This window comes from Pseudomonas sp. HMSC065H01 (assembly GCF_001815235.1).
Lineage (GTDB): Bacteria > Pseudomonadota > Gammaproteobacteria > Pseudomonadales > Pseudomonadaceae > Pseudomonas > Pseudomonas aeruginosa.
This window is the reverse complement of the sequence record NZ_KV819937.1, coordinates 216,715-332,057: the sequence shown is the minus strand read 5'-3', so window position 1 is coordinate 332,057 and position 115,343 is coordinate 216,715. Positions and strand designations below refer to the sequence as shown.

Below are 115,343 nucleotides of genomic sequence, written 5' to 3'. Positions count from 1 at the left end.
CCCTTCTCGACCACGAAGGACTTGATCGCCGCCCGCCCCAGGTTGCGGTTCAGGGTGGCCCAGACCACCACGGCATCGGCCCGCTCGCCGGAAGTGACGAAAATCTTCTCGCCGTTCAGTACATAGTGGTCGCCATCCTGGGTCGCGGTGGTGCGGATCGCCGCCGAGTCCGAGCCGCAGCCCGGCTCGGTGATCGCCATTGCCGCCCAGGTGCCGCCGAAGCGCTGCAACTGCTCCTCGTTGGCCACCGCGGCGATCGCCGCATTGCCCAGCCCCTGGCGCGGCATGGCCAGGAGCAGGCCGACGTCGCCCCAGCACAGTTCCATCACGCCGAGCAACGCCGACAGGTTGCCGCCGTTCTTGATGCCCTCCTCTACCTGCTTGCCGGCGCGCTTGCTCGCCGAGGTCGCACCGACAGCCTCGGGCGAGCCGCTGTTCATGCCGTCCAGCAAGGCCGCGAGCAGGTCCAGCTCCTTCGGATAGGCGTGTTCGGCCTTGTCGTACTTGCGCGAGATCGGCCGGAAATAGTTTTCCGCGACCTGATGCGCCTGGTTGGCCAGGCTGCGGAATTTCTTCGGGGTTTCCAGGTACATGTCGATTCCTCGTTCACTCGTCGCGGCGGACCGCGCACTCGCTCGGGTTCACAGGTGCAGGCCGCCGGCCATCAGCGCTACCGCGCGCAGGTCGCGGTACCAGCGCTCGGCTGGATGCTCCTTGGTGAAGCCGTGGCCACCGAGCAGCTGCACCGCGTCGGTGCCGATCTTCATCGCCTTCTCGGCGCACAGCAGCCGCGCCAGGTAAGCCTCGCGCTGGAACGGCTGGCCGCGCTCGGCCAGGGCGCAGGCGCGCCAGACCATCAGGCGCATGGCGTCCAGTTCGATGGCGATGTCGGCGACCATGAAGGCGACCCCCTGGCGATGGCTGATCGGCTCGCCGAAGGCCTCACGCTCGTTGCAGTAGGCGATCACGTAGTCCAGCGCCGCCTGTCCGGTGCCCAGCGCCAGGGCACACCAGGCCAGGGACGCGTGATCGAGGAAGGCCCGGTAGTCGAAATGCTCGGCGGCCAGGCGGTTGTCCGCCGGCACCTTGACGCTCTTCAGGCGCAACCGGGCGGTGCCGCCGGCCTTCAGTCCCATCGCCGGCTCGGCACGTCGCTCGACGCCCTTGGCGGAGGCTTCCACCAGGAACAGCGCAGGCCCCTCGTCGGTCTTCGCCGCGACGATCAGGCGGCTGGCCTCCAGGCCGCGCAGGACCAGGCATTTCTCTCCGGAAAGCAGGTAGTGACTGCCCTTGCGCCGGGCGCGGGTCGCCAGTTTCTGCGGGTCGAACAGCAGACTCGGCTCGTTGACCGCGATGGCGGTGAGCGGCGCCCCCTCTTCGCTGACGAACGCCGGCAGCCACTGCGCCTGCTGCGAGGGGCTGCCCCAGCGGCGGATGCAGTTGGCCGCCGACAACGGCACCAGCAGGGCCGCCGCCAGCGTCAGGTCGCCCTTGGCCAGGGCCTCGGCGATAAGGGCAGTGGTCACCGTGGTGCGCTCACCGGCCATGCCGCCGTGCACCTCGCCGACCCCATAGTGGGTCAGGCCCAGCTCCAGCGCCTGGTTGAGCAGTTCCGCCGGTAGGCTGGCCTCGGCATCCGCGTCATGAGCCAGCGGACGCAACACCTCCAGGGCGAAGCCTTCGAGCATGTCCACCAGCATCTGCTGGTCGTCGGAGAACGACAGGTCGAACAACCCGTCCGGATCGGCCTTGCGCGGTCCCTTCGCCTGCTTCGCCGAACGCTCGCTGGCCAGGCGGAAGCCGGTACGGCTGCCGCTGTAGAGCAGTTTCTCGAAGGGTTTGCGAAGATTGAAGCGATCCGGCCAGTCGGCCTGGGCGACACGGTTCAGTACAGCCAGGGCACGGCCCTGTACATCGGTGCTCATGGGCATCTTGCTCCACGCAGGATGGGATGCCCGGATCATGCGCCGCCGCATGGGCAGCGCCTATGACCGTCTCGCCGAAGGGAGTTGTCAGGCCAGCCAGTCATCCGCCAGGGGCGACCGACCGGGGAAAGGCTCAGCCTTTCTGGCGGATCTTCTCGACGATGGCGGTGGTGGAGCTGTTCTCCACCAGGCCGAGCACCCGTACCTCGCCGCCGTAGGCCTTGACGATCTGCGCGCCGACCACCTGCTCGACGCCGTAATCGCCGCCCTTGACCAGCACGTCCGGACGCACCTGCTCGAGCAGGCGCTCGGGAGTGTCTTCGGCGAAGCTCACCACCCAGTCCACCGCGCCGAGCCCGGCGAGTACCGCCATGCGCCGGTCCACCGAGTTGATCGGCCGGCCAACGCCCTTCAGGCGAGTGACCGAGGCGTCGTCGTTGACCCCGACGATCAGGCGGTCGCCCTGGGCGCGCGCCTGTTCGAGGTAGGTCACGTGGCCGGCGTGAAGGATGTCGAAGCAGCCATTGGTGAAGACGATCTTCTCGCCGTGGGCGCGGGCGTCTTCGATTGCCAGCAGCAATTGCTCCAGGCCCAGCACGCCACGCTCGGAACCCTGCTCGCGCTGCACCGCGCGACGCAGTTCGGGCGCGCTGATCGCCGCGGTACCCAGCTTGCCGACCACGATGCCGGCGGCCAGGTTGGCCAGACCCACCGCGGAAGGCAGCTCCTCGCCGGCGGCAAGCGCCGCGGCCAGGGTGGAGATGACCGTATCGCCGGCACCGGTGACGTCGAACACTTCCCGCGCCCGCGCCGGCAGGTGCAGGGCCGGCTGGCCATGGCGGAGCAGGGTCATGCCATGCTCGCCGCGGGTCACCAGCAAGGCACCGAGGTCGAGTTCGCTCATCAGCGCCTGGCCCTTGGCGACCAGTTCGGCTTCGTCGGCGCAACGGCCGACGATGGTCTCGAATTCGGACAGGTTCGGGGTGATCAGGCTGGCGCCGCGATAGATGGCGAAGTCCTTGCCCTTGGGATCGGCCAGTACCGGAATGTTGCGCGCCCGCGCCGCCTGGATCAGCACCTGGTGGTTCTGTAGCGCGCCCTTGCCGTAGTCGGACAGCACCAGCACCTTGACCTTGGCCAGCAGCGACTCGACGTCCACGGCCAGGGCCGCCGCGTCGGTGCGGAACGGTTCCTCGAAGTCGACCCGCAGCAGTTGCTGGTGGCGACTCATGACCCGCAGCTTGACGATGGTCGGCTGGCTATCGATGCGCTGGAAGCGCGCGTCCACTCCAGCGGCCTTGAGGCTGTTGGCCAGGCTGTCGGCGGCCTCGTCGCGGCCGGTGACGCCGACCAGCAAGGCCTGCGCGCCCAGCGCGGCGATGTTCAGCGCGACGTTGGCGGCGCCGCCGGGGCGGTCCTCGTGCTGTTCGACGCGGACCACCGGCACCGGGGCCTCCGGCGAAATGCGCGAAGTCGCGCCATGCCAGTAGCGGTCGAGCATCACATCACCGACCACCAACACCGGGGCCTGGTCGAAACGGGGCATGGACAACTTCATGGGAACTCCAAACAACCTCTCGGGGCAGACGCCCAGTTTATCAGCCGACAGGCGCCGGCGCCTGCTCATCCAGTCCCATCGCATGCAGCCGCGCATAATGGCCGTTCTGCGCCAGCAGCTCGGCGTGGCTGCCGCGCTCGACGATCTGCCCCTGGTCCATCACCAGGATCAGGTCGGCCTTCTCGATGGTCGACAGGCGGTGGGCGATCACCAGGGTGGTGCGCCCCTTCATCACTTCGTCCAGCGCCGCCTGGATATGCCGCTCCGACTCGGTGTCCAGCGCCGAGGTCGCCTCGTCGAGGATCAGCAGGGGCGCGTCCTTGAGCAGCGCCCGGGCGATCGCCAGACGCTGGCGCTGGCCGCCGGAAAGCAGCACGCCATTCTCGCCGACCTCGGTGTCGAAGCCTTGCGGCAGGTTGTCAATGAACTCCTTGGCGTTGGCAGCCTTCGCCGCCCGCTCGATTTCCTCGCGCGGCGCGCCAGCCAGGTCGCCGTAGGCGATGTTGTTGGCCACGCTGTCGTTGAACAGCGTGACCTGCTGGGTCACCAGGGCGATGTGGCGGCGCAGGTTGCGCAGGCGATAATCCTCGACTTCAACGCCATCAAGGAGGATCTTGCCGTCATTGTGCTGGTAAAAGCGCGGAACCAGGTTGGCCAGGGTCGATTTGCCGCTACCGGAACGGCCGACCAGGGCGATCATCTGCCCGGGCTCGGCGATGAAACTGATGTCATCCAGCACCTGCTTGTCGGTTCCGGGATAACGGAAGCTCAGGTTGCGCACTTCCAGGCGCCCGCTGACCCGCTCCTTCTCGACGGTACCCTGGTCTTCCTCCGCCGCTTCGTCGAGCTGCTCGAAGATGCTCTCGGCGCCGGCGACGCCGCGCTGGACCGTGGAACTGACCTCGGAAAGCTGGCGGATCGGCTTGGGCAACAGGCCCGCCGCGGTGATATAGGCCACCAGGTCGCCGGCCGAGGCGTCCCCGCGCAGCCACAGCACGAGGAACATCAGTATCGCCATGGCGACGTAGATCACCAATTGCAGCATCGGCGTGTAGACCGCGCCGGTCTTGGTCATCCGCAACTGCTTGTCGGTATTGCTCTGGCTGGCGTCGAGGAAGCGCTTCTCTTCATAGGCTTCGCCGCCGAAGCTGCGCACTACCCGGTAGCCCTGGATGGTTTCCGAGGCGACGTGGGTGACGTCGCCCATGGCCACCTGGATCTTCTTGCTCTGCTTGCGGAACTTGCGGCTGGCGGTAGTCACCATCACCGCGATGACCGGCAGGATCGCCAGCATCACCAGGGTCAGCTTCCAGTTCATCCACAGCAGGTAGAGGAACAGGAAGACCACGGTCAGGCCCTCACGGATCACCACCTTGATGGCATCCGTGGCCGCTCCGGTGACCATGGTCACGTTGAAGGTGATGCGCGAGATCAGGTGGCCGGAGCTGTGCGTGTCGAAATAGCGGTTCGGCAGCACCAGCAGCTTGTTGAACAGGGCGACCCGCAGGTCATGCACCAGCCCCAGGGAAACCTTGGCGAGGAAGAAGTTGCCGAGGAACGAGCCCAGCCCCTGCCAGGCAGCGATCAGGATGATCAGCAACGGCACCGCGTAGACCAGGTGCAAGTCGCGCAACCAGGGCCACTGCACATTCGGAAACAATGCCGCGTCAGGATTGGAGAGGCCGTCGACGAAATACTTGAGGATGCCCGCCAGCATCGGCTGGGTCGAGGCGAAGATCAGGAAACCGACGATGCTGAGTAGGAACATTCCGATGTAGGGCTTCACGTAGCCCAACAGGCGGAAATAGATCTTGAGACTGGAAGGTCCGGGATTCTGAGGACTATCGCTCATGGTTTCTTACATGCTGAAAAGGTCCCGGAGTGTAGCACAGGACCTCCATCACTCCGCCTGGAAGGCGTGTTGGGGTAAGATGGCGGGCCGTTCGTTCAGGAGCTCGCATGCGAGTCATAGACTACCCCTCCTACTTGCAGTTGCGTGACAACGCAGAAGTGCTGGAAGCCGATGGTCATGGGGACAAGGTTCTGCGTCTGCGCGACGGGTCCTTCCTCAAACTGTTTCGCCGCAAGCGCCTGATTTCCTCCGCAGCCCTGTTCCCCTATGCGGAGCGCTTCGCCCGCAACGCCAGCGAACTGGCGCGGCGCGGCATCGTCTGCCCGAAGGTGCTGGACGTATTGCGGATCCCACATATCCAGCGCGACGCGGTGCACTACGAGCCGCTACCGGGGCAGACCCTCCGCCAACTCGACCGCAACGACCCGGAGTGCGGCGACGCAGTCCGGACGCAACTGGGCGAGCTGATCGCCGCGCTGCACGCCAAGGGGGTGTACTTCCGCTCGCTGCACCTGGGCAACGTGGTGCGCACGCCGGAAGGCCGGATGGGCCTGATCGACATCGCCGACCTGCGGGTCCAGCGCTCGGCGCTCAGCGCCGCCCAGCGCATTCGCAATTTCAAGCACCTGCTGCGCTACGAACAGGATCGAACCTGGTTCCTCGACGACAGCGAGCACCTGGTGCTCAAGGCCTATCTCCGCAGCAGCCAGGTCCACTGGACACTCGAGCAGCTCCTCAAGCAACTGCAACTGGATTGAGCAAGGAATGTTCGCAGCTACCCGACTGACCCGTCTTCGCCACGATACCAGCCGCATCCTCAGCCACTGGATCCTGCCGCTGGGCTGGCTGGCCCTGCTCACCGGAATGTTCTGGGTCGGCGACCGCTCCGACTACCATCGCCTCTTCTACATCCTGCTTGCAGCCCCGACGCTGCTTTTCGTGATTATCCAGCCGCAACTGTTACGTCCACTGACCCGCTCGCCGCTGCTCATCGCCATTCTGGCCTTCAGCGCTTACATGATGCTCAGCCTGCTCTGGTCAACGCCGGAAAACTCGGCGGGTTCGCTGTTCAAACGGCCGCTGTACATCGTTCTACTGCTCTTCTGTGTGGGGATACTGGCGCTACAGGCACCCGAACGCCTACGCAACATTACTTGGCTGGCGGCACTGGGAGCAGTTTTCGCCGCAGCGGTCACGGTGGTCCACTACCACCTCCAGACACATCCTGCATGGATGCGCTTGTCCGGATACGGGGCTCTCTACAACCCACTGCTGAGTGCCCATGTATATGGCGCATTCACTGTGGTCTGGCTGGTTTACTGGATGCAATCACGCCATCTTCTTGCGCCACTGCCGCTGCTGTCCCTGGCGATACTATGCTGCCTGTTGCTGTCGACCGGCTCACGCACCCCATTGATCGCACTCACCGCCTGCCTGGGCTGGCTGCTGGTCGCCGGTAATCAGAAAAAGACCCTGATCGTCATCGGGTTGGCAGCGCTGGGCATGATCGTGGCTTATATCTTCAATCCAGAGCTGGTCACCCAGCGCGGCGTCTCCTTCCGCCCGGAAATCTGGAGCGAATCCCTGCGCCAGATCGGCGAGCACCCCTGGCTTGGCCATGGCTACGATCACCCGATGCGGATCAAGCTGGCCAACGGCATGCTGCTGGCCGATCCGCACAACATCGAGCTGGGCGTGCTGTTCGCCGGCGGGATCGTCGGCCTGCTGCTATGGTCTGCGATCTACGCCCTGGCCTTCGTCTTCGCCTGGAAGAACCGTCGCGACCCCATGGTGCTGCTGGCGTCTACCTGGCTGGTCTTCGGACTGGCTTCCGGCCTCACGGAAGGCAACGCGTTCATGTCCCGCCCCAAGGAGCACTGGTTCCTGATCTGGATTCCATTGGCCCTGCTGTACGCCCTGTGGGTGCAGAAAAGCGCCCGCGACAAAAACGAAACCGCCTCCTGAGGAGGCGGTCCGGGTTCATCCGAGCTAGGAGAAAAACAGCCGCGCAATGCCGCGGAAGGTCTTCTCGTTCCAGTACTTCAGCGGCAAGCCGGAGAGCAGCTCCCGGGCCAGTACCTTGTCCCGGTTCGAGCACTTGAGGAACATCGAATTGCGGAAGCGCATGATCACCTGTTCGTAATCGGGGTGATCGCTGAACTGGCTGTACGTCTTGAATACGTTGTCCACCATGAAACGGGCGTTCTTGTACGTATTGGTGGGATGCTTGCGGTACTGGGCGAGGACCTCGCCAAGAATGTCGATGACGTAGCCAGCCTTGGTCACCGCCAGTTCGATATAGACATCTTCCAGGCGTATGTCCGGATCGAAACCGCCGACCTTCTCCAGGGCTTCCCGCCGGAACATCAGGGTGGGCGCCATCGGGCCCGGCTTGCGGTCCAGGAACAGGTCATCGAAGTCGAGACGGCGGAAAGGCAGGTCGCGTTTGCGCTGCTCCTTTCCCGGCATGACCCGGCCATTGGAGTCGATGATCTCGATATTGCCCGCGCAGATACCTACCTCGGGCTTGTCCCACATGTGTGCCACCTGTTTCTCCAGGCGTTGCGGCAACATGATGTCGTCCGAACCGAAAGGCACGATGAGATTTCCCCGGGCCCTGGCGATCGCCTCGTTGAGCGTTTTCGACAGTCCCTGGTTCTGCTGGACCCTGAGGTCGAAGCCGTACTTCGCCTGGAGCCCGCGCAAAAGCTCGACGCTGCCATCGCTGGAACCATCGTCCACCACCAGCAGTTCCACGTTGCGGTATGTCTGCGCAGCCACGCTGGCGATGCTCGCTTCTATGTACTTTTCGTGGTTATAGGAAGCGATGATCACGGAAACCAATGGCTGCGAACCATCATCGACGAGCGCCATAACTACAACCTTACCTGTCCTTCACGTCCCCATTCAAAGCGCCAGACATGCATGAGCGATCCTGCGATCTTCATCGGTCCTACACCTCCCCCCAGCCCGGAAAAACAAGCTGAACAATAGCAAACACGCCTGAAGCCCCAGCTCTTTTCGGCTGCTACTCTCAGGTAAAAATACGTCGCCAGGTCTTCTCCAGCCATCCGGGACGCTCCGGCTCGCGCAACGCGGGCCGCATGGCCTCGACGATACTCTGACCGACAGCGGCGAAGCTGAATCGTTCGATGGCCAGCGCCTGGCCGCTTCGCGCGATCCGCTCGGCGAGAGCCGTATCGAGGCGCAGGATCGCGAGCTTTTCCTGGATGTCCGCCACCGAGCGATACAGCACGATATTCTCCATGTCCCGGAAACCCAAGGCCTCGTTTTCCCGCTCGCCCTGGTCGTAGGCCAGCAGCACGCAACCGCAGGCCATCGCCTCGAAATTCTTGATCATGTATTCGCCCATGCCGACATCCGCGCTGACGAAGAAACGGATGCGGTTGAGCGTGCGCAGGTACTCCTCGCCGGACTTGGTCTTGGTCACCAGCAGGTTCTCCACTCCGCCCAACTCGTCGAGCAACGCCTTGCGTCCACTGTAGGCCACGCTGCCGGTACTGCCGACGAAGCCCAGCTCGATATCGCGCGCCAGGCCCAGGTCATGCAACAGGGTCTGGTCGTAGCCCTTGGGCACGAATACCGCGTCGAATCCCTCCTGGCGCAGGCGTTCGCTGACCGTATGGCCCGAACTGATCACCCGTGCCCAGGGCAGGCGCCGGTAATGGGCGCTGAACTTGCCGGTGTACTTGCAGGGAATGTAGTTCTGGTAGGCATCGTGCTCGAGGATCACCAGGTTGGGCACGCTGCGGATGAAGCGGACCTGGCGCATTTCCTTCTTGAAACGGAGGAAGAACAGGATGCGGTCGTAGCGCGAGACATCCACGTGCTTGCGGAAGTAGCCGCGCAGGTCGGCCTGCTCCTCGCTGCTCAGCCAGCGGGTATCGCACTCGCAATGGGCGGCGATGCCGTCGTACAGGCGATCCAGGATCGCGCGCTGCTCTTTCTGGACCAGAAACAGAACTTTCATCAGACCTTCATCCTCGCGGCTGCTCCGAAGCAGCATGGCGGCTCGAACCTTGCCGAACGCTCGACCCAAGCATCACGCCTCCCCATCCAGCGACTCCACCCAGAACAACTCGTGCCGACGCACCGCCTTGCGCATGAACTCGTCCTCGCCGTAAGCCGGCCAGCGACGCCCGGCGAGCCAGCCCTGCAGACGGCGGCGCAGACGGCGCTTGAACGGCGGCCTGGGTTGCAGGTCGTGCATCATGCCCAAGGCCATGGCCTTGTCCACCTGGCGCGTGCGCTCCAGCGCCAGCGTCCATGGCAGCAACGGCGAGCATTCTTCGGTCAGCGGTGGCAGGCTGACCCCCATGTGCGCATCGCCCATCGGCCAGCGATCGTTGTCGTGCAGGTGATTGGCATAGTGCAACAATGCCTGCGGCTGCCAGTCCAGGCCCTGGAGCGCCTCGCGCACAGCCTCCTGGGCGCGGACATGGTCCGGGTGCGGATCGAAATGCGGATGAGGCAGGACGATGACCTCGGGACGTGCCAGCAGGATCAGCTCGCGGAGATCGGACAGCAGATTGTTCCAGGTCGACAGGCCGTCGGCATCGCTGGCCAGGCGCAGGCGGTTGAACTGGCGGAACGGACGGATATCGGCGAGATCGGCCTCACGGGACGGCACCACCTCGCCCGGGTTCGCCTGCATGGCAGGCAATTGCAGGCAGAAATAACCCAGTTGCACGCAGCGCTCGGCCGGCACCCCACCCCACGTCGGCACGGCCTGGCTATCCCAGGCGCGCAGGCGGCCCTTCAGGCGCGCCGCAGCTATTCCGTCGAGGCCCATGCGGCGGTAATGCTCGGTTTCGATCTCGCCGGCGGTCAGGGTCACGATCCAGGCCTCGCGAGCCTGGCTGTAGAGGCCGAAGGCGGCCAGCTCGGCGTCGTCGGCATGCGGAGCGATGACCATCACCCGCCGATCACGGTAGTCGGGATGGCGCGCACGCCACAGGGTCGGTTCGCCGACCAGCCGGCAATGCCGGCCGCGCAGGCGAATCCGGCCCTCGCCCAGCGGCCCGGCCAGTCCCGTCAGGTTCAGGTAGCGCAAGCCGTTCACCCCACGTTCGAAAGCCTGGGCATCGGCCTCCGCGCCACCTTCCAGCAGCACCGAGGGTTCGAGGAAGCGCCCCAGCCAGCCAGCGCGCACGCCGATGCCAAGCACCAGCGTATCGCCTTCGCGCAGCTCACCGTCGACTCGCAGACGGCCATCCGCCAGGCGTACCGGCAGCGACTCGACCCCTTCCGCGAAACGGTAGCGGTAGTCCTCGCCCGGCGAATAGAACAGGTGATCGGCGAACCAGGCTTCGTGGGCGACCCACAGGGCCACGAGGAGGATCGGCAACAACCAGGGGCTGACCAGCAGACCGACGGCCAGCAATGCCAGCAGCGCAACCAGTAGGCCGATCCGCTTGTTGCGTCGATGACGCTTGAGCAACTGCTGCTTGCGTGCGCTCATGCTTCAGACCTGGAAGACCGGAGAAGGATGGCACCAGCGATCCTTGTATTCGCGGTCGGCGCGACCGAACGAATAGCGCAGGGGTTTGCCCAGCGCTCGCGCATCCTCCCAGGCGGCCTGGGTGTTCAGGTAACTGAGCACGCTGCCAGGGCTGAACTCGCGGGTCTGCGGATCGACGCCGCCGTTGATGTACTCGACGCTGAGCCAGCCCGGCGCTTCGGCGCGATACAGTACCTGGACCGCGATGGGCTGGTCGTTGAGCAGCAGGACCGAGCCGCGCAGCAATTCGCGCAGCCGCTCGAAGACCTCGGCCATGCGCTCCGCGCCGGTGGCAGGGAAACCCCAGCGACGCTGGAACAGTTCAAGATAGATGGCAGCGAACTCGGCCGGGGCGAAGCTGTCTGCCTGGCGCACCTGGCCACCGGCCTCCTCCACCAGGCGCACTTCGCGCCGCTGGTTATAGCGGAACTTCTTGGAGAAATCCTCGGGAGCACGAGCGAAAGCCAGTTGCTCGGTCTGAGGGCGCAGCGTGACGATGTTCCGCTCATGCAGCGCCGACAGGTAGCGTCCCGCATGGCGGAGGGCGATGCGGGCATCGCCGGCCACCGGCAGGATCAGTTCGGCGTTGCCCAGGTCGTACAGGCCCTTCTTGCCGCGCCGCTTGAGCACGTCCTTGGACAACGCCAGGTGGCGGCCCCAGGTCGGGATCGCCGCAACCAGTTCGCCAGCGCTCTCCCAACCCAGGTAACGCACCGGGATTCCAGCCATTTCGGCGAGCTGCTCGACCACCAGCGGGTGGGTCGCGACGCTGCCGCCGAAACGCTGCCAGGCCTGGGCGTAGGTCGGCGCGTCCACTTCGCGCCAACCGCGTTCGCGGAAGGCGCGCAACCTGTTCAGCATGCAGACTCCGAAGCGAAGCCGGCAATCGTCGGCAGGCGCCAGAATTCGCGGCGCACCGCAGCGTCGGAGAAGCGTGTCTCCAGGCGCTCGAGCATGAGCCGCGCACAGGCCTCGCGCTGGCGGCGGTCAAGCGCCGCCAGGTGGGTCAGGCCCTCGGCCAGGGCCGTCTCGTCGCCCAGCGGGAAGAGGATGCCGACCCCTTCCACCACTTCGCGGGCGCCGCCACAGGCGGTGGCGATCAGCGGTACACCGGCGACCATGGCCTCCAGCAGGACCATGCCGAACGGCTCGTGGTCGGAACTCAGGGCGAAGGCGTCGAACGCCTTGAAGTAGCGCCGTGCCTCTTCGACCTGGCCGAGGAACAGCACGCGCTCGCCGATACCCAGTTCGCAGGCCAGGTCCTTGAGCTGCTCTTCCAGGCGGCCGCTGCCGAGGATCGCCAGCAGGCTGTTCTGCGGCAGGCGCGGCAGCGCGGCGGCAAAGCCGCGCAGCAGGGTAGCCTGGTCCTTGTCCGGATGCAGGCGGCCGACGTTGCCGACCACCCAGGCCTCGTCGGGCAGGCGCAGTTGCCGGCGCGCACTCAGGCGCTCGACCTGCTCGGCCTGCAGCGCAGCGACGTCGATGCGGTTGTAGAGCGTCTCGATCCGCTCCGCCGGCCACTTCGGCAGGCAACGGCGGATATCGTCGCGCACCGCGTCGGACACCGCCAGCAGGCTCAGGCGCTTGCTCATCAGGCCGGCGAAGACCTTGCGCGACAACCGCTGGTAATCGCCGAAGGCGTGGTGCACGCCAACGATCGGCAGACGAGTGGCCAGGCTGGCGATCCAGATCGGCTTGAAGCGGTGCGCGATGCAGAAGCGGAAGTCGCGCGAACGGGCGATCTCGCGCAAGTCGCGGATCGCCTTCAGCTTGAGGCCACGGATGTCCCTGGAGCCGTACTCGAGGAACAGTACCTCGTCGGAGGCGCAACGCGCCGCCACCTCAGGATCGGAACGCCCGGTGAGGAACACCGTGGTGACCTTGTACGGGGTTCCGGCGAACAGGCTGGCGTACTGACGGGCACAGTCGAGGAAAGGCCCGTCGTAGCCGTGACAGAACTGCAGGACGCGAGGTTCAGCCGACCGAGTCATACCAGTCCACGCCCTCCTTCACGACCAGGATGTCCTCCATGATCAGGTACTGCAGATCGGAGCCGAAGAACATGTTCAGGGCGTCGGTCGGCGAGCAGATCATCGGTTCGCCACGGCGATTGAGCGAAGTGTTCAGGGCCACGCCGTTGCCGGTGAGGTTCTCCAGTTCCTTCATCAGGTCGTAGTAGCGCGGGTTGTACTCGCGCTTCAGCACCTGGGCGCGGGAGGTGCCGTCTTCGTGCACCACTTCCGGCACTCGCTCCTTCCACTCTTCGTTGACTTCGAAGGTGAAGGTCATGAACGGGGCCGGGTGGTCGATCTTGAACATCTGCGGGCCGACGGTATCCAGCATCGACGGGCAGAAGGGCCGCCAGCGCTCGCGGAACTTGATCTGCGCATTGATCCGGTCGGCCACGCCCGGCACGCTCGGGCAGCCGAGAATGGAGCGGCCACCGAGGGCACGCGGACCGAACTCCATGCGTCCCTGGAACCAGGCCACCGGGTTGCCGTCGGCAAGGATCCTGCCGATACGCCGGCTGCGGTTGTCGATCTTCTGCCACTGCGGCCTGGCCTCGTGACGGGCGCAGGCGGCGATGACGTCCTCGTTGGAATACTCCGGGCCGAGGTAGACGTGCTCCATCTTCTCCACCGGCACGCCGCGCTGGTGCGACACGTAGGCCGCCGCGCCGACCGCGGTGCCGGCGTCGCTGGCCGCCGGCTGGACGAACAGCTCCTTCACTTCGGGGCGCGAGATGATCTTCTGGTTGAGCTTGACGTTCAGCGCGCAGCCGCCGGCGAAAGCGACCTTGCCGGTCTCGCGGATGATATCGCCGAGGTAGTAGTCCATCATCTCCAGCGCGAGCTTCTCGAACAGCGCCTGGATGCTCGCGGCGTAATGGATGTAGGGATCGTCGGCGATGTCGCCTTCGCGCTTGGGCCCCAGCCACTCGATCAGCTTGGGCGAGAAGTAGTAGCCCTTGCCTTTCTCCTTGTAGCGGCGGAAGCCGATGACGTTGGCATAATCGGTGTTGATCACCAGTTCGCCGTTCTCGAACTTGGCGAGACGGGAGAAATCGTACTTGCTGGCGTCACCGTAGGGCGCCATGCCCATGACCTTGAACTCGCCGTCGAGCATGTCGAAGCCGAGGTACTCGGTGATCGCGCCGTACAGGCCGCCCAGCGAATCCGGATCGTAGAACTCCTTGATCTTGTGGATCCGACCGTTCTCGCCCCAGCCGAAGAAAGTGGTGGCGTATTCGCCCTTGCCGTCGATGCCGAGGATCGCGGTCTTTTCCTTGAACCCCGAGCAATGGTAGGCACTGGAGGCGTGGGCAAGGTGGTGCTCGACCGGCTGGATCTTGATTTTCTTCAGGTCGAAGCCGAGTTGCTGCAGGCACCACTCGATGCGCTTGTAGTAACGCTTGTAGCGGCGGTTGCCGAGCAGGATCGCATCCAGCGCGCGATCCGGCGCGTAGGCGTAGCGCTTGGCGTAGTGCCAGCGGGCCTTTTCCATGATGCTGATGGGAGCGAAGGGAATCGCCACCACGTCGACATCGGCCGGCTCGATCCCTGCCTGCTCCAGGCAGAACTTCGCCGATTCGTAGGGCATGCGGTTCTTCGCGTGCTTGTCGCGCACGAAGCGCTCTTCCTCGACGGCCGCGACCAGCTTGCCGTCGATGTACAGGGCGGCGGACGGGTCATGGCTTACGGCGCCAGACAGGCCTAGGACGGTCAATGCCACGGTAGAACCTCTTCAAAGCAGCTCGCGGTTGCGGAGTGGGACCGACAACCGCGGCTTTCGTTTAACTCGTCGACCGCCGCAGGCGGTGGTCGTCGCTTGTCGTTCAAGCCCCGGCGGCGTCGCCGAGGCGGGGAATCCGTTGCTCCAGCAGCCGGTAGAGGCCGCTGTCCTGCGGCCAGTTGCGCAGGAAGCGCGCGCGGTCGCGGGCGTAGGCGCGGGCAAAGGACGCCTGGCTGTGATGCTTGCGCATCGCGTCCAGGTCGATCAGCGCCCATTCGCCGCCTTGTTCATGGGCCTGCCAGAACAGGTTGTGTCCCTTCAGGTCGCCGTGGCTGATGCGTTCGCGGATCAACGTCGAAAACAGCCGATCCAGTGCCGCCAACTCGGCTTCCGGTGGCGAAACGGCGCCATCGGGCATGTCCAGGCAAGGCTTAAAACGAGCGATTATATCCTGACCGCCGAGATAATCGGTAATCAGGTAGGCGCGCCCGCGCAGCCAGCACCAGCGCCGCTCCAGCATCGCCAGCGGACGGGCGGTGGCGATGCCGAGGAATTCCAGGCGGTTGCCTTCGCGCCAGGAGGCCCAGGCCCGGCTCGGCCGCCAGAAGCGCTTCAGCCAATGGACCCAGCCCTTGATGTTGTAGCGCTTGATGATCAGCGTGCGGCCGTTCGCTTCGACCCGGGCGACGGTGGCCGCGCCGCCGTCCTTGTAGACGTGGCCGGCGGCGATCAGGCGGTCCGCGTCCGCCAGCAGGGGCGCCATCGTCTCGGCCTCGCTGCGGCGGGCGGCGAACAGGCGGAACGGACCGCGCACGACGCTGAACAGGCTACAGTCGCGACCGACCTTCCTCAGCAGGTCGCGCACCCGCCAGCGGCGAACCTTGGCGATTTCCTTCTGCAAGGCTTCGAGCGGCAGCGCATGCTCGCCGTTGGCCAGCAGGTAATGCACCAGCAACTCCTCCAGGAAAGGATCGAGGAGCGCCGGCAACTGGGCGAAGAACACCCCGAGGTTTTCCAGCACTTTCTGTCGCGACAGCGGCTGGCCGGGAGTTTCCGCACGCACGCCGCCACCGTCGATGAGATACAGGTGGCCGGCGTGGCGCAACAGGTTGTCCAGGTGCAGGTCGTCCTGCCAGAGGCCCTTTGCATGCAGCTCGCCAATGGCTGCCAGGGCTTCGCCGAGCACCGCTTGCTGGGCATCGCCCAGCGGCGCCTGGACCTCCACCGCACGCCAGGCGTCACCGAGGCTCTGCGCCGCGTCGAGGTAGTCGAACAGCAACCAGCCGCCCTCGCCCTCCTGCAGCCCGTCGGCCAGCAGCGCCGGGGTGGTCAGCCCCTGGGCCGCGAGCAGACGCGCCCCTTCCAGTTCGCGCTGGAAATGCCGTGCGGCCTTGCCGCCCACCAGCAGCTTGGCCAGCACCTTGCGCCCACGCCATTCGCCGGCACCGACGTAGCGCTGCCCGGGCAGCACCCGCAGCAGACTGTCCAGGCGCAGTTCGGCAGCGCCGGCGCCATCCGCCAGGGTCACCCGCAATGGCAGTTGCGGGTGGCGCCCGGCGGCTTGCAGTTCGGCCAGTCTCATCGGCGCGACTCCTTGCGCCGACGGCGCTGGTCGAGAAGGCGATACCACTGCTCGACCTCGGCCGAGTCGAGGGGTTCGTCGACATAGGCGGAGATGAATTCGTGCACGTCCGCTTCGCTCCAGTCCGGGGCACGGCGCAGCATCGGCTCCAGGTCCTTGACCTGGTCGCGGCGGCCGAACCAGATCGGGCGGGTCTTCTCCAGGTCGATCAGGCAGGCCTCGAAGACACCATCGGCCCCCTCGCGGAGGAATACATGCTTGGGATAGAAGCAACCATGCATCTGTCCGGCGGCGTGCAGCTGGCGCGCCAGCCTGCCAACCGCCCGGAGAATCGCCCGGCGCCGCTCTTCGGCCAGGTCGTGCCAGGACGCCAGCCAGGTGTCCAGGTCCTGCCAACCGTCCAGGGCACGGGTCAGGAGGATCGCCTGGCGCTCTCCGCCGACCGCCTGCTGGGCGAAGAACGCCGCCTGCAGGGCGGGAATGCCCAGCGCCCGGTAGCGCTCGATGTTGCGGAACTCGCGGGCGAAGGTCGGCTCGCCCAGCGGATGGCGCAGGCTGCGGGTCAGGTGGTTGCTCTGGCGCTTCAGGTAGTAGGCGGAGTCGCCCAGGTCGAGGCGGTAGACGCTGCTCCAGCCACCCCGCTCGGTATTCGGTTCGTCCACGGCGTCCAGCTGCAAGGCCCACAGGGCGTCGAAGCTGTCCAGACGGTTGCGCTGGAGCAGGTCGTGGTCCTGCGCGGCGATGAAAACGCTCATTCGCGCCCCTCGAAGAAAGCCACCACCTGGCGAATACGCTTCTTGTCGGATTCGTTCAGGTGCCGGCGACGGCGATATTGCAGGTAGAAGCGCAGGCGCTGGGTGCGCGACAGGTGGTACTTGGCCACCTTGTCCAGGCAGGCCAGGTCCTTGGTGATCCGATAGCGCAGCATGAAGCTCCACCAGAACGCGCCGTTCGGGCAGTCGATGAAATACACCAGCGGCTGGGCGTCCACCAGCAGGTTGCGCCACTTCAGGTCGTTATGGGTGAAATGCTGGTCATGCATCAGGCGCGTAGCCTTGGCGATCTGCCGGCTGACGCCGTCCACCCAGCGCGGGTCCTTCAGGCGCGGATCCCGGTTGCAGGCGAGCACCGACAAGTCCTCGGTGCCCGGCAGCTCGCGGGTGATCATGGCGCCGCGCTGGAAGGCGCCGGCCTTGCGCTCCAGCCCCCAGGCGACCACTTCGGCGGTGGGAATGCCCCACTTCTCGAAGCGCTTGAGGTTCTGCCACTCGGCCTTGATCCGCGGTCGCGCCAGGTAGCGGCGCAGGCCCTTGCCGGCGCTGCGGTAGCGCTTGACGTAGTAACGCACGCCGTCGCGCTCGATGCGGATGACTTCGGACAACGGGTCGCGGGTCAGGCGCTCGCCCTCCAGGGCGAACACGCTATCGAGGCTACCGAAGTCGGCGGCCAGGTGACGGTAATCGGGTTCGAGGGTCCACCCCGCCATCAGAGCAGGTCTCCGTAACGCTGCTTGCGTTCGTAGAGTTTTTCCGCCTTGCGTTCCATCCAGGCCAGCAGGCCGGCCTCGTCGCGCAGTATCTCGCGCAACGGCCGGCGGAAATAGGTGCGCAGGAAGCGTAGCTTGTCGCGACGCGTCAGTCCGATGTCCAGCGCAGAGAAATACAATGCCGCCAGATCCTTGTTACGCCAGCGTTTCGGCGTGGCGTCGCGGGTCTGGGCACGGTGCAGATCGATCACCGAGAGGCGGAAATCGTCCGCGCTCACCGGCTTGTCGGTGTGCAACAGGAAATGACAGATGTAGCAGTCGCGATGGTTGACTCCGGCACGGTGCATGTCGCCGACCATCCGCGCCACCGCCTCGACCAGCGCGCGCTTGAGCCGCGGCGGTGGAGGACGTTCGCGCCAGTCCTGGGAGAACACCTCGAGGTCCACGGTCGGCGCCAGTTCCTCGGTGACGATGAAGGAATGCTGCCGCGCCGGATCGCTGCCGCGCTCGCCGTAGGCGACCGCGGTCATGGTCGCTACGCCGGCCTCGTGCAGGCGCCGGATGGCCTGCCACTCCTGGCGCGCGCCGAGCACCGGAAGCTTGGCGGTGAGGAGGTTCTTGGCGATCTCGCCCCAGCCGATGCCACGGTGGATCTTGACGAAGTAGCCGCGCCCGTCGACCTCGGTGCGCAGGGTGCGGCGCCCTTCCAGTTCGCGGTAGACCTTGCCTTGCAGCGCCTCCACCGCCTCGAACGGGTCGCGCCCGCTCCACAGGCGCTTGAACGGCTCTTCCAGCACCAGCCTCATGAGGCCTCCCCGAGGATCAGGTCGGCGGCGCGCTGCGGCATGCTGTAGAGGTCGGCGTGATCGGCGTAGGCCAGCCCATTGCGCGACCAGGCGGCGCGCGCCGGAGCGTCCTCCAGCATTTCCGCGAGCAGGCGGTTGAGACTGTCCTGCTCGAAGGGACTCGGCAGCACCCGCCCGGCGTCGGCCTCGGCGATGTAGTGGGCGTAGCCGCAGACATCGGTCACCAACACCGGCAGGCCGGAGACCAGCGCCTCCAGCAGCACCGTACCGGTGTTCTCGTTGTAGGCCGGGTGGATCAGCAGGTCGGCGCCGAGCAGGAAGCGCGGGATATCGCTGCGACCCTTGAGGATCTGTACCTGGTCGTTGAGACCGAGGGCGGCGATCTGTAGCAGGAACGGCTTGGGATCGTCCTGGCCGATGGCGATCAGCCGGGTACGCCTGCGCAACGCCTTGGGCAGCGCGGCCAGCGCCTTCAGGCTGCGATCCAGGCCCTTGGTCTTGAAGCCGGAACCGATCTGCACCAGCAGCAGGTCGTCCTCCTCCAGGCCGAACTCGCGGCGGAATTCCGCACGCACGTCCGCGGCGTTGGCCGGCGCCCGGCGATCCTGGCTGATCCCCGGCGGCAGCAGATGGAAACGCTCGGCCTGGGTGCCGTAGTGCTTGACGAAGAGCGGCTGCTGCACCTCGGAGATCATCAGGATCTCGGTCTTCGAGGCCGGGTCGAACACTGCCCGTTCGTAGCCGGCGAAGTGGCGGTAGCGGCCCCACTGGCGGTACAGCGGGTTGCGCAAGGTCTGGGCCTTTTCCTCGAAACAGGCGTCGGCGGCGTAGTAGACATCCAGTCCGGGCATCTTGTTGAAGCCGATCACCCGCTGCACCGGGCGCCTGTCCAGGTCGGCGCGGACCCACGCGGTGAACTTCTCGTTGCGCCGGTGGTTGAAGATCGAGCGCACCGGGGCCACCAGCACTTCGAAGCCGTCCGGCACGTCGCCCTCCCAGATCAGCGTATAGACGCGGATGTCGTGCCCGCGCCGCTGGCATTCCAGGGCGATGCGCATGAAGTCACGCTGCAGGCCGCCGAAGGGGAAGTATTTGTAGAGGATGAACGCCAGGGTCATCGGAGGGTCTCCGGGGCCAGCAGCATGGCCTCCAGCTGGGTGGCCACGCGCTGGGGATTCAGCCGGGTGAAGCACAGCGGCTGCTCACGCTTGAGATCGAACAGTTTGCGATCCTCTTCGGTCGGCTGGTAGGTACAAGTCTTCTTCAGGCACGGCGCACAGGGGAAGTCGCTGCCCAGGTGGACCTGGGAACGCCCGTAGGCGCCGGTGAAGCCAGGATTGGTCGGGCCGAACAGCGACAGCGTCGGCACGTCCAGCGCCGCCGCCAGGTGACCGAGGCCGGTATCCACCGCCACGCAGGCGCGCGCGCCGGCAAGCACCTTGGCCATGCCGGCCAGGGATAATCTGGGGAGTACCGCGGCATTTTCCAACCCCGCCGCCAGGCGCCCGGCCCGCTCCCGCTCGGCGGCGCTGCCCCAGGGCAGGCGCACCGACCAGCCGCGCTCGCACATGCGCTCGGCCAGTTCGCGCCAGTAGGCTTCCGGCCAATGCTTGGTGACCCAGGTGGTACCGTGCAGGAACACCAGGTACGGCGCGCCAGGGTCGGCGTCGGCCAACTGCTCGCGGTCCAGGCCATAGTCACCGACCGACTCGGGCAACGGGTAGTCCAGCGCCTGGGCGAACAACTGGCGCGTGCGCTCCACCGCATGCTGTCCCCAGGCGACCGGATAGGCACGGCGATAGAAGCGGCTGGCGAGCGGCTCGCGCGCCGAGTCGCCATCGAGACCGGCGACCGGCGTCTTGCCCACGTAGCGGGTCAGCCAGGCACTCTTCAGCAGCCCCTGGGCGTCGATCACCAGGTCATAGTCGACTTCCTTCAGGCGCTGCTTGAAGCGCCGCCATTCGCCGTTGCGCAGGGTCTGCCAGAGGTTCTTGCGCCAGCGCCGGATCGCCACCGGGATCACCCGCGCCACCGCCGGATGCCAGGCGGGAATCTCGGCGAAACCTTCCTCCACCACCCAGTCGAACTGGATGCCGGGAATCGCCCGGGCGGCGTCGGTAAGCGCCGGCAGGGTGTGGATCACGTCGCCGAGGGACGAGGTCTTGACCAGCAGTACCCTCATCCGGCGACCTCGGCAGGGTCGCCGACCAGCCGCTCCAGGGCTTGCAATACCAGGCCAGGCGGCAGCTCGCGGAGGCAATTGTAGTGGCCGAAGCGACAGGTGCGCTCGAAGCACGGGCTGCACTCGAGACCGAGGCGGACGATCTCCACCCGGTCCGCCAGCGGCGGGGTGAACTGCGGCGAGGTGGAGCCATAGACGCCCACCAGCGGGCGATCCAGCGCGGCCGCCACGTGCATCAGGCCGGAATCGTTGGACACCACCGCGCCAGCGCAGGACATCAGGTCGATGGCCTCGGCCAGCGAAGTCTCCCCGGCAAGATTGAAGGACTCCTCGCGCAACCCCGGAATCAGGCGCTGGCGAATCTCCTCTCCACCGGGATGGTCGTTCTTCGAGCCGAACAGCCAGACCTGCCAGCCGGCACGGATCTTCGCCTCGGCGACCGCGGCGTAGTGTTCCGCCGGCCAGCGCTTGGCCTCGCCGAACTCGGCGCCGGGACAGAGCGCCAGCACCGGGCGGTCCAGGCTCAGGGCGAACTTGTCGAGCGCCGCCTGGCGGCTGCCGTCGTCGATCCGCAGGCGCGGCTGCGGATAGGGCTTCGGCAACTCCACGCCCGGCTCGAAGGCCAGGGCCATGAAGCGTTCGATCATCAGCGGATAGCGCTGCTTGTCGAGCTTGCGGATGTCATTGAGCAGCCCGTAGCGCATCTCGCCGCGCCAGCCGGTGCGCTTCGGTATTCCGGCGAACCAGGGCACCAGCGCCGACTTCAGCGAGTTGGGCAGCAGGATCGCCTGCTCGTACTGACCGCGCAGGCCGCGTCCGATCCGGCGCCGTGTGGCGACGTCCATCACCCCGTGGCCGAGCGGGAAGCTCAGGGCCTGGCGCACCTCGGGCATGCGCTCGAGGATCGGTCGGCTCCACTCGGGCGCCAGCACGTCGATCACGCACTCGGGATGCCGCTGGCGCAGACACTGGAACAGGGTCTGCGCCATCACCATGTCCCCCACCCAGGAGGGACCTACGATCAGAATTCTCATTCAGGCTCCGGAAATGATCAGGGAGGCTTTCGCCTCCCTGTCACACCCTTCTTCGGTGCTTACTTGACCAGGGTACGCCACTCGGCGTGGGCCTCGGTCTTGCCGCTGACCAGGTCGAAATAGGCTTTCTGCAGCTTTTCGGTGACCGGGCCACGGCGGCCGGCGCCGATCTTGCGACCGTCCACTTCGCGGATCGGCGTGACTTCCGCGGCAGTGCCAGTGAAGAAGGCCTCGTCGGCGATGTACACCTCGTCGCGGGTGATGCGCTTCTCGACCAGTTTAAAACCGTGTTCGGCGGCCAGGGTCAGGATAGTGTTACGAGTGATGCCGTTCAGGCAGGCGGTGACTTCCGGGGTGTAGATCACGCCATCCTTGATGATGAAGATGTTCTCGCCGGAGCCTTCGGCCACGTAGCCTTCCGGATCGAGCATCATGGCCTCGTCGGCGCCGCCGGAGATCGCTTCCTGGAGGGCCAGCATCGAGTTGATGTAGGCGCCGTTGGACTTGGCGCGGGTCATCGAGATGTTGACGTGGTGGCGGGTGAAGGAACTGGTGCGCACCTTGATGCCTTGCTGCAGGGCTTCCTCGCCCATGTAGGCGCCCCAGCTCCACGCGGCGATGATCACATGGACCTTCAGGCCGCTGGCGCGCAGGCCCATGCCTTCGCTTCCGTAGAACACCATCGGGCGGATATAGGCGCTTTCCAGGTTGTTCTCGCGCACGGCGGCGCGGGTCGCCTCGTTGATCTCGTCGCGGCTGTACGGGATCTGCATGTTCATGATGTGCGCGGAGTCGAACAGCCGGTCGGTATGCGCCTGCAGGCGGAAGATCGCCGTGCCCTGCGGGGTGTCGTAGGCGCGCACGCCCTCGAACACGCCCATTCCATAGTGCAGGGTATGGGTCAGCACGTGCGTGGTCGCGTCGCGCCACTGCACCAGTTCACCGTCATACCAGATCACGCCATCACGATCGGCCATCGACATAGTTGCCAGCTCCTTCAGATATTCGTTACGTACTTGCGTTACGTGCCTGAGTGGATCAGCCGAGCCGCAGCTCGCGCCAGATCCTGATCACTTCTCGCCGCTCCGTCTGGAAGTGCTCGCCGCTCACGACCCCGGCCTCCTTCTGTAGTGCCAGGCGGTGTGCGGCTGCGCGATAGGCCTTGTAGGCCTCCTGCAGGAGACGGACGTCCTCGCTGGCGATCAGGCCAGCCCGTTCCAGTCCTTCCAGAATGCGGATGTTATCGGTGAATTCGAGCAGCGCCGGGTGTTCTCCGGACCAAGCTAGAACCGCATATTGCACCATAAATTCGATATCGACGATACCACCGGCATCGTGCTTGAGATCGAAGGCTGCCGTGGCCTCGAAGGCATTCGAGGCGGTACCGGCGGCGGTCGCGCGGGTTCCCAGGTTGTCGCGCATCTTGGCGCGCATTTCGCTGACTTCGGTGCGCAACGCGTCGAGATCGCGCGGCCTCGCCAGCACCTCGGCACGTACCGCCTCGAAGCTCGCCTGCACCCGCCGGCAACCGGCCAGCACCCGGGCGCGGACCAACGCCTGGTGCTCCCAGGTCCAGGCCTCCTGCTCCTGGTAGCGCTGGAAGGCGCCCAGCGAACTCACCAGCAGGCCGGCCGCGCCGCTCGGACGCAGGCGCATGTCGACCTCGTAGAGGGTGCCGGATGGCGTCTGCGCGGTGAGGAAATGGATGATCTTCTGCCCCAGGCGGGTAAAGAACTGCGCGCCATCGATGGATTTGCCGCCATCGGTCTCGCAGTGGGGGTCGCCGTCATGGATGAACACCAGGTCGAGGTCCGAGCCATGGCCGAACTCCAGCCCGCCGACCTTGCCGTAGCCGACGATGACGAAGTCCGGATCGCACGGCGTGCCGTCGGCGCGCAACGGCCGGCCGTGACGCTGCACCAACTGCCGCCAGGCCAGTTCGAGGACCTCGACGAGGATCGCCTCGGCCAGCCAGGTCAGGTAGTCGCTGACCTTCATCAACGGCAGCGTGCCGGCGATCTCCGAGGCCGCCACCCGCAGCCCGTGGGCCAGCTTGAAGTGACGAAGGGTCTCCATTTGCTGCTCGAGGTCGTCCTCGGGAATCCGCATCAGCCGTTCGCGCAGCTCGGCGGCCAGCTCGGCGGCCTGTGGAGGACGGAACAGGCGCCCCTCGTTGAGCAGCTCGTCGAGCAGAATCGGGAACCGCGCGATCTGCTCGGCAACCATCGGGCTGGCCGCGCAGAGGGTCAGCAGGCGCTCCAGCGCGCCGGGGTTCTCGGTCAGCAACACCAGGTAGGCGGACCGCCGCGCCACCGCTTCCACCAGCGGCAGGACCCGCTCCAGCACCAGGTCCGGCTGGGGGTTTTCCACGGTCATCGCCAGCAGGCGCGGAACGAAGGCATCCAGGCGCTCCCGGCCGAGACGCTGCATCGCTCGTACCTGGGGGCCGTGGCGCAGATCGCTGAGACGCTTCCAGGCCGCCTCGGCATCGACGAAGCCGGCGTCGGCCAGTTGCCGGCTGGCCGACTCCTCGTCCAGCGCCTCCTCCCACAGCGGGATCCACTCGGCGCCGACGCTGCCGCAGGCCGCCTCGCCGCTTTCGTCCTCGTCCGGGTCGGCGATTACCTGGCGGAAGTGCCAGTCGATGCGCGCCCGCCAGTGGCTCAGGCGCTCGTGGAATGCGGCCCAACTGGCGAAGCCCATGATGAAGGCCACGCGGATGCGGTCGTATTCGTCGCTGGGCAGCATTTGCGTCTGCCGGTCGGCCAGCGCCTGGATGGCATGCTCGGCGTAGCGCAGGAACTCGTAGCCGCCGCGCAGCTCCTCGACCACCGCCGGCGGCAGGTAGCCCTGCCCCTCCAGGGTCGCCAGCGCCTTCAGCAGTGGCCGTTGCTGCAAGCTCAGGTCGCGCCCGCCATGGATCAACTGGAAGGCCTGGGCGATGAACTCCACCTCGCGGATACCGCCTTCGCCCAGCTTGATGTTTTCCGACATCCCCTTGCGCCGGACCTCCTGCTGGATCAGCTGCTTCATGGTGCGCAGCGCCTCGATGGCGGAAAAGTCCAGGTAGCGCCGATAGACGAACGGCCGCAGCATGCCGAGCAGTTGCTCGCCTGCCTGCTGGTCGCCGCCGACCACCCGCGCCTTGATCATCGCGTAGCGCTCCCAGTCGCGCCCCTGGTCCTGGTAGTACTGCTCCAGCGCGGCGAAGCTGTAGACCAGCGGTCCGCTGGAGCCGTAGGGACGCAGGCGCATGTCGACGCGGAAGACGAAGCCGTCGACGGTGATCGCATCCAGCGCCTTGATCAGCTTCTGCCCCAAGCGGGTGAAGAACTCCTGGTTGTCCAGCGAACGCTTCGCCCCCTCGGTCTCGCCGCCCTCCGGGTAACCGAAGATCAGGTCGATGTCCGACGACAGGTTGAGTTCCACCGCGCCCAGCTTGCCCATGCCGAGGACCACCATCCGCTGCGGTTCGCCGGAGCGCCGGCCGATCGGCGTGCCGAACTGCTCGCACTGGCGCCGATGGAGCCACTCGCAAGCCAGGTCGATGCAGGCGTCGGCCAGGGCCGACAGGTCGCGACAGGTTTCCGCCAGCGCGGCGCGGCGGGTCAGGTCGCGCCAGATGATGCGCAGTTGCTGGCGTGTGCGGAAACGTCGCAGGCGCCGACCGAGTTCGTCCTCGTCGGCGCAATCCTCCAGCCGCGCCTGCAACTGACTGCGCAGTTCGCCGGGCGCGTGGGGGTTCTCCAGCTCGCCGCGTTCGGCCAGTTCCAGCAGCATCGCCGGGTCGCGCACTGCCTGCTCGGCGACGAAATCGCTGGCCGCGGCGACCCGTCGGAAATCCTCCAGGCGCTCCTCGGGCCAGGCCTCCAGGCGGGCCAGGGCGGCGGCATCGAGGGCGGCGACAGCGGAGCGGAGGGCAGTCCCGGCGCGTTCGGCGGCGGGCAGCAGGGTGGCCGGCAGATTCGCCAGCGAAGGCAGGCTCATGGTCTATCCTGTTTGGGCTTCCGACCGAAGACCACAGGCTCGACGCACAACGTCGAAAAGGCTCTACATCGGGCCTTATAGCCTGACAGCGACAATCGAAATGTAGTTTTACTACTAAAAATTGTATCCAGAGGGCTGTTTCTCAGACTGATCTGTAGTAAAACTACAAGTCGCCGGGTACACCCGGAGAACATCCAAGAATTAGCTGCGGTCGCCCACGAGGCCGGCCGCTCACCTATGGCATCCGATTCTGGAAGCCTTTCCGCCCTGGAGCAAGCCATGCAAGACCTCGATCCCGTCGAAACCCAGGAATGGCTGGACGCCCTGGAGTCCGTACTCGACCGCGAAGGTGAAGACCGCGCTCATTACCTGATGACCCGCATGGGCGAGCTGGCCAGCCGTAGCGGCACCCAACTGCCCTACGCGATCACCACGCCCTATCGCAACACCATTCCGGTAACCCACGAAGCACGCATGCCCGGCGACCTGTTCATGGAACGCCGGATCCGCTCCCTGGTGCGCTGGAACGCCCTGGCGATGGTGATGCGGGCGAACAAGCACGACCCGGACCTGGGCGGCCACATCTCCACCTTCGCCTCCTCGGCGACCCTCTACGACATCGGCTTCAACTATTTCTTCCAGGCTCCCACCGACGAACACGGCGGCGACCTGGTGTTCTTCCAGGGCCACGCGTCCCCCGGCGTCTACGCCCGGGCCTTCCTCGAAGGCCGCATCAGCGAGGAACAACTGGAGAACTTCCGCCAGGAAGTGGACGGCAACGGCCTGTCCTCCTATCCGCACCCCTGGCTGATGCCAGACTTCTGGCAGTTCCCCACCGTATCCATGGGCCTTGGCCCGATCCAGGCGATCTACCAGGCACGTTTCATGAAGTACCTGGAAAGCCGCGGCTTCATCCCCGCCGGCAAGCAGAAGGTCTGGTGCTTCATGGGCGACGGCGAGTGCGACGAGCCGGAATCCCTCGGCGCGATCTCCCTGGCCGGCCGCGAGAAACTCGACAACCTGATCTTCGTCATCAACTGCAACCTGCAGCGCCTCGACGGCCCGGTCCGCGGCAACGCCAAGATCATCCAGGAGCTGGAAGGCGTGTTCCGCGGCGCCGAGTGGAACGTCAACAAGGTCATCTGGGGTCGCTTCTGGGACCCGCTGTTCGCCAAGGACACCGCCGGCCTGCTGCAACAGCGCATGGACGAGGTCATCGACGGCGAATACCAGAACTACAAGGCGAAAGACGGCGCCTACGTGCGCGAGCACTTCTTCGGCGCGCGTCCGGAACTGCTGGAAATGGTCAAGGACCTTTCCGACGAGGAAATCTGGAAGCTCAACCGCGGCGGCCACGACCCCTACAAGGTCTATGCGGCCTACCACCAGGCGGTCAACCACAAGGGCCAGCCGACCGTCATCCTGGCCAAGACCATCAAGGGCTACGGCACCGGCAGCGGCGAAGCGAAGAACATCGCGCACAACGTGAAGAAGGTCGACGTCGACAGCCTGCGCGCGTTCCGCGACAAGTTCGACATCCCGGTCAAGGACGCCGACCTGGAGAAGCTGCCGTTCTACAAGCCTGAAGAAGGCAGCGCCGAGGCCAAGTACCTGGCCGAGCGCCGCGCCGCGCTGGGCGGCTTCATGCCGGTGCGCCGGCAGAAGAGCATGAGCGTGCCGGTTCCGCCGCTGGAAACCCTGAAGGCCATGCTCGACGGCTCCGGCGATCGCGAGATCTCCACCACCATGGCCTTCGTGCGGATCATCTCGCAGCTGGTCAAGGACAAGGAACTCGGCCCGCGCATCGTCCCGATCGTCCCGGACGAGGCCCGTACCTTCGGCATGGAAGGCATGTTCCGCCAGCTCGGCATCTACTCCTCGGTCGGCCAGCTCTACGAGCCGGTGGACAAGGACCAGGTGATGTTCTACCGCGAGGACAAGAAGGGCCAGATCCTCGAGGAAGGCATCAACGAGGCCGGCGCCATGTCCAGCTGGATTGCCGCCGGTACCTCCTACAGCACCCACAACCAGCCGATGCTGCCGTTCTACATCTTCTATTCGATGTTCGGCTTCCAGCGCATCGGCGACCTGGCCTGGGCCGCCGGCGACAGCCGCGCGCACGGCTTCCTGATCGGCGGCACCGCCGGTCGCACCACGCTGAACGGCGAAGGCCTGCAGCACGAGGACGGCCACAGCCACCTGCTGGCCTCGACCATCCCGAACTGCCGCACCTACGATCCGACCTACGCCTACGAACTGGCGGTGATCATCCGCGAAGGCTCGCGGCAGATGATCGAAGAGCAGCAGGACATCTTCTACTACATCACCGTGATGAACGAGAACTACGTCCAGCCGGCCATGCCGAAGGGCGCAGAGGAAGGCATCATCAAGGGCATGTACCTCCTCGAGGAGGACAAGAAGGAAGCCGCTCACCACGTGCAACTGCTGGGCTCCGGCACCATCCTGCGCGAAGTCGAGGAAGCGGCCAAGCTGCTGCGCAACGACTTCGGCATCGGCGCCGACGTCTGGAGCGTGCCGAGCTTCAACGAGCTGCGTCGCGACGGCCTTGCCGTCGAGCGCTGGAACCGCCTGCATCCGGGCCAGAAGCCGAAGCAGAGCTACGTCGAGGAGTGCCTGGGCGGCCGTCGCGGCCCGGTGATCGCCTCCACCGACTACATGAAGCTCTACGCCGAGCAGATCCGCCAGTGGGTTCCCTCCAAGGAGTACAAGGTGCTCGGCACCGACGGCTTCGGCCGCAGCGACAGCCGCAAGAAGCTGCGCAACTTCTTCGAAGTGGATCGTCACTGGGTGGTGCTGGCCGCGCTCGAAGCGCTGGCCGATCGCGGCGATATCGAGCCGAAAGTGGTGGCCGAGGCCATCGCCAAGTACGGTATCGATCCGGAGAAGCGCAACCCGCTGGATTGCTAATTCGCTCCATACTCCCCTCGGCAGCGAGGGGTTTCGAGCACGCCGGCGCCGCCAACGGGCGGCGCCGGCTCACAACGAACCAAGGACCAAAAGTCTTTGTTTTGCGCGCCGCACAGCGGTGGTGGCACGTAAAAGGAGAGGAATGTGAGCGAACTCATTCGCGTACCCGACATCGGCAACGGTGAGGGTGAAGTCATCGAGCTGCTGGTCAAGCCCGGCGACAAGGTCGAGGCCGATCAGAGCCTGCTGACCCTGGAATCCGACAAGGCCAGCATGGAAATCCCCAGTCCCAAGGCCGGGGTAGTGAAAAGCATCAAGGCGAAGGTCGGCGACACCTTGAAAGAAGGTGACGAAATCCTCGAGCTGGAAGTGGAAGGCGGCGAACAGCCTGCCGAAGCCAAGGCCGAGGCAGCGCCCGCCCAACCGGAAGCGCCGAAAGCCGAAGCGCCTGCTCCCGCCCCGAGCGAGAGCAAGCCGGCCGCCCCCGCCGCGGCCAGCGTCCAGGACATCAAGGTCCCGGACATCGGCTCGGCCGGCAAGGCCAACGTCATCGAAGTGATGGTCAAGGCCGGCGACACGGTCGAGGCCGACCAGTCGCTGATCACCCTGGAATCCGACAAGGCCAGCATGGAGATTCCCTCGCCGGCCTCCGGGGTGGTGGAAAGCGTCTCGATCAAGGTCGGTGACGAAGTCGGCACCGGCGACCTGATCCTCAAGCTGAAGGTGGAAGGCGCCGCTCCGGCAGCCGAAGAGCAACCGGCAGCCGCTCCGGCCCAGGCCGCGGCGCCCGCCGCCGAGCAGAAGCCCGCCGCGGCGGCCCCTGCGCCAGCCAAGGCCGATACCCCGGCTCCGGTCGGCGCACCCAGCCGCGACGGCGCCAAGGTCCACGCCGGCCCGGCGGTGCGCATGCTGGCGCGCGAGTTCGGCGTCGAGCTGAGCGAAGTGAAAGCCAGCGGTCCCAAGGGTCGCATCCTCAAGGAAGACGTCCAGGTCTTCGTCAAGGAGCAACTGCAGCGCGCCAAGTCCGGCGGTGCCGGCGCCACCGGCGGAGCCGGCATCCCGCCGATCCCGGAAGTCGACTTCAGCAAGTTCGGCGAAGTGGAAGAAGTGGCGATGACCCGCCTGATGCAGGTCGGCGCCGCCAACCTGCATCGCAGCTGGCTGAACGTGCCGCACGTGACCCAGTTCGACCAGTCGGACATCACCGACATGGAAGCCTTCCGCGTTGCCCAGAAGGCCGCGGCGGAGAAGGCCGGGGTCAAGCTGACCGTACTGCCGATCCTGCTCAAGGCCTGCGCCCACCTGCTCAAGGAACTGCCGGACTTCAACAGTTCGCTGGCCCCCAGCGGCAAGGCGCTGATCCGCAAGAAGTACGTACACATCGGCTTCGCCGTGGACACTCCGGACGGCCTGCTGGTCCCGGTGATCCGCGATGTCGACCGGAAGAGCCTCCTGCAACTGGCCGCCGAGGCCGCCGAGCTGGCCGACAAGGCCCGCAACAAGAAGCTCTCGGCCGATGCCATGCAGGGCGCCTGCTTCACCATCTCCAGTCTCGGCCACATCGGCGGCACCGGCTTCACGCCGATCGTCAACGCGCCGGAAGTGGCGATCCTCGGTGTGTCCAAGGCGACCATGCAGCCGGTATGGGACGGCAAGGCCTTCCAGCCGCGCCTGATGCTGCCGCTGTCGCTGTCCTACGACCATCGCGTGATCAACGGTGCCGCCGCGGCGCGCTTCACCAAGCGCCTGGGCGAGCTGCTGGCGGACATCCGCACCCTGCTCCTGTAATACCTGCGCCGCTCCCCACGGAGCGGCCAGCCCCTCTCGCGAGCATGCCACGCTCGTCTCTCGGCCCCACCGGATGGTGGGGCTTTTTTTGCCCGCCTGACGGCTCGGCGAAACTGCGTCCCGTCGTACCGCCAGCGAATGCCACAGGACCCGCAGGCGCGAGTTCGGCGCGCACGATGACAGGCGCTCGACGCCAACCCTCCCGGCGAAGCCAACCCTACGAAAAACAGGGCTTTTCCAGCGGCACCGCAGACCTCCGACCGTCCAGCGGTTTTTTCCCGGATACGCTTAACTTGGGCCCTGCCGGGCCGATACAGAGTTACTTGTCAGACCAATCGGCATAATGCACCCTTTGCCTGCACCCCATCGAAACGGGTCGAGGCCTCCCCCTCGCTCAGTACCTGGAATCAGCCTCGCATGAAAAGTCATCCCGATGCCGCCAGCCGTTCGGCGGCCGAGGTTGTCACGCAGCTACCCGTGCCGTCGCGGCTCGGGCTGCTGCGTTTCGAGCGGCTGAACGAGCCGAGCTGGGCACTGCTGTTCCTCGATCCTGCCTGCGAGCGCCAGCTCGGGCTGCCGGCGACTACCCTCTGCGCACTGCTCGATGCGCCTTACGCCAGCCTGATGGAACCCGAGGCCCGCCACCGCCTGCACGAGCAGATCCAGCAGCAACTGGTGAAGCGCCCGCACTACCAGGTGAGCTACAAGCTGCACACACCCAACGGCGTGCTGACCATGCTGGAGTTCGGCGAAGCCTTCCAGCAGCATGGCCGCCAGTTGCTGCACGGCTACCTGATGGTCGAGGAGCGAGCGGAGAGCGCCGAGCGCAGCGAACAGTTGCTCGACCTGGAATCGCAGAACCTGCGCCTGAAGGCGTCCCTGGACCTCTACCAGCGCTCCCAGGACGACCACCTGCAACACCTGCTGCGCTCGCGCACCCAGCAGAACCTGATCGTCCGCCTGGCCCGCCATCGCTACCTGTCCAGCGACCCGCTGCTGGAGGCTGCGCAACTGATCACCCAGGCCGCCTGCGAAGCCTACGGCACCGCGCGAGCCGGCATCTGGCGGCTGCTCGACGACCAGCGCCTGGAAGCGGTGACCGTCTACCGCCGCGACCTCGACCAGTACGAGAAGCCCCAGAGCATCGACGCCAGCCGCTACCCCGCCTACCTCGAGGCGGTACACAGCGGGCGCGCCATCGACGCCCACAACGCCCAGCGCGACCCACGCACCCAGGAACTCTACAAGGACTACCTGAAGCCGCTGGGCGTCAACGCCCTGCTCGACGCCACCATCCGCATCGGCGGCGAGGTGGTCGGCGTGCTGTGCCTGGAACACGCCGGCGAGAACCGCATGTGGCAGAGCGACGAGATCGCCTTCGCCGGGGAACTCGCCGACCAGTACGCGCAGGTCCTGATGAACCACGAGCGACGCAATGTCTCCAGCGCCCTGCACCTGTTCCAGCGCGCGGTGGAACAGAGCGCCAGTGCCTTCCTGCTGATCGACCGCGACGGCGTGGTGGAATACGTCAATCCGAGCTTCACCTCGATCACCCAGTACAGCGCCGACGAAGTGCGTAACCGACGCCTGTCCGAGCTACCGGCGCTGGAGAACCTCAGCGAGCTGCTGTTCGACGCGCGTTCCGCGCTGACTCAGCAGAACAGCTGGCAGGGCGAGTTCCGCAGCCGCCGCAAGAACCACGAGCCTTACTGGGGCCAGTTGTCGCTGTCGAAGGTCTACGACGATCTCGGCGAGCTGACCCACTACATCGGCATCTACGAAGACATCACGCAGAACAAGCTGGCCCAGCAGCACATCGAGAAACTCGCCTACCGCGACAACCTCACCGGCCTGGCCAACCGGCACTATTTCATCGGCGCCCTCGAGGAACGCCTGGAAAGCAGCGGCGACCGCCCGCTCAGCCTGCTGCTGGTGGACATCGACAACTTCAAGCGGATCAATGACAGCCTCGGCCACCAGACCGGCGACAAGCTGCTGGTCAGCCTGGCCCGGCGCTTGCGCAGTTGCCTCGGCGACGGCGCCACCCTGGCGCGCTTCGCCAGCAACGAGTTCGCCGTGCTGCTCGACGACACCGCGGTGGAAAAGGGCGAAAGCATTGCCGCGCAGGTCCTGCACATGCTCGACAAGCCGCTGTTCGTCGACAACCAGTTGATCAACATCACCGGCTCCATCGGCCTGGCCAGCGCCCCGCAGCACGGCTGCGACCCGCAGACCCTGATGAAGTACGCCGGCCTGGCGCTGCACAAGGCCAAGGCCAACGGCAAGCACCAGGTCCAGGTGTTCACCGAGGCGCTGACCGCCGAGGCCAGCTACAAGCTGTTCGTCGAGAGCAACTTGCGCCGCGCCCTGGCGCAGAACGAACTGGCGGTGCACTACCAGCCCAAGCTGTGCCTGCGCAGCGGCCAGTTGCTCGGCCTGGAAGCCCTACTGCGCTGGCAGCATCCGGAAAAAGGCATGATCCGCCCGGACCGCTTCATCAGCGTGGCCGAGGAAACCGGGCTGATCGTGCCGATCGGCAAGTGGGTGATCCGCGAAGCCTGTCGCCAGGCCCGCGAGCTGGCCGAGGCCGGGCTGGGCGAGCTGCAGATCGCCATCAACCTGTCGCCCAAGCAGTTCACCGACCCGGACCTGGTCGGCTCGATCGCGGCGATCCTCCACGAAGAGAACATCCCGGCCAGCCAGCTGGAACTGGAGCTCACCGAAAGCCTGCTGCTGGACGCCACCGACGATACCCGCCAGCAACTCGAACGCCTGAAGAGCCTCGGCCTGACCCTGGCGATGGACGACTTCGGCACCGGCTACTCGTCACTGAGCTACCTGAAGAAATTCCCCATCGACGTGATCAAGATCGACCGCAGCTTCATCAAGGACATCCCGGACAGCCAGGACGACATGGAAATCACCTCGGCGGTGATCGCCATGGCCCACAACCTCAAGCTCAAGGTAGTCGCCGAAGGCGTGGAGAGCGCCGAGCAACTGGCCTTCCTCCGGCGCAACCGCTGCGACATCGGCCAGGGCTACCTGTTCGACCGGCCGATCCCCAGCGACCTGCTCAATACCAGTCTGCTGCGCTATCCCTGCCGCACCCTGCACTGATCGCCCAGGCCTCCCCCGCCGGCGCGGAAAGGCTGTACTCTCTGTGCTCATCCGCGAGTCATTCGCCTACCCCCTGAGCAGGAGACGAGAGCCATGGTTCTGCGTTCTGAAATCCTCACCAAGAAAAGCGAGCTGCCCACGCCGGACCAGGCCCTGCCGGGTCGCGAAAGCGCCATGCCGGTGCCCGAAGCGCACTTCGTCAACGGCCGCCCGCTGACCGCGCCGTTCCCCGCCGGCCTGCAACAGGTGCTGTTCGGCATGGGCTGCTTCTGGGGCGCCGAGCGTCGCCTCTGGCAGCAACCGGGTGTCTGGGTGACCGCGGTGGGTTATGCCGGCGGCTACACGCCGAACCCGACCTACGACGAAGTCTGCTCCGGCCTGACCGGCCACAGCGAGGTCGTGCTGGTGGTCTACAACCCGCAGGAGACCAGCTTCGAACAGCTGCTCAAGGTATTCTGGGAAGCCCACGACCCGACCCAGGGCATGCGCCAGGGCGGCGACATCGGCACCCAGTACCGCTCGGTGATCTACACCTTCGACGCGGCCCAGAAGGCCGCGGCCTTTGCCAGCCGGGAGAGCTTCCAAGCCGAACTGGCGAAAGCCGGCTACGACCGCATCACCACCGAGATCGCCGACGTCCCGCCCTTCTACTACGCCGAGGCCTACCACCAGCAGTACCTGGCGAAGAACCCCAACGGCTACTGCGGCCTGGGCGGCACCGGGGTGTGCCTGCCGGCCTGACGACTATTCCGCCACCAGCCAGTCGAGACGCCAGCCGCCCTGGCTCTGGGCCATGACCTCGGCCAGCCAGGGCAGCAGGTCGCGCAGTTCGTCCTCCAGCGGCCACGGCGGATTGACGATGGCCAGCCCGGAGCCGTTGAAACGCTCGGCGTCGTCGATCGGATGCACGTGCAGCTCGGCACGCAGCAGCTTCGGCGCGACGCTACGTTCCAGGGCCTGGTAGAAACGCTTGAGCTGGCGCTCGTCCTTGATCGGATACCAGATCACCACCACCGTCTGGCGCATCCGCCCGATCGCCTCGTCGAGCGCAGCGACACAACGCTGCAATTCGTCGGCCTGCTCGAACGGCGGATCGATCAGCAGCACCGCGCGCTTTTCCGGCGCCGGCAGGAACGCCCGCGGCAGCAGCCAACCGTCGCCCTGGTGCACGGCGACCCGCCGTTCGCCAGCCATGTTGGCCTTGAGCAGGCGGCCGTCCTCGGGATGCAGTTCGTTGAGCAGCACGCGGTCCTGGGCGCGGGTCAGGCGCCGCGCCAGTTCCGGCGAGCCCGGGTAGTAGCGCAGGGAGCCGTCCGGATTCAGGTGACGGATCACGTCCAGGTAATCGTCCAGTTGCTCGGGCAGGCCTTCGCGCTCCCACAGGCGGGCGATGCCCTGCTCCCACTCGCCGGTGCGGCTGGCCTCGTCACCCTGCAGGTCGTAGAGGCCGACCCCGGAATGGCTGTCCAGGTAGGCGTACGGCGTGTCCTTGCGCCCCAGCAGGGCGAAGATCCGCGCCAGCACCAGGTGCTTGAAGACATCGGCATGGTTGCCGGCGTGGTAAGCGTGACGATAGTTCATGATGACTGCTCCTTGGACAGCGCCAGGCAGCGCTGCTAGCCGGACCGCCCGGCCCCGGCGGATTCGCGCCGACCCCGCGTCGGCACAGGCCCTCGCCCATGGGCGAGGGGCGCGGATTCTACCAGTCTCCCGAGGCTTCGGCAGCGGTCTCGCCGTCGCAGGTTTGGCCCTTGTATCACGCATATCGATGTTGGTTGGCGACCTTCATTCACCAGCCTAGACTCGCTGGCACCCTGGCACCGCCTGCGACGGTCGATGCCTTCGCCGCGCCGCCCCACGATCCCCTTTCGCCGAGGTCGTCATGTCCGAAACCCTGCTCAGTTCCCGCAACCTGGCGTTCGAGCTGTACGAAGTCCTCGATGCCGAAGCCCTGACCCATCGCCCGCGCTTCGCCGAACATAGCCGCGAAACCTTCGATGCCGCCCTCGGCACCGCGCGGAGCCTGGCGGAAAAGCTGTTCGCCCCGCACAACCGCAAGGGCGACGAACACGAGCCGCTCTATGAGAATGGCTCAGCCACGCTGATTCCGGAAGTGAAGCCGGCAGTGGATGCCTTCCTCGACGCCGGCTTCCTCAACGCCACCCGCAGCTTCGAGCAAGGCGGCATGCAGTTGCCGACCCTGCTGTCGCAAGCCTGCTTCGCCCACTTCCAGGCGGCCAACGTCGGTAGCTCGGCCTATCCGTTCCTGACCATGGGTGCCGCCAACCTGATCGAGAGCTTCGGCAGCGAGGAGCAGAAGCAGCGCTTCCTGCAACCGATGATCGAGGGCCGCTTCTTCGGCACCATGGCCCTCACCGAACCGCACGCCGGCTCCTCCCTCTCCGACATCCGCACCCGCGCCGAACCGGCCGCCGACGGCAGCTATCGGATCAAGGGCAACAAGATCTTCATCTCCGGCGGCGACCACCCGCTCTCCGAGAACATCGTGCATATGGTCCTGGCCAAGCTGCCGGATGCACCGCCGGGGGTGAAAGGCATCTCGCTGTTCATCGTGCCGAAGTTCCTGGTCAACGCCGACGGCAGCCTCGGGCCGCGCAACGACGTGATCCTCGCCGGCCTGTTCCACAAGATGGGTTATCGCGGCACCACCTCCACCGCGCTGAACTTCGGCGACAACGGCGCCTGCGTCGGCTACCTGGTGGGCAAGCCGCACCACGGCCTGGCCTACATGTTCCAGATGATGAACGAGGCGCGCATCGGCGTCGGCATGGGCGCGGTGATGCTTGGCTATGCCGGTTACCTCTATTCGCTGGAGTACGCCCGCGAACGCCCGCAGGGCCGCCTGCCGGACGGCAAGGACCCGAGCGCGCCACAGGTGGCGATCATCCGCCACGCCGACGTGCGGCGCATGCTGCTGACCCAGAAGGCCTATGTCGAAGGCGCCTTCGACCTGGGCCTGTACGCCGCGCGCCTGTTCGACGACAGCCAGACCCTGGAAGACGACGAACAGCGCCGCCAGGCCCACGACCTGCTCGACCTGCTGACCCCGATCGTCAAGTCCTGGCCCTCGGAGTTCTGCCTGAAGGCCAACGAGCTGGCGATCCAGATCCTCGGCGGCCACGGCTACACCCGCGAATACCCGGTGGAACAGTACTACCGCGACAATCGCCTGAACCCGATCCACGAAGGCACCCACGGCATCCAGTCCCTCGACCTGCTGGGACGCAAGGTCGGGCAGAACAATGGCGCCGGCCTGCGCCAGCTGACCCGACTGATCCAGGACGCCTGCCGGCGCGCCGAAGCCCATCCATCCCTGGCCGCCCTGCGCCAGCCGCTGGAAAGGCTGGTGGCGCGGCTGTCCGAGGTGACCCTGGCACTGCTCGGCGACCTGATGCAGGGCCAGGTCAACCAGGGCCTGGCCAACTCGGCGCTGTACCTGAAGGTGTTCGGCCATGCGGTGATCGGCTGGCGCTGGCTGGAGCAGGCGATCCGCGCCGAGGAAGGGCTGGCTCGCGGCGACTGCGCCGACGCCGACTTCTATCGCGGCAAGTTGCAGGCCGCTCGCTACTTCCTGACCTGGGAAGTGCCTGGCTGCCACCACGAACTGGCGCTGCTGGAGGCCCGCGACGACGTGTGTTCGAGCATGCAGGAAGAATGGTTCTGATCCTGCCTGCCCTTTCCCGCCCCGGTCACGTCCGGGGCTTTTTTATGTCCGGGCATGGACGCCGGGTTGCCGTTGCCTGGCGGCCACGCCGGCGAGTCCGCGCGCACTCGCCCGGACAACGCGAAAGCCTTGGAATTCCTTCGAAAAAAACCGCAGCCGCCCCTTTACAGTCCGCCAAATCCGCAGGTTAGAATCACTTGGCATGCGGCCTGCATCCTGTCTACGTAATTCCCCTACGTAAAACCGACCCGTAGCGTCGCCTTCCCCCTGTCCCGCCGCGAGGAGGCCGACCTTGGACGCCGTCACCGTCAATAATTTCTTCCTGATCGGGGCGGTGCTGGTCGGCATGAGCATCCTCGTCAGCTCGCTGTCCTCCCGCCTGGGCATCCCGATCCTGGTGATCTTCCTCGCCGTCGGCATGATCGCCGGCAACGACGGGGTCGGCGGCATCGTCTTCGACAACTATCCGATGGCCTACCTGGTGGGCAACCTGGCGCTCGCCGTGATCCTCCTCGACGGCGGCCTGCGCACCCGCGTCTCCAGCTTCCGCGTGGCGCTCTGGCCGGCATTGTCGCTGGCCACCCTGGGCGTGCTGGTGACCACCGGCCTGACCGGCATCGCGGCAGCCTGGCTGTTCGACCTGCACTGGATGGAAGGCCTGCTGATCGGCGCCATCGTCGGCTCCACCGACGCCGCCGCGGTGTTCTCCCTGCTCGGCGGCAAAGGTCTCAACGAGCGGGTCACCGCGACCCTGGAAATCGAATCGGGCAGCAACGACCCGATGGCGGTGTTCCTCACCGTGACCCTGATCGAGATGCTCGCCAGCGGCCAGACCGGCCTCAGCTGGGGCTTCGCCCTGCACCTGGTGCAGCAGTTCGGTCTCGGCGCCCTGCTCGGTCTTGGCGGCGGCTGGTTGCTGCTGCAACTGATCAACCGCATGCACCTGGCCGGCGGCCTCTACCCGTTGCTGGTGATCAGCGGTGGCCTGCTGGTGTTCGCCCTGGCCAACGCCGTCGGCGGCAGCGGCATCCTCGCCATCTACCTGTGCGGCCTGCTCCTCGGCAACCGCCCGATCCGCAGCCGCCACGGCATCCTGCACATGCTCGACGGCATGGCCTGGCTGGCGCAGATCGGCATGTTCCTGGTCCTCGGCCTGCTGGTCACACCCCACGACCTGTGGCCGATCGCCCTGCCGGCACTGGCCCTGGCGCTGTGGATGATCCTGGTGGCACGACCGCTGTCGGTACTGATCGGACTGATCCCGTTCCGCGCCTTCCACGACCGCGAGAAAGCCTTCATCGCCTGGGTCGGCCTGCGCGGCGCGGTGCCGATCATCCTCGCGGTGTTCCCGCTGATGGCCGGCCTGCCGAACGCCCAGCTGTTCTTCAACGTGGCCTTCTTCATCGTCCTGGTCTCACTGCTGGTGCAGGGCACCAGCCTGCCCTGGGCGGCCAGGCTGCTGCGGGTGGTGGTGCCGCCGGACCCGGCACCGATATCCCGCGCCGGCCTGGAGATCCACCCGACCAGCGAGTGGGAGCTGTTCGTCTACCACCTGAACAAGGAAAAGTGGTGCATCGGCGCCGCCCTGCGCGAGCTGAAGATGCCCGGCGGGACCCGGATCGCCGCGCTGTTCCGCGGCACCGAACTGCTCCACCCGTCGGGCAGCACCATCCTCGAGGCCGACGACATTCTCTGCGTGATCGGCCACGAACACGACCTGCCGGCCCTCGGCAAGCTGTTCAGCCAGGCGCCCGACCGGGGCCTCGGCGCGCGCTTCTTCGGCGACTTCGTGCTGGAAGGCGATGCCCAGCTGTCGGCGGTGGCCTCGCTCTACGGCCTGAAGCTCGACGGCATCGACGGCGAGCAAGCGCTGGGCCGCTTCATCGCCCACGAGATCGGCGGCGAAGCGGTGATCGGCGACCAGGTGGAGTGGAACGGCCTGACCTGGACCGTGGCCGCCCTGGAAGGCAACCGTATCCGCAAGGTCGGCGTGAAGTTTCCGGAAGGCCGCCCAGGGCCCGGACTTTTCCTCTGATTTCCTGTCGAATTCCCGTTCCGAGGCGCCTTGCGGCGCCTCGGAGCCACCACTAACCTGCATTCACCCTTCTTCGAGTCTCTTCTCGACCATGCCTGCCCTTCGCTCCCTGATCGCTATTCTTTTCCTCGGCCTCTGCCTTGCCAGTCCGCCGCTCCTCGCCCAGTCCGAGCCGCCCTCGGCCGAGGCCGTCCAGCAAAGCCTCGACAAGCTGGCCGAGCGCAAGCTCGCCGAAGCCGACCAGAAGGTCGCCAAGGCCAGCCTCGAACAGACCCTCAAGTTCCTCGCCGCGCGCGACGAAGCGCTGCAGAGCCTGGAGGACCTGAAAAAGCGCCTGAGCGACGCGCCCCGGCAGATCGAGGAAAACCAGCGCGAACTGGAGCGCCTGAAGAAGACCAAAGAACGTCCGGTCAGCGAACGCTACAGCGGCGAGAGCGCGGCCCGCCTGGAAATGCTGCTCAACGACCGCACCACCCAGCAGGCCGAGTGGCAGAAAGCCCTGGGCGAGGCCAACAGCCTGTCGATCACCGCCGAGACCCGTCCGGAACGAGCCCAGGCCGGCATCAGCAGCATGCAGGCACGGATCCTGGAAATCGGCTCGCTGCTCAAGGCCGGCAAGGAAAGCGGCAAGACGATCAACGCCGACCGTCGCGGCGAGCTGCTCGCCGAGCAGGCCGCATTGACCGTGCAGAGCCAGCTGTTGCGCCAGGAGCTGGCCGGCAACAACCTGCTGCAGGACCTCGGCAAGAGCCAGCACGATCTGCTCACCGAGAAGATCTCGCGCCTGGAAAAGGAAACCCTCGACCTGCAGGCGCTGATCAGCGAGAAGCGCCGCGAGCAGTCGGAAAAGACCGTCGCCGAGCTGTCCAAGGAAGGCGCCCAGGGGGCCGGCACCGACAGCCTGCTGAGCCAGGAGAACGCCAAGAACCTGCGTCTCTCCGACTACCTCCTGCGTGCCACCGACCGCCTCAACGTGCTCACCCGGCGCAACCTCGAGACCAAGCAGCAACTGGACAACCTGACCCAGTCCAACCAGGCCCTCGAGGAACAGATCAACGTCCTGCGCGGCAGCCTGCTGCTGTCGCGCATCCTCTACAAGCAGAAACAGGCGCTGCCCAAGATCAAGGCCGACCAGAGCCTGGCCGACGAGATCGCCGACCTGCGCCTCGGCCAGTTCGAACTGAACCAGGAACGCGACAAGCTGGCGACCCCGCAGCAATACCTGGACGACCTGCTCGCCCAGCAGCCCAGCGAGCAGGTCACGCCGGAACTGCGCAAGGATCTCGACACCCTGTTGGCAACCCGTTCCGAGTTGCTCGAACGGCTCAACCACGAACTCAACGCGCTGCTCAACGAAGCGATCACCTTGCAGTTGAACCAGAAACAGTTGCTTTCCACCAGCGAGAGCCTGCGCACCACCCTCGACGAGCAGATGTTCTGGATTCCCAGCAACCAGCCGCTCGACCTGTCCTGGTTCAAGATGACCCCGACCCTGCTGAAGAACCAGCTCACCGAGATCCCCTGGGGCTCCGGGGTGCGTGAACTGGGCGAAGGCCTGGTCGATCGGCCGCTGCTGTTCCTGCCGCTGTTCCTGCTGATCGCCGCGCTGCTGTGGAAACGCCGCTACCTGTACGACAAGCTGGCGGAGCTGAACGACGACATCGGCCACTTCAAGCGCGACAGCCAGTTGCATACCCCGCTGGCGATCCTGATCACCATCCTCCTCGCCCTGCCCGGCACCCTGACCTTCGCCGTCGCCGGGCTGGCCCTGCTGCTGGACGCCCGCGGCCAGAACGCCACCCTCGGCAGCGCCCTGCTGGAAATGGCCCAGGTCTGGCTGCTGTTCTACACCGCCCATCGCATCCTCACCCCGGGCGGCATCGCCGAGCGGCATTTCCACTGGAGCCGCGAACAGGTCGGCTTCCTCGACCGGCACCTGGTCCGCCTCGGCGTTGTGGTCCTGGCGCTGGTCGGCGTGGTGACGGTGGCCGAGCACCAGCCGGCGAGTCTGGCCGACGACGTGATCGGCATCGCCGTGGTCCTGCTCGGCTACGCGGCCATGGCCTGGCTGCTCAGCCGCCTGCTGTTCAGCAGCCCCGGCGACGAACGTCCGTCGCTGATCAAGATGATCGTCGGCATCCTCTTCACCGCGCTGCCGCTGGTGCTCTTCGTCGCGGTCTGCTTCGGCTACTACTACACCTCGCTGAAGCTCACCGACCGTCTCATCGATACCCTTTACCTGCTGCTGCTCTGGTTCGTCATCGAAGCCGCCTTCGTCCGCGGCCTGGGCGTGGCGGCCCGGCGCCTGGCCTACGCCCGGGCCCTGGCGAAACGGCAGAACGCGGCGAAGGAAGGCGTCGACGGCGAGACCAACGTCGAGGAGCCGACCCTCGGCATCGAGCAGATCAACCAGCAATCGCTGCGGCTGATCCGCCTGGCTCTGCTGATCGGCTTCATCGTCTGCCTGTACTGGGTCTGGGCCGACCTGATCAGCGTGATCTCCTACCTCGACAACGTCACCCTGTACCAGTACACCGCCGGCACCGGCGAAGCGGCCACCAGCGTGCCGATCAGCCTGCGCGACTTCCTCGCGGCGCTGGCCATCGCGGTGGTCACCGTGGCCCTGGCGCGCAACCTGCCCGGCCTGCTGGAAGTCCTGGTACTGCAGCGCCTGACCCTGGCCCAGGGCAGCGCCTACGCCACCACCACCCTGCTTTCCTACGCCATCAGCGGCATCGGCATCGTCAGCGCCCTGTCCACCCTCGGGGTCAGCTGGGACAAGCTGCAATGGCTGGTGGCGGCGCTCTCGGTAGGCCTCGGTTTCGGCCTGCAGGCGATCTTCTCCAACTTCGTCTCCGGCCTGATCATCCTCTTCGAGCGTCCGGTACGAATCGGCGACGTGGTGACCATCGGCAACCTGTCCGGCACGGTCAGCCGGATCCGCATCCGCGCCACCACCATCACCGATTTCGACCGCAAGGAGATCATCGTCCCGAACCAGACCTTCATCACCGGGCAACTGGTGAACTGGTCGCTGAGCGATACCGTGACCCGGGTCACCATCAAGATCGGCCTGGCCTACGAGACCGACCTGCCGCTGGCGCGCAAGCTGATGATGCAGGCGGTCAAGGAAAACCCGCGGGTACTGCGCGACCCGGAGCCGCTGCTGTACTTCCTGACCATCAGCGCCAGTACCTTCGACTACGAGCTGCGCTTCCACGTCCGCGAACTGGGCGACCGCAACCCCTCTACCGACGAGATCCTGACGAAGATCGCCACCAGCTTCCGCGAACACAAGATCGACATGGCTTTCAACCAGGTCGATGTGTTCGTCAAGAACCTCCAGGGCCAGCAGGTCCAGCTGTTCGTCGGCGAGCCGCAGCACAGCGGCGTCGGCAATCCGCCCGCGCTCAAGGGCCAGGACGGTCCCGCCGAACCGACCCGCTGAACCTCCGGGCCTGGACGCCCTCCGGCAATTCCCAGCACAATGCTCGGGAATTGCCGGAGGCCTCTCTTGAAATCACTCGACGACCTCGACTTCGACAACCGCTTCGCCCGCCTGGGCGACGCCTTCTCCACCGAAGTCCTGCCCGCCCCCATCGCCGAGCCGCGCCTGGTGGTAGCCAGCCCCGCCGCCCTGGCGCTGCTCGACCTGCCAGCGGAAACCAGCGACGAAGCGCTGTTCGCCGAACTGTTCGGCGGGCACAAGCTGTGGTCGGAAGCCGAGCCGCGGGCGATGGTGTATTCCGGCCACCAATTCGGCTCCTATAACCCGCGCCTGGGCGACGGCCGCGGCCTGCTGCTCGGCGAGGTGATCAACCAGGCCGGCGAGCACTGGGACCTGCACCTCAAGGGCGCCGGCCAGACCCCCTACTCGCGGATGGGCGACGGGCGCGCCGTGCTGCGCTCGTCGATCCGCGAGTTCCTCGCCTCCGAAGCCCTTCCGGCACTGGGCATTCCCAGCAGCCGGGCGCTCTGCGTGATCGGTTCGAGCACGCCGGTCTGGCGCGAAAAGAAGGAAAGAGCGGCGACGCTGCTGCGCCTGGCGCCCAGCCACGTGCGCTTCGGTCACTTCGAATACTTCTACTACACCCGCCAGCACGACCAGTTGAAACAGTTGGCGGCGTTCGTTCTGGAACACCACTTCGCCGACTGCAACGCAGCCGAGCGGCCATACGCGGCGATGTTCCGCCAGGTCGTCGAGCGCAACGCCGAACTCATCGCCCGCTGGCAGGCCTATGGCTTCTGCCACGGGGTGATGAACACCGACAACATGTCGATCCTCGGCATTACCTTCGACTACGGGCCCTACGCCTTCCTCGACGATTTCGACGCCAATCACATCTGCAATCACTCCGACGACGCCGGCCGCTACTCCTTCAGCAACCAGGTACCGATCGCCCATTGGAACCTGGCCGCCCTGGCCCAGGCGCTGACGCCACTGGTGGAAGTGGACGAACTGCGCGCCAGCCTCGACCTGTTCCTGCCCCTCTACCAGGCCCACTACCTCGACCTGATGCGCCGGCGCCTGGGCCTGGGCGTCGCCGCGGAGAACGACCAGGCCCTGGTCCAGGAACTGTTGCAGCGCATGCAGGGCAGCGCGGTGGATTACTCGCTGTTCTTCCGCCGACTCGGCGAAGAAACTCCGGAGCGGGCGCTGGCCAGCCTGCGCGACGACTTCGTCGACCGCGAGGCCTTCGACCGCTGGGCCGAGGCCTACCGCCGGCGCGTCGAGGAAGAAGGCGGAGACCAGGAGTCGCGGCGCCGGCGCATGCACGCGGTCAATCCGCTCTATGTGCTGCGCAACTACCTGGCACAGCAAGCCATCGAAGCGGCCGAGCAGGGCGACTACACGGAAGTCCGCTTGCTGCACCAGGTACTGAGTCGCCCGTTCGAGGAACAGCCGGGCATGGGGCGCTTCACTCGGCGCCCGCCGGACTGGGGGCGGCACCTGGAAATCAGTTGCTCCTCCTGACGGGATGCCCTGACAGAACGGCGGCCGATAATGCCGCAATGGAATAAATACCTTCGGAAAACTTCTTAGACGCACTAAGAAAAGCCGATTATCTTCGCCGCCACACTTATTCCAGCCTGTTCTACCACCTCCTGTCAGGCGCCTTGCCGCATGAAGATACGCGACCTCGATCTCAGCCAGAGTTCGATCAACACCGAACACCAGGCGCTAGGTCTGCCTCCTGTCGAAGATTTCGTCACCCATCCGGACGACCACCCGGTACTGCGCGCCGCCATGTGGGCGGCGGTGCTGATCCTGGTCGGCCTGCTCGCCTTCCTGGCCTGGCGCCTGTTCTTCGACAACGGCGGCAGCAGCGGCTTCGAGATCATCGAGCAGGCCCTGACCAGCCGAGGTTTCTGGAGCGCGGTGGCGGTGGGCTTCTTCGCCCAGGTGATCGACGGTGCGCTGGGCATGGCCTACGGCATTACTGCCACCACCTTCCTGCTCAGCGCTGGCGCCACGCCGGCCGCCGCCAGCGCCAGCGTGCACATCGCCGAAGTGTTCACCACCGGCTTTTCCGGGATTTCCCACGTCAAGCTCGGCAACGTCAACAAGTCACTCTTCCTCCGCCTGCTGCTGCCGGGAATGATCGGCGCGGTGCTCGGCGCCGTGCTGATCACCCGCTTCGACGGCCACCAGCTCAAGCCCTTCATCTCCGCCTACCTGCTGCTGATGGGCCTGTACATCCTGAGCAAGGCCTACCGCCACGTGATCAAGCGCCGGGCACCGCGCCACGTGGCCAAGCTGGCACTCTTCGGCGGCTTCGTCGATGCCGCCGGCGGCGGCGGCTGGGGCCCGGTGGTCACCAGCAGCCTGATCGGCTCGGGTAGCGACCCGCGCACCACCATCGGCTCGGTGAACTTCGCCGAGTTCTTCCTGACCATCGCCAGCGCCACCTCCTTCATCCTCCTCGCCGGCCAGCCGGACACCTGGAAGATGGTCGCCGGACTGGTCTTCGGCGGCCTGTTCGCCGCGCCGTTCGCCGCCCTGCTGTGCAAGAAGCTTTCGCCGCGCACCCTGCTGGTCATCGTCGGCACCCTGATCACCCTGATCAGCGCCTACAACATCTACATCGGCCTGCGCTGACAGGCATAAGCGGCGAACACAACGGTCTAACCAGGCACGCTTTTCCTTGCCCGGGCGCATTGACCCGCCCGGCGCGCTTTCCCATGCTGCGTCCTTCCAATCTGCCCGAAGGAACGCTGCATGAAACTGGAAACCCTGGCCGTCCACGCCGGCTACAGCCCTGACCCGTCCACCCGCGCGGTGGCGGTGCCGATCTACCAGACCACCTCCTACGCTTTCGACGACACCCAGCATGGCGCCGACCTGTTCGACCTGAAGGTACCGGGCAACATCTACACACGGATCATGAACCCCACCAACGATGTACTGGAACAGCGCGTCGCGGCGCTGGAAGGCGGGGTCGGGGCGCTGGCGGTGGCCTCGGGGATGGCGGCCATCACCTACGCGATCCAGACCGTCGCCGAAGCCGGCGACAACATCGTCTCGGTGGCCAAGCTCTACGGCGGCACCTACAACCTGCTGGCCCACACCCTGCCACGCATCGGCATCCAGGCGCGCTTCGCCGCCCACGACGACATCGCCGCCCTGGAAGCGCTGATCGACGAGCGGACCAAGGCCGTGTTCTGCGAAACCATCGGCAACCCGGCGGGCAACATCATCGACCTGCAGGCACTGGCCGACGCCGCTCACCGCCACGGCGTACCGCTGATCGTCGACAACACGGTAGCCACCCCGGTGCTCTGCCGGCCGTTCGAGCACGGTGCCGACATCATCGTGCACTCGCTGACCAAGTACATGGGCGGCCACGGCACCAGCATCGGCGGGATCGTGGTCGACTCCGGCAAATTCGACTGGGCGGCGAACAAGTCGCGCTTCCCGCTGCTGAACACGCCCGATCCGTCCTACCACGGCGTCACCTACACCGAGGCCTTCGGACCCGCCGCCTTCATCGGCCGCTGCCGGGTGGTACCGCTGCGCAACATGGGCGCGGCGCTCTCGCCGTTCAACGCCTTCCTCATCCTCCAAGGCCTGGAGACCCTGGCGCTGCGCATGGAGCGCCACTGCGACAACGCCCTCGCCGTAGCCCGCTACCTGCAACAACATCCGCAGGTGGCCTGGGTGAAATACGCCGGCCTCGCCGACAACCCCGAGCACGCCCTGGCCCGGCGCTACCTGGGGGGCCGCCCGGCGGCGATCCTGTCCTTCGGCATCCAGGGCGGCAGCGCCGCCGGCGCGCGCTTCATCGACGCCTTGAAGCTGGTGGTGCGGCTGGTCAACATCGGCGACGCCAAGTCCCTGGCCTGCCACCCGGCGAGCACCACCCACCGCCAGTTGAACGCAGAGGAACTGGCCCGCGCCGGAGTCTCCGACGACATGGTGCGGCTGTCGATCGGCATCGAGCACATCGACGACATCCTCGCCGACCTCGACCAGGCCCTGGCCGCCGCCGCACGCTGAGCGGATCGGTCAGTCCGGGCGAGCGTTTCGGTCCTTGCCCGGCCTGGCCGGCCGGCTAGTCTGGCTGGGATCCCCGACATGGAGAGCGCCATGCCACTGCCCACCGAACTCGCCAGGCACCTGACCGAAGAAAAGATCGCCTTCGTCCAGCGCAGCGGACTCAGGGCGGAAGTCCTCGAACCCGGCTACGTGCGCCTGCGCATGCCGGGCGCCGGCAACGAGAACCACATCGGCAGCATGTACGCCGGGGCGCTCTTCACCCTCGCCGAAATTCCCGGTGGCGCGCTGTTCCTGACCAGCTTCGACAGCGCCCGCTTCTATCCCATCGTCAAGGAGATGACCTTGCGCTTCCGCCGCCCGGCCAAGGGCGACATACGCGTCGAGGCACGCCTGGATGCCGAGCGCATCCGCCAACTGGAAACCGAGGCTGGAGAGCGCGGCAAGGCCGAATACAGCCTCGAACTGCAACTCACCGACGAGCAGGGGGAGGTGGTGGCGGAAAGCACCGCGCTGTACCAGCTACGCAGCCACGCGCGGCCCTGACTGGCAGATTTCGCAGGGCCCGGCGAAGGTTTTTTCTGCCATGGATCAAGGTCCGTAGCGAGCTGCGGCGCGACAGTGGAGAAGCCAGCGTAGCCATCCCACGGAGTCCGCCATGATCCGCCACCTCCTGGTCGCCCACGACCTCACCCCGGAAGCCGACGTCGCCCTCGCCCGCGCCGCCCAACTGGCCCGCCAGCACGATGCGCGGGTCAGCCTGCTGCACGTGTACGACCCGGGGCTATCGGCGTCAGCGGTGAAGACCGTCAGCGCCATGCTGCAGCTCAAGCGCAAGGAGGCCGGCCTCGACGAGGACAGCGCCATCCACCTGTTCAGGGGCCAGCCGGTCGACGGCATCCTGCAGCAGACCCGGGCGCTCGAACCGGACCTGTTGCTGATGGGCGCACACCACCAGAAGACCTTCGAACGCTTCGGCAACACCACTCTCGACCAGGTGGTGCGGCGCAGCCGGGTGCCGGTGCTGCTCGCCGTGCGCGAGGCGGACGAACCCTACCGCCAGGCGCTCAGCGCCCTGGACTTTTCCCAGTGCGCCTGTACCGCGCTGCGCCAGGCCTACCGCCTGCTGCCGGTGGAAGCCGACCTGCACGCCCTGCACGTGTTCGAGTCTCCCGACGACAGCGTGCTCGGCCTGCCCAGGCAGAATGCCGCGCACCTGGCCACCCAGGCCGGGCTGATCGAACAATTGCTGAGCGACGAGCAGGAGCGCCTGCCGGGCGTCGGGCCGCAGCTGAGCCACGAAGTGGTTCCCGGCGTGCTGCCGTACAGCCTGGACGCCGCGTTGAAGCAGCGCCAGCCGGAGCTGCTCGCCCTCGGCCGGCACAGCCGCAACGCGCTGATGCAGGCGCTGCTCGGCAACCTGGCGCAACGTTACCTGCGCCAGCCGAGCTGTGACGTCCTGGTTACCTCGTAGAAGCGCTGCCGCAGAGGCTGCTCAGCTTTCGAGCAGCCCGTGCAACTCGACGAACTGCTGGGTCAACTTGTGCCGCGGTTCGAGGAAGATCAGCGGGGTGCAAGCCTGGTGCGACTCGCGCATCTTCACCGAGCTCATCAGGTACACCGGCAGCACCGGCAGTTCCTCCGCCACCAGCTCGTCGAGCAGTTGCTGCGGCAGGCTGGCGCGCGGCTGGAACTGGTTGACCACGATGCCCTCGACCTGCAGGTCTTCGTTGTGGTCGTCGCGCAGTTCCTCGATCTCCTGGAGAAGGCCATACAGCGCCTGGCGGGAGAAGCTGTCGCAATCGAAGGGGATCAGGCAGCGATCGGCAGCGATCAGCGCAGATACCGTGTAGAAATTCAGTGCCGGCGGGGTATCCAGGTAGATCCGGTCGTAGTCTTCGTCCAGTTCGTCCAGCAATTTGCGCAGCTTGTTGATCTTGTGCTTCGACTCCAGCTTCGGCTGCAGGTCGGCCAGTTCGGGGCTGGAGGTGACGATGTGCAGGTTGTCGAACGGCGTCTCGTAGATCTCGACCCTGCCCTTCTTGCTGAAGGGCCCGGAAGACAAGGTCTGCTTGAAGAAGTCGGCGATCCCCACCGGCAGGTCCTCGCCGGTCAGTCCGGTCAGGTAGTGCGTGGAGTTGGCCTGGGCGTCCAGGTCCACCAGCAGGGTGCGATAGCCCTCCGCCGCGCTGACCGCCGCCAGGTTGCAGGCGATGCTGGACTTGCCTACCCCGCCTTTCTGATTGAACACCACGCGCCGCATGGGAAATCTCCGTGAGCCGAGCCTGATCCCGGATGATAGGCAAAGCCGCGGGCAAGCGCGAGCGCCGTCTCGGTCCTGACGTAGAGCGGTTCAGCGCCGGCGCAGGCTGGCCGCCTCACGGGTCACCAGGTCGATGAAGGACAGCGCCAGCGGCGAGCCCTCGTTCTGCCGACGGACCAGCCATACCGCAGTCGTCGCCTCGGGATCGCTCAGGGTGCGGTAGACCACGCCGTCGACCCGGGTGCGGCGGAACGACGCCGGCAGGATCGACACCCCCAGTCCGGCCGAGACCAGGCCGATGATGGTCATCGCCTCGCTGGCCTCCTGGGCGATGCGCGGGCTGAAGCCGGCCTGTCGGGTCAGGGCGATGACCTGGTCGTAGAGCCCGGTGCCGTAGCTGCGCGGGAAGAACACGAAGGGCTCCTCGGCCAGGGCGGCGATGGCCAGGCCATCCTCGCTGCCGGCCGCCAGCGGATGGTCGGCCCGCAGCACCGCCACCAGCGGTTCGCGGAACAACTCCACCCAATGCACCGCATCCGGCAGCGCCAGCGGGCGGATCACGCCCACCTGCAGGCTTTCCTCGAGCAGCGCCTTGAGTACCTGGCGGCTGCTCATTTCCTGCAGGTCGAGGTGTACGTCCGGATAGGCCTTGCGGAAGGCATGGATGCTGCTGGGTATGGTCGAGGTGAAGGGTGCCGAGGAAGTGAAACCGATCTTCAGCTCGCCCAGTTCCCCCAGGTGGGCCCGACGCGCCAGCAGCACCGCCTTGTCTACCTGGGCCAGCACCTGGCGGGACTCGTCGAGGAACAGCCGGCCGGCGTCGGTGAGTTCGACGCGGCGGTTGGTGCGCTCGAACAGGCGCGCACCGATTTCCTCCTCCAGCGCCTGGATCTGCTGGCTCAACGGCGGCTGGGAGATCCCCAGGCGCTCGGCGGCGCGGCCGAAGTGCAGCTCCTCGGCGACGGCGATGAAATAGCGCAGGTGCCTGAGTTCCACGCGGCCCTCCAATTAGGTCTTTTTACATATCAATCGTGTCGATCAATATATTGGAAATCATATAAACCTATCTATATCCTTTGCCACATAACCTCCAACAACGACCCCTTGTCCCTGAAATCCAGGTGGCGCGGCCTCGTTGTGCCTGCTCGCCACCGTCCCCAGAGGTGCCCCGTGAGCAATCCGCAAGTCCGGCCACAGGCCGAAGAAGAACCCGCGTTAATCGAGGCGGCCCGCGAAGCAGCCAACGAGGTGCTGGAAGCCGCCACCGAAGTCGAACGCTATATCGAAAAAGGCACCCCGCAGTTCATGCGCACCTCCCTGGCGCTGTTCTCCGGCGGTTTCGCCACCTTTGCCCTGCTCTACTGCATCCAGCCGATGATGCCGGTGCTGTCCAAGGCGTTTTCCATCAGCGCCGCGGAAAGCAGCCTGGCATTGTCCGTCGCCACCGCCATGCTCGCCCTTGGCCTGCTGGTCACCGGCCCGATCTCCGACGCGATCGGTCGCAAGCCGGTGATGGTCGTCTCGCTGCTGGCCGCCGCGCTGTTCACCCTCGGCAGCGCGGTGATGCCCACCTGGCATGGCGTGCTGCTGATGCGCGCGCTGGTCGGGCTGTCCTTGAGCGGCCTGGCCGCGGTGGCGATGACCTATCTCAGCGAAGAGATCCATCCGCAGCACATCGGCCTGTCGATGGGCCTGTACATCGGCGGCAACGCCATCGGCGGGATGAGCGGACGCCTGATCAGCGGCGTCCTGGTCGATTTCATCTCCTGGCATGCCGCACTGGCGGTCCTCGGCGGCCTGGCCCTGGTCGCCGGGCTGGTGTTCTGGCGCGTGCTGCCCGAATCGAAACACTTCCGGCCGGCACCGCTGAAGCCGGCGACCCTGCTCAACGGCTACCGCCTGCACTTCCGCGACGCCGGACTGCCCTGGCTGTTCCTGATCGGCTTCCTGCTGATGGGCAGCTTCGTCACCCTGTTCAACTACATCGGCTACCGCCTGCTGGCCGAGCCCTACCACATGAGCCAGGCGGTGGTCGGCGTGCTCTCGGTGGTTTACCTCTCGGGCATCTACAGCTCGGCCTGGGTCGGTTCGCTGGCCGACAAGCTGGGGCGACGCAAGGTGCTCTGGGCGGTCATCCTGCTGATGCTCGGCGGCCTGCTGCTGACCCTGTTCGAGCCGATCCCGCTGATGCTCGCCGGCCTGCTGCTATTCACCTTCGGCTTCTTCGGCGCGCACTCGGTGGCGAGCAGCTGGATCGGGCGCCGCGCCCTGCGCGCCAAGGGCCAGGCCTCGTCGCTCTACCTGTTCAGCTACTACGTCGGCTCGAGCCTGGCCGGCACCCTCGGCGGGGTGTTCTGGCATTACTACGGCTGGAACGGCATCGGGCTGTTCATCGGCTCGCTGCTGGTGGTCGCGGTATTGGTCTCGCTGCACCTGGCGCGCCTGCCGGCCCTGCCTGGCAACACCCTGGCGCAGGCCGCCCACTGAGTTCGAGGTGCCGGTCTCCCGGCGCCTTCACTCCGACCAGAAGCGTACTCCGGTCAGTTCCTCCGATCGCGCCCACAGCCGCGCGGCCAGCCCCAGGTCGCGCGCATTCCGCGGAATCCGCGCCGCCGCCGGATAACCGCGGGTTTCCAGCCAGCGATCCGGGCCGACATAGGCGCCGCCATACCAGCGCTGTTCGGTCAGCGCGGAAAGTGCCGGCAACGCCCCCATCTCCGCCGATTGCGCGAACGCTCCGTTGGCCACCTTCATCGCCCAGCGTCCCAGGCGCGAACCGGACATCGCCGGCGCCGCGTACTGCAGGTTGGTCGCCGCGTAGCCCGGATGCGCCGCCAGGCTCTGCAGAAGCACGCCCCGCTGGCCGGCGCGGCGCTGCAACTCCAGGCTGAACAGCAGATTGGCCTGCTTGCTGTGGCAATAGGCGAGATAGCGGTTGTAGCCGCGCTCGGCGTTGAGGTCGTCGAGCGGCAGCCGGCCGAACTGGTTGAAACCGCTGGTCATGCCCACCACCCTGGGCCGTGGAGCGGCCAGCAACGACTCCAGCAGCAGTCCCGTAAGGGCGAAGTGGCCGAGGTGATTGGTGCCCATCTGCATCTCGAAACCGTCGCGGGTACGCCGCAGGGGCAGGAACATCACTCCGGCGTTGTTGAACAAGAGATCGAGGCGTGCGTGGCGCTGACGGAAACCGGCGGCGCAGGCGCGGATCGAGGCGAGGTCGGCCAGGTCGAGATCGGCCAGCTCCAGGCGTGCCTGGGGATACTCGTCGAGGATCGCCCGCCGCGCCCGCTCCGCCTGTTCGCGATTGCGGCAGGCCATCACCACGGTCGCCCCTTTGCCGGCCAGCGTGCGCGCCGCCTGCCAACCCAGGCCGCTGTTGGCGCCGGTGACCAGCGCCAGGCGCCCGGCCAGTTGTGGAATGTTGCGTCGTGCCCAGGGATGCATCGCTCGTTCTCCGCTTGACTGCGTTGCCGGGCAGTATTGCGGCACCAGCCAATGCAGCGGCAGACGCGCTCGCGCCAGACTGCCGATCATTTCGGGCCAGGACACGCCAGCATGAGCCGCCGCACGGACTCCGACGCACCGACCATCACCGCCGCCTACCCGCGCCTGCTGCTCGGCCTGCTGGAGGAGCGCGGCCTGGACGGACGCGCGCTGCTACGGGAAATCGGTCTGTCGACGCTGCGACTGGAAGAGCCGGAAGCACGCGTCACATCGCAGCAGTACCAGGCGATCGCCGCCGCGGCGCTCGCGCTGAGCGGCGACCCCGGCCTCGGCGCACAGCTCGCCTTGCGCACGCCTCCCACCGCCCATGGCAGCCTGGGCTACGCGATGATGGCCTCGGCGACGCTCGGCGATGCCTTGTGCCTGGCGCTGCGCTACATGCCGCTGCTGCAGGGCAACGTCGAAATCAGCCTGCTGCGCGAGGACGAGCAGGTGATCCTGCGCATGCTGCCAGGCCCCGCGCTCCCGCCGGCACTGCACCGGTACTTCAGCGAAGCCCTGCTGATCGGCCTGTATCGCTCCGGCGCCTGGCTGCTCGGCGAACCGGCCCTGGTCGGCAGGCTCGACTTCGACTATCCCGAACCTGCCGTGCCTGTGCCGCTGCCGCAGTGCCGCTACGACCAGGCCCACGTCCAGCTGGTGTTCCCCGCCATCCTGCTCGCCCGCTCGCTACCGATGGCCGATCCGGCTGCGTTGCGCCGCGCCCGCGAACACTGCGAGCGCGAACTGGCGCTGCTCGATGCCGGCCGCCGGGACATCTGCGCCCGCGTGCGGCTGGAGCTGGAACGCCAGGAACAGCGCTTCCCCAACCTGGAGGAAGTAGCCGCGCGCCTGCACCTGTCCAGCCGCAGCCTCAAGCGGCATCTGCATGACGCCGGCACCAGCTTTCGCCAGTTGCTCGGTCAGGCTCGCCAGCGCCAGGCCTTGCGATTGCTGCGGCGTCCCGAGGTGTCGTTGCAGCGTATCGCCCTGTACCTGGGTTACAGCGATCCAACCAACTTCACCCGCGCCTTCAAGCGCTGGACCGGCGAGCCGCCGAGCGACACCCGCGCCCGCCTGCTGGGCGGGCAACCAGTTTCACGAACAAATGCCAAGCGCTCGACAAATCCCTCGCGTTTCCCTTGAGCGCGGCAAGCGCTGTCCTATGCTGCTGCGGCCGGCATCCGGCCGGCCTCGACAGCGATATGAAAGGGACTTTATGAAACCAGCGATCAAGCGCGCCTGCCTGCTCGGCACGGCACTGTTCTCCCTCTGCGCCAGCGCAGCCCAGGCGGCCGGCGTTCTGGTAGGAACCTGGGACCTGCGGGGCAACGGCCAGCTCGCCGCGGTCTACCGCGACGGCGCCAACCTGCAGGTGGTGGAAGGCGGCAGCACCCGCAACTACAGCTTCGGCAACGTGGTCTGGTCGGTCTTCGGCGCCACCGATACCGACGGCCAGCCCGGCGCGGAAATCCTGGTCAAGGCCGGTCCCGACCTGGTGATCGTTTCCCACGCCAGCACCACCCAGCGCAAGTACCCGGTAGGCAACGTCTCCTGGGCGATCATGCGCGCCACCGACGTCGACAACGTCGCCGGCGACGAAGTCATTCTCAGCATCGGCAACGGCGTGCGCACCGTATTCGATCGCACCCGTACGCAACGCGACGCCACCTTCAGCTACAACGGCACCTGGGGCCTGTTCGACGTCGCCGACGTGGACGGCGCGCCGGGCAAGGAACTGGTGCTGAACATGGGCAACGGCGTCAAGGTCATCGACCCGCGCACCGGTGGCGCCAAGGACTTCACCTTCAGCGGCTACCACGCGCTCGCACAGATCGCCGACCTCGACGGCCAGCCCGGCGCGGAGATCATCGGCCGCACCAGCACCGGCATCTACGTGATCAGCAACGCCACTTCCCGCAAGGAATACAGCATCGGCGCCAGCGCCTGGGCACTCTATGGCGGCACCGCGGACACCGACGGCAAGCCGGGCAACGAGCTGATCGTGGTGATGCAGGGCAAGGTGCGGGTCATCCACCACGCCAGCGGCGCCAGCAGCGACTACCGCATCGGCGACGTCAACTACAGCATCGATTCGGTGGCCGACATGGATGGCCAGCCGGGCGCGGAAATCCTCGTGCGCGACGCCAACGGCAAGCTGTTCGTGATCAACGACCGCACCGGCAAGGTAAGCAACTGAGCCGGGCGGGTTGCGTAGGGCGGGTACGCCACCGGCGCGACCCCGCCAACCAACGCGCCGGAGGGCCGTCGGCCCGCGCATGAAAAAGGGGAGCCTCGGCTCCCCTTCTTTCGTTCCGGCTCAGCCGTGGTACTGCGCCGACAGCTCGTGCACCGCCTCGAAGAAGGCGCCGGCATGGGCCGGGTCGACTTCCGGGGTAATGCCGTGGCCGAGATTGAACACATGCCCCGTACCCTTGCCGTAGGCCGCCAGGATCCGCGCGACTTCGGCGCGGATCGCCGCCGGATTGGCGTAGAGCACCGAGGGATCCATGTTGCCTTGCAGGGCTACGCGCTCACCGACACGGGCCCGGGCGCTGCCGATGTCGCAGGTCCAGTCCAGGCCCAGCGCCTCGGCGCCGACCTCGGCCATCGACTCCAGCCACAGGCCGCCTCCCTTGGTGAAGAGGATCACCGGCACCCGGCGTCCGTCGTGCTCGCGGATCAATCCATCGACGATCTTGCGCATGTAGGCCAGGGAGAACTCCTGGTAGGCCGCCGCCGACAGGCTGCCGCCCCATGAGTCGAAGATCTGCACCGCCTGGGCGCCAGCGCGAATCTGCCCGTTGAGGTAGCTGGTCACCGATTGCGCCAGCTTGTCCAGCAGAGCGTGCATGGCCTTGGGGTTGTCGTAGAGCATCGCCTTGGACTTGCGGAAGTCCTTGCTCGAGCCGCCCTCGACCATGTAGGTGGCGAGGGTCCAGGGGCTGCCGGAGAAGCCGATCAGCGGTACGCGGCCGTTCAGCTCGCGGCGGATGGTGCGCACGGCGTCCATCACATAGCCCAGGTCCTGTTCCGGATCGGGAACCGGCAGCGCCTCGATGTCGGCCAGCGACGAGACCACCTTGCGGAAGCGCGGGCCTTCGCCGGTCTCGAAATACAGGCCCTGGCCCATGGCATCGGGAATGGTAAGGATGTCGGAGAAGAGGATCGCGGCGTCCAGCTGCGGGTAACGGTCCAGCGGCTGCAGGGTCACTTCGCAGGCCAGCTCCGGGTTCATGCACAGGCTCATGAAATCGCCGGCCTTGGCACGGGTGGCACGATATTCCGGCAGGTAACGACCGGCCTGGCGCATCATCCAGACGGGGGTGACATCGACGGGCTGCTTGAGCAGGGCGCGGAGGAAGCGGTCGTTCTTCAGGGCAGTCATAACGGCATCCGATCAAAGGCTGCTGGCTTCACGCGGGCGCGTGCGGAAGGGGGTTATCCACAGGCCGGCGGGCGAAAAGGGCCGCTATTGTCGCAAAGCACAAAACAAAAGGCACGGCGGGGGCCGTGCCTTTTGTCTATCGCGGTGATTTGTCGCAGCGCCGGTGGCGCCGCGGGTCAGACGCCAAGGTAGTCGAGGATGCCTTCGGCCGCGGTACGTCCTTCGAAGATCGCCGTCACCACCAGGTCGGAACCACGGACCATGTCGCCGCCGGCGAAGATCTTCGGGTTGCTGGTCTGGTGCTTGAACTGCGCCTGCGCCGGAGCCACCACGCGGCCCTGGCTGTCGGTGGCGATCTCGAAGCGCTCGAACCACGGCGCCGGACTCGGCCGGAAGCCAAAGGCGATCAGCACGGCTTCCGCCGGGATGATCTCCTCGGAACCGGGGATCGGTTCGGGGCTGCGGCGTCCGCGGGCGTCCGGCTCGCCGAGACGGGTCTCGACCACCTTCACGCCTTCCACCCGGTCCTCGCCGACGATGGCGATGGGCTGGCGGTTGAAGAGGAACTTCACGCCCTCCTCCTTGGCGTTCTTCACTTCCTTGCGCGAGCCCGGCATGTTTTCTTCGTCACGGCGATAGGCACAGGTCACCGACTTGGCGCCCTGGCGGATCGAAGTGCGGTTGCAGTCCATCGCGGTGTCGCCGCCGCCCAGGACCACCACGCGCTTGCCCTTCATGTCGACGAAGTCCTCGGCCGACTTCTCGAAGCCGAGGTTGCGGTTCACGTTGGCGATCAGGAAGTCCAGGGCGTCGTGTACGCCCGGCAGGTCCTCGCCGGGGAAACCGCCCTTCATGTAGGTGTAGGTGCCCATCCCCATGAACACGGCATCGTACTCATCGAGCAACTGCTCCATGGTCACGTCCTTGCCGATCTCGGTGTTCAGGCGGAACTCGATGCCCATGCCGGTGAACACCTCGCGGCGACGGCTGAGGACGTGCTTCTCCAGCTTGAACTCGGGAATGCCGAAGGTCAGCAGGCCGCCGATCTCCGGGTTGCGGTCGAACACCACCGGGGTCACGCCGTTGCGCACCAGCACGTCGGCGCAGCCGAGGCCGGCCGGGCCGGCACCGATCACCGCGACGCGCCTGCCGGTCGGCTTGACCTTGGACAGGTCCGGGCGCCAGCCCATGGCGAAGGCCGTATCGGTGATGTATTTCTCCACCGAGCCGATGGTCACCGCGCCAAAGCCGTCGTTGAGGGTACAGGCACCCTCGCAGAGGCGGTCCTGCGGGCAGACCCGGCCGCAGACTTCCGGCAGGGTGTTGGTCTGGTGCGACAGTTCGGCGGCGGCCAGGATGTTGCCTTCGGAAACCAGCTTCAGCCAGTTCGGGATGAAGTTGTGCACCGGGCACTTCCACTCGCAGTAGGGGTTGCCGCAGCCCAGGCAGCGGTGGGCCTGGTCGGCGGCCTGCTGCGGCTTGAACAGGTCGTGGATCTCCACGAACTCGCGCTTGCGCTGGCGCAGCAGCTTCTTCTTCGGGTCCTTGCGCCCGACTTCGATGAACTGGAAGTCGTTGTTCAGGCGGTCGGAATTCAGACGTTCAGACATATCGAAACCTCATCACAACTTCGGGCGCTTATTGCGGGTTGGCACGGGTGCTGGTCAGCAGCGAACCGAGGCTGGCCGCCTTCGGTTTCACCAGCCAGAACCGTCGCAGGTAGTCATCCAGGTTTTCCAGGATGTTCGCGCCCCACTCGCTTGCCGTTTCGTTCACGTACTCGACCAAGACCTTGCGCAGGTGGCTGCGATAGGCCTCCATCGCCTCGCCGCTGATCCGCTGGATTTCCACCAGCTCGTGGTTCACGCGGTCGACGAAAGTGTTGTCCATGTCGAGGACGTAGGCGAAGCCCCCGGTCATGCCGGAGCCGAAGTTGTAGCCGGTCTTGCCCAGCACGCAGACGAAACCGCCGGTCATGTATTCGCAGCAGTGGTCGCCGGTACCTTCCACCACCGCATGGGAACCGGAGTTGCGCACGGCGAAGCGCTCGCCGGCGGTTCCGGCGGCGAACAGCTTGCCGCCGGTGGCGCCGTACAGGCAGGTGTTGCCGACGATGGCCGATTCCTGGGTCTTGAACGGACTGCCCTTGGGCGGGGTGATGACCAGCTTGCCGCCGGTCATGCCCTTGCCTACGTAGTCGTTGGCGTCGCCTTCCAGGTACAGGTGCAGGCCACCGGCGTTCCACACGCCGAAGCTCTGTCCCGCGGTGCCCTTGAAACGGAACACCACCGGTGCCTTGGCCATGCCCTGGTTGCCGTGCAGGCGGGCGATCTCGCCGGATACCCGCGCGCCGATGGATCGGTCGCAGTTGCAGATGTCCAGCTCGTACTCGCCGCCGCTCAGGCCTTCGATGGCGGCCTTCGACAGCTCGACCATCTTCTCGGCCAGCAGGCCCTGGTCGAACGGCGGGTTTTTCTCCACCTCGCAGAACTGCGGCTTGTCGGCCGGGATCAGCTCACTACCCAGCAACGGAGCGAGATCCAGGTTCTGCTGCTTGGCGGTCTCGCCGGGGAGGATCTCCAGCAGGTCGGTGCGGCCGATCAGTTCGCCCAGGCTGCGCACGCCGAGGCGCGCCAGCCACTCGCGGGTTTCCGTGGCGATGAAGGTGAAGAAGTTGATCACCATCGCGGTGGTGCCGATGAAGTGGTCCTTGCGCAGCTTGTCGTTCTGCGTCGCCACGCCGGTGGCGCAGTTGTTCAGGTGGCAGATGCGCAGGTACTTGCAGCCCAGGGCGATCATCGGCGCGGTGCCGAAGCCGAAGCTCTCGGCGCCGAGGATGGCCGCCTTGATCACGTCCAGGCCGGTCTTCAGGCCGCCATCGGTCTGCACCCGGACCTTGCCGCGCAGGTCGTTGCCGCGCAGGGTCTGGTGGGTTTCCGCCAGGCCCAGTTCCCAGGGCGAGCCGGCGTACTTGATCGAGGTGATCGGCGAGGCGCCGGTACCGCCGTCGTAGCCGGAGATGGTGATCAAGTCCGCATAGGCCTTGGCCACGCCGGCGGCGATGGTGCCGACGCCAGGCTCGGATACCAGCTTCACCGATACCAGCGCCTGCGGGTTGACCTGCTTGAGGTCGAAGATCAGTTGCGCCAGGTCTTCGATGGAGTAGATGTCGTGGTGCGGCGGCGGCGAGATCAGGGTCACGCCGGGCACCGCATAGCGCAGGCGGGCGATCAGGCCGTTGACCTTGCCGCCCGGCAACTGGCCGCCCTCGCCGGGCTTGGCGCCCTGGGCCACCTTGATCTGCAGGACCTCGGCGTTGACCAGGTATTCCGGGGTCACGCCGAAGCGGCCGGTAGCCACCTGCTTGATCTTCGAACTCTTCAGCGTGCCGTAGCGCGCCGGGTCCTCGCCGCCCTCGCCGGAGTTGGAGCGACCGCCCAGGGTGTTCATCGCCTCGGCCAGCGCCTCGTGGGCCTCCGGCGACAGCGCGCCGAGGGAAATCCCGGCGGCATCGAAGCGCTTGAAGATGGCTTCCAGCGGCTCCACCTCGTCGAGCGCCAGCGGCTGCGCGGCGGTCTTCACCTGCAACAGGTCGCGGATCATCGACACCGGGCGCTGGTCCACCAGCGCGGTGTATTCCTTGAACTTCTCGTAGTCGCCCTGCTGCACGGCAGCCTGCAGGGTATTCACCACATCCGGGTTGTAGGCGTGGTATTCGCCGCCATAGACGAACTTCAGCAAGCCGCCCTGCTGGATCGGCTTGCGGTTGCTCCAGGCCTCGGCGGCCAGGAGCTTCTGCTCGTTCTCGATATCGACGAAGCGCGCGCCCTGGATGCGGCTGGCGACTCCGGTGAAGCACAGGTCGGTGACCTCGTCGGACAGGCCCACCGCCTCGAACAGCTGCGCGCCACGGTAGGACGCGACGGTGGAGATGCCCATCTTCGAGAGAATCTTCATCAGGCCCTTGGAGATCCCCTTGCGGTAGTACTTGAACACCTCGTAGAGGTCGCCCAGCACTTCACCGGTGCGGATCAGGTCGGCCAGCACCTCGTAGGCGAGGAACGGATAGACCGCCGAGGCGCCGAAGCCGATCAGCACCGCGAAATGGTGCGGATCGCGGGCGGTAGCGGTCTCCACCAGGATGTTGGAGTCGCAGCGCAGCCCGGTCTGCACCAGGCGGTGGTGCACCGCGCCGACGGCCAGGGCAGCATGCACCGGCAGTTTGCCGGGAGCGATATGGCGGTCGCTGAGGATCAGCAGCACCTTGCCGCCGCGCACGGCTTCCTCGGCCTGGTCGGCGATGTTGCGCACCGCGGCCTCCAGGCCCATCGACTCGTCGTAGTTGAGGTCGATGAAGTGGCGGTCGAAGCCCGGGCGGTCCAGGGTCATGATGGTCCGCCACTTCGCCGGCGAGATCACCGGAGTGGTGAGGATCGCCTGGTTGGCATGGTGCGGGGCTTCCTCGAAGATGTTCTGCTCGACGCCCAGGCAGGTTTCCAGGGACATCACGATGGCTTCGCGCAGCGGGTCGATCGGCGGGTTGGTGACCTGGGCGAATTGCTGGCGGAAGTAATCGTACGGAGAGCGGATGCGCCGGGAGAGGATCGCCATCGGCGTATCGTCGCCCATGGAGCCCACCGCTTCCTGGCCCTGCTCGCCGAGCGGACGCAGCACCTGGTCACGCTCCTCGAAGGTGACCTGGAACATCTTCATGAATTGCTTGAGCTGGTCGGCGTCGTAGCTGGCCACGCCATGGTCGTCGTCCAGGGTCGCCTGGATGCGCAGGGCATTCTGCCGCAGCCACTGCTTGTAGGGATGGCGCGACTTCAGGCGGTTGTCGATGTCGTCGCTGTGCAGGACCTGGCCGGTCTCGGTGTCCACCGCGAGGATCTGCCCCGGGCCGACGCGACCCTTGGCGATGACGTCCTCGGGCTTGTAGTCCCAGACGCCGATTTCCGAAGCCAGGGTGATGTAGCCGTTCTTCGTGGTGACCCAGCGCGACGGGCGCAGGCCATTGCGGTCGAGCAGGCAGACGGCATAGCGACCGTCGGTCAGCACGACGCCGGCGGGGCCATCCCAGGGCTCCATGTGCAGCGAGTTGTACTCGTAGAACGCGCGCAGGTCGGCGTCCATGGTCTCGACGTTCTGCCAGGCCGGCGGGATGATCATGCGCAGGCCGCGGAACAGGTCCATGCCGCCGGTGACCATCAGTTCGAGCATGTTGTCCATGCTCGACGAGTCGGAGCCGACGCGGTTCACCAGCGGGCCTAGCTCTTCCAGGTCGGGGATCAGTTCGTTGGTGAACTTGGTCCGCCGCGCCTGGGCCCAGTTGCGGTTGCCGGTGATGGTGTTGATCTCGCCGTTGTGGGCGAGGAAGCGGAAAGGCTGCGCCAGCGGCCATTTCGGCAGGGTGTTGGTGGAGAAGCGCTGGTGGAATACGCAGATCGCGGTCTGCAGGCGCTCGTCGCCAAGGTCCGGATAGAAGGCGGCCAGGTCGGCCGGCATCATCAGGCCCTTATAGATGATGGTCTTGTGCGAAAAGCTGCAGATGTAGTGGTCGCTGTCGGCGGCGTTGGCCACCGACGAGCGGCGCCGTGCGCTGAACAGCTTGATGGCGAAGTCCTGGTCGCTCAGGCCGGCGCCGCCGATGAACACCTGTTCGATCTGCGGCAGGCGCTCCAGCGCCAGGCGGCCGAGAACGCTGGTATCGATCGGCACCTTGCGCCAGCCGACCAGCTCCAGTCCGGCGGCGACGATCTCGCGATTCATGTTCTCGCGTGCCGCCTCGGCTTTCACCGGGTCCTGGTTGAAGAACACCATGCCCACCGCGTATTGCTCGGGCAGGTCGACAGAAAAGGCTTCCCTGGCGACGGCACGCAGGAACAGGTCGGGCTTCTGGATCAGCAGCCCGCAGCCGTCCCCGGTCTTGCCATCGGCATTGATCCCACCGCGGTGGGTCATGCAGGTCAGTGCTTCGATTGCGGTTTGCAGAAGTTGATGGCTCGGCTCGCCCTGCATATGGGCGATCAGGCCAAATCCGCAGTTATCCTTGAACGTTTCAGGATGGTACAGACCTGCTTTCATAAGGAACTCTCACCGGCAAAACTTTTTTAGTCATCTACTTCGCCTGTCACCCGCTCATGCGGCGAGTTTTCGACAGGCAAAGGGAGGCCATTGTACATAGGTGCACAAGGCCTCACAAATTTTGCGGCGAGAAAATGAAATTCAATGTCGCCAAAATGAAAGACGAAACCCACCAGTCATGCTAACGACTAGCGAGTTTCGTCAAGAGGCGACGACAGGTCGGATCAATGCGCCTGGCCGATCTCCTGCTGGATGCTGGCGAAGGTACGCGGCCACGGCTTGCCGGCCTGCACCTTGGACGGCAGTTTTTTCACTGCGGCCAGGGCGGCGGCACGATTCGGGAAGCTGCCATAGGTGACGACGTAGAACGGCTTGCCTTGCAGGGTTTTCTTGAAGTAGCGGAAATCGCCGCCGCCCTGCTGGCGAATGAACGCCTGGGCATTGGCTTCGGAGCCGGTACCGAGGATCTGCAGGGCGAAGTTACCACCAGACTGGTTGCGATACCACTGGCTTCCCGCACCGCCACCGCTGGCCGGCTTGGCGGCCGGAGCCGGGGCCGGCTTCGCCGCGGCGGTGGTGGCCGGCTTGCTCGCCGCCGGCTTGGCCGGAGCGGGGGCCGGGGCCGGCTTGCTGGCCGGGGCGCTGGCGACCGGCGCGGCCGGTGCCGGGGTCTGCGCCGGAGTCGGGGTCGCCGCAGGCGCGGTCGGTTCGGTCGGCGCCGGCGGCACCGGATGCATCGGCGTGACGCCGTTGTTGGCCAGCGGCGTCACCGGAGGAGCCGAGCTGGAAACGGTAGGCGGCACCGCGGCGGACGGCAGGCCGCCTTCGTCGTCGCCACCTTGCCCGGCGGCCTGGGCCAGCGGCTCGCGAATGACCGGCTGCGACTCGCCGACCAACGGTAGCGGCAACGGCTGGCTGGAGCCGTTGAACTCCACGGCCGGGCCGCTGCCCGGCTGCTGGGCCTGGGCCGGCGTAGCGCCATTCATGGACAATTCGGTAGAGGCGGTCTGCGGCGCCTCCGGCTTGCTCTTGCCTTGCATGAACCAGGCGGCGATCACGCCGATGGCCACGACCGCAAGAATCACCAGATGCTTCTTGGGCAAGTTGAAAGACCCTCCGGTTGCCTTGCGCGCTGCGCCACGATTGGCCAGCATCGCTTCGATCAGGGCATCGCGGGCGACCTGGTTGATCGCTCCCGGCCAGCCTTCCGACTGCTCGTGGATGTCCACCAGCAGGTCGTTGGAAATCAGCTCGATGCCCTGCCCGGCGCCCTCGAGACGCTGGGCCAGGTAGTCGCGGGTTTCCTCTTCGCTGTATGGCTGCAACTCGATGGCATGGAAGCGCTCCTCACCCTCGGAAAACACCTCCAGGCGCGGCAGCAACGACGGCTCACCGAACAGGAATACATGCAGGCGTCCCTCGTTGGTGCCGGAAGCCAGCAGCAACAGCACTTCCAGCGCGCTGTCCTGGAGCTGCTCGGCATCGTCCACCATCAGGTAGACGTCCTGCCCGGTGATCGCCAGCTGCGCCACCTTGGTCAGGATCGCCTCCAGGCTCGCCTGGTTGATGCTCAGGCCCTGCGCCACCTGGCGCAGCAACGAAGTCTCGTCGGCGGCGGTGCGCGCCGAGATCACCACGCTGAGGACCGCATCCTTGTTGGTGCTGGCCACCAGCGCCTGGCGCAGCAGGGTCTTGCCGCTGCCCAGGGGCCCGGTGACCAGCAGCAGGAGCTGGCTGTAGCGGGCCAGATGGTGCAACTGGCCGAGCACCGGCTTGCGCTGCGCCGGGAAGAACTTGAAACCCGGAACGCGCGGCGCGAACGGGTCGTGACTGAATTGGTAGTGGCCCAGGAAGGCCTCATCGGCATGCAAGCTGGTCATGGGACCTCATTCATCTCCAAGCTGGTCGGCCAAGGCCCGATAGTCGGTGCGCAGGGTCGCGTCCAAGATCTCACGGGGAAAATCGCCGGTGACCACGGCATTCCCCAGTCCTTGCAGCAAAACCAGACGCAGGCGGCCATCGAGCACTTTCTTGTCGACGGCCATGTGTTCCATAAAATCTTCCGCCGTCATCTCGGCCGGCGGTACCACGGGCAGGCCAGCCCGGCGCAGCAGACGGATACCGCGATCGCGCTCGGCGGCGCTCAGCCAACCCAACCGATGCGACATCTCGAGTGCCATCACGGTTCCCGCCCCTACCGCTTCGCCGTGCAACCAGACGCCGTAACCTTGCTGGGTCTCGATCGCGTGACCGAAGGTATGGCCGAGGTTCAGCGTGGCACGCACGCCCGACTCGCGCTCGTCGGCGCCCACCACGCGGGCCTTCGCCGCGCAAGAGCGCTCGATGGCCTCGGTGACAACGGTCGGCTCCAGTGCCAGCAAGGCATCCATGTGCTCTTCCAGCCAGGTGATGAACGGTTCGTCGCAAATGAAACCGTACTTGATCACCTCCGCCAGCCCGGCGGACAGCTCGCGGGACGGCAGCGTCTTCAGCGACGCGGTGTCAATGACCACCGCCTGGGGCTGGTAGAACGCACCGATCATATTCTTGCCCAACGGATGGTTGATCCCGGTCTTGCCGCCCACCGAGGAGTCGACCTGGGACAACAGGGTGGTCGGCACCTGGATGAAGTTGACCCCACGCTGGTAGCAGGCCGCGGCGAAACCGGCCATGTCACCGATGACGCCGCCGCCCAGGGCGATCAGGGTAGTCTTGCGGTCATGCCGCTCCTTCAGCAGGGCATCGAAGATCAGTTGCAGGGTTTCCCACTGCTTGTAGGCCTCGCCGTCGGGCAGCACCACAGGGGTGACCTCGTGGCCTTGCAGTGCCTTGAGCAGAGTTTCCAGATAGAGAGGAGCGACCGTTTCGTTGCTGATCACCGCGACCCGGCGACCGACGATATGCGGCGCGAACCAGCGGGCGTCGCCCAGCAGGTTTTCACCGATGTAAATGGGATAGCTACGCTCGCCTAGATCGACGTGAAGTGTGCGCATGAGGCCCCCAGACAGGAAAGGGCAATAGGATAACGCAATTCGCCGCGCCTCAGCGGGGCGGCAACTTGCGCAGGCGTTCGAGAATTTCCTGGACGACCAGGCGCGGCGGCCTTTCGTCGGTCTCCACCACCACATCGGCGATTTCGCGGTAGAGCGGGTCGCGCAGCGCCATCAGGTCGCGGAGGATCTGTCCCGGGTTGGGCTTCTGCAACAAGGGGCGGTTGCGGTCCCGCGCCGTGCGCGCGATCTGGTGCTCGACCGAGGCATGCAGGTACACAACCCGGCCACCGGCGCGCAGCACCTGGCGGTTACCGTCGCGCATCACCGCCCCGCCGCCGGTGGCGATCACCATGCCGTCGGCGGCGCAGAGTTCGGTGAGCATGGCCTGCTCACGCTCGCGGAAACCGACCTCGCCCTCGACATCGAAGATCCATGGGATATTCGCGCCGCACCGCTGTTCGATCTCCTTGTCGGAGTCCTTGAACGCGAGATGCAGCTCCTTGGCGAGCAGGCGCCCGATGGTGCTCTTTCCAGCACCCATCGGGCCGACGAGGATCAGGTTGACCACGTTGTTCGATATCAGCGACCGATTGCGATGGCCTGATTATTCATGATCCGCGGTGTCAGGAAAACCAGAAGTTCGTTTTTCCGGTCGGTGACGGTATCACGCCGGAACAGCCGCCCCAGGTAAGGCAGTTCGCCGAGGAACGGCACCTTCTCCACCGACTTGCTCTGCTCGTTACTGAACACGCCGCCGATGACGATGGTCTCGCCGTCGTTGACCAGGATCTTGGCGTTGACCTCGTTCTTGTTGATAGGAGGTACGCCGTTCAACATATTCTGGTAATCCGGCGCGTCCTTGGTCACCTTCACTTCGACGATGATCCGGTTGTCCGGGGTGATCTGCGGGGTCACCTCGAGGGACAGCGCGGCTTCCTTGAACGAGGTGCTGGTAGCGCCGCTGGAACTGGCCTCCTGGTAGGGGACTTCCGAGCCCTTGAGGATCTTCGCGGTTTCCTTGTCCGAGGTCACGACCTTGGGTTGGGAGACGATCTCGCCGTTGCCGGTCTTTTCCATCGCCGACAGTTGCAGGTCGAGGATGATGTTGTCGGTGATGAAGCCGATGCCGATCCCGGAGGTAGCATCCTTGGCACCGAGGTCGACGAACGGCGACGGCGACTTGCTGGTACCCGTGGTCGGGAAGGTACAGCTACCGGCGATCGGGCCGCAGTTCATGCCGTCCTCGTCCTTGATCCCGATATTGCCGTCCTTGCCGTAGCCGCTCCAGTTGCCCTTGTGATAAGCGCCGCCCCAGCGCACACCGAGACTCTTGTCGTAACCGACGTTGGCCTCGACGATGCGTGCCTCGATCATCACCTGGCGCACCGGAATATCCAGCTGCGAAACGATCCGCCGCAGTTCGTCCAGTCGCTCCTGGGGCTGATAGGCGATGATGCTGTTGGTGCGGTCGTCGACGGTGATCGAGCCGCGCCCGCCTTCCTTGCCTTCCTGGCCACCATCGCTGGTCACCGACTGGAACAGCTTGGCGATGTCCGCGGCCTTGGCGTAGTTCACCTGGATCAGTTCCCGGCGCAGTGGCGCCAACTCGGCGATCTGCTTCTGCGCTTCCAGCTCCTGGCGCTCACGGGCGGCGATCTCGTCGGCCGGGGCCACCAGCAGTACGTTGCCGAGCTTGCGCTTGTCCAGGCCCTTGGTCTTCAGTACCAGGTCCAGCGCCTGGTCCCACGGCACGTTCTGCAGGCGCAGGGTGATATTGCCCTGCACGGTATCCGAGGCCACCAGATTCAGGTCGGTGAAGTCGGCGATCAGTTGCAGTACCGAACGCACGTCGATGTCCTGGAAGTTCAGCGACAGTTTCTCGCCGGTATAGGCGAAATTGTCCTTCTTGCGCCGCTCGGCATCTTCCGTGGTCATCGGCTTGATGCTGACGGTCAGGCGATTGTCGGTCTGGTAGACCAGGTAGTCGTAGAGCCCGCTCGGCTCGATGGTGATGCTGGTACGGTCGGATTGCGCGCTGGCGTTGACGAACTGCACCGGCGTGGCGAAGTCCTTGACGTCCAGGCGAACCCGCAGCGCATCCGGCAGCTGGGTCTTGGCGAAGTCCAGGCGGATCTTGCCGCCCTGCTCCTGGATATCCGGGCTCAAGGTCGGGTCGGACAGGTCGATGACCACGTTGCCCTCGCCCTTTTCGCCACGCTGGAAATCGATGTTGCGGATGGCACGACCCGCCGGCACGTACGGCTTGGGTTTGATCGGCTGGGCATAGCTGGCCGGAGCCGGGCTTGCCTTGACCGGAGCGGTGGAAGCGACGCTGGCGCCGGTCGGCGAATTGCCGACCACCACGAAGAGGTTGTTGCCTTCCACCCGGGTGGTGTAGGACGACAGCGCGGTCAGGTTGATGATCAACCGTGTGCGATCCTTCGCCTCGACCACCGTGACGCTGCGCGTATTGCCCACGCTCAGCTCGCGGTTCTTGGTGCCGAGCTTGTTCTGCACCCCCGGCAGATCGAGGGCGATTCGCGCCGGCTGCTCGATGGTATAGCCACGCGGCGCGGCGACGGGCTCGTCGAACTGCAGCTTTAGCTCGACCCGGTCGCCAGGCAGCGCCGCCACGTCGAGTTTCTCCAGGTCCGCGGCGAGCAATGCCGGCGCGAACATGGCGGCCAGCAAAGCGATCCCGAGGCGCGAGAGGCCACTGTTCATCGTCCGACTCCGTTGTACAGACTGCTGTTGGTTATGCATGTTTTTCCCCGCCCTCAGGAGCGTTCCTTGAGAGTCAGGCTGCGCGGACGCTCCAGCCAGTTCCCCTCTCCGTCAGGAACGATTTCGATCACGTCTATTTTTCCTTCGCTGATGCCGACGACCTTGCCGTCGTTGCGCCCCAGGTAGTCCCCGACCCTCACCCGGTGCACGCCACCCGCGCCCTTCACCAGGGCGAAGGTGCCCTGGGCGTTGGACAGGGTGCCGACCATCTCGAAGGTCTCGATGTTGAAGCCTTCCAGGAACTGCTTGACCCGCGTCTCGTCGGGCTTGATCACCTTGTTGCCCTTCTGCCGCACGGTCAGGTCGATCTTCACCGGCGGCTGGAACGGGCTGCGTAGCGACGCGGCGCTATAGGTGAAGGCCTCGTACGGCTGGAACTTCGGCAACGGCTCGATGGTGCCCTTGGGTCGGGCGCGAACCTCGTCCATGTAGGACTGCAGATCGGCGAAATCGGAACCGCCGCCGCATCCGGCCAGGCTGGCGAGCAGCAGGCTGCTCAGAATCAGGCGGGCTCTCATTTCTTCAGCCCCTTGTCATTGTAGCGATAGGTCTTGGCCAGGATGCTCATGCGCAGCTTGGACGTGCTGCCGGGCGCGACCGGCTTGATCTCGAAGTCATGCAGGGTGACGATCCGCGGCAGGCTGGACACGCCGCTGACGAAGGTCGCCAGGTCGTGGTAGCCGCCGACCACGCTGATCTGGATCGGCAGCTCGATGTAGAACTGCTGGGCAACCTCGGGAAGCAGCTTGATTTCCTCGAACTCCAGGCCGCTGCCCAGGCCGGTACGAGTGATGTCCTCGAGCAGCCCGGGTACCTCGGTGTCGCTGGGCAACTGCCGCAGCAAGGCACCGAAGGACTCTTCCATCTCCTTCATCTGTGCCTTGTAGGCTTCCAGGTTCGCGGCCTGGAAGGCCTTGGTGGAGAACTGCTGCTTGAGCGTCTCCTCTTCCGCGGCCTGCTGTTCGAGCTGAGCCTGCATGTCGCTCAGATGGAAGTTGTAGCCCAGCGCCAGGACCGCCGCGGTCAGCAGCACGCAGACGATGACCTTGACCGCCGCCGGCCAGGAACCGATGTTGTTCAGGTCGAGATCGTTGATATCGATCTTGCGCAGACTTTCCAGGGAACTGGCCAGACTCATTTCTTGGCTCCTTGCGCAACCCCATGCTTCGCCTTGGCGTCTTCCTCGCCGGGCTGCGTCTGCTGCACGGTCAGTTGGAACACGTTGGCCTGGTCCACCGCGCCCTGGGTCACCGCCTTGACCTCGTTCAGGGTCGGGGCGGTCAACCACTCGGACGCGTCCATGTTGCGCATGAGATTGGAAACGCGGTTGTTGGACTCGGCCGCGCCGGCGATGGCGATGTTCTTGCCGGTCATCTTCAGGTCGGTGAAATACACGCCGTCGGGCAAGGTCCGCACGAGCTGGTCGAACACCCGTCCGATGATGGGACGGTTGCCCTGCAGGTCCTGGATGATCTTCATCCGCTCGAGCAATTGCTGGCGCCGCGACTTCAGTTCGCTGATTTCCTTGATCCGGGCGTCGAGTACGACGATTTCCTTGCGCAGGAAGTCGTTGCGGGCGTTCTGGTTCTCGATGGCCGCGGTGAAGTACTGGTCGCCAAGGAATACCAGCGCAGCCGATGCCACCAGGACGCCGCCAAGAATCACCAGGAACTGCTGCTTGCGCTGCTCGCGCAGCTCTTCGCGCCAGGGTAGAAGGTTGATCCGTGCCATCAGTCGAAACTCCTCAACGCCAGGCCGCAGGCGATCATCAACGCCGGAGCGTCGCTGGCCAGGGCGCCGGCATTCACCTTGCCGTTCAGCGCCATGTCGGCGAACGGGTTGGCGACCAGGGTCGGGGTGCCGATCTTCTGCTGGATCAACCGATCGAGATCCTGGATAGACGCCGTACCGCCCGCCAGGACGATGTAGTCGACGTCGTTGAACTGTCCGGCGGCGAAGAAGAACTGCAGCGAGCGGGAAACCTGCTGCACCACGGCGTCCTTGAACGGACGCAGAACTTCGCTGTCGTAGTCATCCGGAAGACCGCCCTGCTTCTTGGCGAGACCGGCTTCCTCCACCGAGAGTCCGTAACGCCGCTGGATCTCCTCGGTGAGCTGGCGACCGCCGAACAGCTGTTCGCGGGTATAGATGGTGCGTCCGTTGTGCAGGACGCTCAGGGTGGTCATGGTCGCGCCGATGTCCACTACCGCCACGGTCAACTGGTCGGTGTCGGCACCCAGCTGGCTGCTCAGCAGCGCATAGGAGCGCTCCAGCGCGTAGGCCTCGACGTCGACCACCTTGGCGGTCAGGCCGGCCAGCGCCAGGGCCGCTTCGCGAACCTCGACGTTCTCTTTCCGACAGGCGGCCAGGAGTACGTCCACGCGCTCGGGATTGCGCGCGGAGAGTCCCTGGACCTCGAAGTCGATGGCGACTTCCTCCAGCGGATAGGGGATGTACTGGTCGGCCTCGATCTTCAGCTGGTTTTCCAGTTCATCCTCGGAAAGCCCGGCCTCCATCTCGATGGTCTTGGTGATCACCGCCGAACCGGCGACGGCGACCACGGCCGACTTCAGGTTGGTTTTCGCCTTGACCAGCACCCGTGACAACGCCTGGCCGACCCCTTCCAGCTCGACGATGTTCTTTTCCACGACTGCATTCGGCGGAAGCGGCTCGACGGCATAGGCCTCCACTTTGTAGCGGCCTCCGGAGCGGCTCAACTCAAGGAGCTTTACCGAGGTCGAGCTGATGTCGATCCCCAGCAAGGTGTTCGCTTTCTTCTTTATGAGCCCTAGCACGACCAATTCCCTATTAGCGTTCAATACTTACGAACGATTCTTCTTTTTTCACATTAGATACCAGAGCCGAAGGCCAGGCAAATGGCTAGGTCACAGAAAAATTGCTTATAATGTGAACAGCTTTTGCCTTTTTCCTGTCCTATTCGCTTAACTCTTTCTTTTTCCTGGAAATCCGAATCTACCCATGCGCCTGCTGAAGTTCCTGTGGTGGACTTGCGTCACCCTGATTTGTGGAGTGCTGCTCAGTTTCAGCGGCGCCTATCTCTATCTGAGTCCCAGCCTGCCCTCGGTGGAAGCTCTGCGTAACGTCCAGCTGCAGATCCCCCTCAAGGTCTACAGCGAGGACGGCAAGCTGATCTCCGAGTTCGGCGAGATGCGCCGGACGCCGATCCGCTTCGCCGACATCCCGCAGGACTTCATCCATGCCCTGCTGTCCGCCGAGGACGACAATTTCGCCAACCATTATGGCGTCGATGTGAAAAGCCTAATGCGCGCCGCCGCGCAATTATTGAAAAGCGGTCACATCCAGACTGGCGGCAGCACCATCACCATGCAGGTAGCGAAGAACTACTTCCTTACCAATGAAAGAAGCTTCTCGCGAAAGATCAATGAAATCCTCCTGGCCCTGCAGATCGAGCGACAGCTGACCAAGGACGAGATCCTCGAGCTCTACGTCAACAAGATCTACCTGGGCAACCGTGCCTATGGCATCGAGGCTGCCGCACAGGTCTATTACGGCAAGCCGATCAAAGACTTGAGCCTGGCCGAGATGGCGATGATCGCCGGCCTGCCGAAAGCGCCCTCGCGCTACAACCCGCTGGTCAACCCGACCCGCAGTACGGAGCGGCGCAACTGGATCCTCGAGCGCATGCTCAAGCTCGGCTTCATCGACCAGCAACGCTACCAGGCCGCCGTCGAGGAGCCGATCAACGCCTCCTACCACGTGCAGACCCCCGAACTGAATGCGCCCTACATCGCCGAGATGGCCCGTGCCGAGATGGTCGGCCGCTACGGCAGCGAGGCCTATACCGAGGGCTACAAGGTCATCACCACGGTCCGCAGCGACCTGCAGAACGCCGCCAGCCAATCGGTCCGCGACGGCCTCATCGACTATGACCAGCGCCACGGCTACCGCGGCCCGGAGACCCGCCTGCCGGGCCAGACCCGCGACGCCTGGCTCAAGCACCTGGGCCAGCAGCGCAGCATCGGCGGCCTGGAGCCGGCGATCGTCACCCAGGTGGAAAAGAGCGGGATCATGGTGATGACCCGCGACGGCAAGGAAGAAGCCGTGACCTGGGACAGCATGAAATGGGCACGCCCCTTCCTCAGCAACAACAGCATGGGCTCGATGCCGCGCCAGCCCGCCGACGTGGCCCAGGCCGGCGACCAGATCCGCGTGCAGCGCCAGGAAGACGGCACCCTGCGCTTCGTACAGATTCCCGCCGCACAGAGCGCGCTGATCTCCCTCGACCCGAAGGACGGGGCGATCCGCTCGCTGGTCGGCGGCTTCTCCTTCGAGCAGAGCAACTACAACCGCGCGATCCAGGCCAAGCGCCAGCCGGGCTCCAGTTTCAAGCCGTTCATCTACAGCGCGGCCCTGGACAACGGCTTCACCGCCGCCAGCCTGGTCAACGATGCGCCGATCGTGTTCGTCGACGAGTACCTGGACAAGGTCTGGCGACCGAAGAACGACACCAATACCTTCCTCGGCCCGATCCCGCTGCGCGAAGCCCTGTACAAGTCCCGCAACATGGTCTCGATCCGCGTCCTGCAGGGCCTGGGCATCGAGCGGGCGATCAGCTACATCACCAAGTTCGGCTTCCAGCGCGACGAACTGCCGCGCAACTTCTCCCTGGCCCTGGGTACCGCGACAGTCACACCGATGGAAATCGCCGGCGCCTGGAGCGTATTCGCCAACGGCGGCTACAAGGTCAATCCGTACGTCATCGAACGCATCGAGAGCCGCGACGGACAGGTGCTGTACCAGGCCAATCCGCCCCGCGTGCCGGTGGAAGAACAGGTCGCTGCGCCGGATGCGGAAGACGCCGGGAATCCTGGTGACCCCGAGCATCCGGAGAGCGCCGAAGGCGAAGGTTCGATCGAAGCCCAGCAAGTCGCCGCCAAGGCCCAGACCACCTTCGAGCCGACCCCGGCCGAGCGGATCATCGATGCCCGTACCGCCTATATCATGACCAGCATGCTGCAGGACGTGATCAAGCGCGGTACCGGGCGTCGCGCCCTGGCGCTGAAGCGCACCGACCTGGCCGGCAAGACCGGCACCACCAACGATTCCAAGGATGGCTGGTTCTCCGGCTACAACTCCGACTACGTGACCAGCGTCTGGGTCGGCTTCGACCAGCCGGAGACCCTGGGTCGCCGCGAGTACGGCGGTACCGTCGCGCTGCCGATCTGGATCAGGTACATGGGCTTCGCCCTCAAGGACAAGCCGATGCACACCATGGCCGAGCCGCCAGGCATCGTCAGCCTGCGCATCGACCCGGTGACCGGCCGTTCGGCCGCGCCGGGCACTCCCGGCGCCTATTTCGAGATGTTCAAGAACGAGGATACCCCGCCCTCGGTCAATGAACTGCCGCCAGGCAGCTTCCCTGGCAGCCCGCTGCCGGATGACGAAGGCGCGCCGATCGACCTGTTCTGAACCGGCCGGCGCCTGCGCTTCGTTGGCGACGACGGGAGCGCGAGGCGCAGGCAAAAAGAAACCCCGCCAAGGCGGGGTTTCTTTTTATCCGGCGGATCGATCGATCAGCCGTTGAAGACGTCGTCCACCGATTTCAGCGGATAGTTCTTCGGATACGGCAGGGTAGCCACGCCGGTCTCGATGGCAGCCTTGGCCACGGCATCGGAGACCACGGTGATCAGGCGCTTGTCCATCGGCTTCGGAATGATGTACTCGCGGCCGAATTCCAGCTTGTCCACGCCATAGGCGGCGCAGACGTCTTCCGGGACCGGCTGCTTGGCCAGGTCGCGCAGGGCCAGGGCGGCGGCGATCTTCATCTCTTCGTTGATGCGCGTGGCACGTACGTCCAAGGCACCACGGAAGATGAAGGGGAAACCGAGCACGTTGTTGACCTGGTTCGGATAGTCGGAACGACCGGTAGCCATGATCACGTCGTTACGGGTGGCATGGGCCAGTTCCGGCTTGATCTCCGGGTCCGGGTTCGAGCAGGCGAACACGATCGGGTTCGGCGCCATGCGCTTGAGGTCTTCCGGCTCCAGCAGGTTGGCGCCGGACAGGCCGACGAACACGTCGGCGCCCTCCAGGGCGTCGGCCAGGGTGCGCTTGTCGGTCTCGGTGGCGAACACCGACTTGTACTGGTTCAGGTCGTCGCGACCGGCGTGGATCACGCCCTTGCGGTCGATCATGTAGATGTTCTCGACCTTGGCGCCCATGCTCACCAGCAGCTTCATGCAGGAGATGGCGGCAGCGCCGGCGCCGAGGCAGACGATCTTCGCTTCTTCCAGCTTCTTGCCGGTCAGTTCCAGCGCGTTGAGCATGCCCGCCGCGGTCACGATGGCGGTGCCGTGCTGGTCATCGTGGAACACCGGGATGTCGCACTGTTCGATCAGCGCGCGCTCGATCTCGAAACACTCGGGAGCCTTGATGTCCTCGAGGTTGATACCGCCGAAGGTGATGGAAATACGCTTGACGGTATCGATGAAAGCCTGCGGGCTCTCGGCGTCGACCTCGATGTCGAACACGTCGATGCCGGCGAAGCGCTTGAACAGCACACCCTTGCCTTCCATCACCGGCTTGGAGGCCAGCGGGCCGAGGTTACCCAGGCCGAGAATCGCGGTGCCGTCGGAAATCACTGCCACCAGGTTGCCCTTGCCGGTGTACTGGTAGGCCAGCTCGGCATCGCGGGCGATTTCACGCACCGGCTCGGCGACACCCGGGCTGTAGGCCAGGGACAGGTCCCGGGCGGTAGCGGTGGGTTTGGTCAGCTCGACACTCAGTTTTCCCGGACGGGGTTGTGCGTGATATTCGAGGGCAGCGGTTTTAAGATCGGACATTTGGGCACTTCCGCTTTATTGCTTGTTGGACAGACGGGGCGACCGAGCATACGCAAGAAGACGACGCCCCACAAGATCGTCAGGACCCGGCTGTCAAGACCTCTAGCGTACGACTTTAAGCCAATCGCCCGGACGGGGTTCACCGCTCGGATAAAGGTCATTCAGCAGACGCAGACGAGCCACGGAGTCACTCAATGACCCCTCGCCGCCAGCCGCCAATTGCTCCAGCGTCTGCCCCGCCTTGACCTGCACCAGGTGCAGGCGTCGCGGCTGCGCCAGGGCCCGCTCCTTGTCGCGCAGCGGACGGAAGCTGCGGATCACGCTGAGGAAGCGGTCGTCCTGGGTCTCCAGGGAACCGACCTTGACCACGCCGACGAACAGGTAGGCGCGGTCGCCCTGGTAGATCACAGCAACCCGTCGCGCCGGGTTGCCTGGCACCACCGCCGTGTAGCCGTTGAGCCCGGCCTGCTTCAGCGACTCCTCCTGGGCCAGCCGTTGCCCGGCGTTCTTGCGCAGGAACTCCGCGGGCGTCAGGCGGGAATCATGGGGCACCAGCTTCATGCCGATGAACGACTGCTCGTCCGCCGGATAGCCAAGCAGGGCACTGGGCTGGTTGAGGATCTTCCAGCCCGCCGGATAGCTCAGGGTGAAGTCCAGCTCGGCATGGTAGAAGTTCTGCCCGCGACGCACCCCGGCCGATGCCGAGTCGCCGAACGGCATGCCTTCCAGATGGCGAAGAAAGACCTCGCGCCCCACTTCCTGCTGTCCGTTGGCCAGTTGCCGGGCCGGGCCGACCACTTCCTGCAGACGCCGGTCGTTGTCCGGATGGGTATCGAACAACCCGTGGTAGCCGCCGGCCTGTACCGCCTGGCCATTGCGCGCAGCCTCTTCGCGAGCGAAGTCCTCCTGGTTCTTCAGCACCCGCACCACCTGGATCATCGCCGTCGGATCGTAGCCGGCGCGGGCCAGGTACTGAGCGCCGAGACCATCGGCTTCCAGTTCCATGTCACGCCCGTAGCCGCGGACGAAGGCCGTGCCGAGCACGTTGGCCAGGTCGCCGGCGGCACCGACCCCGGTGCCGATCGCCACCGCCTGGCCAAGGATGTTCCAGGCGCTGGCCTGGCTCTGCTGGCGCACGCTGTGGCGCGCCGTGACGTGGCCGACCTCATGACCGAGCACCGCGGCCAGTTCGGCCTCGGAGCCAAGGTAGGCGATCAGTCCGCGATGGATATAGATGTAGCCGCCCGGCAGGGCGAAGGCGTTGATGTCCGGCGAATCGATGACGGTGAAATGATATTGCAGATTGCTGCGGTGGCTGCTGCGGGCGACCCGCTCGCCTACCCGTTGCACGTAGGCCTGGAGCTTTTCATCGTTGTAGCGGGGGAACTGCTTGAGGATTTCCTGGTTGTAGCGAGCGCCCATGCCGAGTTCCTGCTGCTCGCTCATCATCACGAAATCGCTCTTGCCGGTGGCCGGGTTCACCGCGCAGCCGCCCAGCGCGCCGACTCCCAGCAACAGCAGCAGGAGCCAGGCGGTCTTCATGGCAACCATTCCAGCATCGCCGGATCGGTCACCGACATCTGCCAGCGCGCCTTGCCGGCCGGCACAGCGCCACGGCGGGAACGATCGACCACCCAGCCACGCACTTCCAGCGAACGTCCCGCCATCTGCATCACCCGTTTCGCATCGAACGCCTTGAGCACCTTCGGCTCGATCCGCAGGACCAGCGGACCGTCCATCTCCAGCCAGATACCGCCCCGGTTGCGTTCGACCTCGAGCACCCGCCCGCGGACCACGGCGAAGCCGCTCTGCGCCAGTCGATCGAGCGAAAGCACCGGCGAACGCTTCCATACACCCAGATTAGCCGAACGCGCTGCACGTTCCGCCGCTTGCTGACAGGCCGTCAGCTCGGTGTTCGGCGCGACCGCCACCAGGTAGCCCAGGCCCTCGCCGAGCAGGCGCGCCTCGAGGTTGGCGCCGCTGGCATCGAACAGGTGCGCCAGGGTCCGCCCGTAGTGATCGCGGGCCTGGCGGCCCGGCTGCAGGGCGAGACGCCCGTCGCTGGCCGATACCAGCGCCTGCAGTCGCTGCTTCGCGGCTTCGGCGAAGGGCTCGGTGGTGCGACCGTTGTGCGCCAGCTCAGGCGCGTTGATACCGATCAGCCGCACGCTGCGGCCATCGCGCAGGCGCACGGTATCGCCGTCCACCACCCGCGCCACCTCGACGTTCTGCAAGGCGCCGGTAGGCCGGCAGGCCTCCGCCGCACCGGCGAAGGCGGAAACCACGGACATGAAAAAGGCGCCCACCAGGGACGCCTTTCTCGGTACAGCGACAAGTAGCATTGCGCGCGTTCGCGGCAAGCGGCTTACTTGGTGGCGCCGAATACGCCGAAACGCTGCTTGAAGCGGTCGATACGGCCGCCGGTGTCCAGCACCTTCTGCTTGCCGGTGTAGAACGGGTGGCATTCGGAGCACACGTCCAGGTGGATCGGCTTGCACAGGGTGGAACGGGTCTTGATGACGTTACCGCAGCTGCAGGTAGCTTCGATAGCTTCGTAAGTCGGATGGATGTCCGCTTTCATGATTCAATCCTCGAGGCGTTGTGTGCCGCCACCCAGCGCGTTTACCAGGCACCGCACGTAATTAAGGGCGTGGATCATACCAGACCGATTCATCTATGCAAGCGACCCCGCCCGCCGGTCGTCTGCTAACATCGCCGGCCCAGTCCTCGTTTCCTTCATCCCCGGAAGCCGCTGAGTGTCAGACCTGATCCTACGCCTAGCCCTGCCTTCGCCACTCCGCCGCCTGTTCGACTACCGCGCGCCCCGCGGCATTCCGCGCAGCGCCCTACAGCCGGGGATTCGCCTGCTGCTGCCGTTCGGGCGCCGGGAGCTGGTTGGCGTTCTGATAGAGGTGACGGACCGTTCCGAAGTACCCGAAGACAAGCTCAAGCCTGCCCTCAGGGTACTCGACGCCAAGCCGCCGATGCCGGCGCACCTGCTCGAACTCTGTCGCTGGACCGCCCAGTACTACCAGCACAGCCTCGGCGACACCCTGTCCTGGGCGCTGCCCAACCTGTTGCGCCAGGGCGAGCCGGCCGAGGCGCGCCAGCAGCGCTTCTGGCATGCCACCGCGCAATCCAGCCTCGACGATCCGCGCCTGGCCCGAGCGCCGCGCCAGCGCCAGGCCCTGGCGATTCTCAAGCAGCATCCGCACGGGGTTTCCCATGAGTTGCTGAACCAACTGGAAATAAACAAGGACAGCCTCGACCTGCTCAAGGAAAAAGGCCTGGTCGAACTGGAGGTGCGGCGCCACAGCACCCCGCCGCGCGAAGGCGGCTGGCTGGCCCAGGCGGAGTTGCCGCTGAACCCCGAGCAGCGCGCCGCCTTCGAGGCGGTTCGCGCCAGCCACGGCGGTTTCCATTGCTTCCTGCTGGCCGGGGTCACCGGCAGCGGCAAGACCGAGGTCTACCTGCAACTGATCCGCGAAACCCTGGCCGCAGGCCGCCAGGCCCTGGTGCTGATTCCCGAGATCAACCTGGGCCCGCAGACCCTGGCGCGTTTCGAACGCCGCTTCAACGCGCGCATCGCCCTGCTGCATTCGGCCCTGACCGACCGCGAGCGCCTCGACGCCTGGCTCGCCGCCCGGGATGGCGAGGCCGACATCGTCATCGGCACCCGCTCGGCACTGTTCACGCCGCTGAAGCGACCGGGACTGATCATCGTCGACGAGGAACACGACGCCTCCTATAAACAGCAGGACGGCCTGCGCTACCACGCCCGCGACCTGGCACTGGTACGCGCGCGCCTGGAGAATGTGCCGATCCTGCTCGGTTCGGCCACGCCCGCCCTGGAAAGCCTGCACAACGCCCAGGCCGGCCGCTACGGCCTGCTGCGCCTGACCCAGCGCGCCGGTGGCGCGCACCCGCCGAAGTTCATCCGCCTCGACGTGAAGAGCATGCCGCTCGACGCCGGCCTTTCCCGTCCGCTGCAACAGGCCATCGGCGATACCCTGGCGGCCGGCCAGCAGGTCCTGGTATTCCTCAATCGCCGCGGCTTCGCTCCGACCCTGCTTTGCCACGACTGCGGCTGGATCAGCCAATGCCCGCGCTGCGACGCGCGGATGACCGTGCACCAGGGCAGCGGCGAGTTGCGCTGCCACCACTGCGACCACCGCCAGCGGCCGCCGATGAACTGCCCGCAATGCGGCAAGCTCGACCTGCGCCCGGTAGGCGCCGGCACCGAGCGCGCCGAGGAACGCCTGCGGATTCTCTTCCCGAACCATCCGGTGCTGCGCATCGACCGCGACAGCACCTCGCGCAAGCACGCCATGCGCGACCTCTTCGCCACCATCAACAGCGGTGAGCCATGCATCCTGGTCGGCACCCAGATGCTCGCCAAGGGGCACCACTTCCCACGGGTCACCCTGGTGGCGATCCTCGATGCCGATGGCGGCCTGTTTTCCGCCGACTTCCGCGCCAGCGAACGCATGGCCCAGCAGATCGTCCAGGTCGCCGGCCGCGCAGGACGCGCCGAGGAGCCCGGACGGGTACTGATCCAGACCCACCTGGCCGATCACCCGCTGCTGGTCCAGCTCACCGAGGACGGCTACTTCGCCTTTGCCGAACAGGCCCTCAGCGAACGCCGCGCCGCCGGCCTGCCGCCCTTCGCCCACCTCGCCCTGCTGCGCGCCGAAGCGCACAAGCCGGGCCAGGCGGAAGCCTTCCTCGACAGCGCCTGCAGTGCCGCCGAGCAATTGCTCGAGCAGATGGGCGGACCGGAGGTGGAACTGCTCGGGCCGGTGCCCGCGCCCATGGAGCGGCGTGCCGGCAAGCACCGCGCGCAACTGCTGCTGCAGTGCATGAGCCGGGCGCCGCTGCATCGCCTGCTGACGCCCTGGCTGCAGAGCCTCGAACAGTTGCCCGGCGGGCGCCAGGTGCGCTGGTCGCTCGATATCGATCCGATCGACCTGTTCTGAGCGCCTTCCAGGAAGACGCCCCGCTTGACTGGGGTCAGCCGGAATCCGCGATGTCCGGCGCAAACTGTCGGCTAATCGCCGCAACGGTTGGCAACGCCTGTCCGCCCACGGATAATGCGCGGTTCTGAGCCTCGACCGGCCACCCCGCGCACATCGCGGGGAGTGAACTTCGGAGCGCCGCATCCGCCGGCCCTTCCCCTGCCCGACCGTCGCGCGCCGCCCCTCTGCCCGCGAGCACGGAGAGAACGATGAAAGACACGATTCGCCAGCTGATCCAGCAAGCCCTCGACCAACTGACCGCGGACGGCACCCTGCCCGCCGGCCTGACCCCGGACATCCAGGTGGAGAACACCAAGGACCGTAGCCACGGCGATTTCGCCAGCAACATCGCCATGATGCTGGCCAAGCCGGCCGGGATGAAGCCGCGCGACCTGGCCGCCAGGCTGGTCGAGGCAATCCCCGCCCACGAGCAACTGGCCAAGGTGGAGATCGCCGGTCCCGGCTTCCTCAACTTCTTCCAGGATCACGTCTGGCTCGCCGCCAGCCTCGACCGCGCCCTCGCCGACGAACGTCTCGGCGTGCGCAAGGCAGGCCCGGCGCAGCGCGTGGTGATCGACCTGTCCTCGCCGAACCTGGCCAAGGAAATGCACGTCGGCCACCTGCGCTCGACCATCATCGGCGACGCCGTCGCGCGCGTCCTCGAGTTCCTCGGCGACACGGTGATCCGGCAGAACCATGTCGGCGACTGGGGCACCCAGTTCGGCATGCTGCTCGCCTACCTGGAAGAGCAACCGGTCGACGCCGAGGCCGAGCTGCACGACCTGGAGGTCTTCTACCGCGCGGCGAAGAAACGCTTCGACGAGTCTCCCGAATTCGCCGACCGCGCCCGCGAACTGGTAGTCAAGCTGCAGGCCGGCGACCCCGACTGCCTGCGCCTGTGGACCCGCTTCAACGAGATTTCCCTGTCGCACTGCCAGAAGGTCTACGACCGTCTCGGCGTGAAGCTGAGCATGGCCGACGTCATGGGCGAGAGCGCCTACAACGACGACCTCGCCCAGGTGGTCGCCGACCTGACCGCCAAGGGCCTGCTCACCGAAGACAACGGCGCGTTGTGCGTCTTCCTCGAAGAGTTCAAGAACGCCGAGGGCAATCCGCTCCCGGTGATCGTGCAGAAGGCCGGCGGCGGCTACCTCTACGCCACCACCGACCTCGCCGCCATGCGTTATCGGCACAACGTGCTGCACGCCGACCGCGTGCTGTACTTCGTCGACCAGCGCCAGGCCCTGCACTTCCAGCAGGTCTTCGAAGTGGCGCGGCGCGCCGGTTTCGTTCCGGCCGGCATAGAGCTGGAGCACATGGGCTTCGGCACCATGAACGGCGCAGACGGCCGTCCGTTCAAGACCCGCGACGGCGGTACGGTGAAGCTGATCGACCTGCTGGAAGAGGCCGAGAGCCGCGCCTATGCGCTGGTCAAGGAACGCAACGAGCAGCGCGCCGAGCGTGGCGAGGAGCCGTTCGACGAGGTCCAGCTGCGCGAGATCGGCCGGGTGGTGGGGATCGACTCGGTGAAGTACGCCGACCTGTCCAAGCACCGCACCAGCGACTACAGCTTCAACTTCGAACTGATGCTGAGCTTCGAAGGCAACACCGCACCCTACCTGCTCTACGCCTGCACCCGCGTGGCCAGCGTCTTCCGCAAGCTCGGCCAGGGCCGCGAGCAACTGGGCGGGAAGATCGTCCTCGAGCAGCCCCAGGAGCTGGCCCTGGCCGCACAGCTGGCGCAGTTCGGCGACCTGATCAACAACGTCGCGCTCAAGGGCGTGCCGCACCTGCTCTGCGCCTACCTGTACGAGTTGGCCGGGCTGTTCTCCAGCTTCTACGAGCATTGCCCGATCCTCACCGCCGAGGACCCGGCGCAGAAGGACAGCCGCCTGCGTCTCGCCGCGCTGACCGGCCGTACCCTGGAACAGGGCCTGGAGCTGCTCGGTCTGAAGACTCTGGAACGCATGTAATCGAACCCGCCCGAACAGGAGTCCGGGAACCCCCATGGCAAAGAAGAAACCCGCCCCCAAGCGCGGCGCCAGCCGCTACCAGGCGCCCGCCGCGAAGAACGGCGTTCCCGGCTGGGTCTGGCTGGTCGCCGGCCTGGCCATCGGCGGCTTCATCATGTTCCTGATGAAGCTCGAACCCGGGCGCAAGGACGTCCAGCGCGAACGCCCGGACGCCCAGCGCCCGGCCGCCGTGCAGGGCAAGCAGCCGCAGCAGAACGGCCAGGCCCAGCAGCCCGCACAAACGCAGACGCCGGCCCAGGCCAAGCCGAAGTACGAGTTCTACACCCTGCTGCCGGAGTCCGAGGTCGTGGTGCCGCCGGAAGCGGTACCGGAGAAGGCCCCGCCGCCGCCCACCCCCGCCGAGCTGGCCAAGGCCGACGAAGCGCGGGCCAAGGCCGCACTCGCCGGGCAGGTGCCACCGCCGCTGCCGAAAGCGGTGGTCGCCGCCAGCACGCAGTTCTTCCTGCAGGCCGGCTCGTTCCGCAAGCAGTCCGACGCCGACCGCGTGCGCGCGCAGATCATCCTGCTCGGGCAGTCGGTGAACGTCGAGGCCGGCAACGTCCGCGACGAGACCTGGTACCGGGTGATGGTCGGCCCGTTCAACAGCCGCGACCAGTTGTCCCAGGCGCAGAAGACACTGTCCTCCAACGGCTTCAGCAACCTGCTGTTACAGCAACGCAAGGCCCGCTGAACGCGGGCCACGCCGTGCGTTCCGACGCACGGCGGTGCGTGCGGTTGAAAAGCCGCGGATCGCCCCTATATCTCCCAGCATTCCGGGCATTCGGCCCCGCAGTGTGGAGATTTCCCCCTTGACCACCATCGTATCTGTCCGCCGCAACGGCAAAGTCGTCATGGGCGGCGACGGCCAGGTTTCCCTGGGCAACACCGTGATGAAAGGCAACGCCAAGAAGGTCCGGCGCCTGTATCACGGTCAGGTACTGGCCGGTTTCGCCGGCGCCACCGCCGATGCCTTCACCCTGTTCGAGCGCTTCGAGCAGCAACTGGAGAAACACCAGGGGCACCTGGTCCGCGCCGCCGTCGAACTGGCCAAGGACTGGCGCACCGACCGCTCCCTGAGCCGCCTCGAAGCCATGCTCGCGGTCGCCAACAAGGATGCCTCGCTGATCATCACCGGCAACGGCGACGTGGTCGAACCCGAACACGGCCTGATCGCCATGGGCTCCGGCGGCGGCTTCGCCCAGGCCGCGGCCCTGGCCCTACTGCAGCACAACGCCGAGCTGAGCGCTCGGGAAGTCGCCGAGACCGCGCTGAACATCGCCGGCTCGATCTGCGTCTTCACCAACCAGAACCTGACCATCGAGGAGCTGGACAGCGCCGTCTGAAGCGCTCGTCCCCCGCTGGAGTAAACGAATGTCCATGACGCCCCGCGAGATCGTCCACGAACTCAACCGCCACATCATCGGCCAGGACGACGCCAAGCGCGCCGTCGCCATCGCCCTGCGCAACCGCTGGCGACGCATGCAACTGCCGGCCGAGCTGCGCGCCGAGGTAACACCGAAGAACATCCTCATGATCGGCCCCACCGGCGTCGGCAAGACCGAGATCGCCCGCCGCCTGGCGCGCCTGGCGAACGCGCCGTTCATCAAGGTCGAGGCGACCAAGTTCACCGAGGTCGGCTATGTCGGACGCGACGTCGAATCGATCATCCGCGATCTCGCCGACGCCGCGGTGAAGATGCTCCGCGAACAGGAGATCCAGAAGGTCAAGTATCGCGCCGAGGACGCCGCCGAAGAGCGCATCCTCGATGCCCTGCTGCCGGCCGCGCGTCCCGCCATGGGCTTCGGCGACGAGCCGGCACGCGAGGACAGCAACACCCGCCAGCTGTTCCGCAAGCGCCTGCGCGAAGGCCAGCTGGACGACAAGGAAATCGACATCGAGGTGGCCGACAACCCGGCCGGCGTGGAGATCATGGCCCCGCCCGGCATGGAGGAGATGACCAACCAGTTGCAGAACCTGTTCTCCGGCATGAGCAAGGGCAAGAAGAAGACCCGCAAGCTGAAGGTCGCCGAGGCCCTGAAGCTGATCCGCGACGAAGAGGCGGTGCGCCTGGTCAACGAGGAAGAGCTCAAGGCACGCGCCCTGGAGGCGGTCGAGCAGCACGGCATCGTCTTCATCGACGAGATCGACAAGATCGCCAAGCGCGCCAACGCCGGCGGCGCCGACGTCTCCCGCGAGGGCGTACAGCGCGACCTGCTGCCGCTGATCGAGGGCTGCACGGTGAACACCAAGCTGGGCATGGTCAAGACCGACCACATCCTGTTCATCGCCTCCGGCGCCTTCCACCTGAGCAAGCCGAGCGACCTGGTTCCCGAGCTGCAGGGCCGCCTGCCGATCCGCGTGGAGCTCAAGGCCCTCAGTCCGAACGATTTCGAGCGCATCCTCACCGAGCCGCATGCCTCGCTCACCGAGCAGTACCGCGAGCTGCTGAAGACCGAGGGGCTGGCCATCGAGTTCGCCGAGGACGGCATCAAGCGCCTTGCCGAGATCGCCTGGCAGGTCAACGAGAAGACCGAGAACATCGGTGCCCGCCGCCTGCATACGCTGCTCGAGCGGCTGCTGGAAGAGGTCTCGTTCAGCGCCGCCGACCTGGCCAGCGAGCATAGCGACAAGCCGATCCTGATCGATGCCGGCTACGTCAACAGCCACCTCGGCGAGCTGGCCGAGGACGAGGACCTGTCCCGCTACATCCTTTGACCACCGCCGCCGCCACGGCCAACACCGTGGCGGCGGGCCGCGCGGTCCCGAACCGGGGTATCCTTGTACTCCGCCCTTCCGCGAGTCCGATGCGATGCGTATCCCTTCCGCCATCCAGCTGCACAAAGCCTCGAAGACCCTGACCCTGCGCTACGGCGAGGATAGCTACGACCTGCCTGCCGAGTTCCTCCGCGTGCATTCGCCCTCGGCCGAGGTCCAGGGCCACGGCAACCCGGTATTGCAGTACGGCAAGCTGAACGTCGGCCTGGTCGGCGTCGAACCCGCCGGCCAGTACGCACTTAAGCTGAGCTTCGACGACGGCCACGACAGCGGCCTGTTCACCTGGGACTACCTGTACGAGCTGGCGACCCGCAAGGACCAGCTATGGGCCGACTACCTGGCGGAGCTGGCCAGCGCCGGCAAGTCGCGCGACCCCGACGAGTCGGTCGTCAAGCTGATGCTCTGAAGCGCCGGGCCGAGTGCCCCTTCGCGGCACACGGCATCCAGGCGATTTTTCCCCGCTGCCCCGAACGAGGGCACGTCATTTGCAACATTCGCCCCGCAGACTGCCAGACCAGACATCCGGTCGGCGCGGTCGCCACGGCGAATGTCCTACCCTGCACGGCAGCAACGCTCTAGTCCGCAGGTCGGCCGCTCGCCGGGCCAGCCACGCCGGCCACCGATGCTTCTGCCAGCTTGCACGCCAGCGGAAACTCGCGTAACCAAGACGGTGCAGCCCCTTGTCCGGGTTCCCTTCCCTGACGTGCGTCCGCCCCGCCCTGAAACGTGCGGGTGGGCTGGTAGTCGAGCAGTAGCCGGCCGGACACCTGGTCCCCGGTTTCGTTGCGGTCCCCTGTTTCGCCTCGAACAATGGAGCGTTGCCGATGAGTCAGAAGAACAATAACGAGCTTCCCAAGCAAGCCGCGGAAAACACGCTGAACCTGAATCCGGTGATCGGCATCCGGGGCAAGGACCTGCTCACCTCCGCGCGCATGGTCCTGCTCCAGGCGGTGCGCCAGCCGCTGCACAGCGCCAGGCACGTGGCGCATTTCAGCCTGGAGCTGAAGAACGTCCTGCTCGGCCAGTCGGAGCTACGCCCAGGCGATGACGACCGACGCTTTTCCGATCCGGCCTGGAGCCAGAATCCACTGTACAAGCGCTACATGCAGACCTACCTGGCCTGGCGCAAGGAGCTGCACAGCTGGATCAGCCACAGCGACCTGTCGCCGCAGGACATCAGTCGTGGCCAGTTCGTCATCAACCTGCTGACCGAGGCGATGTCGCCGACCAACAGCCTGAGCAACCCGGCGGCGGTCAAGCGCTTCTTCGAGACCGGCGGCAAGAGCCTGCTGGACGGCCTCGGCCACCTGGCCAAGGACCTGGTGAACAACGGCGGGATGCCGAGCCAGGTGGACATGGACGCCTTCGAGGTGGGCAAGAACCTGGCCACCACCGAGGGCGCCGTGGTGTTCCGCAACGACGTGCTGGAACTGATCCAGTACCGGCCGATCACCGAGTCGGTGCACGAACGCCCGCTGCTGGTGGTGCCGCCGCAGATCAACAAGTTCTACGTCTTCGACCTGTCGCCGGACAAGAGCCTGGCGCGCTTCTGCCTGCGCAACGGCGTGCAGACCTTCATCGTCAGCTGGCGCAACCCGACCAAGTCGCAGCGCGAATGGGGCCTGACCACCTATATCGAGGCGCTCAAGGAGGCCATCGAGGTAGTCCTGTCGATCACCGGCAGCAAGGACCTCAACCTCCTCGGCGCCTGCTCCGGCGGGATCACCACCGCGACCCTGGTCGGCCACTACGTGGCCAGCGGCGAGAAGAAGGTCAACGCCTTCACCCAACTGGTCAGCGTGCTCGACTTCGAACTGAATACCCAGGTCGCGCTGTTCGCCGACGAGAAGACTCTGGAGGCCGCCAAGCGTCGTTCCTACCAGTCCGGCGTGCTGGAGGGCAAGGACATGGCCAAGGTGTTCGCCTGGATGCGCCCCAACGACCTGATCTGGAACTACTGGGTCAACAACTACCTGCTCGGCAGGCAGCCGCCGGCGTTCGACATCCTCTACTGGAACAACGACACCACGCGCCTGCCCGCCGCGCTGCACGGCGAGTTCGTCGAACTGTTCAAGAGCAACCCGCTGAACCGCCCCGGCGCCCTGGAGGTCTCCGGCACGCCCATCGACCTGAAGCAGGTGACTTGCGACTTCTACTGTGTCGCCGGTCTGAACGACCACATCACCCCCTGGGAGTCGTGCTACAAGTCGGCCAGGCTGCTGGGTGGCAAGTGCGAGTTCATCCTCTCCAACAGCGGTCACATCCAGAGCATCCTCAACCCACCGGGTAACCCCAAGGCACGCTTCATGACCAATCCGGAACTGCCCGCCGAGCCCAAGGCCTGGCTGGAACAGGCCGGCAAGCACGCCGACTCGTGGTGGTTGCACTGGCAGCAATGGCTGGCCGAACGCTCCGGCAAGACCCGCAAGGCGCCCGCCAACCTGGGCAACAAGACCTATCCGGCCGGCGAAGCCGCGCCCGGAACCTACGTGCATGAACGATGAAAAGCGACCAGCCTGAAGAACAGCCGCAGGAGCGATCCGCGGCCTCCGCCGACGAAACCCCGCCAGCGCCTCCGGCGCGGCCCCGTGCCGCGCGGAAGCCGGCCAGGCCCCGTATCGCCGAGCCCGCGGCCGCGCCGCCGAGGACCCCGAGCATGCCCCAGCCCTTCGTCTTCCGGACCATCGACCTCGACGGCCAGACCATCCGCACCGCAGTGCGGCCGGGCAAGGAAGGAAGCACTCCGCTGCTGATCTTCAACGGCATAGGCGCCAACCTGGAACTGGTGTTCCCCTTCGTCCAGGCGCTCGACCCGGAACTGGAGGTGATCGCCTTCGACGTTCCCGGCGTCGGCGGTTCCTCGACGCCCAGCGTGCCCTACCGCTTTCCCGGCCTGGCCAAGCTGGCGGCGCGGATGCTCGACTACCTGGACTACGGCCAGGTCAACGCGATCGGCGTGTCCTGGGGCGGCGCGCTGGCCCAGCAGTTCGCCCACGACTATCCGGAACGCTGCAAGAAGCTGATCCTCGCCGCCACTTCGGCTGGCGCGGTGATGGTGCCAGGCAAGCCGAAGGTACTGATGCGCATGGCCAGCCCGCGGCGCTACATCCAGCCCTCCTATGGCGTACACATCGCCCCGGACATCTACGGCGGGGCCTTCCGCCGCGACCCCAAGCTGGCCATGGCGCATGCCAGCAAGGTGCGTTCGTCGGGCAAGCTGGGCTACTACTGGCAACTGTTCGCCGGGCTCGGCTGGACCAGCATCCACTGGCTGCATAGGATCCGCCAGCCGACCCTGGTGCTGGCCGGCGACGACGACCCGATCATCCCGCTGATCAACATGCGTGTGCTGGCCTGGCGCATTCCCAACGCCGAACTGCACGTGATCGACGACGGCCACCTGTTCCTGGTGACCCGCGCCGAATCGGTGGCGCCGATCATCATGAAGTTCCTCGCCGAGGAGCGCCGTCGCGCCATCATGCACCCTCGTCCGTTCCTGCCCAAGACCGGCTGAACTGCTGCACGGGCAACACCAGGGCAGCAGACACTGCTTCGTCATGGTGCAGGTGCATAGTCAATGTTCCGCAACGGCGCATGGCGCCTGGCTTCGCCGCGACAGCGCAAGCTCTGCGACGCCCCTCCCGGCGTTGTGGTACAGCGCTTGCTGCCCCACTGTCGGGCGGCATCCTCCCTGTTCAGGCAGGTGTGCGGTTCTGCCCCGGGTGAAACGGAATTCACAGGCTATAACTGAGTATTCCGAGCCAGGGGACGATCGCCCGTGGCATCCAGACTGTGGTCCTACGACGGAGTGTGGTCCATGCGAGAAAAGCAGGAATCGGGTAGCGTGCCGGTGCCCGCCGAGTTCATGAGTGCACAGAGCGCCATCGTCGGCCTGCGCGGCAAGGACCTGCTGACGACGGTCCGCAGCCTGGCTGTCCACGGCCTGCGCCAGCCGCTGCACAGTGCGCGGCACCTGGTCGCCTTCGGAGGCCAGTTGGGCAAGGTGCTGCTGGGCGACACCCTGCACCAGCCGAACCCACAGGACGCCCGCTTCCAGGATCCATCCTGGCGCCTCAATCCCTTCTACCGGCGCACCCTGCAGGCCTACCTGGCGTGGCAGAAGCAACTGCTCGCCTGGATCGACGAAAGCAACCTGGACTGCGACGATCGCGCCCGCGCCCGCTTCCTCGTCGCCTTGCTCTCCGACGCCGTGGCACCCAGCAACAGCCTGATCAATCCACTGGCGGTAAAGGAACTGTTCAATACCGGCGGGATCAGCCTGCTCAATGGCGTCCGCCACCTGCTCGAAGACCTGGTGCACAACGGCGGCATGCCCAGCCAGGTGAACAAGACCGCCTTCGAGATCGGTCGCAACCTCGCCACCACGCAAGGCGCGGTGGTGTTCCGCAACGAGGTGCTGGAGCTGATCCAGTACAAGCCGCTGGGCGAGCGCCAGTACGCCAAGCCCCTGCTGATCGTGCCGCCGCAGATCAACAAGTACTACATCTTCGACCTGTCGCCGGAAAAGAGCTTCGTCCAGTACGCCCTGAAGAACAACCTGCAGGTCTTCGTCATCAGTTGGCGCAACCCCGACGCCCAGCACCGCGAATGGGGCCTGAGCACCTATGTCGAGGCCCTCGACCAGGCCATCGAGGTCAGCCGCGAGATCACCGGCAGCCGCAGCGTGAACCTGGCCGGCGCCTGCGCCGGCGGGCTCACCGTGGCCGCCTTGCTCGGCCACCTGCAGGTGCGCCGGCAACTGCGCAAGGTCAGTAGCGTCACCTACCTGGTCAGCCTGCTCGACAGCCAGATGGAAAGCCCGGCGATGCTCTTCGCCGACGAGCAGACCCTGGAGAGCAGCAAGCGCCGCTCCTACCAGCATGGCGTGCTGGACGGGCGCGACATGGCCAAGGTGTTCGCCTGGATGCGCCCCAACGACCTGATCTGGAACTACTGGGTCAACAACTACCTGCTCGGCAGGCAGCCGCCGGCGTTCGACATCCTCTACTGGAACAACGACAACACGCGGCTGCCCGCGGCGTTCCACGGCGAACTGCTCGACCTGTTCAAGCACAACCCGCTGACCCGCCCGGGCGCGCTGGAGGTCAGCGGGACCGCGGTGGACCTGGGCAAGGTGGCGATCGACAGCTTCCACGTCGCCGGCATCACCGACCACATCACGCCCTGGGACGCGGTCTATCGCTCGGCCCTCCTGCTGGGCGGCCAGCGCCGCTTCATCCTGTCCAACAGCGGGCACATCCAGAGCATCCTCAACCCTCCCGGAAACCCCAAGGCCTGCTACTTCGAGAACGACAAGCTGAGCAGCGATCCACGCGCCTGGTACTACGACGCCAAGCGCGAAGAGGGCAGCTGGTGGCCGGTCTGGCTGGGCTGGCTGCAGGAGCGCTCGGGCGAGCTGGGCAACCCTGACTTCAACCTTGGCAGCGCCGCGCATCCGCCCCTCGAAGCGGCCCCGGGCACCTACGTGCATATACGCTGAAAGATCCGGCCCGGGCGCCTGGAGCCGGGCACCTCCATCCCCAGAAGAAGTCCGGATGAAGACACGCGACCGAATCCTCGAATGCTCGCTGTTGCTGTTCAACGAACAGGGCGAGCCCAACGTCTCGACACTGGAGATCGCCAACGAACTGGGCATCAGCCCGGGCAATCTCTACTACCACTTCCATGGCAAGGAACCGCTGGTGATGGCGCTGTTCGAGCGGTTCCAGGCCGAGTTGGCGCCGCTGCTCGATCCGCCCGAGGAGGTGCGCCTGGGCGCGGAGGACTACTGGCTGTTCCTGCACCTGATCGTCGAGCGCCTCGCCCACTACCGCTTCCTGTTCCAGGACCTGTCCAACCTGACCGGGCGCCTGCCACGGCTGGCTCGCGGCATCCGTACCTGGCTCGGCGCGCTGAAGCGGACCCTGGCCACCCTGCTGGCCCGCCTCAAGGCCGACCGGCAGTTGCGCAGCGACTCGCCGGCACTCGGGCAACTGGTCGAACAGATCACCCTGACCCTGCTGTTCTCCCTGGATTACCAGCGGGTACTGGGCAGCAAGGGCGAGGTGCGCACGGTGGTCTACCAGATCATGATGCTGGTCGCCCCGCATCTGCGCAGCGAGGCCCAACGCTCGGCGGAAAGCCTGGCGCAGCGCTACCTGGGACCGGAATGAAAAACGCCCGGCGAGTGCCGGGCGTGTGCCTTGCCGCCAGGACTCAGCCCTGGCTGCTCGGCGTCGCCGGAGCGTTCGCTGCCGGAGCGCTGGCAGCCGGTGTGGCGGCGGGGGCAGCGGGCGCGCTCGAAGACGCGGCGGGAGCGGCCGGTTTCGCCGCGGCGGGCTTGGCTGCCGGCTTCTTCGCCGCAGGCTTTTTCGCAGCCGGCTTGGCGGCAGGTTTCGCCGCGGGCTTGGCGGCGGTCGCAGCGGCCGGCTTGGCTGCCGGCTTCGCGGCAGGCTTGGCTGCGGCAGGTTTCGCAGCAGGCTTCGCCGCGGCCTTGGCTGCCGGCTTGGTCGCCGGTTTCGCTGCGGCCTTCGCAGTCGGTTTGGCGGCGGGCTTGGCTGCCGGCTTGGCGGCCGCGGTTTTCGCCGCGGTTTTTTTCGCCGCGGGTTTCGCCGCAGGCTTGGCGGCGGCCTTGGCTGCCGGTTTAGCTGCCGGCTTGGCCGCTGCGGTTTTCGCCGCGGGCTTGGCAGCCGGTTTCGCCGCAGGCTTGGCCGCTGCCTTCGCCGCCGGCTTGACGCTGACGCCGGTGAGTTTCTCGATCTGCTTGGTCAGCGTATCGACCTTGCTGTGCAGCTCCTTCACCTCGTTGCGGCTCGGCACGCCGAGACGCGAGATGGCGCTGTTCAGGCGCTTGTCGAAAGCTTCCTCGAGCTCGCTCCACTTGCCGAGCGCACGGTCCCGAACCTCGTCGACCTTGCTCTTCGCAGAGCGGGCGGAAGCCTTCGCCGCACCGACCTGCGCGTCCACATCGGACTTCGCTTCTTTTTCAGCCTTCTCGCCGTCTTTCACCAAGGTCTCGAACAGCTTGCTGCCGTCCTTGCTGACCTTCGAGTAGGCCCCCAGACCAGCCAGCCAGATCTGCCGCGAGTATTTCTCGATCTCGCCGATCCAACTGGACTCTTTTTCGCTCTTCTTCTTGCCAGCCATCCTGCTCTCCTTATTGGGTTCTCGCGACACGCTCGAGCACTGCGCTCAGCTCATCCAGCTTAGCAGAGAGTGCTTCGACATCGTTCCGGGAAGGTATGCCTATCCGGTTCAACGTGCTAGCGACACGGCTGTCGAATGCCTGCTCGATCCTGTCGAGCTGGTCTTCGACTTTTCCCTTCACCGAAGAGAGGCCGGTCTTGACACTGTCATTGGCCGAATCGACCTGACTTGTGACCAGCGATTTGCCTTTTTTCTCCAGGGCTTCGCCAGCTTTCACCAATTCCTTGAAGTAGTCGCTGCCTTCGGTGCCCAGGCGGGAATACGCACCCAGGCCGGCAAGCCAGATCTGGCGGGCATAGTGGCGGATCTCGGAGACCAGGGAAGTGGATTCGGAAACGGTCTTTTTCTTCAGGGCAATCTTGGCCATGGGGCACCTCACGCTCGTTGGGTTGAAGAAACCGCAGGCGCCGCCGGAACGCTGGCAGCGTGAGAGCAAGGTATCGGGGAAAATTAGAAACCGCATACTAAGCGGAAGATGGGCGCCGCCAGGACGGCGAACGCCCGGCGGGATCAGGCCAGCGCCTTGTCCAGCGCCTTCTCGATCTCGCCCTTGAGCAGGCCGCTCATGGCCGACAGCATCAGGCCGAGCTTGACGTCCACCGCGACCTTGTCCGCCCCCACCGCGATCCTGCCGTCGACGCCACTGCGTTTGAAGGTCAGCTCGTCGCCCTGCCATTCGCACTGCACGCCGTGCTCCTTCGCCAGACGTTCGGCCAGTTTCTCCGCCTTGGCCCGTGCGGCGTCCAGCCCCAGGCTGTGCGGACGTTCGATGTGGATACGCGACATGGATCGACTCCTGATTGCAGATCGGAAAACTATACGCGGCCAGACAAAACACCGCACCCGCGCCGTCGGACGGCGGCACAGCACTTTCCCCACATCCTGTTAGAATGCCCGGCATTCTTTCCAGGTGAGAACGTCATGAACGATCCCCGCAAAGGCGCCGACGCCGAACCCACCACCCACTTCGGCTACCAGAACGTTCCGGAAAGCCAGAAGGCGAAGAAGGTCGCCGAGGTATTTCACTCGGTGGCAGCCAAGTACGACCTGATGAACGACCTGATGTCCGGTGGCATCCATCGCCTGTGGAAGCGCTTCACCATCGAGCTGTCCGGCGTGCGCAGCGGGAACCGCGTGCTCGACATCGCCGGCGGCACCGGCGACCTGACCCGGCAGTTCTCGCGCCTGGTCGGCCCGACCGGCGAGGTGGTGCTGGCCGACATCAACGCCTCGATGCTCAAGGTCGGCCGCGACAAGCTGCTCGACAAGGGCGTCTCCGGCAACGTCAGCTTCGTCCAGGCGGACGCCGAGAAGCTGCCCTTCCCGGACAACCACTTCGACTGCGTGACCATCGCCTTCGGCCTGCGCAACGTCACCCACAAGGACGAAGCGATCCGCTCCATGCTGCGCGTGCTCAAGCCCGGTGGCCGCCTGCTGGTGCTGGAGTTCTCCAAGCCGAGCAGCAACCTGCTGTCCAAGGCCTACGACGCCTATTCGTTCAGCCTGCTGCCGCTGATGGGCAAGCTGGTCACCAACGACTCCGAGAGCTATCGCTACCTGGCCGAGTCGATCCGCATGCACCCCGACCAGGAAACCCTGAAGGCGATGATGGTGGAAGCCGGCTTCGACCGCGTGACCTACCACAACATGACCGGCGGCATCGTCGCCCTGCACCGCGGTATCAAGCCTTAACCGAGGGCGCGCCGATGAGCTCGCTGCTGATCCAGGCCGTGCTGGCCGCCGCCGAAACCGGCATCAATCGCGTCCTGCGCCTCGACGGGACAGCGCTGCCGCGCCTGCGCAGGCTTTCCGCCAAGGTCATCGAGGTCGACTGCCTGAGCCCGCCGCTGCGGATCTTCATCCTGCCCGCCGGCGACGGCCTGCACTTCGCCGCGCAGCATGAGGCGGAGGTCGACTGCACCCTGCGTGCGCCGGCCGGCAACCTCCTGCACCTGGCCCTGGCGCGCGACAAGACCCGCGTCCTGCACAGCCCGGAAGTCAGCATGGACGGCGACAGCGCGGCCCTGCTGGAACTGGCCGGCATCCTGCAGAGCCTGGAGCTGGACTGGGAGTACGAACTGTCGCGCTGGCTCGGCCCGCTCGCCACCCAGGTGCTCGGCAGCGGCCTGCGCGACGCTTCGCGCTGGAGCGCGCAGAGCCTGCACAGCCTGCGCCTGAACCTGGCCGACTACCTTGCCGAGGAAAGCCGTACGCTGGTCGGCCAGCACGAAGCCGAAGCACGCTTCGCCGAACTGGACCAGCTGAAGCTGGCCCTCGATCGTCTCGACGCGCGCGTCGGACGCCTCAGCCAAAAGACCAAGCCCGACGCATGAAGCTCCTCGCTGTCCGCCGCCTCCTGCGCATCCAGCGCGTCGTCATCCGCTACCGCCTGGACGACCTGATCCTCGAACTGCCGATGCTGCCCTGGTGGCTGCGCCTGCTCGGTGCCACCCTGCCCTGGCGCTGGCTGCCGCGGCGCAAGCTGGAACTGACCCGCGGCGCGCGCCTGCGCCTGGCACTGCAGGACCTCGGACCGATCTTCATCAAGTTCGGCCAGATTCTCTCCACCCGCCGCGACCTGCTGCCCGACGACATCGCCAACGAACTGGCCTGGCTGCAGGACAAGGTGCCGCCCTTCCCGCCGGAGCTGGCGGTCAAGCGCATCGAGGAACAGCTGGGCGCGAAGATCGAACAGGTCTTCGCCCGCTTCGAACGCGAACCGCTGGCCTCCGCCTCGGTGGCCCAGGTCCACGCCGCGCGCCTGAAGAGCGGCGAGGAAGTGGTGGTGAAGGTGATCCGGCCGAACCTGGAACCGGTGATCCGCTCCGACATCGCCTGGCTGTTCATCCTCGCCCGCCTCGCCGAGCGGGTCTCCAGCGAGGCGCGGCGCCTGCACCCGGTGGAAGTGGTCAGCGACTACGAGAAGACCATCGTCGACGAACTCGACCTGCTCCGCGAGGCGGCCAACGCCTCGCAGCTGCGACGCAACTTCGAAGGCTCGCCGCTGCTCTACGTGCCACAGGTCTACTGGGACTGGTGCCGGCCCAAGGTGCTGGTGATGGAGCGCATCTACGGCATCCCGGTGACCGACCTGGAAACCCTGCGCGACCAGCGCACCGACTTCAAGGCACTGGCCGAGCGCGGCGTGGAGATCTTCTTCACCCAGGTGTTCCGCGACAGCTTTTTCCATGCCGACATGCACCCCGGCAACATCTTCGTCAGCACCCGCGCGCCCTGGAGCCCGCAATACATCGCGGTGGACTGCGGCATCGTCGGCAGCCTGACCGACGAGGACCAGGACTACCTGGCGCGCAACCTGATCGCCTTCTTCAAGCGCGACTACCGCAAGGTCGCCCAACTGCATATCGACTCCGGCTGGGTACCGGCGGAAACCAAGGTCAACGACTTCGAGGCGGCGATCCGCACCGTCTGCGAACCGATCTTCGAGAAGCCGCTGAAGGACATCTCCTTCGGCCAGGTCCTGCTGCGCCTGTTCCAGACCGCGCGTCGTTTCAACATGGAGATCCAGCCGCAACTGGTGCTGCTGCAGAAGACCCTGCTGAACATCGAAGGCCTCGGCCGCCAGCTCTACCCGGAACTCGACCTGTGGGCCACCGCCCAGCCGTTCCTGGAGCGCTGGATGCGCGAACGGGTCAGCCCGAAGCAGTTGCTGCGCAATTTCCAGCAACAGGTCGAGCAGGTGCCGCACCTGTCGCAAATGGCCCGCGACACCCTCGAACGCCTGTCACAACCGCACGCCCACAATGCGCCGCCGCCGGAGTGGAAAGGTTCCCGCCACGACTGGCTCGGGCGCCTGGTGGGCGCGGTGCTGCTGGTCGGCGCCGCCGAGGTCGGCCTGGGTCAGCAGTTGGAAGCCTGGCCGGCGTGGGTGATGCTGGCCGGCGGGGTGTTCCTGATCCTGCGCCGCTAGCGCCGCGCACGGCCACTAGGCCCGCGCCGATAGCCAGTCGCGCTCCCGGCTGGCACACTACTCCCATTTCCGCCGGAAACGCGCGCAACGTACCGGCAACGAACGTGGAAAGACCATGAAAGACTGGCTGGATGAGATTCACTGGAACGCCGACGGCCTGGTCCCTGCGATCGCCCAGGATCACGAGACCGGGCGCGTGCTGATGATGGCCTGGATGAACCGCGAGGCGCTGGCCCTGACCGCCAGCGAGAACCGTGCAATCTATTGGTCGCGTTCGCGTGGCAAGCTGTGGCGCAAGGGCGAGGAGTCCGGGCACGTGCAGAAGCTGCACGAACTGCGTCTGGACTGCGACGCCGACGTGGTCATCCTGATGGTCGAGCAGGTCGGCGGGATCGCCTGCCATACCGGCCGGGAAAGCTGTTTCTACCGCGTCTTCGAGAACGGCGCCTGGAAGACCGTCGATCCGGTGCTGAAGGACCCGGACGCTATCTACGAACACGCAGGACACCACCATGAGTGACACCCTGACCCGCCTGGCGGCGGTGCTCGAGGAGCGCAAGAACGCCGCGCCCGACAGCTCCTATGTGGCCAGTCTGTACCACAAGGGCCTGAACAAGATCCTGGAGAAGGTCGGCGAGGAGTCGGTGGAAACCATCATCGCCGCCAAGGATGCCGCGGCCAGCGGCGACTGCCAGGACCTGATCTACGAAACCGCCGACCTCTGGTTCCACTCGCTGGTGATGCTCTCGGCCCTCGGCCAGCATCCGCAAGCCGTGCTGGACGAACTGGAGCGCCGCTTCGGCCTTTCCGGCCACGCCGAGAAAGCCGCCCGCCAACCATCGGCCTGAACCTACACATTGCGAGGAATACGACATGGGCATTTTTGACTGGAAACACTGGATCGTCATCCTGATCGTCGTGGTACTGGTGTTCGGCACCAAGCGCCTGAAGAACCTCGGTTCCGACGTCGGCGAAGCGATCAAGGGCTTCCGCAAGGCGGTGAACACCGAGGAAGACGACAAGAAGGACCAGCCCGCCGCCCAGCCGGCCCAACCGCTGAACCAGCCGCACACCATCGACGCCCAGGCGCAGAAGGTCGAAGAGCCGGCGCGCAAGGACTGACGGGTAGCCATCGATGTTCGGAATCAGCTTCAGCGAACTGTTGCTGGTCGGGCTGGTCGCCCTGCTGGTGCTCGGCCCCGAGCGCCTGCCGGGCGCCGCACGTACCGCCGGCCTGTGGATCGGCCGCCTGAAGCGCAGTTTCAATACCATCAAGCAGGAAGTGGAACGGGAAATCGGCGCGGACGAGATTCGCCGGCAACTGCACAACGAGCACATCCTCTCGATGGAGCGCGAAGCGCAGAAGCTGCTGGCCCCGCTGAGCGGTCAGAATCCCCCGCAGGAAACCCCGCCGCCGGCGGCCGAGAGCCCGGCGCCGAGCGTACCCACGCCGCCGCCGACCAGCACGCCTGCGGTTCCGCCCGCGGACGCCGCGGCACCGCCGGCAGTCGCTGCCTCCACTCCCCCTTCGCCACCGTCCGAGACGCCGCGTAATCCATGAGCGCCGATAAACCCGAGCAGCCCGAGCACGACCAGGAAATGCCCCTGGTCTCGCACCTGACCGAACTGCGTACGCGCCTGCTGCGCAGCGTGGCGGCGATCTTCCTGATCTTCGCCGGCCTGTTCTACTTCTCGCAGAAGATCTACACCCTGGTCTCCGAGCCGTTGCGCCGCTTCCTTCCGGAAGGCACCAGCATGATCGCCACCGACGTCGCCTCGCCGTTCCTCGCGCCGTTCAAGCTGACCATGGTGGTGGCGCTGTTCCTCGCCATGCCGGTGATCCTCGCGCAGGTCTGGGGCTTCATCGCGCCCGGCCTGTACAAGCACGAGAAGCGCGTGGCGCTGCCGCTGCTGGTGTCCAGCATCATCCTGTTCTACGCCGGGATGGCCTTCGCCTACTTCCTGGTGTTCCCGATGATCTTCCACTTCTTCGCCAGCGTGACGCCCGAGGGCGTGGCGATGATGACGGACATCAACAGCTACCTGGACTTCGTCCTGACTCTGTTCTTCGCCTTCGGCGTCGCCTTCGAGATCCCGGTGGCCACGGTGCTGCTGATCTGGATCGGAGTGGTCGACGTCGAGTACCTGAAGAAGATCCGCCCGTACGTGATCATCGGCTGTTTCGTGGTCGGCATGGTCCTGACCCCGCCGGACATCTTCTCCCAGACCATGCTCGCGGTGCCGATGTGGCTGCTGTTCGAGATCGGCCTGCTGTTCGGCCGCCTGGTACGCAAGCGCGGCGAGCATCCGGACGACCAACCGGCCAGCGACGGCGACCAGCCTCCGGCCACCCGCCAGTGAACCTGCTGCTCCTCGACGACGCCGACTTCGTGTCGGCGGATCGTGCGGTCCTGCACGATCGCCGCCTCAAGCACCTGCACGAAGTGCACCGCGCCGAGAACGGCGACACCCTGCGGGTCGGCCGCCTCGGCGGCTGGATGGGCGAAGGTCGCCTGCTGAAGCTCGACGCCAGCGAGGCGACCCTGGAAGTGCGCTTCGACCAGCCGCCGCCGGCCAAGCTGCCGATCACCCTGCTGCTGGCCTTGCCGCGACCGAAGATGCTCCGCCGGGTGTTGCAGACCATCGCCGCGATGGGCGTACCGAAGCTGGTGCTGCTGAACAGCTACCGCGTGGAAAAGAGCTTCTGGCAGACCCCGTTCCTCGACCCGGCGGCGATCCGCGAGAACCTGGTCCTCGGCCTGGAGCAGGCCCGCGATACGGTGCTGCCGGAAATCATCGTCGAGAAGCGCTTCAAACCCTTCGTCGAAGACCGCCTGCCGGCCCTGGCCGCCGGCAGCCTCGGCCTGGTCGGCCATCCCGGTCCCTGGCCGGCCTGTCCGCGCGCGGTGGAGAAGCCGGTGACCCTGGCGATCGGCCCGGAAGGCGGCTGGATTCCCTACGAGGTCGACAAGCTGCGCGAAGCCGGACTGCATCCGGTGCAGCTCGGCGAACGCATCCTGCGCGTGGAAACCGCGGTCAGCGCCCTGCTTGCGCGGTTGTTCTGAAAAAACTCCGGTAAAAGACTGAAGGTTTTCCCCGCCCGGCCGACATCCTCTGTCGCGCAGGGCTCCGCACGACAACCATAAGACCTCGCCCGCCGGCCACGTACCGGCCCTCCGCGCCCGCACGCCGGACGCGACGACGCTGAGCCATTACCTGTTCCGCCACGCCATGGGGCTGCCAACCCAGGGTGTCGCACTGCCTGGAGTAATGACGATGTACGATTGGTGGGTTCTCCAACTGGCCAAGCTGAGCGTCAGCCGCAAGCTGATGGTCGGTTTCGGTGTCCTCCTCGCGCTGCTTCTGCTGGTGGTGATCAGCAGCAACCGCACCCTCACGCACCAGACCGCCCTCAGCGAGCAGCTCGCCGAAGTCGCCAGCCTGATGGAACAGACCCAGCAAGCCGAACAAGGCCGCCTGGCCTTCGAAGCCGGCAGCGACCCGCGCCAGGCCGAGCAGGTCCGCCAGACCCTGGCCGGGATGCTCCAGCGCCTGCAGGCGCTGCGCGACAGCGAGCTCGACCCGGCCGCCCTGGCCCACCAGACCGAAGCCATCGAAGCCTACCGCAAGGCTTTCGACGACCTCGCCGCAGCCGATCAGCAACGCAGCGCCGCCCGTGGTGTGCTGGTGGGCACTGCACAGCAGGCGCTGGACAGCTTCGCCCGCCTCGAGGAACTGATGGACGCCAGCCTCGCGCAGCAGGCCGGCGACCCGCAGGCGTTGCAACGTAGCCGTGCGGTGGCCGACCTGCACCAACAGTTGCTCATGGTGCGTTACCAGGTGCGCGGCTACGTCTTCGAACGCAGCGACAAGGCCGAGCAGGCCGCGTTCGCCGCGTTCGACGCCCTCCGCCAGGCCGCCACGACGCTGCGTGGCCAGTTGCCCGGCGAGGCCGATGCGGCGCTGGAACAGGCCATGGGTAGCCTCCAGGGCTATCGTGGCGGGATCGAGCAGTTCCGTGCCGGCGTCATCCGCACGCGCCAGGCGCAGCAAGCGATGCAAAGCAGCACCCAGGATATGGCCCGGGCCGGCCGGACCCTCACCGAAGCCGGTCGCCAATTGCGCGAGAGCACCGCCAGCCGCGACCGCGCCAGCCTCTGGCTGATCGCCGCGCTGGCCCTGGCCTTCGGCTGCGTCGCCGGCTGGGCGATCAACCGGCAGATCGTCCGGCCGCTGGACGAAGCCCTCGCGCAGGCCGAGGCCATCGCCGCCGGCGACCTCGGCAAGCGTCCGCAGAATCCCCTGACCCTCCAGCGCCGCGACGAACTGGGCCAGTTGCAGCGAGTCATGCAGCGCATGGGCGACAGCCTGCGCGAGCTGGTCGGGCGGATCGGCGACGGCGTCAGCCAGTTGGCCAGCTCCGCCGAGGAACTCTCGGCGGTCACCGAGCAGACCCGCGCCGGGGTCAACAGCCAGAAAGTGGAGACCGACCAGGTCGCCACCGCCATGCACGAGATGGCCGCCACCGTGCAGGACGTCGCGCGCAACGCCGAACTGGCTTCCCAGGCCGCTCGCCAGGCCGACGAAGAGGCGCGCCAGGGCGACGCGGTGGTCGACCAGGCGGTGACCCGCATCGAGCGCCTGGCTAGCGAAATGGACGTTTCCAGCGAAGCCATGGCGCGCCTGAAGAACGAGAGCGAGCAGATCGGCAGCGTCCTCGACGTGATCAAGTCGGTGGCCGAGCAAACCAACCTGCTGGCGCTCAACGCAGCCATCGAAGCGGCACGCGCCGGCGACGCCGGACGCGGCTTCGCGGTGGTCGCCGACGAGGTCCGCGGCCTGGCCCAGCGCACCCAGCAGTCCACCGCCGAGATCGAGGGCCTGATCCAGCGTCTCCAGCAGGGCGCCGGCGAAGCCGCCGAACGCCTGGAGAACAGCCGCTCGCTGACCGCCAGCACGGTGGAACTGGCGCGCCGCGCGGGCGCCGCGCTGGACAGCATCACCCGCACCGTCTCCGACATCCAGAACATGAACCTGCAGATCGCCACTGCCGCGGAGCAACAGAGCACGGTGGCCGAGGAGATCAACCGCAGCGTCCTCAGCGTACGCGACGTCGCCGAGCAGTCGGCCGCCGCCAGCGAGCAGACCGCCGCCTCCAGCGGCGAGCTGGCGCGCCTGGGCACGCAGTTGCAGGCACAGGTGGGACGCTTCCGCCTGTAACATCCCGAGAGGATCCTCCTTGCATCGGCAGCCCCTCCCGTCCATCGAAAGCGGACAGGAGGGGCACCTTTGCGTAGGATCAGGCTTTCGCCTTTTGGGAGATGACGCCATGCGCCCGATGACCATCGATATCGACGAACTGGCCTTCGCCCTGGATACCCCGGGAATCGACCACTACCTCGACCTGTACAGCGGCAAGGTGCTGCTGATCTCCGCCGAGGCGCCCGATCCCGAACTGGACGCATTGCTGGAAAACGAGCCGGAACGCCTGCTGCTGATCGACCCGCTGAGCACCACCCAGTCGCTGGGACTGATGCAGGATTTCCTCCGCGAGGTGGAAGAGCCGCACGCCTATGCGACGCTCGCCAACGCGCTGCAGAGCCGCAAGCCGTTCAAGGCCTTCAAGCACTCTCTGATGGAGTACCCGGAACTGTTGCAGGACTGGTACCGCTACCAGAACGAGCGCCTGCGCGAATGGGCGCTGGACTGGCTGGAGGACAACGATATCCAGCCGGCCGCGCGGCAGAGTCCGACGTCGCTCCTGCCGCCGCCGGGCAAGCCGTTCGCCTAGCGCGGTACTAGAGGACCTGGCGGAGGAAGGCCTGGGCCCGCGGGTCCTGCGGATTGTCGAAGAACTGCGCCGGCGGCGCGTCCTCCAGCAGCTTGCCGTGGTCGAAGAACAGCACGCGGTCGGCCACTTCGCGGGCAAAGCCCATCTCGTGGGTCACGCAGACCATGGTCATGCCTTCCACGGCCAGGGTCTTCATGACGTCGAGGACTTCGCCGACCATCTCCGGATCGAGCGCCGAGGTCGGTTCGTCGAACAGCATCACCTTGGGGTCCATGCACAACGCGCGAGCGATCGCCACGCGCTGCTGCTGGCCGCCGGACAGGCGCGAGGGATATTCGTCGGCCTTCTGCCCGATACCGACCTTGGCCAGCAGCGCCCGCGCCTTGGCCTCGCGCTCGGCCTTGCCGCGCTTGCGCACCACGCGCTGGGCCAGGCAGAGGTTCTCGAGCACGGTCATGTGCGGGAACAGGTTGAAATGCTGGAACACCATGCCGACTTCGCGGCGGTAGGCATTGATGTCGGTCCTCGGGTCGGCCAGGTCGACGCCGTCGATGCTCACCGAGCCTTCGTCGAACTCCTCCAGGCCGTTCAGGCAGCGCAGGAAGGTCGACTTGCCGGAACCGGACGGACCGATCACCACCAGTACCTCGCCCCTGGCCACGCGGGTACTCACGTCGTCCACCGCGCGCACTACCTGGCCGCGGGTATCGAAGACCTTCAGCAGGTTGCGTACTTCAATCACTTTGTCCGAGCCTCCGCTCCAGTCGGGATGCCATGTGCGAAAGGGGCAGGTTCAACAGCAGGTACAACGCGGCGACGCAGAACCAGATCTCGAAGGTGGAGAACGAGGTGGTGATCGCCTCGCGGCCGCTCTTGGTCAGTTCGGTGATGGCGATCACCGAGACCAGCGAGGTGTCCTTGACCAGGCTGATGAACTGCCCGGCCAGAGGCGGCAGCACGCGCTTGAAGGCCTGCGGCAGGATCACGTAGCGCATCGACTGGCCGGCGTTCAGGCCCAGGGAGCGGGCGGCCTCGTTCTGTCCGCGGGCGATGGACTGCACGCCGGCCCGGATGATCTCGGCCACGTAGGCGCCGGTGAACAGCGCCAGCGCCGCAACCCCGGCGAACTCGCGGGACAGGTTGAGCACGGTGCCGATGAAGAAGTAGAAGATGAAGATCTGCACCAGCAACGGCGTGCCGCGCACCAGCTCGACGTAGATCGTCGACAGGTCGTGCAGGGTCGGGTTCTTCGACAGCCGGCAGAGGCCGGCGACCAGGCCGATAGCCAGACCGATGGCACCGGACACCAGCGATAGCCAGAGGGTGGTCCACAGGCCCCAGAGCAGTGGGCCGGCGGCCCAGTGGCGGGTCACCCCGACCGCGTCGCCCTCGGCCACGTCGTCGCCTTCGGAGAATTGCAGGCTGTCCTGGGCAACGGTCACGACCTGCTTCTCGCCGCTCTCGCCAAGCAGCGTGACGCGCGCGTCCCTGCCCTGTTCCTCGATAGCCTCGACCCGGCCGATCTCGTTGGCCCGTAAAGGCTCCTCGGCCTGGTAGGCGAAGTACTGCGGAACGCGGTTCCAGCGCCATTCATAGGAAATCAGCGAGGTGGAGAACCACAGCGCCCAGGCCAGGACCAGCAGGATCAGCCCGGTCAGCAGGTGCCAGGGCCAGACGGAACGTTTCTTCTTGGTCACGGAAACTCTCTCGAACGATGGAATGCGCAGGTACGACGGCCCCCTTCGCGGGGGCCGTCAGCGGTTCATTCCATTTCCTTCAGCCACTCGGTGTTCTTGAACCACTTGTCGTGGATGCGCTGATAGGTGCCGTCTTCGCGGATCTGATGGAGGAAGTTGTTGATGAAATTGATGCTGTCGTAGTCGCCTTTCTTCAGGCCGAACGCCAGCGGCTCGTAGGTGAACGGCTGGTCGAGGTAGACCAGCTTGCCGGCGCCGAACTTGCTCACCGCCACCACGTTGTAGGGCGAGTCGTAGATGAAGGCGTCGGCCTTGCCGTTGACCACGTCCATCACCGCTTCCGGCTCGTTGTCGAAGCCGTGGTACTTGGCCTTGCTGATCAGCTTGCGGGCAACGATCTCACCGGTGGTGCCGATCTTCGAGGTGATGCTGTACTGCGGATCGTTCAGGTCCTTGTAGGACTTGATCTTGCCTTCCAGTTCCTTGCGCACCAGCAGGGTCTGGCCGACCACGATGAAGGGCTCGGAGAAGTTCAGGCGCAGGTTGCGCTCCTGGGTCAGGGTCATGCCCGAGCCGATCATGTCGAACTTGTCGGTCAGCAGCGCCGGGATGATACCGTCGTAGCTGGTGGAGACCAGCTCCAGCTTGACGCCCATGGACTTGGCCATGGCCTTGAGCAGGTCGACTTCGAAGCCGATGATCTGGCCGCGCTTGTTGGTCATCTCGAACGGCATGTAGGTCGGGTCCATGCCGACCCGCAGGGTGCCGCGCTTGACCGCGTCCTCCACCGCGCCGGCCGCCTGGACCGAAGCCACGCCCACCAGGGCGCAGACGCCCAGAACCAATGAAGCAAGATACTTTTTCATTCCCCAATCCCCAGCAGTCTTAGAAACACAGTCGTCGAACGGATGCTCTCGTCGTGTCGCCGTCCCGGGCGGGCAGCAGGCCATGACCGGCTGCGCAAAAGGCGGCCGATAGTACCTCAGCTGGCGAACGATACGAGACTTTCTGGATTGCCGGCGCAGGGTAACAGCAGCGCCGCACGGGGAAAACAGGCAAGAAACAGACCATGCCCCCGGCGGCGTTCCGCCGGGGGCATGGGATCAGGACTGGGCGGCGGGCAGCAGGCCGGCGTCGCCGGGCACTACCTGGGCCAGCGGTACGCTGGCGGCGTGGGGGTCGTCCGCCTCGGCCTTGCGCCAGCGGCCGAGCCAGTCGTCGCGGTCCTCTTCCCAGACCCGCGTATGCAGGCGCGAAAGTGCTACCGGGTCACTCAACAGAGCCAGGCGCGTGGCGCCGTCGAGCTGTTCCGGGCCCTTATCGATGGCCTTGCCGATACGCTCGCCACGCACCGTCTCGATGGCCTGCGCACGGTTGTGGCGAGCCGTGCCCATGGCGCAGGCCAGGGCGTTGAGCAACGGATCGACGGCGGCCTTGAGGAAGCCATCCTTGAGCGCATGCCAGCGGTTCTCGTAGGTGTACTCGTCGGTGGCGCGCAGCTCGCGCGGCGTGTCGTACTCCTCCGGGATCAGGAACAGCTTTTCGTCGCGGGCGCGCAGGCCCAGCTTCACCCGGCTGGAGATCACCGATACCGGGATCGACAGGATCAGCGAACCGACGATCGGCGACAGCCACCACAGGAAGCGCGGGTTGAGCCAGGCCACCAGCAGGGTCCAGGCGATACCCAGTAGAGTCTGCATGCCGTGCCGGCGGATCGCCTCGCTCCAGGGCGTGGCGTCGTCGTCGCGCTGCGGCGAGTTCCACTGCACCGACCAGCCGAGGAAGGCGGCCAGCACGAAGCGGGTGTGGAAGAGCATGCGCACCGGCGCCAGCAGCACCGAGAAGAACATCTCCAGAAGCATGCTCAGGGTCACCCGGATCACCCCGCCGAAACCCTTGGCGCCCTTGGCCCAGATCAGCATTACGCTGAGCAGCTTGGGCAGGAACAACAGGGTCAGGGTGGTGGAGAACAACGCGATGGCCTTCTCCGGATGCCACTGCGGCCAGATCGGGAACAGCTGCCGCGGTTCCAGGAAGTACTGCGGCTCCATCAGTTGGTGCACCGCCAGCAGCGCGGTGGAAAGCACCAGGAAGAAGAACCACAACGGCGCCGACAGGTAGGACATGACCCCGGTGAGGAACACCGCGCGGTGCACCGGGTGCATGCCCTTGACCAGGAACAGGCGGAAGTTCATCAGGTTGCCGTGGCACCAGCGGCGGTCGCGCTTGAGTTCGTCGAGCAGGTTCGGCGGCAGTTCTTCGTAGCTGCCGTCGAGGTCGTAGGCGATCCACACGCCCCAGCCGGCACGGCGCATCAACGCAGCCTCGACGAAGTCGTGGGACAGGATCGCGCCGGCGAACGAGCCCTTGCCCGGCAACGGCGCCAGGGCGCAGTGGTCGATGAAGGGCTGCATGCGGATGATCGCGTTGTGGCCCCAGTAGTGCGACTCGCCGAGTTGCCAGAAGTGCAGGCCGGCGGTGAACAGCGGGCCGTAGACGCGGGTGGCGAACTGCTGCATGCGCGCATACAGGGTGTCCATGCCGGACGCCTTCGGCGCGGTCTGGATGATCCCCGCCTCAGGATTGGCCTCCATCAGGCGTACCAGCTTGGCCAGGCAGTCGCCGCTCATCACGCTGTCGGCGTCCATCACCACCATGTAGCGGTAGTCGCCGCCCCAGCGCCGGCAGAAGTCGTCGATGTTGCCGCTCTTGCGCTTCACCCGACGCCGGCGGCGACGGTAGAAGATCTTGCCGAAGCCCTTGGTCTCGCGGCACAGCTCGAGCCAGGCCTGCTGCTCGGCGACGGCGATATCCGGGTCGTTGGTGTCGCTGAGGACGAAGAAGTCGAAGCGCTCCATCTCGCCGGTGGCGGCCATCGACTCGACGGTCGCCCGCAGGCCGGCGAATACCCGCGGCACGTCTTCGTTGCAGATCGGCATGACGATCGCCGTGCGGGCGTCGGCGGCGATCGGCTCGCTGCCGGCGCTGCTGCCGGAGATCCGGTAGCGGTCACGCCCGGTGAGCAGCTCCCAGAAGCCCATCAGCGCGGTCCAGAAGCCGGCCGAGACCCAGCAGAAGAGGATCGCGAAGAGCGCCAGGATGCCGAACTGGATGACATAGGGCAGCACCTGCTGGACGGTATCCAGCAGGCTCTGCTGGGCCAGCTCCTCCAGGTCGACGAAGGCCCAGCCCTGGTAGGGCAGGATGCCTTTCATGTAGTAGGTGGCGACCGAGGTCTGCGCCAGCATCAACAACAGCAGGATGAACCGGCGCAGCGAGCCGACCCGCTGCCAGCGGGCCCGCGGCAGGGCACGCTTGGGCTTGGGCGGGTTGCTGCGTCCGGTCAGCCGACGCCAGCCGCGCACCAGGATGTTGGTGCGCCAGGGCTCGGGAATCACCTTGGTACGGCGGATCGGCGGGGAAATCTTGAGGAAGGTGCGACCCTGGGCGTCGACGCCGAACATCTCGGCGTCGTCCAGCTCAGGGGTGCCCAGCTGCAGGCGGGCGCGTACCGAGGCCAGGGCGGGATCGCCCCCGGCATCGGCAGCGGCGCCTTCCGCTCCCGCCAGGCGAGCGTGCAGCTCGGAGAAGGAAGCGGACTCGCCAAGCCGCTCCCGCTCCTCTTCCGCCAGGGGAAGATGAGCGAGGTAGTCGGCCAGCGGTGCTTTCGTAGTGGATGGGTTATTCATCGGCAGGCAGCTGATAGCTCCAGGTTTCGCTCAGTGGCTTCTGCGCCTCGTCGACCAGCGCCGCGCGCATTTCCACCGGCTTCTTCGGATCCTTGACCTTGATCCGCAGCGTCAGGCGCCAGCCTTTCAGGACCGGGTTGTAACGCAGGCTGTTCTCCACCACCTCGGCGTTGCTGTCGGTGCTGACCTGGGTGGTCACCGGCGCGTCCGGCGCCAGGTCCTTCAGGGCCGGCCCTTCGAAGTCGACGACCAGGGCGGTGCTGCCGTCCTGCTGGCGGATCAGGTTCTTCTGCTTCACGTCGCCGACCGAGCGCATGGTCTGCTTGACCCAGGAGGATTTCGGGTCGTGCAGCTCGTCTTCATCCATGGTCCAGTGCAGGCGGTAGGCGAAGTCCAGCGGCTTTCCGACCTCAGGCTGGGTCTCGGGGTTCCAGAACGCGACGATATTGTCGTTGGTTTCGTCCGGGGTCGGGATTTCCACCAGTTCCACGGTGCCCTTGCCCCAGTCGCCCTTCGGCTCGATCCAGGCACTCGGACGCAGGTCGTAGCGGTCATCCAGGTCTTCGTAGCGGGAGAACTCGCGGCCGCGCTGGAGCAGGCCGAAGCCTTTCGGGTTCTCCACGCTGAAGGTGCTCACCGACAGGTGCTTCGGATTGTTCAGCGGACGCCACAGCCACTCGCCGTTGCCGGCATGGATCTGCAGGCCGCTGGAGTCATGCAGCTCGGGCCGGAAGTTGTGCTGCTCGGACGGCTGGTTGGAGCCGAACAGGTACATGCTGGTCAGCGGCGCCAGGCCCAGCTTGCTGACCTTGTCGCGGAGGAACACGCGGGCCTGGACATCCATCACCGCATCCTTGCCCGGACGCAGCACGAAGCGGTAGGCGCCGGTGGCCCGCGGCGAGTCGAGCAGGGCGTAGATCACCAGTTGCTTGTCCTGCGCCTTCGGCCGCTCGATCCAGAATTCGCGGAAGCGCGGGAACTCTTCGCCCGAAGGCAGCGCGGTATCGATCGCCAGGCCGCGCGCCGACAGACCGTAGACCTGGCCCTTGCCGACCACGCGGAAGTAGCTCGCGCCAAGGAAGGTGGCGATCTCGTCCTGCTTGTCGGCCTTGTTGATCGGATAGAGCACGCGGAAACCGGCATAGCCGAGATCCTTGGTGGCATTCTCGTCGAACTTCAGGGATCCGAAATCGAACTTGGTGCGATCGTACTTGATCGGCTTGACCGTGGTAGCGGTCACCTCGTTGATCTTCACCGGCGTGTCGAAGTGCATGCCCTGGTGATAGAAGCTCAGCTTGAACGGCGTCTTCAGCTTGCCCCAGTAGGCGCGCTCGTTGATGAAACGGATCTGCTGGTAATCGGCGAATTTCATTTCGCTGAATTCCGATGGCAGGTTGCTGGTCGGCGCGGAATACTTGTCGCCGGCCAGGTCCTTGGCCTTGCTCGCCACGTCGTCGATGCTGAACGCCCATACCGGGGCGGCGACGAATGCCAGCGCGGTCGAGCCGGCAAGCAGCAGGGTGCGCACGCGGGCGCGGAAATCGGTGTTTGAAACGGAACGGAAAATCACGAGGCCCCCTCGTCCGTGAACATGAATTACTGAAGACGCCCTGACCGTTCAGGGGTCTCCGACGGCACCGGAGTGCCGGTCGAACATGGTTTCGCCACATTCGCTGCCAAACCCGATAGATAGCCAGATTTGGCGCGATCTGACAAAAAGAATGCCTGTTTCCAGTCATTCGCGTTACGTGCACCGGGCTTGGAAGACCAGGGGGCATGCCGCTCGTCGGCTAGCGACCCCAGAGGTTCCGACCCTGCCCGGGCGGAATGATTCCCGTCCATTGGGTTGCAGGACACGCCGCCCGGCATCGGGATGCCGGCCTGTCCTGTACAGCATGAAATCGGCGTGCGGATGATGCACCGAGGTTGTGACAAAAGGCCATGTATCTGTCACAAAAATTCACCGTTCCGGCCCCGCCATCCCTCCCTGAAGCACCTTGGGGAAAATCCCCTCGACGCCGATCAACTCTCCAGCAGGAAGGTCACCGGCCCGTCGTTGACCAGGTGCACCTGCATGTCGGCGCCGAAACGCCCGGTCGCCACCTGCGGATAGGCCTCCCGCGCCAGTTTCACCAGGTGCTCGAACACCGCCTCTCCTTGCGCCGGCGGCGCCGCGCTGGAGAAGCTCGGACGCAGTCCGCTGCGGGTGTTCGCCGCCAGGGTGAATTGCGAGACCAGCAGCAAGCCGCCCTGCACGTCCAGCAAGGACCGGTTCATCTTGCCCTCGTCGTCGCCGAACACCCTGTAGTTGAGCAGCTTGTGCAGCATCTTCGCCGCGCAACGCTCGCCATCCTCGGGCTCGACCCCGACCAGCACCAGCAGGCCGCGATCGATGGAGCCGACGATTTCGCCGCCAACCTCCACCCGCGCCGCGCCGACGCGCTGCAGCAATGCCTTCATTCGGCCTCCGGCGGCAGGTCGAGCAGTCGCCGGCCGATCTCGTTGGTGGCGCGCACCAGCGCATCGACTATCCCCGGCTCGCTGGCGGTATGCCCGGCGTCGCGGATGATCTGCAGTTCGCTGTTCGGCCAGGCCTGGTGCAGGGCCCAGGCATTGTCCAGCGGACAGATGGCGTCGTAGCGGCCATGCACGATCACGCCAGGCAGATGGGCGATGCGGTGCATGTCCTCGAGCAACTGGTTGGGCCTGAGGAAGCCCTGGTTGACGAAGAAGTGGTTCTCGATGCGCGAGATCGACAGCGCCCTGCCCGGCTCGGTGAAGCGGTCCACCACCATGGGGTTGGGGCGCAGCGTGGCGGTGCGGCCCTCCCAGGTCGACCAGGCCTTGGCAGCGTGCATCTGGGCGATCTGGTCGCTACCGGTCAGGCGCTTGTGGAAGGCCGCCAGCAGGTCGCCGCGCTCTTCCGGCGGGATCGGCGCGACATAGTCTTCCCAATAGTCGGGGAACAGGCGGCTGGCGCCTTCCTGGTAGAACCAGTGGATGTCCTGCGGACGGCAGAGGAAGATGCCGCGCAGGATCAGCGCATGGACCCGCTCGGGATGGGTCTGCGCGTAGGCCAGCGACAGGGTCGAGCCCCAGGAACCGCCGAACAGCACCCACTTCTCGATACCCAGGTGCTCGCGCAGGCGCTCCATGTCCGCCACCAGCTCCCAGGTGCTGTTCTTCTCCAGGCTGGCGTGGGGCGTGGAACGGCCGCAACCGCGCTGGTCGAAGGTGACGATACGGTAGAGGTTGGGATCGAAGAAGCGACGCGACAGGGCATCGCAACCGGAGCCGGGGCCGCCGTGGACGAAGACGACCGGCAGTCCGTCCGGCGAACCGCTTTCGTCGGCATACAGCACATGCGGTTCGTCGACGGCCAGCTCGTGGCGAGCGTAGGGTTTAATTTCCGGATACAGAACTAGCATGATGCGCTCCCGAGGCGATGTGTTCGGCCCCCGGCGCAAACGTCGACAGCGGGGCCCGTCCTTTGCTCTGCCGCGCATGATACTTCGGCGCCGGGAAAAAAACCGAGCGGCTTTCATGTCCGCCCCGGTAGACAGGAAACCATCAATCCAAGCAACGGCGCCTGGCGCCGGGAGAGCGAGCATGGCCGAGGCCTTGCGACACCGTATCCGCGCCGCCGGCCTGCTGCTGGTGGAGCAACGCATCCTGCTGGTCCGCCACGAGGTCGGCGGCGACATCTACTGGATTCCGCCCGGCGGCGGCTTCGAGTCGGAATGCGACGAATCGACGAAGGATACCGTCCGGCGCGAGTTTTTCGAGGAGACCGGCCTGCGGGTGGACGTCGGCCCGCTGGTCTACGTGCGCGAATTCGCCGAACCCGCCGCCGGGCGCTTCCACATGGAGCTGTTCTACCGCATCGACGCCTGGCGTGGCGAGCCGACCCTGGCCAACCTGAAGGGCCTGGGCGGCGACGAGTTCGATATCCGCGAGGTCGGCTGGATCGCCCGCGACGAACTGCCTGGCCTGCCGTCGTTCTATCCGGCCGAACTGGCCGACGACGTCTGGTCGCGCCTGGACGCGCCGACGCCGTCGATCCGCCACCTCGGCCTGCAGCGCTAGACGCTCACTGCACCGGATCGCTGGTGGGGTTCTCGAGGATCGCCTTCAGCTCCGCGGTCATGGGAAACTCCAGGTTCAACCCCTTGGGCGGGATCGGCTGCTGGAACCAGCGCTGGTAGATGCCCTGTATCTCGCCCGAGCGATACAGCCCGGCCAGGGTCTCGTTGACCAGGGCAAGGAACTGCGGGTCGTCCTTGCGCACCATGCAGCTGTATATCTCCCGCGATTGCGGCTCGCCGACCACCACCCAGTCGTGCGGCTGGCGCGCCTTGGCGCGTTCGCCGTAGAGCAGCGCATCGTCCATGTAGAAGGCCACCGCGCGACCCGATTGCAGCATCTGGAAGGCTTCGCCGTGGTCCTTGGCGCTGACCACGTTCATCCCCAGCTTGTGTTCGGCGTTGTAGTTCTTCAGGTAGCGCTCGTTGGTGGTGCCGGCGGTGGTCACCACGTTCTTGCCCTTGAGGTCGTCGAAGTGGGCGATGCCGCTGTCCTTGCGGGTCAGCAACTGGCCCTTGACGTAGATGAAGCCGTAGGAGAACGCCACCTGTTTCTGCCGCTCGGCGGTGACCCCGGTGGAGCCGCACTCCAGGTCGACGGTGCCATTCTGCACCAGAGGGATACGGGTCTGCGAAGTGACCAGGTTGTACTTCACCTTGAGTTCCGGCTTGCCGAGGGTGCTTTTGAGCCGCTCCACCACCTTGTCGGCCAGTTCCACCGAATAGCCCATGGGCTGGCCGCTGTTATCGCCAAGGTAGGAGAAAGGCACCGAGGCATCGCGATAACCCAGGGTTATCGTGCCGTTGTCGGCAACCTTCTTCAGGGTGCCGCTGAGTTCCTCGGCCTGCGCGGCGCCGATGGCGAGCGACAGGGAGAGTGCGAGAGTGCTGGATACAAGGATTTTCATCGGAGGTTCTGCCTCTTTTTTCTTATGGCTATGGAAAGAAAGTCAGCCCCTGGCCGCCACCACGGTGATCTCCACCAGCACCGACGGACGCGCCAGCTCCGCCTGGACGGTGGTCCGGCTGGGCGCCTGGCCGGTCGGCAACCACTGGGTCCAGACCTCGTTCAGGGCGGCGAAATCGCGGGCGATGTCCTTCAGGTAGATGGTCGCGCTGAGGATACGCTCCTTGCGCGACCCGGCCTCGGCCAGCAGCGCGTCGATCTTCGCCAGCACCTCGCGGGTCTGGCCATGGATATCCTCGGCCTGGCCCGGCACCTGGCCGGAAAGAAATACCAGGGCGTCGAAGCAGACCGCGGCGGACAGGCGGTCGTTGGTGGCGATACGGGTCGGTTCCATGGGAGTGCTCCAGGTCGAGGGGAATTCAGCCAGCCAGCGCGCCGCGCGGAAGCAGGCCAGAGGTATCGATGCTCGGCGGGCGGCGGCCGATCTGCTCGGCCAGCAGGCGCCCGCTGCCGCAGGCCAGGGTGAAGCCGAGCGCGCCGTGGCCGAGGTTGAGCCAGAGGTTGCGGTAGCCGCCGTTGCCCACCAGCGGTACCCCGGTGGGCGTGGCCGGGCGCATACCGGCCCATTCGACGGCGGCGTCGAAATCGCCGCCCTGCGGGAACGTGTCCCGCGCCTGCTGGCGCAGCAGTGCCAGGCGCGCGGGCTCGAGGCCGGGGTCGAAGCCGACGATGTCGACCATCGCGGCGATCCGCAGCCGCTCGCCGATTCGCGCGTAGACGATCTTGCGGTCGTAATCGGTGATGCTGGTATCCGGCGCGCGGTGCTGCGCACCGACCGGCAGGGTCAGGCTATAGCCCTTGAGCGGGTATAGCGGCAGGCGCAGGCCCGGCAGCATCAATTCGGCGCTGCGGTAGCCGGCGGCCAGCACCACATGATCGGCCTCGATGAGATCGCCGCCGACCTCGACGCCACGCACCGCCGCGCCGCCCTCGACGATCTTCGTCACCCTGCGGCCATGCAGTTGCCGGCAATGTCCGGAAGCCTGCAGGCGCTCGGCAAGTTGCACGCAGAAGGCATGGCAGTCGGCGACCTCCTCGTCCGGCGTGTGGATGCCGCCGACGAAGGGCGCGGCGGACAGGGCCGGCTCCAGCGCGAGGCACTCGGCGGCGGTCAGGACGAATTGCGCCGAAGGATCGGCCAGACCCTGGCGGGCCCGCGCAAAGCTGGCCGGTTGGCGAAACGCCACCAGCTTGCCGTTGCGCCGCCAGTCGAAGCCATCGAGGCCATCCTCCTCGCGCCAGGCCTGCAGGGTGCGCTGGCTGAGCAATGCCAGGCGCAGCAGGTGCGCGGCATTGCGGCGGTTCAGCGAGCCGCGGCAGGCCGCGAGGAAGCCCAGCAGCCAGCGCCACTGCGCCGGATCAAGGCGCGGCCGCAGGCGCAACGGCGCATCGTTGCGCAGCAGCCAGCCGAGCGCCTGGGCCGGCACGCCGCTGTCGGCCAATGGCGCCACGTAGCGATAGGACAACTGCCCGCCATTGGCGTAGCTGGTTTCCAGCCCGCCCCGCTCGCGCGCTTCCACCAGGGTCACGTCGAATCCTTCGCGAACCAGGGCGTAGGCCGTGGCCAGGCCGACCACGCCGGCGCCGATGATGCAAACCCGCTGAGCCATGACAATCGTTATCCAGGTGTTTTCCAGGGCTTCGACGATAGGCGCGGATGACAGCGGTAGGACAATGAATAAAGATGGCCAGGGTATAAATCCAGGTTATGGGATCGCGCCGATGAAGCTCCGCCATATCGAAGTGTTCCAGGCGATCCGCCAGGCTGGCTCGGTCAGCGGCGCCGCACAGTTGCTGCATGTGTCCCAACCGGCGGTGAGCAAGGTCCTCCAGCACGCCGAGCAGCAACTGGGCTTCCCGCTGTTCTTGCGAGTGCGCGGCAAGCTGCTGGCGACTCCGGAAGCGCTGGAACTGGAGCGCGAAGTGGCCAAGCTCAGCGATAGCCTGCAGGCGGTGCGGCGCCTGGCGCAGAACCTGCGGCGCCAGCCGGGCCACAGCCTGCGCATCGGCGCCACCCCGGCCCTGGCGCTGTCGCTGCTGCCGCGGGCGATCGGCGAATGGAGCGCGCGCTATCCGCAGAGCGGCTGCGAACTGGCCACCTTGCATTCGCGCGAGCTGGTGCAGGGCCTGCTGATGCGCGAACTGGACCTGGCCCTGAGCCTGAAGCAGCCGGAACACCCCGGCCTGCGCGGCGAAGCCATCGCCAGCGGCGTATTGGTGGCCCTGGCGCCGCGCGAACACTGGCCCGAAGCGGAACGCCGGCAGCCGCTGAGCCTGGCCGGGCTGGCCGGCGAAGCGCTGATCGGGCTGTCCACCGCCGACCCGCTGTTCGCCCGCCTGGAGGATTACCTCAGCGCCGTGGAGCCACCGCCGCAGGTGAAGATCGCCGTGCAGACCTACGCCCTCGCCCGCGCCCTGGTGGAGGCTGGGGCCGGCCTGGCGCTGGTCGATCCCTTCACCGCCCTCGGCGCCGACCCGCACAGCACCGCAATCCGCCCATTGAGCCCGGCCTTCCCGGTCACCCTCTACGCCATCACCCGCGCCGACGAAACCCCGCCGCACACCCTCGCTCCGCTGCTGCGGATGCTCGCCCGCCAGGCCGAGGAGCGTTTGCGGGCCGTGCAGATGTAGCATTTGCCGCCTGGCCTGCCGCTGGAAACCTTGGACGTCGTTCTGGCCCACGCCTCGCGGACTTACCGCTCCGGCTTCCAGTCTGGGTGGTCCACGTCGTAGCCTTGGGTCGGGTGAGGAGGCAGAGGATGGTCCTTTATCAAGTTGGGAAAACGCAAATCAGGATCAGCGGCAAGTTGATCGTAAATACCATCATATAGTTTGTGCAGCTTCTCATCGGGGGCGTACCACATTCTATCGACATCAGGACTGGCTTTATCAAAAACACCGGAGATAAATAAAGCCGCACTCTTTCCGCCCTGAGAGACTGACGCCTGATAATAACCCAATGCTTTTGGAAAATTATGCTCTACTATCTTGTAATACGCCCCCAACTCATAACTAGCCGGCGCATGGCCCTGGCTAGCAGCACAGTGAGTATACGCCAACCCCAAATCCTTTTTTTTGGCCACATATATATAGAGCTTACCTAGCTCGGTTAGTGCCGGCGGATTTCCTAGGCTAGCAGCCTTATCAAGAAAAGTAAGTCCGTCAGTTGCAGGGTTTTTAACCCCGGCGCGATTTCCAATCATTGCCCCCATATCATAGAACCCCTGAGGCACATCCAGATCTATCATCTTTTGATAGAGATCCAATGCCTTCTGCGGATCTTTTTCTACTCCTCCGGGCCACCCTGTACGATAAAGATTCGCCAAATTATGCATGGCCTTCCAATGACCGCGCTCCACTGCCTTGCTGTAAAGCTCGACGATACGGCCCCAGGGCCGCAGAGTATCGGGCTTGGCCAAGGCTGCTGCTTCGCGGTACCAAGCATCGGCTTGCGGATCCAGCGGCGGCAGATGGTCTTTTTCATTAGCGCAGACAAATGGTTTGCTGTTGGCCATCACGGGGACGCCTGCAAGACAGAGCACGGCCCAAAGTCCAATAGCCATCAGCCGCATCACTGCCCCGGTTTCCAGTCGGGCCGATCTGCGTCGTAGCCCTGGGTCGGGTGAGGAGGCAGAGGATGGTCCTT

General features: G+C 66.0%; 93 protein-coding genes and 1 pseudogene (1 of these 94 running past the window's edge). 41 read left to right on the top strand and 53 right to left on the bottom strand.

Features of this window, described 5'->3' with window-relative positions; genetic code table 11:
- The 4 genes from HMPREF3014_RS31010 to msbA form a co-directional block, all read right to left on the bottom strand.
- Positions 1–593, bottom strand: the beginning of a protein-coding gene (locus tag HMPREF3014_RS31010; RefSeq protein ID WP_003095742.1) for an acyl-CoA dehydrogenase family protein. The gene continues 616 nt to the left of window position 1, outside the view; 593 of the gene's 1,209 nt are visible here — the first part of the coding sequence; its start codon is at positions 591–593; the stop codon falls past the left edge of the window.
- A 48-nt stretch (positions 594–641) separates the two neighbouring features.
- On the bottom strand, positions 642–1,931 hold the full coding sequence (locus HMPREF3014_RS31005) for an acyl-CoA dehydrogenase family protein (RefSeq protein ID WP_003123588.1): 1,290 nt from the start codon (positions 1,929–1,931) through the stop codon (positions 642–644).
- 127 nt (positions 1,932–2,058) lie between these two features.
- Positions 2,059–3,483: a bifunctional D-glycero-beta-D-manno-heptose-7-phosphate kinase/D-glycero-beta-D-manno-heptose 1-phosphate adenylyltransferase HldE gene (gene hldE, locus HMPREF3014_RS31000; RefSeq protein ID WP_003095747.1), complete on the bottom strand. Its 1,425-nt coding sequence runs from the start codon at positions 3,481–3,483 to the stop codon at positions 2,059–2,061.
- A 40-nt stretch (positions 3,484–3,523) separates the two neighbouring features.
- Positions 3,524–5,335, bottom strand: a complete 1,812-nt coding sequence (gene msbA / locus HMPREF3014_RS30995; protein ID WP_003114544.1) for a lipid A export permease/ATP-binding protein MsbA — start codon at positions 5,333–5,335, stop codon at positions 3,524–3,526.
- A 107-nt stretch (positions 5,336–5,442) separates the two neighbouring features.
- On the opposite strand from msbA, the gene HMPREF3014_RS30990 reads away from it, so the two are divergent.
- A complete protein-coding gene (locus HMPREF3014_RS30990; protein WP_003114545.1) occupies positions 5,443–6,093 on the top strand; it encodes a BUD32 family EKC/KEOPS complex subunit in 651 nt (216 codons plus the stop codon).
- A gap of 7 nt (positions 6,094–6,100) precedes the next feature.
- Entirely contained in the window at positions 6,101–7,300 is a 1,200-nt protein-coding gene (locus HMPREF3014_RS30985; RefSeq protein ID WP_003116153.1) for an O-antigen ligase family protein, read from the top strand.
- A 24-nt stretch (positions 7,301–7,324) separates the two neighbouring features.
- Here HMPREF3014_RS30985 and wapR read toward each other — a convergent pair whose 3' ends face one another.
- The 15 genes from wapR to glnE all read right to left on the bottom strand — a co-directional run bounded on the left by wapR (position 7,325) and on the right by glnE (position 25,665).
- Positions 7,325–8,209, bottom strand: coding sequence for an alpha-1,3-rhamnosyltransferase (gene wapR, locus HMPREF3014_RS30980; protein ID WP_003095756.1), 885 nt, complete (start codon positions 8,207–8,209; stop codon positions 7,325–7,327).
- Between the two features lie 160 nt (positions 8,210–8,369).
- Entirely contained in the window at positions 8,370–9,326 is a 957-nt protein-coding gene (locus HMPREF3014_RS30975) for a glycosyltransferase family protein (RefSeq protein ID WP_003114548.1), read from the bottom strand.
- A gap of 72 nt (positions 9,327–9,398) precedes the next feature.
- Entirely contained in the window at positions 9,399–10,817 is a 1,419-nt protein-coding gene (locus HMPREF3014_RS30970; protein ID WP_003121179.1) for a PIG-L deacetylase family protein, read from the bottom strand.
- A gap of 3 nt (positions 10,818–10,820) precedes the next feature.
- Positions 10,821–11,717, bottom strand: coding sequence for an antimicrobial resistance protein Mig-14 (locus HMPREF3014_RS30965; RefSeq protein WP_003114550.1), 897 nt, complete (start codon positions 11,715–11,717; stop codon positions 10,821–10,823).
- Entirely contained in the window at positions 11,711–12,847 is a 1,137-nt protein-coding gene (locus tag HMPREF3014_RS30960) for a glycosyltransferase (protein WP_003109898.1), read from the bottom strand. Before HMPREF3014_RS30960 ends, HMPREF3014_RS30965 begins: the two co-directional genes overlap by 7 nt.
- A complete protein-coding gene (locus tag HMPREF3014_RS30955) occupies positions 12,831–14,588 on the bottom strand; it encodes a carbamoyltransferase family protein (RefSeq protein WP_003095766.1) in 1,758 nt (585 codons plus the stop codon). Before HMPREF3014_RS30955 ends, HMPREF3014_RS30960 begins: the two co-directional genes overlap by 17 nt.
- Positions 14,589–14,691: 103 nt before the next feature.
- On the bottom strand, positions 14,692–16,170 hold the full coding sequence (locus HMPREF3014_RS30950; RefSeq protein ID WP_023087863.1) for a lipopolysaccharide kinase InaA family protein: 1,479 nt from the start codon (positions 16,168–16,170) through the stop codon (positions 14,692–14,694).
- Entirely contained in the window at positions 16,167–16,925 is a 759-nt protein-coding gene (locus HMPREF3014_RS30945; protein WP_003095770.1) for a lipopolysaccharide kinase InaA family protein, read from the bottom strand. The genes HMPREF3014_RS30950 and HMPREF3014_RS30945 overlap by 4 nt, the downstream gene beginning before the upstream one ends.
- Positions 16,922–17,656: a lipopolysaccharide kinase InaA family protein gene (locus tag HMPREF3014_RS30940; RefSeq protein WP_003161989.1), complete on the bottom strand. Its 735-nt coding sequence runs from the start codon at positions 17,654–17,656 to the stop codon at positions 16,922–16,924. Before HMPREF3014_RS30940 ends, HMPREF3014_RS30945 begins: the two co-directional genes overlap by 4 nt.
- Entirely contained in the window at positions 17,656–18,462 is an 807-nt protein-coding gene (gene rfaP, locus HMPREF3014_RS30935) for a lipopolysaccharide core heptose(I) kinase RfaP (RefSeq protein WP_003095775.1), read from the bottom strand. Before rfaP ends, HMPREF3014_RS30940 begins: the two co-directional genes overlap by 1 nt.
- On the bottom strand, positions 18,459–19,580 hold the full coding sequence (locus HMPREF3014_RS30930; RefSeq protein ID WP_003116148.1) for a glycosyltransferase family 4 protein: 1,122 nt from the start codon (positions 19,578–19,580) through the stop codon (positions 18,459–18,461). The genes rfaP and HMPREF3014_RS30930 overlap by 4 nt, the downstream gene beginning before the upstream one ends.
- Complete coding sequence (gene waaC / locus HMPREF3014_RS30925) at positions 19,577–20,644, bottom strand: lipopolysaccharide heptosyltransferase I (RefSeq protein WP_023087864.1); 1,068 nt, start codon at positions 20,642–20,644, stop codon at positions 19,577–19,579. Before waaC ends, HMPREF3014_RS30930 begins: the two co-directional genes overlap by 4 nt.
- Positions 20,641–21,678 (bottom strand): lipopolysaccharide heptosyltransferase II, encoded by a 1,038-nt coding sequence (gene waaF / locus HMPREF3014_RS30920; protein WP_003109905.1) that lies wholly within the window; start codon positions 21,676–21,678, stop codon positions 20,641–20,643. The genes waaC and waaF overlap by 4 nt, the downstream gene beginning before the upstream one ends.
- 59 nt (positions 21,679–21,737) lie before the next feature.
- Positions 21,738–22,661, bottom strand: coding sequence for a branched-chain-amino-acid transaminase (ilvE, locus tag HMPREF3014_RS30915; protein ID WP_003095783.1), 924 nt, complete (start codon positions 22,659–22,661; stop codon positions 21,738–21,740).
- A 55-nt stretch (positions 22,662–22,716) separates the two neighbouring features.
- A complete protein-coding gene (glnE, locus tag HMPREF3014_RS30910) occupies positions 22,717–25,665 on the bottom strand; it encodes a bifunctional [glutamate--ammonia ligase]-adenylyl-L-tyrosine phosphorylase/[glutamate--ammonia-ligase] adenylyltransferase (RefSeq protein ID WP_023087865.1) in 2,949 nt (982 codons plus the stop codon).
- Positions 25,666–25,944: 279 nt separating this feature from the next.
- Here glnE and aceE point away from each other — a divergent pair, with 279 nt between their 5' ends.
- The 4 genes from aceE (at position 25,945) to msrA (ending at position 34,239) form a co-directional block, all read left to right on the top strand.
- Positions 25,945–28,593: a pyruvate dehydrogenase (acetyl-transferring), homodimeric type gene (gene aceE, locus HMPREF3014_RS30905; protein WP_003114556.1), complete on the top strand. Its 2,649-nt coding sequence runs from the start codon at positions 25,945–25,947 to the stop codon at positions 28,591–28,593.
- A gap of 144 nt (positions 28,594–28,737) precedes the next feature.
- Positions 28,738–30,381: a dihydrolipoyllysine-residue acetyltransferase gene (aceF, locus tag HMPREF3014_RS30900; RefSeq protein ID WP_003125595.1), complete on the top strand. Its 1,644-nt coding sequence runs from the start codon at positions 28,738–28,740 to the stop codon at positions 30,379–30,381.
- Positions 30,382–30,798: 417 nt separating this feature from the next.
- A complete protein-coding gene (gene dipA, locus HMPREF3014_RS30895) occupies positions 30,799–33,498 on the top strand; it encodes a phosphodiesterase DipA (protein ID WP_003106476.1) in 2,700 nt (899 codons plus the stop codon).
- A 93-nt stretch (positions 33,499–33,591) separates the two neighbouring features.
- Positions 33,592–34,239, top strand: a complete 648-nt coding sequence (gene msrA / locus HMPREF3014_RS30890) for a peptide-methionine (S)-S-oxide reductase MsrA (RefSeq protein WP_023087866.1) — start codon at positions 33,592–33,594, stop codon at positions 34,237–34,239.
- A 3-nt stretch (positions 34,240–34,242) separates the two neighbouring features.
- Here the strand turns inward: msrA and HMPREF3014_RS30885 are convergent, their stop codons facing one another.
- Positions 34,243–35,079, bottom strand: a complete 837-nt coding sequence (locus HMPREF3014_RS30885) for a 23S rRNA (adenine(2030)-N(6))-methyltransferase RlmJ (protein ID WP_003095790.1) — start codon at positions 35,077–35,079, stop codon at positions 34,243–34,245.
- Positions 35,080–35,380: 301 nt separating this feature from the next.
- Here HMPREF3014_RS30885 and HMPREF3014_RS30880 point away from each other — a divergent pair, with 301 nt between their 5' ends.
- From HMPREF3014_RS30880 to HMPREF3014_RS30845, 8 genes are all read left to right on the top strand, one after another.
- Entirely contained in the window at positions 35,381–37,183 is a 1,803-nt protein-coding gene (locus HMPREF3014_RS30880; RefSeq protein WP_017148629.1) for an acyl-CoA dehydrogenase, read from the top strand.
- A 292-nt stretch (positions 37,184–37,475) separates the two neighbouring features.
- Positions 37,476–39,218, top strand: coding sequence for a potassium/proton antiporter (locus HMPREF3014_RS30875; protein WP_003114562.1), 1,743 nt, complete (start codon positions 37,476–37,478; stop codon positions 39,216–39,218).
- Positions 39,219–39,309: 91 nt separating this feature from the next.
- Positions 39,310–42,666, top strand: a complete 3,357-nt coding sequence (gene mscK / locus HMPREF3014_RS30870; protein WP_003103675.1) for a mechanosensitive channel MscK — start codon at positions 39,310–39,312, stop codon at positions 42,664–42,666.
- Between the two features lie 66 nt (positions 42,667–42,732).
- Complete coding sequence (gene selO / locus HMPREF3014_RS30865; protein WP_023087867.1) at positions 42,733–44,193, top strand: protein adenylyltransferase SelO; 1,461 nt, start codon at positions 42,733–42,735, stop codon at positions 44,191–44,193.
- A gap of 150 nt (positions 44,194–44,343) precedes the next feature.
- Positions 44,344–45,318, top strand: a complete 975-nt coding sequence (locus tag HMPREF3014_RS30860; RefSeq protein ID WP_003103681.1) for a sulfite exporter TauE/SafE family protein — start codon at positions 44,344–44,346, stop codon at positions 45,316–45,318.
- Between the two features lie 120 nt (positions 45,319–45,438).
- Entirely contained in the window at positions 45,439–46,716 is a 1,278-nt protein-coding gene (locus tag HMPREF3014_RS30855) for a bifunctional O-acetylhomoserine aminocarboxypropyltransferase/cysteine synthase (RefSeq protein WP_003125609.1), read from the top strand.
- A gap of 90 nt (positions 46,717–46,806) precedes the next feature.
- Entirely contained in the window at positions 46,807–47,259 is a 453-nt protein-coding gene (locus tag HMPREF3014_RS30850) for a YiiD C-terminal domain-containing protein (protein WP_003116142.1), read from the top strand.
- Positions 47,260–47,371: 112 nt separating this feature from the next.
- A complete protein-coding gene (locus HMPREF3014_RS30845; RefSeq protein ID WP_023087868.1) occupies positions 47,372–48,187 on the top strand; it encodes a universal stress protein in 816 nt (271 codons plus the stop codon).
- A gap of 21 nt (positions 48,188–48,208) precedes the next feature.
- Here HMPREF3014_RS30845 and HMPREF3014_RS30840 read toward each other — a convergent pair whose 3' ends face one another.
- Both HMPREF3014_RS30840 and HMPREF3014_RS30835 read right to left on the bottom strand, forming a co-directional pair.
- Positions 48,209–48,976, bottom strand: a complete 768-nt coding sequence (locus tag HMPREF3014_RS30840; RefSeq protein ID WP_003103688.1) for a ParA family protein — start codon at positions 48,974–48,976, stop codon at positions 48,209–48,211.
- A gap of 90 nt (positions 48,977–49,066) precedes the next feature.
- Complete coding sequence (locus HMPREF3014_RS30835) at positions 49,067–49,972, bottom strand: LysR family transcriptional regulator (protein WP_003095817.1); 906 nt, start codon at positions 49,970–49,972, stop codon at positions 49,067–49,069.
- A 174-nt stretch (positions 49,973–50,146) separates the two neighbouring features.
- On the opposite strand from HMPREF3014_RS30835, the gene HMPREF3014_RS30830 reads away from it, so the two are divergent.
- Entirely contained in the window at positions 50,147–51,463 is a 1,317-nt protein-coding gene (locus HMPREF3014_RS30830) for an MFS transporter (protein ID WP_023087869.1), read from the top strand.
- Positions 51,464–51,490: 27 nt separating this feature from the next.
- Here the strand turns inward: HMPREF3014_RS30830 and HMPREF3014_RS30825 are convergent, their stop codons facing one another.
- A complete protein-coding gene (locus tag HMPREF3014_RS30825; protein ID WP_003123611.1) occupies positions 51,491–52,420 on the bottom strand; it encodes an oxidoreductase in 930 nt (309 codons plus the stop codon).
- 111 nt (positions 52,421–52,531) lie between these two features.
- Here HMPREF3014_RS30825 and HMPREF3014_RS30820 point away from each other — a divergent pair, with 111 nt between their 5' ends.
- Both HMPREF3014_RS30820 and HMPREF3014_RS30815 read left to right on the top strand, forming a co-directional pair.
- Entirely contained in the window at positions 52,532–53,605 is a 1,074-nt protein-coding gene (locus HMPREF3014_RS30820) for an AraC family transcriptional regulator (RefSeq protein WP_003121195.1), read from the top strand.
- A gap of 73 nt (positions 53,606–53,678) precedes the next feature.
- On the top strand, positions 53,679–54,659 hold the full coding sequence (locus HMPREF3014_RS30815) for a PA5033 family protein (protein WP_023087870.1): 981 nt from the start codon (positions 53,679–53,681) through the stop codon (positions 54,657–54,659).
- A gap of 120 nt (positions 54,660–54,779) precedes the next feature.
- Here the strand turns inward: HMPREF3014_RS30815 and hemE are convergent, their stop codons facing one another.
- The 11 genes from hemE to pilM form a co-directional block, all read right to left on the bottom strand.
- The gene (hemE, locus tag HMPREF3014_RS30810) at positions 54,780–55,847 is read right to left on the bottom strand and encodes a uroporphyrinogen decarboxylase (protein ID WP_019486037.1); all 1,068 of its coding nucleotides are present in this window, start codon (positions 55,845–55,847) and stop codon (positions 54,780–54,782) included.
- Between the two features lie 176 nt (positions 55,848–56,023).
- A complete protein-coding gene (locus HMPREF3014_RS30805; RefSeq protein WP_003095829.1) occupies positions 56,024–57,457 on the bottom strand; it encodes an FAD-dependent oxidoreductase in 1,434 nt (477 codons plus the stop codon).
- A 28-nt stretch (positions 57,458–57,485) separates the two neighbouring features.
- Positions 57,486–61,931 (bottom strand): glutamate synthase large subunit, encoded by a 4,446-nt coding sequence (gene gltB, locus HMPREF3014_RS30800; RefSeq protein ID WP_003103700.1) that lies wholly within the window; start codon positions 61,929–61,931, stop codon positions 57,486–57,488.
- A gap of 224 nt (positions 61,932–62,155) precedes the next feature.
- A complete protein-coding gene (locus HMPREF3014_RS30795) occupies positions 62,156–63,811 on the bottom strand; it encodes an AAA family ATPase (protein WP_003141778.1) in 1,656 nt (551 codons plus the stop codon).
- Positions 63,812–63,817: 6 nt separating this feature from the next.
- On the bottom strand, positions 63,818–64,924 hold the full coding sequence (aroB, locus tag HMPREF3014_RS30790; protein WP_003107839.1) for a 3-dehydroquinate synthase: 1,107 nt from the start codon (positions 64,922–64,924) through the stop codon (positions 63,818–63,820).
- A 49-nt stretch (positions 64,925–64,973) separates the two neighbouring features.
- Positions 64,974–65,492 carry a shikimate kinase AroK gene (aroK, locus tag HMPREF3014_RS30785; RefSeq protein WP_003095833.1) on the bottom strand — a complete coding sequence of 173 codons (519 nt, stop codon included), beginning with the start codon at positions 65,490–65,492 and terminating at the stop codon, positions 64,974–64,976.
- An 11-nt stretch (positions 65,493–65,503) separates the two neighbouring features.
- A complete protein-coding gene (gene pilQ / locus HMPREF3014_RS30780) occupies positions 65,504–67,648 on the bottom strand; it encodes a type 4a pilus secretin PilQ (RefSeq protein ID WP_023087871.1) in 2,145 nt (714 codons plus the stop codon).
- Between the two features lie 53 nt (positions 67,649–67,701).
- A complete protein-coding gene (gene pilP, locus HMPREF3014_RS30775; protein ID WP_003095836.1) occupies positions 67,702–68,226 on the bottom strand; it encodes a type 4a pilus biogenesis lipoprotein PilP in 525 nt (174 codons plus the stop codon).
- Entirely contained in the window at positions 68,223–68,846 is a 624-nt protein-coding gene (gene pilO / locus HMPREF3014_RS30770; protein ID WP_003103268.1) for a type 4a pilus biogenesis protein PilO, read from the bottom strand. Before pilO ends, pilP begins: the two co-directional genes overlap by 4 nt.
- Positions 68,843–69,439, bottom strand: coding sequence for a type 4a pilus biogenesis protein PilN (gene pilN, locus HMPREF3014_RS30765; protein WP_003095839.1), 597 nt, complete (start codon positions 69,437–69,439; stop codon positions 68,843–68,845). Before pilN ends, pilO begins: the two co-directional genes overlap by 4 nt.
- Positions 69,439–70,503, bottom strand: coding sequence for a type IV pilus assembly protein PilM (gene pilM, locus HMPREF3014_RS30760; protein WP_003110888.1), 1,065 nt, complete (start codon positions 70,501–70,503; stop codon positions 69,439–69,441). The genes pilN and pilM overlap by 1 nt, the downstream gene beginning before the upstream one ends.
- Before the next feature lie 184 nt (positions 70,504–70,687).
- Here pilM and HMPREF3014_RS30755 point away from each other — a divergent pair, with 184 nt between their 5' ends.
- Positions 70,688–73,159 carry a penicillin-binding protein 1A gene (locus HMPREF3014_RS30755; protein ID WP_016562439.1) on the top strand — a complete coding sequence of 824 codons (2,472 nt, stop codon included), beginning with the start codon at positions 70,688–70,690 and terminating at the stop codon, positions 73,157–73,159.
- Between the two features lie 104 nt (positions 73,160–73,263).
- Here HMPREF3014_RS30755 and HMPREF3014_RS30750 read toward each other — a convergent pair whose 3' ends face one another.
- From HMPREF3014_RS30750 to rpmE, 4 genes are all read right to left on the bottom strand, one after another.
- Positions 73,264–74,532 carry a malic enzyme-like NAD(P)-binding protein gene (locus tag HMPREF3014_RS30750; RefSeq protein ID WP_023087872.1) on the bottom strand — a complete coding sequence of 423 codons (1,269 nt, stop codon included), beginning with the start codon at positions 74,530–74,532 and terminating at the stop codon, positions 73,264–73,266.
- A 102-nt stretch (positions 74,533–74,634) separates the two neighbouring features.
- Positions 74,635–76,074 (bottom strand): M48 family metalloprotease, encoded by a 1,440-nt coding sequence (locus HMPREF3014_RS30745; protein ID WP_003095844.1) that lies wholly within the window; start codon positions 76,072–76,074, stop codon positions 74,635–74,637.
- Positions 76,071–76,838 (bottom strand): thermonuclease family protein, encoded by a 768-nt coding sequence (locus HMPREF3014_RS30740; RefSeq protein ID WP_003103280.1) that lies wholly within the window; start codon positions 76,836–76,838, stop codon positions 76,071–76,073. The genes HMPREF3014_RS30745 and HMPREF3014_RS30740 overlap by 4 nt, the downstream gene beginning before the upstream one ends.
- A gap of 59 nt (positions 76,839–76,897) precedes the next feature.
- A complete protein-coding gene (gene rpmE, locus HMPREF3014_RS30735) occupies positions 76,898–77,113 on the bottom strand; it encodes a 50S ribosomal protein L31 (protein WP_003095846.1) in 216 nt (71 codons plus the stop codon).
- A 175-nt stretch (positions 77,114–77,288) separates the two neighbouring features.
- Here rpmE and HMPREF3014_RS30730 point away from each other — a divergent pair, with 175 nt between their 5' ends.
- The 10 genes from HMPREF3014_RS30730 to HMPREF3014_RS30685 all read left to right on the top strand — a co-directional run bounded on the left by HMPREF3014_RS30730 (position 77,289) and on the right by HMPREF3014_RS30685 (position 90,507).
- Positions 77,289–79,508 (top strand): primosomal protein N', encoded by a 2,220-nt coding sequence (locus tag HMPREF3014_RS30730; RefSeq protein WP_003110891.1) that lies wholly within the window; start codon positions 77,289–77,291, stop codon positions 79,506–79,508.
- Between the two features lie 248 nt (positions 79,509–79,756).
- Complete coding sequence (argS, locus tag HMPREF3014_RS30725) at positions 79,757–81,520, top strand: arginine--tRNA ligase (RefSeq protein WP_023087873.1); 1,764 nt, start codon at positions 79,757–79,759, stop codon at positions 81,518–81,520.
- Positions 81,521–81,554: 34 nt separating this feature from the next.
- Positions 81,555–82,250 carry an SPOR domain-containing protein gene (locus HMPREF3014_RS30720; protein WP_003095850.1) on the top strand — a complete coding sequence of 232 codons (696 nt, stop codon included), beginning with the start codon at positions 81,555–81,557 and terminating at the stop codon, positions 82,248–82,250.
- Positions 82,251–82,368: 118 nt separating this feature from the next.
- Positions 82,369–82,902, top strand: coding sequence for an ATP-dependent protease subunit HslV (hslV, locus tag HMPREF3014_RS30715; RefSeq protein WP_003095852.1), 534 nt, complete (start codon positions 82,369–82,371; stop codon positions 82,900–82,902).
- 28 nt (positions 82,903–82,930) lie between these two features.
- Positions 82,931–84,274, top strand: a complete 1,344-nt coding sequence (gene hslU / locus HMPREF3014_RS30710; protein ID WP_003095854.1) for an ATP-dependent protease ATPase subunit HslU — start codon at positions 82,931–82,933, stop codon at positions 84,272–84,274.
- Positions 84,275–84,368: 94 nt separating this feature from the next.
- Entirely contained in the window at positions 84,369–84,740 is a 372-nt protein-coding gene (locus HMPREF3014_RS30705) for a gamma-butyrobetaine hydroxylase family protein (RefSeq protein WP_003095857.1), read from the top strand.
- A gap of 418 nt (positions 84,741–85,158) precedes the next feature.
- On the top strand, positions 85,159–86,838 hold the full coding sequence (gene phaC / locus HMPREF3014_RS30700) for a class II poly(R)-hydroxyalkanoic acid synthase (RefSeq protein ID WP_049305461.1): 1,680 nt from the start codon (positions 85,159–85,161) through the stop codon (positions 86,836–86,838).
- 152 nt (positions 86,839–86,990) lie between these two features.
- Positions 86,991–87,848, top strand: coding sequence for a poly(3-hydroxyalkanoate) depolymerase (gene phaZ / locus HMPREF3014_RS30695; RefSeq protein ID WP_009877202.1), 858 nt, complete (start codon positions 86,991–86,993; stop codon positions 87,846–87,848).
- Between the two features lie 303 nt (positions 87,849–88,151).
- Positions 88,152–89,834 (top strand): class II poly(R)-hydroxyalkanoic acid synthase, encoded by a 1,683-nt coding sequence (gene phaC, locus HMPREF3014_RS30690; protein WP_003103289.1) that lies wholly within the window; start codon positions 88,152–88,154, stop codon positions 89,832–89,834.
- A gap of 55 nt (positions 89,835–89,889) precedes the next feature.
- On the top strand, positions 89,890–90,507 hold the full coding sequence (locus HMPREF3014_RS30685) for a TetR/AcrR family transcriptional regulator (RefSeq protein ID WP_023087874.1): 618 nt from the start codon (positions 89,890–89,892) through the stop codon (positions 90,505–90,507).
- A 43-nt stretch (positions 90,508–90,550) separates the two neighbouring features.
- On the opposite strand, the gene HMPREF3014_RS30680 is transcribed toward HMPREF3014_RS30685, so the two are convergent.
- The 3 genes from HMPREF3014_RS30680 to HMPREF3014_RS30670 form a co-directional block, all read right to left on the bottom strand.
- Positions 90,551–91,480: a phasin family protein gene (locus HMPREF3014_RS30680; RefSeq protein ID WP_003146415.1), complete on the bottom strand. Its 930-nt coding sequence runs from the start codon at positions 91,478–91,480 to the stop codon at positions 90,551–90,553.
- Between the two features lie 10 nt (positions 91,481–91,490).
- A complete protein-coding gene (locus HMPREF3014_RS30675) occupies positions 91,491–91,907 on the bottom strand; it encodes a phasin family protein (protein WP_003103463.1) in 417 nt (138 codons plus the stop codon).
- 143 nt (positions 91,908–92,050) lie between these two features.
- Positions 92,051–92,326 (bottom strand): polyhydroxyalkanoic acid system family protein, encoded by a 276-nt coding sequence (locus tag HMPREF3014_RS30670; RefSeq protein ID WP_003095874.1) that lies wholly within the window; start codon positions 92,324–92,326, stop codon positions 92,051–92,053.
- A 135-nt stretch (positions 92,327–92,461) separates the two neighbouring features.
- Between HMPREF3014_RS30670 and ubiE the strand changes: the two genes are divergently transcribed.
- The 11 genes from ubiE (at position 92,462) to HMPREF3014_RS30615 (ending at position 101,262) form a co-directional block, all read left to right on the top strand.
- Positions 92,462–93,232, top strand: a complete 771-nt coding sequence (ubiE, locus tag HMPREF3014_RS30665; protein ID WP_003103462.1) for a bifunctional demethylmenaquinone methyltransferase/2-methoxy-6-polyprenyl-1,4-benzoquinol methylase UbiE — start codon at positions 92,462–92,464, stop codon at positions 93,230–93,232.
- A 14-nt stretch (positions 93,233–93,246) separates the two neighbouring features.
- Positions 93,247–93,873, top strand: a complete 627-nt coding sequence (locus tag HMPREF3014_RS30660) for a ubiquinone biosynthesis accessory factor UbiJ (RefSeq protein WP_003103460.1) — start codon at positions 93,247–93,249, stop codon at positions 93,871–93,873.
- Entirely contained in the window at positions 93,870–95,471 is a 1,602-nt protein-coding gene (ubiB, locus tag HMPREF3014_RS30655) for a ubiquinone biosynthesis regulatory protein kinase UbiB (protein ID WP_003095885.1), read from the top strand. The genes HMPREF3014_RS30660 and ubiB overlap by 4 nt, the downstream gene beginning before the upstream one ends.
- 115 nt (positions 95,472–95,586) lie before the next feature.
- Positions 95,587–95,991 carry a phosphoribosyl-AMP cyclohydrolase gene (gene hisI, locus HMPREF3014_RS30650; protein WP_003095888.1) on the top strand — a complete coding sequence of 135 codons (405 nt, stop codon included), beginning with the start codon at positions 95,587–95,589 and terminating at the stop codon, positions 95,989–95,991.
- Positions 95,984–96,319 carry a phosphoribosyl-ATP diphosphatase gene (locus tag HMPREF3014_RS30645; protein ID WP_003103458.1) on the top strand — a complete coding sequence of 112 codons (336 nt, stop codon included), beginning with the start codon at positions 95,984–95,986 and terminating at the stop codon, positions 96,317–96,319. The genes hisI and HMPREF3014_RS30645 overlap by 8 nt, the downstream gene beginning before the upstream one ends.
- 25 nt (positions 96,320–96,344) lie before the next feature.
- On the top strand, positions 96,345–96,593 hold the full coding sequence (locus tag HMPREF3014_RS30640; RefSeq protein WP_003095893.1) for a twin-arginine translocase TatA/TatE family subunit: 249 nt from the start codon (positions 96,345–96,347) through the stop codon (positions 96,591–96,593).
- 13 nt (positions 96,594–96,606) lie between these two features.
- Positions 96,607–97,032, top strand: coding sequence for a Sec-independent protein translocase protein TatB (gene tatB, locus HMPREF3014_RS30635; protein WP_023087875.1), 426 nt, complete (start codon positions 96,607–96,609; stop codon positions 97,030–97,032).
- A complete protein-coding gene (tatC, locus tag HMPREF3014_RS30630) occupies positions 97,029–97,832 on the top strand; it encodes a twin-arginine translocase subunit TatC (RefSeq protein WP_003095896.1) in 804 nt (267 codons plus the stop codon). The genes tatB and tatC overlap by 4 nt, the downstream gene beginning before the upstream one ends.
- Positions 97,829–98,536, top strand: a complete 708-nt coding sequence (locus tag HMPREF3014_RS30625) for a 16S rRNA (uracil(1498)-N(3))-methyltransferase (protein WP_003095898.1) — start codon at positions 97,829–97,831, stop codon at positions 98,534–98,536. The genes tatC and HMPREF3014_RS30625 overlap by 4 nt, the downstream gene beginning before the upstream one ends.
- A gap of 211 nt (positions 98,537–98,747) precedes the next feature.
- Positions 98,748–100,691: a methyl-accepting chemotaxis protein McpK gene (locus tag HMPREF3014_RS30620; RefSeq protein WP_003121214.1), complete on the top strand. Its 1,944-nt coding sequence runs from the start codon at positions 98,748–98,750 to the stop codon at positions 100,689–100,691.
- Between the two features lie 109 nt (positions 100,692–100,800).
- On the top strand, positions 100,801–101,262 hold the full coding sequence (locus HMPREF3014_RS30615; protein WP_003095904.1) for a UPF0158 family protein: 462 nt from the start codon (positions 100,801–100,803) through the stop codon (positions 101,260–101,262).
- A 7-nt stretch (positions 101,263–101,269) separates the two neighbouring features.
- On the opposite strand, the gene HMPREF3014_RS30610 is transcribed toward HMPREF3014_RS30615, so the two are convergent.
- The 7 genes from HMPREF3014_RS30610 to pip form a co-directional block, all read right to left on the bottom strand.
- The gene (locus HMPREF3014_RS30610; RefSeq protein WP_003095906.1) at positions 101,270–102,004 is read right to left on the bottom strand and encodes an amino acid ABC transporter ATP-binding protein; all 735 of its coding nucleotides are present in this window, start codon (positions 102,002–102,004) and stop codon (positions 101,270–101,272) included.
- Positions 101,997–102,959, bottom strand: coding sequence for an amino acid ABC transporter permease (locus HMPREF3014_RS30605; protein ID WP_003103450.1), 963 nt, complete (start codon positions 102,957–102,959; stop codon positions 101,997–101,999). Before HMPREF3014_RS30605 ends, HMPREF3014_RS30610 begins: the two co-directional genes overlap by 8 nt.
- Before the next feature lie 65 nt (positions 102,960–103,024).
- Positions 103,025–103,825 (bottom strand): transporter substrate-binding domain-containing protein, encoded by an 801-nt coding sequence (locus tag HMPREF3014_RS30600; protein ID WP_003095910.1) that lies wholly within the window; start codon positions 103,823–103,825, stop codon positions 103,025–103,027.
- Between the two features lie 237 nt (positions 103,826–104,062).
- Entirely contained in the window at positions 104,063–106,648 is a 2,586-nt protein-coding gene (gene mdoH / locus HMPREF3014_RS30595) for a glucans biosynthesis glucosyltransferase MdoH (RefSeq protein ID WP_003103448.1), read from the bottom strand.
- Positions 106,641–108,218: a glucan biosynthesis protein G gene (locus HMPREF3014_RS30590; protein ID WP_003095915.1), complete on the bottom strand. Its 1,578-nt coding sequence runs from the start codon at positions 108,216–108,218 to the stop codon at positions 106,641–106,643. Before HMPREF3014_RS30590 ends, mdoH begins: the two co-directional genes overlap by 8 nt.
- 452 nt (positions 108,219–108,670) lie before the next feature.
- The gene (gene dtd, locus HMPREF3014_RS30585) at positions 108,671–109,108 is read right to left on the bottom strand and encodes a D-aminoacyl-tRNA deacylase (RefSeq protein ID WP_003103447.1); all 438 of its coding nucleotides are present in this window, start codon (positions 109,106–109,108) and stop codon (positions 108,671–108,673) included.
- Positions 109,105–110,076 carry a prolyl aminopeptidase gene (gene pip, locus HMPREF3014_RS30580; protein ID WP_003095918.1) on the bottom strand — a complete coding sequence of 324 codons (972 nt, stop codon included), beginning with the start codon at positions 110,074–110,076 and terminating at the stop codon, positions 109,105–109,107. The genes dtd and pip overlap by 4 nt, the downstream gene beginning before the upstream one ends.
- Positions 110,077–110,257: 181 nt before the next feature.
- Here pip and HMPREF3014_RS30575 point away from each other — a divergent pair, with 181 nt between their 5' ends.
- Entirely contained in the window at positions 110,258–110,734 is a 477-nt protein-coding gene (locus HMPREF3014_RS30575) for an NUDIX domain-containing protein (protein WP_023087876.1), read from the top strand.
- A gap of 4 nt (positions 110,735–110,738) precedes the next feature.
- Here HMPREF3014_RS30575 and HMPREF3014_RS30570 read toward each other — a convergent pair whose 3' ends face one another.
- Genes HMPREF3014_RS30570 through HMPREF3014_RS30560 form a run of 3 tightly spaced genes read right to left on the bottom strand, consistent with a single transcriptional unit; the run spans position 110,739 to position 113,307 of the window.
- Positions 110,739–111,638 carry a transporter substrate-binding domain-containing protein gene (locus HMPREF3014_RS30570; RefSeq protein WP_003103446.1) on the bottom strand — a complete coding sequence of 300 codons (900 nt, stop codon included), beginning with the start codon at positions 111,636–111,638 and terminating at the stop codon, positions 110,739–110,741.
- A 42-nt stretch (positions 111,639–111,680) separates the two neighbouring features.
- Positions 111,681–112,031, bottom strand: a complete 351-nt coding sequence (locus HMPREF3014_RS30565) for a RidA family protein (protein WP_003095925.1) — start codon at positions 112,029–112,031, stop codon at positions 111,681–111,683.
- A gap of 25 nt (positions 112,032–112,056) precedes the next feature.
- Complete coding sequence (locus HMPREF3014_RS30560) at positions 112,057–113,307, bottom strand: D-amino acid dehydrogenase (protein ID WP_003123626.1); 1,251 nt, start codon at positions 113,305–113,307, stop codon at positions 112,057–112,059.
- Between the two features lie 64 nt (positions 113,308–113,371).
- On the opposite strand from HMPREF3014_RS30560, the gene HMPREF3014_RS30555 reads away from it, so the two are divergent.
- Positions 113,372–114,328 carry a LysR family transcriptional regulator gene (locus tag HMPREF3014_RS30555; protein ID WP_003121218.1) on the top strand — a complete coding sequence of 319 codons (957 nt, stop codon included), beginning with the start codon at positions 113,372–113,374 and terminating at the stop codon, positions 114,326–114,328.
- 62 nt (positions 114,329–114,390) lie between these two features.
- On the opposite strand, the gene HMPREF3014_RS34225 is transcribed toward HMPREF3014_RS30555, so the two are convergent.
- Complete coding sequence (locus HMPREF3014_RS34225) at positions 114,391–115,260, bottom strand: tetratricopeptide repeat protein (RefSeq protein ID WP_078451320.1); 870 nt, start codon at positions 115,258–115,260, stop codon at positions 114,391–114,393.
- Between the two features lie 8 nt (positions 115,261–115,268).
- Positions 115,269–115,343, bottom strand: a pseudogene (locus tag HMPREF3014_RS35270) (hypothetical protein); the annotation flags it as partial.

Excerpts from the sequence above, each read along its gene's own strand:
- HMPREF3014_RS30560 (WP_003123626.1), bottom strand. The coding sequence starts at position 113,307 with ATGGCTCAGCGGGTTTGCATCATCGGCGCCGGCGTGGTCGGCCTGGCC.
- waaF (WP_003109905.1), bottom strand. The coding sequence starts at position 21,678 with ATGAGAATTCTGATCGTAGGTCCCTCCTGGGTGGGGGACATGGTGATG.
- HMPREF3014_RS30620 (WP_003121214.1), top strand. The coding sequence starts at position 98,748 with ATGTACGATTGGTGGGTTCTCCAACTGGCCAAGCTGAGCGTCAGCCGC.
- HMPREF3014_RS30990 (WP_003114545.1), top strand. The coding sequence starts at position 5,443 with ATGCGAGTCATAGACTACCCCTCCTACTTGCAGTTGCGTGACAACGCA.
- waaC (WP_023087864.1), bottom strand. The coding sequence starts at position 20,644 with ATGAGGGTACTGCTGGTCAAGACCTCGTCCCTCGGCGACGTGATCCAC.
- ubiE (WP_003103462.1), top strand. The coding sequence starts at position 92,462 with ATGAACGATCCCCGCAAAGGCGCCGACGCCGAACCCACCACCCACTTC.
- hldE (WP_003095747.1), bottom strand. The coding sequence starts at position 3,483 with ATGAAGTTGTCCATGCCCCGTTTCGACCAGGCCCCGGTGTTGGTGGTC.
- HMPREF3014_RS30885 (WP_003095790.1), bottom strand. The coding sequence starts at position 35,079 with ATGAACTATCGTCACGCTTACCACGCCGGCAACCATGCCGATGTCTTC.
- HMPREF3014_RS30845 (WP_023087868.1), top strand. The coding sequence starts at position 47,372 with ATGATCCGCCACCTCCTGGTCGCCCACGACCTCACCCCGGAAGCCGAC.
- msrA (WP_023087866.1), top strand. The coding sequence starts at position 33,592 with ATGGTTCTGCGTTCTGAAATCCTCACCAAGAAAAGCGAGCTGCCCACG.
- HMPREF3014_RS30815 (WP_023087870.1), top strand. The coding sequence starts at position 53,679 with ATGAAACCAGCGATCAAGCGCGCCTGCCTGCTCGGCACGGCACTGTTC.
- HMPREF3014_RS30705 (WP_003095857.1), top strand. The coding sequence starts at position 84,369 with ATGCGTATCCCTTCCGCCATCCAGCTGCACAAAGCCTCGAAGACCCTG.
- HMPREF3014_RS30930 (WP_003116148.1), bottom strand. The coding sequence starts at position 19,580 with ATGACCCTGGCGTTCATCCTCTACAAATACTTCCCCTTCGGCGGCCTG.
- dtd (WP_003103447.1), bottom strand. The coding sequence starts at position 109,108 with ATGAAGGCATTGCTGCAGCGCGTCGGCGCGGCGCGGGTGGAGGTTGGC.
- HMPREF3014_RS30940 (WP_003161989.1), bottom strand. The coding sequence starts at position 17,656 with ATGGCGGGGTGGACCCTCGAACCCGATTACCGTCACCTGGCCGCCGAC.
- hemE (WP_019486037.1), bottom strand. The coding sequence starts at position 55,847 with ATGACTGCCCTGAAGAACGACCGCTTCCTCCGCGCCCTGCTCAAGCAG.
- HMPREF3014_RS30880 (WP_017148629.1), top strand. The coding sequence starts at position 35,381 with ATGTCCGAAACCCTGCTCAGTTCCCGCAACCTGGCGTTCGAGCTGTAC.
- tatC (WP_003095896.1), top strand. The coding sequence starts at position 97,029 with ATGAGCGCCGATAAACCCGAGCAGCCCGAGCACGACCAGGAAATGCCC.
- msbA (WP_003114544.1), bottom strand. The coding sequence starts at position 5,335 with ATGAGCGATAGTCCTCAGAATCCCGGACCTTCCAGTCTCAAGATCTAT.
- dipA (WP_003106476.1), top strand. The coding sequence starts at position 30,799 with ATGAAAAGTCATCCCGATGCCGCCAGCCGTTCGGCGGCCGAGGTTGTC.
- wapR (WP_003095756.1), bottom strand. The coding sequence starts at position 8,209 with ATGGCGCTCGTCGATGATGGTTCGCAGCCATTGGTTTCCGTGATCATC.
- HMPREF3014_RS30840 (WP_003103688.1), bottom strand. The coding sequence starts at position 48,976 with ATGCGGCGCGTGGTGTTCAATCAGAAAGGCGGGGTAGGCAAGTCCAGC.
- hslU (WP_003095854.1), top strand. The coding sequence starts at position 82,931 with ATGTCCATGACGCCCCGCGAGATCGTCCACGAACTCAACCGCCACATC.
- rpmE (WP_003095846.1), bottom strand. The coding sequence starts at position 77,113 with ATGAAAGCGGACATCCATCCGACTTACGAAGCTATCGAAGCTACCTGC.
- HMPREF3014_RS30795 (WP_003141778.1), bottom strand. The coding sequence starts at position 63,811 with ATGACCAGCTTGCATGCCGATGAGGCCTTCCTGGGCCACTACCAATTC.
- HMPREF3014_RS30720 (WP_003095850.1), top strand. The coding sequence starts at position 81,555 with ATGGCAAAGAAGAAACCCGCCCCCAAGCGCGGCGCCAGCCGCTACCAG.
- pilQ (WP_023087871.1), bottom strand. The coding sequence starts at position 67,648 with ATGAACAGTGGCCTCTCGCGCCTCGGGATCGCTTTGCTGGCCGCCATG.
- HMPREF3014_RS30825 (WP_003123611.1), bottom strand. The coding sequence starts at position 52,420 with ATGCATCCCTGGGCACGACGCAACATTCCACAACTGGCCGGGCGCCTG.
- HMPREF3014_RS30685 (WP_023087874.1), top strand. The coding sequence starts at position 89,890 with ATGAAGACACGCGACCGAATCCTCGAATGCTCGCTGTTGCTGTTCAAC.
- phaC (WP_003103289.1), top strand. The coding sequence starts at position 88,152 with ATGCGAGAAAAGCAGGAATCGGGTAGCGTGCCGGTGCCCGCCGAGTTC.
- HMPREF3014_RS30860 (WP_003103681.1), top strand. The coding sequence starts at position 44,344 with ATGAAGATACGCGACCTCGATCTCAGCCAGAGTTCGATCAACACCGAA.
- pip (WP_003095918.1), bottom strand. The coding sequence starts at position 110,076 with ATGCTAGTTCTGTATCCGGAAATTAAACCCTACGCTCGCCACGAGCTG.
- HMPREF3014_RS30565 (WP_003095925.1), bottom strand. The coding sequence starts at position 112,031 with ATGGAACCGACCCGTATCGCCACCAACGACCGCCTGTCCGCCGCGGTC.
- glnE (WP_023087865.1), bottom strand. The coding sequence starts at position 25,665 with ATGAGCCTGCCTTCGCTGGCGAATCTGCCGGCCACCCTGCTGCCCGCC.
- gltB (WP_003103700.1), bottom strand. The coding sequence starts at position 61,931 with ATGAAAGCAGGTCTGTACCATCCTGAAACGTTCAAGGATAACTGCGGA.
- mscK (WP_003103675.1), top strand. The coding sequence starts at position 39,310 with ATGCCTGCCCTTCGCTCCCTGATCGCTATTCTTTTCCTCGGCCTCTGC.
- HMPREF3014_RS30960 (WP_003109898.1), bottom strand. The coding sequence starts at position 12,847 with ATGACTCGGTCGGCTGAACCTCGCGTCCTGCAGTTCTGTCACGGCTAC.
- ilvE (WP_003095783.1), bottom strand. The coding sequence starts at position 22,661 with ATGTCGATGGCCGATCGTGATGGCGTGATCTGGTATGACGGTGAACTG.
- HMPREF3014_RS30600 (WP_003095910.1), bottom strand. The coding sequence starts at position 103,825 with ATGAAAAAGTATCTTGCTTCATTGGTTCTGGGCGTCTGCGCCCTGGTG.
- HMPREF3014_RS30950 (WP_023087863.1), bottom strand. The coding sequence starts at position 16,170 with ATGAGACTGGCCGAACTGCAAGCCGCCGGGCGCCACCCGCAACTGCCA.
- tatB (WP_023087875.1), top strand. The coding sequence starts at position 96,607 with ATGTTCGGAATCAGCTTCAGCGAACTGTTGCTGGTCGGGCTGGTCGCC.
- HMPREF3014_RS34225 (WP_078451320.1), bottom strand. The coding sequence starts at position 115,260 with ATGGCTATTGGACTTTGGGCCGTGCTCTGTCTTGCAGGCGTCCCCGTG.
- pilN (WP_003095839.1), bottom strand. The coding sequence starts at position 69,439 with ATGGCACGGATCAACCTTCTACCCTGGCGCGAAGAGCTGCGCGAGCAG.
- HMPREF3014_RS30555 (WP_003121218.1), top strand. The coding sequence starts at position 113,372 with ATGAATAAAGATGGCCAGGGTATAAATCCAGGTTATGGGATCGCGCCG.
- mdoH (WP_003103448.1), bottom strand. The coding sequence starts at position 106,648 with ATGAATAACCCATCCACTACGAAAGCACCGCTGGCCGACTACCTCGCT.
- HMPREF3014_RS30945 (WP_003095770.1), bottom strand. The coding sequence starts at position 16,925 with ATGAGCGTTTTCATCGCCGCGCAGGACCACGACCTGCTCCAGCGCAAC.
- HMPREF3014_RS30820 (WP_003121195.1), top strand. The coding sequence starts at position 52,532 with ATGAGCCGCCGCACGGACTCCGACGCACCGACCATCACCGCCGCCTAC.
- HMPREF3014_RS30750 (WP_023087872.1), bottom strand. The coding sequence starts at position 74,532 with ATGTCCGATCTTAAAACCGCTGCCCTCGAATATCACGCACAACCCCGT.
- pilP (WP_003095836.1), bottom strand. The coding sequence starts at position 68,226 with ATGAGAGCCCGCCTGATTCTGAGCAGCCTGCTGCTCGCCAGCCTGGCC.
- HMPREF3014_RS30855 (WP_003125609.1), top strand. The coding sequence starts at position 45,439 with ATGAAACTGGAAACCCTGGCCGTCCACGCCGGCTACAGCCCTGACCCG.
- phaC (WP_049305461.1), top strand. The coding sequence starts at position 85,159 with ATGAGTCAGAAGAACAATAACGAGCTTCCCAAGCAAGCCGCGGAAAAC.
- aceE (WP_003114556.1), top strand. The coding sequence starts at position 25,945 with ATGCAAGACCTCGATCCCGTCGAAACCCAGGAATGGCTGGACGCCCTG.
- HMPREF3014_RS30970 (WP_003121179.1), bottom strand. The coding sequence starts at position 10,817 with ATGAGCGCACGCAAGCAGCAGTTGCTCAAGCGTCATCGACGCAACAAG.
- pilO (WP_003103268.1), bottom strand. The coding sequence starts at position 68,846 with ATGAGTCTGGCCAGTTCCCTGGAAAGTCTGCGCAAGATCGATATCAAC.
- HMPREF3014_RS30570 (WP_003103446.1), bottom strand. The coding sequence starts at position 111,638 with ATGAAAATCCTTGTATCCAGCACTCTCGCACTCTCCCTGTCGCTCGCC.
- hisI (WP_003095888.1), top strand. The coding sequence starts at position 95,587 with ATGAAAGACTGGCTGGATGAGATTCACTGGAACGCCGACGGCCTGGTC.
- HMPREF3014_RS30680 (WP_003146415.1), bottom strand. The coding sequence starts at position 91,480 with ATGGCTGGCAAGAAGAAGAGCGAAAAAGAGTCCAGTTGGATCGGCGAG.
- ubiB (WP_003095885.1), top strand. The coding sequence starts at position 93,870 with ATGAAGCTCCTCGCTGTCCGCCGCCTCCTGCGCATCCAGCGCGTCGTC.
- HMPREF3014_RS30575 (WP_023087876.1), top strand. The coding sequence starts at position 110,258 with ATGGCCGAGGCCTTGCGACACCGTATCCGCGCCGCCGGCCTGCTGCTG.
- phaZ (WP_009877202.1), top strand. The coding sequence starts at position 86,991 with ATGCCCCAGCCCTTCGTCTTCCGGACCATCGACCTCGACGGCCAGACC.
- HMPREF3014_RS30640 (WP_003095893.1), top strand. The coding sequence starts at position 96,345 with ATGGGCATTTTTGACTGGAAACACTGGATCGTCATCCTGATCGTCGTG.
- HMPREF3014_RS30755 (WP_016562439.1), top strand. The coding sequence starts at position 70,688 with ATGCGCCTGCTGAAGTTCCTGTGGTGGACTTGCGTCACCCTGATTTGT.
- HMPREF3014_RS30615 (WP_003095904.1), top strand. The coding sequence starts at position 100,801 with ATGCGCCCGATGACCATCGATATCGACGAACTGGCCTTCGCCCTGGAT.
- HMPREF3014_RS30645 (WP_003103458.1), top strand. The coding sequence starts at position 95,984 with ATGAGTGACACCCTGACCCGCCTGGCGGCGGTGCTCGAGGAGCGCAAG.
- HMPREF3014_RS30975 (WP_003114548.1), bottom strand. The coding sequence starts at position 9,326 with ATGAAAGTTCTGTTTCTGGTCCAGAAAGAGCAGCGCGCGATCCTGGAT.
- argS (WP_023087873.1), top strand. The coding sequence starts at position 79,757 with ATGAAAGACACGATTCGCCAGCTGATCCAGCAAGCCCTCGACCAACTG.
- HMPREF3014_RS30965 (WP_003114550.1), bottom strand. The coding sequence starts at position 11,717 with ATGCTGAACAGGTTGCGCGCCTTCCGCGAACGCGGTTGGCGCGAAGTG.
- HMPREF3014_RS30670 (WP_003095874.1), bottom strand. The coding sequence starts at position 92,326 with ATGTCGCGTATCCACATCGAACGTCCGCACAGCCTGGGGCTGGACGCC.
- HMPREF3014_RS30745 (WP_003095844.1), bottom strand. The coding sequence starts at position 76,074 with ATGAAGACCGCCTGGCTCCTGCTGCTGTTGCTGGGAGTCGGCGCGCTG.
- HMPREF3014_RS31005 (WP_003123588.1), bottom strand. The coding sequence starts at position 1,931 with ATGCCCATGAGCACCGATGTACAGGGCCGTGCCCTGGCTGTACTGAAC.
- HMPREF3014_RS30660 (WP_003103460.1), top strand. The coding sequence starts at position 93,247 with ATGAGCTCGCTGCTGATCCAGGCCGTGCTGGCCGCCGCCGAAACCGGC.
- HMPREF3014_RS30675 (WP_003103463.1), bottom strand. The coding sequence starts at position 91,907 with ATGGCCAAGATTGCCCTGAAGAAAAAGACCGTTTCCGAATCCACTTCC.
- aroB (WP_003107839.1), bottom strand. The coding sequence starts at position 64,924 with ATGCGCACACTTCACGTCGATCTAGGCGAGCGTAGCTATCCCATTTAC.
- HMPREF3014_RS30850 (WP_003116142.1), top strand. The coding sequence starts at position 46,807 with ATGCCACTGCCCACCGAACTCGCCAGGCACCTGACCGAAGAAAAGATC.
- HMPREF3014_RS30985 (WP_003116153.1), top strand. The coding sequence starts at position 6,101 with ATGTTCGCAGCTACCCGACTGACCCGTCTTCGCCACGATACCAGCCGC.
- HMPREF3014_RS30805 (WP_003095829.1), bottom strand. The coding sequence starts at position 57,457 with ATGTCTGAACGTCTGAATTCCGACCGCCTGAACAACGACTTCCAGTTC.
- rfaP (WP_003095775.1), bottom strand. The coding sequence starts at position 18,462 with ATGAGGCTGGTGCTGGAAGAGCCGTTCAAGCGCCTGTGGAGCGGGCGC.